Raw genomic sequence first — 112,752 nt, 5'->3', positions numbered from 1 at the left:
TCACCCAGGCGATCTCCATGAGCGGATTCGGCCGGATCCAGAAGCAGCTGCTGCATGCGGGCGGGGTCCAGGTGAGCCAGCGCCGCTCGGTGTCGGCCGTCTACGGCGCGACCGCGATGGCGGTGACGCTGCCAGCCGGGCAGGTGTTCTCCGCGGCGTTCACCTACCGCCAGACCCGGCGCTGGGGCGCCAGCCCGATCGTGGCCTCCTGGCAGCTGGTGATATCGGGCGTGGTGGCGGCCGCGGGCCTGGCGCTGCTCGGCGTCGGCGGCGCGGTACTGGTCGGCGATCGGGTCGGGATCTGGAAGGTCGCGCTGTCGCTGGGCGCGCTGATCCTGCTGGTGGTGGCCGGGAACTACACCTCGGGCAATCCCGGATCGCTGCGGTCGCTGCTGCGCCGAATCGTGCACCTGGTCAACCGCATCCGGCGGCATCCGGACGAGGCCGGGATGGACAAGGTCGACGAGATCCTGCACCAGCTCGAGGCGGTGGACCTGAACCGCCGGGACGGTGCGCTGGTCGTGGTGTGGGCGCTGATGCACCGCCTCGCCGACGTAGCCTGCTTGGCGGCGGCCTGCTACTCGGTGGGCGCACACCCGCGACTGGCCGCGCTGATGGTCGTGTTCAGCGTGGGCAAGGCGGTCGGCAGCGTCCCGTTCGCGCCGGGCGGGATCGGCACCGTCGATGCCACTCTCATCTACAGTCTCACCGCCGTCGCGGGGCTGCCGTTCGCCCAGGCGGTCGCGGTTGCGGGCCTGTACCGCCTCGTCAGCCTGATTCTGGTGGCGATCATCGGCTGGATCGTGTTCGCGTTCCTGTTCCGCGGCACGCAGGCCGGCGACGCGGAGCTGGAACAGGAGTTCGAGCAACGATCGATGCTGCCCGAACGACGGTATCGCGGTGAACCGCAACCGTCTCCGGACGGTCCGGACGACTCCGACGGTCCGCCGCAGCCCTCCGCCGGGCCGGATCCCGCGTAGCCCCGGGTTCCGGGTGCGCCCGATTCGCACGGGCCGGGCGCTACTGTTCATGAGGTGAAGAGACTGGTGCCGTACGTGATCGATGCCGTGCTGGTGATCGTGTTCTGCGTAATCGGGCGCAACAGCCACCACGAGGCCGTGATCAGCGCGGGGTTGTTCCGCACGCTGTGGCCCTTCGCGGTCGGGCTGCTGCTCGGCTGGGTGGTGGCGCTGGTGATCCACGCCCAGGGCGAGAGCGAACACCAATTCACCCCGGTGCTAGCGGAATTCGATGCCGGGGCGCTCTGGCCCGCGGGCGTCTCGGCCTGGCTGGTCACCCTGATCGGGGGCATGGTGCTGCGCGTGGTCAGCGGTCAGGGCGTCGAGTTCAGTTTCATCGTCGTCGCCGCGTCGGTGCTGGGGTTGTTCCTGCTGGGCTGGCGGGCGCTGTGGCTGGTGATCCGGCGGCGCGGTGGGGTCTCGCGCAAGGGCACGGCGCGTCCCGAATAGCCGCAAGGGCGCGGCGCGTCACGAATAGCGCTGCGCGGTCAGCTGTCCGGGGTCGCGAGCGACTGCAGCATGCGGGTGGCCATGCGCGCGGTCGCGTCGCCGCTGTCGACATCGTCGATGTGGATGGCGAAGGCCAGATCGCCCATGTTCCCGATCAGCCAGCCGCTGGTGCCCGCGGTCGCGGCGAACGCATTGACGCCCGCGTAGCGGCGCAGGCTCGCCAGGTCGGGACCGTCGGCCGCCGAATCACGCAGCATCGCGCGCAGTTTGTCGACGACCGCCCCGGGTAGCTGCGAGAGCTGGGCCTTGGTCGTGGCCGGGCGGCCGATCTCGATCTGGGGCGGCGTCAGCGCGCCGTGCGAGATGCTGGCCGCCGCGATCGCCATGCCGAAGGTGCTGGCCAGGATCGGGTCCGATCCGCCGTCCTTCACCTGTTCGACACCGGGTCCGGTGATCGGCACCCGGCCGGTGGTCTCGTCGAGGCCGGGCACCTGGAATCCGATGCCGACGCCCAGGCGGGTGGCCGCCTCGGCCGCGTCCTTCACCGAAACATCTTGCGGCGCCTTGTTTTTCAGGATGACCGCGGCCGCCTTGAACAGGTCCATATTGCTACCGGCCGGATAGGGGTCGGTAAAAGCGGGCGAGCCCTGCGCGCTGGCCTGATTGTTCTGTGCGGCCGCGACGACCGCACCCGTGGACGGCTGGATGGCCACGATCGAGGCCGCGGTGCCGACGCTGACGACCGCGTCCTCCGCCGCGCGCTGCAGCTTCTGGTCCATGGTGGCGGCGATATCGGGCCCCGGCGGGCCCTGCTGCCCGGCCAGCTGGGAGATGAACTTGCCGTCCGACCCGAACAGCTGCACACCCCAGCCGGCGTGCGCGTTCCGATTGTCCTGCCACACCTTCTTGTACGCGTCGGTCAGCGGCGACCAGACCCGGCGATCGGCGACGACCAGCTGCGGCTGCTGCAGCATGACGACGCCGGGAATCGGCGCCATCCGGGGCTGCAGGATCGCGAAATCGTCGTCGCGCAGGGAGACCGCGGTGATGGGCTTGCCCTGCGAGGCCGAGAGTTGCTGCAGCAGTGAGGGACCGGTGATCAGCGGCGCGACCGGGGAGATGGCGTCGGCGAGGGCATTGGTGGAGGCGACCGGATCCGGCGTCTTGGCCGGATCGAGCGTGATGACGTTGATATTCCGCTGGGTCATCAGCGGCGCGCCGGTGTTGTCGTCGACCTTGGGCGCCGGAGTGGCATCGGTGCGGACCAGCTTGACCGAGCGGGTGTTGTCCAGCTGCGGCATCACCACGGTCGGATCCCAGGAAATCCGCCAGCCGATCGCGAGCTTGCGGATGCTGCCCTGCAGGTCGAAGGTCCAGTCCTTGCCGGGCCCGAAGTTCCAGTCCGCCTTGAGATTGAACATGGATGTCGTCGCGTCCAGCCCGATGTACTGGGCGACCTGGTAATCGGGTTTGCCGGAGTTGAGCCCGCCGAAGATCTGCTTCAGCGAAGCCGCGGCGCCACCGGGGTAGGAGGTCAGGTCCGCCGCCCCCGTCGCGTCCTTGTCGTTCAGCAGCTCGGTGAATCGATCGACGATGCCGTGCGGGTCCGTCGGGGTGCTGTCACTGCCACACGACCCCAACGTGACCACCAGGACGACAGCCCCAGCGATTGCCGCTGCACCCTTAACCCGAATGCGGCGGGATCCCCTCACATCCATATCGCCCACTCTTCACTCTTGTCACTCCAGCAACACGGCCAACCGTACCCGAGGAGTTGATCGGCGGTGCCGTCGCGGGACCGTCCGCATTCTCCATGCTCAGCGACCACAATAGTGCCCGATTCGCGACTTCCGTCGCACCGGCTACGGATTCCTGATCCGTGTTCACCATTCGATAGTCCCGAGTCTGTTCTCCACCAGCGGAATTCCGCGGAGGCATTTGGGCGTAATCTTGTAATCAGTGTTACAACGCTTCAAGGCAAGTGAGGTAAGCCCATGAGACACGGACAAAGAGGACACGGGTTCGGGCGCCCCGGCGGGTGGCAGCAGGCCGACCTGCCGGACGCCGCCGAGGCGCCGGACTGGTTCGCTGGCAGATTGCCGCGCGAATGGTTCAGCGGCACACCGACGGTCGACATCGATCGCGACGAGATCGTCGTGGTCGGCACGCTCCGCCCGGAGGCGCCGGCCGATGCGGAGCAACCGGCGGACGCCGAGGCGCCCACCGCGAAGATTCCGCGCGCCACCCAGGAGGGGCAGATCGCGCGCTTCCGCGAGTCCACCCGCCCGGCGCGCATGCAGATCGCGCAGGAGGCGCAGGCCCGCTTCGGCCGCGCGGTCTCCTGGGGCGTGCAGCTCGGCGACGAGCGAATCCTGTTCACCCATCAGGCCGTTCCGGTCATGACCCGGCTGCGTCAGTCCGAGCGCAAGGTGCTGGACACGCTCGTCGACGCCGGCGTGGCCCGCTCCCGGTCCGACGCGCTGGCCTGGACGGTGAAGCTGGCCGGCAAGCACGCCGAGGAATGGCTCGCGGAACTGCGCGAGGCGATGACCAAGGTCGACGACCTCAGAGCGGAAGGCCCGCGCGGTCTGTAGGCCGCCACGGCTAGGGTGTCCAGCATGGCAGCGCCGATCCTCGTGCTCAACGGACCGAACCTGAACATGCTGGGCACCCGGCAACCCGAGGTCTACGGCTCGGACACCCTCGACGACGTCGTGGAGCTGTGCCGCAAGACCGCGGCGCGATTCGACCGCGAGATCGTCGCGTTCCAGTCGAATTCCGAGGGGGCGCTGATCGATCGGATCCACGCCGCCCGCGGCGCCGAGTCCGCGATCGTGATCAATCCGGGCGGGCTCACCCACACCTCGGTGGCGCTGCGCGACGCCCTGGTCATCCCCGAGGTGCCGATCGTCGAGGTGCACATCTCCAATGTGCATGCCCGCGAGGAATTCCGGCACCACTCCTACATCTCCCCCATCGCCACCGCCGTCATCGCGGGCATGGGCATCCAGGGCTACGCCGCGGCCATCGAATTCCTCAGTACCCGCTGAGCCGCAATCCCACCATCCCGCAACCACACCGCTTACGCTGGGAAAATGGCATCGAACCCGGAGGTTCGCGACAACACCGCCCTGAATCGGTTCGAGTTGTCCGTCGACGGGAAGCTCGCGGGCATCGCGGAGTATCAGGACACCGCGTCCGAACGGGCCTTCGTGCACACCGAGATCTACCCGGAGTTCGGCGGCCAGGGCTACGGGCGCCGGCTCGTGCAGGCCGCCCTGGACACCACCCGGGACCAGGCCTTCGGCAGTCTGCCGATGTGCCCGATGGTGCGCCATTTCATCGAGTCGCGGCCCGAATACGTGGCGCTGGTGCCCGCGTGGGCGCGCGAGCGGTTCGGGCTGCCGCAGTGACCGGCGCGGCGGCGCCGGTCGGGTCAGTACGCGGCGACCGCGCCGTCCAGCGCCCGCTGCAGCTCGGTGCGCACGAGCCGCGCGACCTCGGCCGGCCGCGCCGGGAGTTCCGGTACCGGAACGCCGAAATGGAAACTGGCCGAAAACGCCTCGGCCTTGGTCGGTTCCACGGCCGGATCGGCGCGGGGGCCGTAGCTGAGACCGAGGCTGACCAGGGCCGGCCGGGCGCCGAGCTTCATCGCCCGGAAGGCGATGTGCCCGACCCCGCTGCCGACCGCCTGCACCTGGCCGGGATCGACGTCGTTGCAGGTGCCCTCGGGGAAGATCGCGATGCCGTCGCCGCGGGCCATCCGCTCGGCGCAGATGTCGATCATCAGCTGGCCCGCCGCGTTCACCGCGCGCAATCCGTGATCCTTACCGCGGAACACGGGAATCCCCCCCATCATGTCGATGCGGCGGCGCAGCTCCGGCTCGAGGAACAGCTCGTCCTTGGCCAGCACCCGGGTGCGCCCGATGACCGGCCGCAGGGTGCTGCGCCAGGCCGCGGCGGCAACGGTGTAGGGATCCTGTTGCGACAGATGGTTGATCACGATCAGCAGGGGCCGGCGCTGGGATATCAAATCCCGCAGCCGCTCGCGCGCGCCGGGCGCGTAACCGATCCGCGGACGGTACCTGCGCGCCAGCAACGCATACGCACCCCACGCCTGCAATCGGCGTTGACGGTGCTCCCGATAGAAGTCGTAGACGTGCTGGTTGTTGCTCAGGTCCACCTCGGGCCGATCCATGCGCCCCACCCTAAGGGCAGCGATCACCGGCGTCCACGGCTGCCGCGCACCGACGCACCCACAACGGATCGTCGGTGGTCCCGCGCACATCGCGCGCCCCGCCGAGGCGAAGCGACGGCGATATATGCGGCGCGAGGGGGCTTCCGGTGCGATGATTGCGGGGTGGCACGCGCAGAGGAACATGGCGACCGCTCCCGACGCGAATTCCAGCACGAGGATCAGGTGGTGCGGCCCGGCTCCCTGCTGGTCTCGGCGACCGAGCTCACCGAGCCCGCATTCCGCCGCACCGTGGTGTACATCGTGGAACACAACGACGCGGGCAGCCTCGGTGTCGTGATCAACCGCCCCAGCGATACGGCCGTGCGAGATGTGCTGCCGCAGTGGGCCGAGCTGGCGGCCGCGCCGCGCGCGCTGTACGTGGGCGGCCCGGTGAAGCGTCAGGCCGCCCTCTGCCTGACCACCGTGCGGGTCGGCACCGCGATCAACCGGCTGGACGGCCTGCGCCGGGTCGACGGCCGGGTGGCGCTGCTGGATCTGGACTCGGATCCGGACGTGATCGCGCCGCTGGTGGAGGGCATCCGCATCTTCGCCGGGTATGCCGGCTGGACCTTCGGTCAGCTCGAGGGCGAACTCGAGCGTGGCGATTGGATCGTGTTGTCGGCGCTGCCGACGGATCCCATCGCGCGGCGAACGGACCTGTGGGCAGAGATCCTGCGCCGCCAGCCCCTGCCGCTGTCGCTACTGGCGACCCATCCGATCGAACTAGAGCGCAATTGACCACGTATATACCTAGTGTGGCCATGACATCCGCGCCCGCGCCCCCGCCCGGGCGCTCGTTCGGGTGAGTTCGTGGCGAACTCACCTCGCACGCCCAGCGACGGCGCCTCGATCGGCTCCGGTAGCACCACTCAGTCCTCGCGCGGCGCCGTCCCCCCGGTACCGCAGGGGACGCCCGAGGATCAGGCAGAGCTGCTGCGCGTCCTGTACGACCAGCATTCGGCGGCCCTGTGGCGGTACACCTATAGCCTGGTCGGCGATGCGGGCCGGGCCGAGGACATCGTGCAGGAGGCCCTGCTGCGCGCGTGGCAGCGTCCGAACGTGCTCGATCAGTCCACCGCGTCGGCGCGGGCCTGGCTGTTCACCGTCGCCCGCAACATGGCCGTCGACGAGCATCGCAGCGCCCGGCACCGGCGTGAGTTCGGCACCGACAACCCGCCCGAGCGGGCCGGCCCGGATCAGGCGGAGCGGGCGTTGGACAGCTGGCTGATCGCCGATGCGCTGGCGCGGTTGAGCCTCGACCACCGGTCGGTGATCGTGCGCGCGTACTACCGCGGCCTGTCGACTCAGCAGATCGCGACGGAATTGGCGATACCCGAGGGCACCGTGAAGTCCCGCATGCACTACGGGATGCGCGCGTTGCGCTCGGCACTACAGGAGATGGGGGTGACGAAGTGACGGACGTCCCCCGCGGCGGCGCGGGTGGAACGGTCACGCCGGACGAGGCGGACGAGTTCGCGACATGGGATGCGCCGTATGTCCTCGGCGCCCTCGGCCGCGCGGAACGGCTGCGCTACGAGGCTCATATGGAACAGTGCCCGTCCTGCCGGACCGCGGTGGCCGAGCTCGCGGTGCTGCCCGGGCTGCTCGGGCAGGTCGACACGGATGTCGCGCTGTCGCTGGTGGATCCGGCACCCGCCGGGACTGCACCCGATGCGGGCGGGCCAGGAGTCACCGAGCCTCCCACGGAACTGCTGCCGCGGCTGGCCGCGCGGACCCGCGGCAGGCGCCGGCGAGGGCGCTGGCTCGCGGTCGGCGGCGCGGTGGCCGCGGCCGCCGCTGCGGTCGCGATCGCGATCCCGGTGACCGCGGCGTTCAGCGAGCGGGCCGCCCCCGTGATCGCGGAACACGTTGTCGCCGAACGGCAGCTGGATCCGGTGGCGAGCACGCCGATCACCGCGAGCGTCCGGCTGGTCGCGGTGGGGGACGGAACCCGGGTCGAGATGTCGTGCACCTACGCGCCGTCCGATACGGACTACACCTGGCAGGGCGCGCTGTGGGTGATCCACAACGACGGCACCCAGTCCAAGCTCGCGCAGTGGACCGTGCATCCGGGCCAGACCGTGACTCCCGACGGCACCACCGCGGTGCCGCCGGATCAGATCCGCACGGTCCAGCTTCGGTCGGAGCAAACCGGTCAGGTCGTTCTCAGCAGTACGCTCTGAGTTCGCCCGGATACGAGCGAATCCCGAAGGGCGGGTATGCCTTTCGGGATGCACGCGGTGTGTTGCCGTGCCGAGCTCGATGTTCGCCAGGTTCAGAGCAGCGCGATCGCGGCGCACAGACCGGCGACCGCGATGGTCTGCAGCGCGATCCGGTATCCGAGCACCGCCTCCCACGAGTTCTGCAGTGCGCGGGCATTGTCCGGGATGATGCCGGACCGCGCGGCGGCGGTCTGAGCGGTGTTGATGGGCTTGGCGACCCGGGTGTAGATGCCGAGCCAGATCAGCAGCGCGGCCAGGGCGACGCCCGCCGTGATCGCGGCCGCACCGTGGCCCGCGATGGCCGCCAGCACCACCGTCAGCACGGTCGTGACCACGCCGCCCGCCCCCGCGAAGGGCATGCGGCGGTCGGCGTAGTAGTGCCCCCAGCCCGCCGCGATCGTCATGGTCCGGTCGTCGAGCTGCCGGTTGACCGAGCGCGTGACCAGCCCGGCAACGACGTCGGTGCCGTAGACGATGCCGTTGCCGAGCACGGCGAGAGTGGCCAGGACCTGGGCGATGGTGGTGAGCATCTGTTGTCTCCTACTCCATATCTAGCAACGCTAGGTGTTGGAGCAACGATAACAGTACTTAGACTAGGTTGTCTAGCGCTGCTAGATTTCGAGTTGGCCCGAGCCCTCCGACCGCACCGTCGACGACCACACGCCCGTGTCCTCACACCGCGCCCGATCGGGCATCCTGGGGCGCAGCGCCAGCTGCACCGCTCGGTCCGCCGCCGGGTCGCCGACCGCGATGCGGGCGCTGCCGTCGGGATACACCTTGGCCGCGATGCCGGCGCGGGCCAGCCGCGCGGCGATGTCGGGACCGGGCAGATACAGGAAGTTGGCGTGACTGCGCGGTACCCGGATCCCGTTGCCGCGCAACGTCGCCCGAAGCAGTTCCCGCCGGGTGGTGATCCGCAGCACGCGGTCGTGCAACTCCGCCGAGGCCGCATACGACGCCGCCACCGCCGTCAGGGCCGTCTCGGGCGTGCCGAACGGCAGCTGCAGCCGCCGCACCCGGCGCACCAGCTCCCGGTCGCCGAATGCGTATCCGATGCGCAGCCCCGCCAGACCGTACGCCTTGGAAAAGGTCCGCAACACCAGCAGATTCGGATACCGGGCGCTGAGTTCGACCGGATCCAGGCTGTCCGCGGCGCCGAGGAATTCGGCATAGGCCTCGTCCAGGATCACCGGAATGTGCCGGGGCACGCCGAACAGGAAGGCCTTCAGCTCGCTCGCCGCGACGACGGTGCCGGTCGGATTGTGCGGCCGGCACACGGCCACCAGCGACGTGCGCTCGCCGATAGCCCGCGCCATCCCCCACAGATCCTGCCTGCCGGACGAATCCAGCGGCACCGCAACGGTTTCCAGCCCCGCCATGGCGGCCATGATCGGATAGCCGTCGAAGGTGGGCGTGGCGCACACCATGGCGTCCCCGGGTGCGGCGAGGGTCTGCATGATCTGGAACACCACCCCGGTCGCGCCCGCCCCGACCACCACCTGATCCGGATCGACGCCCAGGTGCCCGGCGATCAGCCGCGGCAGCCGCTGCGGCAGGAATTCGGGATAGCGATTCGAGTGCGCCAGCGTGCGAGTGAGCGCCTCGGTCACCGAAGGCAGTGGGGGGAACGGATTTTCGCTCAGGGTCAGGTCGAATCGCACGGTGCCGGGCGCGCGCTGCGGCACCTCCAGCTGCCCGGTCGGTGCGGGGTGTTGCCTACCCCGCACCGAGGCCGGGCCATTCATCGCGCCGCTCCCCAGCGCACCGCCGCCGCGCCGGCGAAGTCGCCCGCGTGCGCGAAGGCAGACATCAGCACGACCGAGCCGTTACGCAGCCGTCCGGCCTGGTTCTCGGCGTCGAGTGTGACGGGAATGCCCGCGCCGAAGAGGTTTCCGCAGCGATCGAAGGTGTCCGGGTGGCGTTCCGCGGGCAATTCCAGCGCGTCGTGCCAGTTGCGCAAGAACAGCCGGTTCGGCTGATTCGTGACGAAGGTGTCGATGTCGCGGCCCTTCACCCCGATTCGCGCGCAGACCTCGAGCGCCACCTCGGGCACGAGGCGATTGCCGCGCGCGAACACCTTGGTGATCTTGGATTCGCTGAAGCTGACGCAGCCCTGTCCCTCGCCGGGCTCCCACCACTTGCGCTCGGATCCGGTGTTGAAGTCCATGTCGCCCGCGAACTCCGGATAGGTGCGGCACTCGACGTCCAGGATCGGCGCGTCGTTGTTCTTCACCAGCAGTCCCACACCGCAACCGTCCCCGGGCACCGGCGCCTGGGCGAGCTTGCGAATGTCGGGGTGGGTGAACACCGGGCCCGCGGTGTTCGCGATCGTGGCGATCAGCGCCGAGCGGGCATCGGTGGTCTGCAGGATCATTCGCGCCAGGCTCATCATGTAGACGAAGGCGGCGCAGCCGCCGGTCTGGATGTCCAGCACCCAGCCCGGGCGCATACCCAGCCGGCGCGCCACCTCGGGCCCGCAGCCCACGATCGGGTTGTAGGGCAGCTGGGAATGGGTCAGCAGCACATCGACGCCGGAAACGGCCTGTGCCCCATGCCGTTCGATCAGCGGCTCGACCGCGCGGGCCACCATGTCCATGGCCGTCTCGTCGCGATCCACGTGATGACGCGCCTTGGGCGAGCGGAACATCACGTTCTTGGCCATCCGATCCGAGCGCATGTAGGGCGTGAAGTACTCGGTGCCCACCGGCTCGCCCGGCAGGTAGGAGGCCACGTCGATCAGGCTGACCGGCGGTCGCGACAGTCCAGGGTCGGTGAAATCCATTGCGCTGCCTCTCACTTCATCCAGTCGGGCGTGATCGGCAGGCCGTGCGCGGCACGGTACTCGCAGATCGCCTTGAGGTTGTCGAGCTCGAGCTGGTGGCCGGCGGAGAACATCTCCCAGAAATCGCCGACCCACACCGGCCGCTTGGGCGGGGCCGCCTCGGGGTACGGGTTCTCGTCGTAGAAGGGATGATGGCAATTCACCCACAGCACAACCGAACCCGGCTTGTTGAACACCACCTGCGCGTCGATCACCCGCATCAGGTAGATCATCCACAGGTGCTCGCCCTGATCCCAGGCGCAGTGATAGTCGACGGTCATCGCGTCCGGATGCGCGACGGTCCGGGTGAAGATCTTGGTCTCCGGGCCCAGCCGGTCATAGGCCAGCCAGAGCCCCGGCTCCTCGGTTTCGGTGAATCCGCGCAGGCTGTAGGTCCACTCCTCGAGGCAGCGGGTGTCGGCCATGTACTCGTACACCTCGCGCGGCGGCGCGTCGATATAGGTCTGCACCGGGCAGAACTCGCCGAATACCTGGTCGTGCGGGTAGACCGAGCGCAGCATGTCCATGATGATCGGCGTGGTGGCCTCCCGGTCGGAGTTCTCGATCCGCAGGATTCCCGGTATGCCGCCGGTGGGGATGTCGGTGAGCGCCGGGAGGGGCGGGGACTGCTGGCTGGGCGTGCTCGCGGAGCTGATGGTCACGGATGCCTCCTTGGTTCGGACAGAAACGGACTGAACGGCGGTATTTCGTCGGGATCGCACTCGATCGAAATGAAGGACGGCCCATCACCGTCCATGCAGGACCGCAGGGCGTGGGCCAGCTCCTCGACGCTGCCGGGCGAGTATGCGGGCAGCCCCGGGAACATCGCGCCCACCCCGGCGCCGAGGTGTGCGGGCTGAAACCTGTTGAAGCTGTAGCGGTCTCCGTAGTAGATCTGCTCGCGCGTGATGCACATGGCGTGCGCGTTGTTGTTGAACACCAGGAAGGTCACGGGCAGTCGATACTCGATGGCCGTGTGGATCTCCATGCCGTGCATGAAGAACGCACCGTCGCCGGCTACGACGAAGGTCCGGCGCGCGCGGGCGAAGGCCGAGCCGATTCCGGCGCCGAACGCATACCCCATCCCGCCCATGCCCAACGCGACCACGAATCGGCCCGCGCGCGGCAGCCGCAGGTGATGCACGACCGCGGCGCCGGTGTTCCCGGCATCGGCGAAGACATCGGCACCGGGTTCGATTGCGGCATTGAGGGTTTCGACGATGTCGCGATAACGCAGGCCGGGCCCCGTGGCGTCGGGCACCGGCAGTCGGGTGAGCTCGCGCTCCGCGGTGGGCGGGGCCGGAGCCGGAGCCGGGATCTCGAACGTCGCGGCCAGCTCGGTGAGGTCGGCGGCCAGATCGGTACTGGTGGCGTGCACGGTGTCCAGGTAGGGCGGCTCGGCGCTCAGGCTGGCCACGGTGGTGTGGGCCAGCGCCTCGTCCAGCCCGGTGCGCGCGGTGACCGGCATGCGCGTACCGACCAGCAGGCACAGCGCCGAGCGGCGCACGGCGTCAACGAGTTCCGGATGCCCCATGGTGCCCGCCACGCCGCAGAAGCCGGGGTCGTCGTGGTGATAGACATCCTTGGCGTCCGGCGCCACGCCGACCGCGGCATCGAGCGCGGCGGCCAGTTGCAGCAGCTCGGCGCGGGCGCCGTCGCGGGCCACCTGATCGCCCGCGATCAGCGCGATCTTGCCGGTGGCGCTCGCCGCGCGCAGCGCCGACCGCACCCGGGCGATCCCCGCCACGTCCCGGACCCGGACCGCGGGCAGTGGCGCGAACGGCGTCACCGGCTCCAGCGGAGCCTGCTGAATATCCTTGGGCAGCAACAACACCGCCGGGCCGCCGCCGCGCGCCGCAATGACGGCCCGATGCAGCAGATCCGGCAGCTCCCCTGCCGATTCCACCCGCGCGCAGTATCGGGTGATCGGCGCGAAAAGTCTTGCGGCATCGAAGTTTCCGGCCAGTCCGCTGGAGTCCTGGAAGGCACCCTTGCCCGCGGCTCCGGTGGGCGCCTGCCCGACCAGAGCCAGCACCGGCACCCGGGAGGCAAACGACTCCGCCAGTCCGGCAACGAGATTCATGGCGCCGCCGCCGGAGGTCGCCGCCATCACCCCGAGGTCACCGGTGACCCTGGCATAGCCGTCGGCCATCGTGGCCGCGGAGAACTCGTGCTTGGCCACCACCCCCGTCAGCTCGCCGGGATGCTCGAAGATCGCATCGTAGAGATCCTCGATGTTGGCTCCGTCCACGCCGAACACGTGTCGCACACCGAGTGCCTCGACGGCCTGCACCAGATAGTCCACCGCTCTCGCGGGCATCGGCGCTCCTTCCTGTGGGGCGTCGAGCGGGTCCGTCGGGTAGCCGCTCACAATCGGAATTACGAGTAACCCGGCCCCACGGTTCACCGCGGTTCCACACGTCACAACCCGACTCTTGCGTGTACGTATACATCTACTTATAGTGAAGGCATGCCCAACAAGACCGTATATGTCTCCGATGACGATCTACCCCTGTTCGCACGAGCCCAGGAGCTGGTCGGCGGCAATCTGTCGGGCGCGATCGTCACGGCGCTGCGCCGGTTCATCGAACTCGAGGAGGGCCGCCAGGCAGGCTACGAGGAGGTGGTCCTGAAGGTCGGCCACAACGGCATCCGCCAGGTCCGTTTCTCGGGCCGGCTGCTGCACGACTGGCACGACTACGGCGACAAGAGCTTCAACCTCGCCCGCGTCTACCTCAGCCGCAAGGGCAAGTACGTGCTGTACACCCAGAAGTCCAAGTGGTCGGAGTATCCCACCGAGACCAACTGGATCAAGGACATCACCAACTGGCGCCGCATGCTCGGCGTCGGCGATCCGGACTGGGGCGACTTCACGATGGACATCTACGACTCCGTCACCGATCTGAAGGGGAGGATTCCCGACAACGCCTACGCGCGGGTGGCCGGCATCGCCGACCGCCCGACGATCGAGGATCTCGACATCTGACGGCCGCCGCGGGGCGGTGACGGGCAGATCGCCGCCCCATCCACAACTTCATCCAGCCATCCAGGCACCCGACCACCTTGACCGCGGAAACCAGCGGTCACGGCTCAGTCGATTCATGCATTCATAACCATTATTTGATGAAAGGTAGTCATGACCGACGTCTCGCGCATGCCGGCCATTTCGGTCTCCGGCCTGCGGAAATCCTACGGAGAGCAGGTCGTGCTCGACGGCATCGACCTGACCGTGCCCCGGGGCACGATCTTCTCCCTGCTCGGCCCCAACGGCGCGGGCAAGACCACCACCGTGCAGATCCTGTCCACGCTGATCGGCGCCGACGGCGGCGATATCCGGGTGGGCGGCCACGATGTCGCCGCCCAGCCCGATCAGGTGCGCGCCGCGATCGGCGTCACCGGCCAGTTCTCCGCGGTCGACGAGCTGCTCACCGGCCGGGAGAACCTGCTGCTGATGGGCAATCTGCACCGCCTGCCGCGCGGGGAGAGCCGGCGCGTCGCGCAACACCTGCTCGAGCAGTTCGACCTGGCGGAGGCGGCGGACAAGGTGGCCAGCAGCTATTCCGGCGGCATGACCAGGCGCCTGGATCTGGCCATGACGCTGGTCGGCGAGCCGAGCATCATCTTCCTGGACGAGCCCACCACCGGCCTGGACCCGCGCAGCCGCCGCAGCATGTGGGACATCATCCGCGGCCTGGTCGCGAGCGGGGTCACCATCTTCCTGACCACCCAGTACCTGGAGGAGGCCGACGAGCTCGCGAACCGGATCGCGGTGCTGGACCACGGCCGCATCGTCGCGCAGGGCACGCCGGATCAGCTCAAGCGGATGGTGCCGGGCGGGCACATCCGGCTCAGCTTCACCGAGCAGGCGGACGTGCGCGCGGCCGCGAACGCGCTGGGCGGCGTCGCCGACGAGCTCACCCTCGCGGTGCCCAGCGACGGATCTGTGAAATCGCTTCGAGCCGTGCTGGATCGGCTCGATCTCGCCGGCATCGAACCCGATGGCCTGGCGGTGCACACCGCCGACCTCGACGACGTCTTCCTCTCCCTCACCGGGCAGCCGGTGGCGCAAACCCCCGTTCCCGCAAAGGAAACCGCATAATGAGCACGATGACCTACGCCGTCGCCGACACCGGCACGATGCTGCGCCGTAATCTGGTGCACGCCAAGCGTTATCCGGGCATGACCATCGGCGTGATCGTGATGCCGGTGATCCTGCTGCTGGTCTTCAACTACATCTTCGGCGGCGCGCTGGGCAAGGCGCTGGCCGGTGAGAAGTACATCGACTACATCGTGCCCGGCATGATGCTGATGATCCCCGCATACCTGGTCGCCGGGGTGGCCGTCTCGATCGCCACCGACATGACCAAGGGCATCGTCAACCGCTTCCGGACCATGAACATGTCCCACTCCTCGATCCTGACCGGGCAGGTGCTCGGCACCGTGATCCAGGGGCTGCTCGGCACCGCACTGATGGTCGGCGTGGGAGCCCTCATCGGGTTCCGGTCCCACGCCACCGTCCTGGAATGGCTGGCCGCGTTCGGCCTGATCGCGCTGGCGATCTTCGGCCTGGCCTGGCTCGGGGTCGGCTTCGGCCTGGCCGCCTCCACCCCGGAGGGCGCGAGCAACACACCGACCCCGATCCTGTTCCTGCCCTTCCTGGGCAGCGGCCTGGTGCCGACCGGGACCATGCCCAACGGGGTGCGCCAGTTCGCGGAGTACCAGCCGTTCACCCCGCTGACCGAGACCGTGCGCGGGCTGCTGATGGGCACCCACATCGGCAACAACGGGATCATCGCGGTCGCGTGGTGCGTCGCGTTCGTGGTGATCGGCTACCTGTGGTCGAAGTCGCTGTTCCGCCGCAAGACCGCCTGAGCAACCCACGTCGGACCCCGGGCTCCCAGCGCCCGGGGTCCGCGTGCATTCCGTTGCGCCGCATCGGAGGCGTCCAGCTCTGCCACCGCGCGAGGTATGTGGAGCGCACGCCGGACGTGGCACCGCACCGCACCGCAGATTCCACCCGCTCCGGCCGAATCGGCCGCAACCGGTTCAGGACTTCGTGTATGCGGCGATCCAGGCGGGGAAGGCGATGAGGTCGGCCAGCACGACATCAGCCCCCGCGTCCCGCAACTCGTGCGCAGCACACGGACCCGTGGCGACCGCGACGGAGTATGCCTCGGCGGCACGTGCGCCGCGCACGTCACCGGTGTGGTCGCCGACATAGATCCCGGCGCCGTGCTCGCGCAGCGCCTCGGCCTTGCGCTCGGCCCACAGATCCCCGACGACCACATCCGCGGGGATCTCGAGGTGCTTCAGATGCAGCTTGGCGTTCGACTCGAACTTCGCGGTGACCACGATCGCGCGGCCACCGGTGGCGTGCACGGCGTCGACCGCCGCGCGGGCACCCGGCATGGCCAGCGTTCCGGTGATCGCGTAGGCCGGGTACATCTCGCGATAGAGATCGACCATGGCCGGGATCTCGGCGGCGGGGAACCAGTTCGCCATCTCCTGCTCGAGCGGCGGGCCCAGGCGGGTGACCGCCAGATCGCAGTCGATGTAGACACCGGTGCGTTCGGACAGGGCCCGGTAGCAGTCGCGGATGCCGGGACGGGAATCGATCAGCGTCATATCCAGGTCGAAGCCGACCGTCAGCGTGCGGGGACTCATATCGCGCGCAAGCCCATCGGATTCGCGAAGCGCCCGACGCGGGCCACCGTGGTACGGCTCATCGCGATCGACGGCCGATCAGCCGGCGGGCTGGCAGGCGTCGCGCAGCGAGCACGCGCCGCAGGCATTGCCGCAGCCGCCGACCTCGGGCGCCGGGGCGAGCCGCGCGATGGCCTGCCCGGCCGCGTTCACGCCCGCACCGAGGGTGAACAGCGCGATCACCGCCGCCAGGACCGCGGCGGCGATCCCCGCAATCGGGCCGGCCAGCAGCGCGACCAGTCCACCCGCGATCAGCAGCAGCCCCGCACCGATCGACGTGGGCCCGGCCACCTTGTTGGCGAGCCGGTACGCCTCCTCGCTGCGCACGGCCTCCTCGGTATGTACGCCGAACAGACGATTGGGGGGCAGGGCGCCGGCCAGCCCGAGTACCCCGGTGACGACGGCCACCGCCGCCAGCACGAACAGGATCAATGCCACCACAAACACTTCGATGACGGTACTCGCGGCCCGGGCCCCCTCGCCTCCGGGCCCGCCGGATGTGATGCGGGCCATCGTTCGCCGGACCCGCGTCCGTCCGGGCGCACCGTCCCACCCTCCGCCCGGCGCCCCCTTTTTGGGGCTTGACGTGCGCACGCTCTACCCTGATGAGCAACGTTTACCCGGGGGATCGACCAGCAGAAGGCAGGAAAAGTGCAGGACGCTCGTGCAACCGAACCAACCGGCGCGGCCAGCGACGTGCCCGTGCACCGCTACAGCGCCGAACTGGCGGGGGCGATCGAACGCAAGTGGCAGGCGGCCTGGGAGGCGCGCGGCACCTTCCACGCGCCCAATCCGGTGGGCCCGCTGCGCGGGGAGACCCCGGCCGACAAGCTGTTCATCCAGGACATGTTCCCGTATCCGTCGGGCGCGGGCCTGCACGTGGGGCATCCGCTGGGCTACATCGCGACCGACGTCTTCGCCCGCTACCACCGCATGACCGGCCACAACGTCCTGCATGCCCTGGGCTACGACGCCTTCGGCCTGCCCGCCGAGCAGTACGCGGTGCAGACCGGTGCGCATCCGCGGGTGACCACCGAGTCGAACATCAAGACCATGCAGCGCCAGCTGGACCGACTGGGCCTGGGTCACGACCGGCGCCGCTCGTTCGCCACCACCGATCCCGAGTTCTACAAGTGGACGCAGTGGATCTTCCTGCGCATCTACAACGCCTGGTACGACACGGCGGTGAACTCCGCACGCCCGATCGCCGAGCTGGCGGCCGAATTCGAGGCCGGCACCCGGGAAACCCCCGACGGCCGCCCCTGGTCGCAGCTGAGCGCGTTCGAGCGCAACGAGGTGCTGGACTCCTATCGCCTGGTGTACCAGTCCGATTCGATTGTCAACTGGTGCCCGGGCCTGGGCACGGTGCTGGCCAACGAGGAGGTCACCGCCGACGGCCGCAGCGAGCGCGGCAACTTCCCGGTGTTCCGTAAGCGCCTGCGGCAGTGGATGATGCGCATCACCGCCTACTCCGACCGGCTGGTCGACGACCTGGATCTGCTGGACTGGCCCGACAACGTCAAGGCCATGCAGCGCAACTGGATCGGGCGTTCGCGGGGCGCGCAGGTGCGGTTCGAGGCCGACGGGGAGACCATCGAGGTCTTCACCACCCGGCCCGACACGCTGTTCGGCTCGAGCTATGTCGTGCTGGCCCCCGAGCACGAGCTGGTGGACCGGCTGGTGGCCGCGCAATGGCCCGAGGGCGTCGATCCCCGCTGGACCTACGGCGCGGCGAGCCCGGTCGAAGCCGTTGCGGCCTACCGCAAGTCGATCGCGGCCAAGTCGGATCTGGAGCGGCAGGAGAACAAGGAGAAGACCGGCGTCTTCCTGGGCGCGTACGCGGTCAATCCCGTCAACGGCAAGCAGGTTCCGGTCTTCATCGCCGACTACGTGCTGAGCGGCTACGGCACCGGCGCGATCATGGCGGTGCCCGGACACGACCAGCGCGACTGGGAGTTCGCGTCGGTCCTGGGCCTGCCCATCATCGAAGTCATTGCGGGCGGGGACATCTCGGCCGCCGCCTACGCCGGCGAGGGCACCCTGGTCAATTCGGACTACCTGAACGGCCTGGAGATCGAGGCGGCCAAGGCGAAGATCGTCGAGCGGCTGGAGGCGCAGGGCCACGGCCGCGGCACCATCCAGTACAAGCTGCGCGACTGGCTGTTCGCGCGGCAGCGGTACTGGGGCGAGCCCTTCCCGATCGTCTACGACGAGAACGGCCAGGCGCACGCGCTGCCGGATTCCCTGCTGCCGGTGGAGCTGCCGGAGGTGAAGGACTTCGCCCCGGTCACCTTCGACCCGGACGACGCCGCCTCCGAGCCGTCCCCACCGCTGGCCAAGGCCGCCGAATGGGTCACCGTCGAACTGGATCTGGGCGACGGGCCCAAGAAGTACCGCCGCGACACCAACGTGATGCCGCAGTGGGCGGGCAGCTCCTGGTATCAGCTGCGCTACACCGATCCGACCAACAGCGAGGCGTTCTGCGCGCCGGAGAACGAGCGCTACTGGGTGGGCCCGCGCCCGGCCGAGCACGGCCCGAGCGATCCGGGCGGGGTGGACCTGTACGTCGGCGGCGTGGAGCATGCGGTGCTGCACCTGCTGTACTCGCGGTTCTGGCAGAAGGTGCTGTTCGACCTGGGCGAGGTGTCCGGGCCGGAGCCGTATCGGCGCCTGTTCAACCAGGGCTACATCCAGGCCTTCGCCTACACCGACGCGCGCGGCACCTACGTGCCGGCCGCCGAGGTCGTCGAGCGGGACGGAAAGTTCTTCTGGGCCGGCGCTTCCGGCGTCGAGGAGGAGGTGTTCCAGGAGTACGGCAAGATCGGCAAGTCGCTGAAGAACGCCATCTCCCCCGACGAGATGTGCGATCTGTACGGCGCGGATACCTTCCGCTTCTACGAGATGGCGATGGGCCCGCTGGACACCTCGCGCCCCTGGGCGACAAAGGATGTCGTCGGCGCGCATCGCTTCCTGCAGCGCGCGTGGCGGCTGGTGGTGGACGAGGAGTCGGGCGCGATCCGGGTCAGCGACGCCGAGCCGTCGGGCGAGGCGCTGCGCCTGCTGCACAAGACGATTGCCGGCGTCGCCGACGATTACGCGAACCTGCGCGACAACACCGCCGGCGCGAAGCTGATCGAGCTGACCAACTTCCTGACCAAGAACTATCCCGAGGGCGCGCCGCGCGCGGTGGTCGAGCCGGTGGTGCTGATGCTGGCCCCGATGGCCCCGCACATCGCCGAGGAACTGTGGGAACGCCTGGGCCACACCGCCGCCCTGGCGCACGGCCCGTTCCCGGTCGCGGATCCGGCTCTGCTGGTGGAGGATTCGATCGAGTACCCGATCCAGGTCAACGGCAAGGTGCGCAGCCGCGTCAGCGTCCCCGCCGACGCCGACACCAAGGCCGTCGAGGATGCGGCGCTGGCCGATGAGAAGCTGCTGGAGTTCCTGGCGGGCAAGGCACCACGCAAGGTCATCGTCGTCCCGGGACGCCTGGTGAACGTCGTCGCCTAGGTGACTGGTGCCGAACGGGCCGTTATGCGGGCCCGGTGAGATCGCTGGGCCCGCATTAGAGTTCTTGGCTGGTTGGCGGTCTCAGCGGTTTGAGTGTTGTTTCTGGTTGTGTCGGTAGCGATTTGGTGTTCGGGGTCGTTGCCGGTCCTCAGGCGGTGGCAGCGGCCCAGGTGCCGGTGGTGTGGGTGATTTCGAGAACTGCCAGGCGGGCGAGGTTGACTGCGCCGGCGAGCAGGCCGAAGTCGGCGGCGATCTTCTCCCGGCCCCTCACACGGGCGCGGCGTCCGGCGTGGTGGCGGCGCGTCAGGTGCCCGATCTTGCGTTCGACTTTGGGGCGGGTGGCGCGGTAGTCGGCCTTCCAGGCCGGATCGTGTTGACGTTCACGGGTGGTGGCCAGGTAGTTCTCGTGGGCGCCGATGGTGATCGTGCGGCCACCGGTCGCTGTGGTGCGCTGTGCCCGCAGCGGGCAGCTGGTGCAGGCGGCGCCGAAGCAGGCGACGCCGGTATGGCGGCCGGTGCGGGCGCCGATCGCCACGGTGGCTCCGGCCGGGCAGGTCACCGTCCGTGCGTCCAGGTCGATGGTGAAACGGTCCTTGGAAAAGTGTCCTTTCACCGACGGCGACGGCTGCACCTTGATCTGGTTGCGAATACCGTTGTCGTCCAACAGTTTCAGCAACTCACCTGCCCCATACGCGGCATCACCGAACACCACGGTCCCACCGTCCCCGTCCCCGGCTTCTGCTTCGGCTTCGGCTTCGGCTTCGGCTTCGGCTTCGGCTTCGGCTTCGGCTTCGGCTTCGGCTTCGGCTTCGGCTTCGGCTTCGGCTTCGGAGGACAGGATGTCGGCGAGCTGGTGCGCGGCGACCTCGGCGTCACCGCTGTTGCCGGGGGTCACGGCGGTGGCGGTGATGATCTCGCTGCCGGGATCGACGGCGATGTGGCCCTTGTAGCCGTCGAAGCCGCGGGCTTGAGTCTTGTGCCCGTGGCGAGTCTCGGGGTCGACGGTCGAGATCACCCGATCGGTGGCGGTGCCACGCACGATGCGGAACACGCCGTCATCGCCTTCGGTAATGTCCTGGCCGAGCACGATGGCCAGCAGTCGCGCAGCAGCGCTCACCCGCTCGCCGATCCCGCGCCCGTCCAGGGCCGCCAGTATCGCCATCCCGTCGCGGGCACGGGAGTCGATCAGCTGCTCACGCGCGGTCTGGTCGTCCCAGTCGATCACGGGTTTGACCGCGCCAGCGTAGTCGTCACCGCTGGTAACCCGCGCCCGCAGGCCCACAGCCTGCTCGGCGCCGACGGCCGTGAGCAGACCGCGGATCGCCGAACGGACCAGGGTGATGGTGTCCATGGTGGCGACCGCGTCATACAACGGTGTCGAGTCCAGCACCCGTTTGCGACCCACCAGCCCAGCCGCCCGGGCAACCTCGAGGACGGCGTCGAGGATACGGTCCGGCCGATCCGAGCGGGCCAGCCTGGCCCGCATATCCACCAGCACCGTATGCACGAAACCCGGATAATCGAAACTCAGTCCGCCGGCGGCGTACTTCCAGCGGGCGTCGAACGCGAACCGCTCCACCGCTTCCCGATCCGAGAGCCCCTCGATGCGCTGCAGCACCATCACCACCGCCACGATCATCGGCGGCACACTGCGCCGCCCGACATCGGTGAACAAGTCGGCGAACATCTCATCCGGGAACAACCGCCCGCATTCCCGGTGCAGCACACCATAAATCGAGTCCTCACCCACCCGGCCCGCGCAAAACTCCACCCTCGACCGCAACAGATCACCCGGGCTCGGCACACGCCCCAACCTCACCCGAACATTCTGCTCGAGACCGGCCCTTCACCGCACGAAAAACACCAACCACCTAGGGCGGGTCTCGGTCCACGGTGCCCACACCCCGTTACGGGCCCTCACCTCCACCACGACCACACGCCCGTCCAGGGCGGGCGTGGTGGTGGCGGTGACCTTCGCACCGGGCCACGCATCCTGCACGGCCGCTGTGACGAGGCCGGGGTTCATCCGGGGTGGCACCCACACCCCGATCCGCGCCCGGCCGCAATTGGCCTGGTGCGAACCGGATTCCATCTGTGGACTTGCTTGCGCGTCGGCGACGCACGGCGCCGTTGCGGCGACGACCGCCCCGGCACCGGTCGACTTGCATCCGGACCACTGCGGTCCCCGTCGAATTTCAGGGGGACCGCAGTGCCATGTCAGATCGTCGTCGGCGGGGGCACCGCAGCCGGGGCCGCCGGCGTCGTCGGCGCCGCGGTGACCCCGGGCGCGGCCGGCGCGGCTGGCTGTTGCTGCTGCGCGGAGTTGTCCAGATCGGCGCCGCTCGGGTGGAAGGATCCCTGGAACTCGCCGTAACCGCCGGTGCCGCCATTGGGCGGGTTGTGCGGGTTGTGCGGCACGAGTTCGCCGTTGATGATGTCGTGCAGACCCGAGGGCTCAATCGCGCTTCGATTCGCCCACTGCGCTACCTCACCAGTCTGCAGATGCGGGCTGTTCGGGTCTTGGTCACTACCGGGAGCGACCGAGACCCACGGACGGCCCGCCGTGGGCTGTCCGGTTGTGCGCGCGTAGGCCGCGATATCCATACCGCCGCCGAAACCCGACGAACCGCCGCTGGTGCCCGTGTTGTATCCGGCCTGCGTCGCGTTCGTTGCCGGCATGACGTTCTCGAGCCCGCTGATCGCCGAATTGATCGCGAACGTGATGGCGCTGTTCGAGCCGCTCGTGCCGCTATCAGCCTCGATGTTCTCGAGCCCGCTGATCGCCGAATTGATCCCGAAGATGGCGCTGTTCGAGCCGGTCGTGGTGCCATCGGCGCTGGTCGCACCCGAATCCTTGCCGAAGAGGACATCGCCGCCGAGGACATCGCCGAGGTAGGGGTCGCCGTAGTTGTCGGTGGGGCTGGGAGCGGGGGTGGGAGTCGGCGTGGGCGTGGGCGCAGGAGCGGGCGCGGGCGCGGGCGCAGGTGTGGGCGCAGGCGTGGGCGCAGGCGTGGGCGTGGGCGTAGGTGTGGGCGTGGGCGTAGGTGTGGGCGTGGGCGTAGGTGTGGGCGTGGGCGTAGGTGTGGGCGTGGGCGTGGGCGGATCGACCTGGTCGGCCTGCCACTGGTATTTCTTGGTCGCATCCGCGTATTTCGTATCCCACTCGCCTTTTACCGTGTGGATTGCGGAGACGTAGTATTGCATTTCCACTTGAGGGGTCATGAACCACTCGCCGTAGCCGGTAGTCCCTTCTTTTGTGTTCTTTTCGTAGAAGGGGATCGCCATGTCGGACGTTTTACCACCACCAGAATGGCCGCCATAGATGGTATCGCCATCCATCCTAGTGCCAAAAGTGTCGTTCGCAGGGTCGTACTTGAGGCGATCGTTGAGTTCTCCAACCAGGTCCACAAGGCCCTTGAACGTTTTGGTGCCCGTTATCTTGGAGTCGTATGTGAGATCCGAAACCTTTTTATGTTTACCGGTGTAGTCATCCTCCCTTTGTTTTAGCTTATTCTGCAGATCACTGGCCGCGTCCCGGATGTTCGACCAGCCACTTGCAGTATCGACCTGATCACCGTCGAGCACATCGGCGAATCCGGGGTTTTCCTTCGGATTACCGACACCGAGCGTGTCGAGATCCCATTGCATCGCGAACTGGGTGTCGTTGATCAGCGTGTCGAGCGCGGCACTGCGGCCCTTCGGCTCCCACAGTTTGACGTGATACGCATGCTTCGTCGTGTCCGTATCTGGTATTTGATCCCCGTACGGGTCGAATTTCGCGTCCGCCAACGCCTTTGCGTCGACCTTCGCCTTCGCATCCTTCACTTCCTTGGTGGCCATGATAGCGTCCGTATTACCGGCTCTAAGCGATTGGAGTAGCGGATTGTAATCCCATGAGAGCTTAGGGTCAGCCAGACCCTTATCTGCGAGCTGTTTTCCTACGGAGTCCTGCCTGTCGCCCCAGGTATCTTTCTGTGAGTAGTTAACCAGTTGATCGAAGGCCTTTTGGAATTCGTATGGATTCGATTTGGCCAGATTATTCAGCTTCTCCAGGGAGTCTTTTGCTTGGTTGCCCTGGAAACCGACATCGTCTTGCCAGCCCAAGGGCCCAGTGGCCCAGCCATCGGCGTCGTAGTTCTTTTTTATCTGTTTGACGACGTCATCTGCGCTGTCACCCATCAGCCTCTCCTCCGCTCGCTGGAACCCTCGGAACCCGCCGGACCGTTCAGCGACTCGGCGATGGCCGGGGGAACCCCGCCGAGGTGGCTGGACCCGACGCTGACGCCATGAACACCGGTCCTGACACCGTGGGCAAACTCGACGTCCGGAATCGCCGTACCCACACCGGCCGTCGCCGCGGCCGCTACCCGCGCTGCCTCAGGCAACATCGGGTGCTCGGCTATCTGGCCGTATGCGTAGAGCACATCGCGCAGAGTCTGCCGGTCGGGTTCCCCCGCGGCGAGCAAGAGCAGCAGTTCGTCGGCACGGCGTTCGAAAACCATGCCGCGCAAGGCTTCCGTGGCTGCACCCGGGCGAACTCCGCCGACCGGAACGAAGGACACGTCCACCCGCTGCGACCACAGCGCCGACCCCGTCATGTCATCGGCGGCACGCATCTGGTCCCACCAGCTCACCGGGACGGGCAGACCGGCGTGCAGCGCATCGAGGATCTGCTGTCGCCTGGCGCGGCGGATTACGGTCTCCCCGTCCACGCCGGAGACCGCGGCGCGGACCTGCGCATCCGCGGACCGTGCCAACTCGAGGCACTTGGCCCGAATTTCCGTTTCGGGCACCGTCGCCGCTTGGTGCAGCGACACGGCCGAACCGGCCAACGCGAGCCGGTCGACCAAGCCGGGACCGGGCACGGTGAAGTCGAGGGCGGACTCGGCGGGAGAGACCCACTCCTCGACGGCGGTATCGCCGCGCATCGCTGCGCGCACGCCATCGGGGATAGCCGCAGACGACACCAAGGCGCTGATCCAGACATTTTTGCGGTGGGCCACCAGGTAGCCGAACTCGGCGAGCATTCGGGCCGGGTCTGCGGTTCCTTCCAATGCCGCGATCGCCTCCAGGTCCGCAGCACGGGGGGCGAACCACTGCCACGGGAGGACGACCTCCAAGGGGAGGAACAGCCCGGGAGGCAGCCAGCCAGGTCCCTCGGTGGAGGTCAGCAAAACGATGGGTCCGTCAGCGGCTCGCCCCACCGCCACCGCCCATTCCACACCGCGCGCCGAATCACGCACGGCGGCTAGAATCGCGGCGAGCAAGGTGCGGGCAAGCGCCAGGTCGTCTTCAACCCACTCACCTACCACGAACGACGGTAGCGCTCGCCTGTCCCGCGTCGGATGGACCGCCGCCGCGAACGGGCCCACCGCCAGTGATATGGGTCCCCGGGCAGCAGCGCCCGCCCTCACAGGGGTAACCGGAGCAACCGGAGCGGAATACGCGTCCGTCGCCAGTGGTGCAGGCATTCCGCCGACCAGACCCGAACCATCGGCCGAGGGCACCGTGACTCCGATCGGTGTAATGGCTCCGGCGGGCAAGGTGTCGTCGGTCCGTGGAATCGCGGATGCCGCCGGCAACTGGGGTACCTGCTCGGAGCGTGCCGTCCCGTCGGGCGCACCCGCAGTGGGAAGTCCGGTTACAGGAGGCTGCACTGGGTGAAGGCTGTTTGCCACCGGTGTATCCGGCCCGGCGTGCACCGGCGGGGCCATCGGTACGCCGTGGGTAGGACCGCCTGACGGGGCTCCGTGGGTAGGACCGCCTGAAGGGGCTCCATGGGTAGGACCGCCTGAAGGGGCCCCGTGGTCGTGACCGCCCGCCTGAGCGACCTGATACCCACCAGCCTCATCCTGGTTTTCGAGTGCCGTTGCCGAGGCGAGCAATTGGTCCCGAGTCTGCTCATGATGGATTGCGAGTTGTTCGGCGAAATCGTGGCGCTTGTTGTAGTACTCCACCAGCGCCCCATACATCGGGTCGGCGATCGAACCATAGGTATGAGGGAATTCGTCGAGCCAAGCATGCGGGATTTGACCCGACTCCCGGATTTTTGCCGCTGCCACTCCGTTCTGCTCGGCGATCCGGCGCAGCTCATCCGGCTCGGCAACCAATCGTTCGGGCATGCTTGTTTGATTCCTCCCGCCAGCTAACTCGGATTCATTCTTCCGGCCTCCCAAAATTGGGGGGATGGCCATCCGATCGGGAGCGCCATTCCCGCATGACCTCCGACAGCGGACGAGGCAGGTTTTCAGGGTCGTTCATGGCGATGTGGTATTGCCGCCGCGCGTCCTCGGCACTCTCGGCAATGGCAGCCACGATCTCGGCGGCCAATTGCTGATTGTCGAACCGGGCGCAGGTTCCCGGCGCCAGATACAGGTCCCGCAGCTGCCCCCTCATGTCGACTTCAGGAATGACCAATCCGCTCGGAGACGGGCGACGCGCCACGATCGCGTCCGCGCGTTCACGCATGTCGGCGATGCGGTAGCGCAGCTCGCGCGCGAGGCTAAGTCCGGCGAGTACGTCCGGGTGGAGTTCTCTCATAGATCTTCCAGGATGCGCCAGGGTTCGCCACACAGAGTTCCCAACATTGGGAAGGAACAATACTCGAATTCAAGCCGGTCTCCCGACGGCGAGACCCTGAGTTCCCCGCGAGGTCCACCATCGACGAGTTCGCCACCGACTTCGGCGGTCTGCGGCATGCCGTCCCCCGGACCGTGCACCGAATGCCCTCCGCATTTCCCTCCGCACTGCTCGGCTCCGGTCGGCCGATGACGCTGCGCGGCGCGGGTCATTCCTGTGACGGGCAGACCGTCACCGACGGTGAACTGCTCGTCACCTACGCGCCGGATACGGCGGCCGCGCAAGTACGCGAGCTCGGCGACGGCCTGATCGAGGTGCCTGCCGGAATCAGCTGGTACGGCCTGGAGCGATACCTGAACCGCCAGGGCAGGGCCGTCCCCGTGCTCACCGACTACCTGCATGCATCGGTGGGCGGCACCCTGTCCGTCGGCGGCATCGGGATCAACTCGGTGCGGTGTGGCATGCAGGTCGACCACGTGGAACGGATCCAGCTGATCGACGGAACGGGAATCAGTCGCTGGTGCTCGCGCACCGACCATTCTGAGCTGTTCCGGTTCGCACTCGGCGGGCTCGGCATGGTCGGGCTGATCGAACGGGCGGTGCTACGTACCGTGCCGTACTGCCGCGACACACACGTGCACCGTCGATACCATGCCACCCCAACTGAACTCGTCGAGCACACCGAACGGATCGCACAGCGCGACGATGTGGACATCTACTGCGCGTCCATGCGCCACGGCAAGCTCTTCTCCACCACAGGCTGGCGCGGCAGCGGTCCGCTGCGATGCGGCGACGAGAACTGCGCGATTGTGCCCGATCTGCCGTTCGAGAGCCACCCCGGCACCGCACGGCCGGTTGCCCCGTCCGCTGGTCACGTGCGTCTTTGGACCGATTACATCGTGCCCGCCGGGCAGCTCGCGCCGATGCTCGCGGCCGCTGAGACACTAGGGCACGGTGCACAGCTCAATGGTGTTCTCGCGATGTTGTACATCCTGATCGTGCGCCGTCCGCCTGACGCAACCTCGTTCGCATTCACCCCGATCGACAGCGCCCCCATCTCGATCGGACTCGGCGTCTACACCTCGGTCCACCGCGATCCGACCATCACAGCCGCCACCCGGCGCGTATTTCGCGACCTGTTGGAATGCTGTTGTGAGCTGGGTGGGCGTCCATATCTGTACGGCGTCAACAACCTAGATCGCGCGCTGGCCGAGCGACTGTACGGAAGCAACCTAGATCAGCTTGCGCGGCTGCGCGCCGGGCACCGATTGGAAAACGTCAACGCCCACCTCCCGCTCGTGCGGGCCGCTCTGTCTACTTGATCCCTGTCCACATCAGGCCCCGCATGCCGAACCGGCCACGACCGCGCCGCCGCAGACGAACGTCACATTTGCGAATGATGGGGATACGGACGAGTGGATGCCGACCGGAATAGGAGAGATTGCCGATATGGGGGCTGCCGGAGAATTCCTGGTCGACCTCACTGAGCGGTTGACGCTACGTTGTGACCCAGCGACCGTCCGCGCCATGATGGAACGCGCCTGCGGCGGACAGTTGGATGCACAACGGCCGGATGGAGACCGAGCCAGCCTTCTGACCTTGTCCGGTATTCCGTTCGAAGTCAGTGTGACCGGTGGTCGCGGCAAGCTCACGCCTGTCCTGCGCTATACCACCGAGACCGCGACGCAGAACATGGAGATCAGCTCGCGCGCCGACGCTCAACTCGCCGCGATCCGGGATCTTGTCGGATGGTTGCCGAAGGGAGATGAGACCGTCGTCGACTTGTTTCGGTCATTCGTCGCGACGTTGTATCCCGATCCCACGAAAGTTCCGCCGCGCATCGCCACATGGATAGGAGTAGCGCATGACGCCGCGACGCCGCGTCATGCGGCCCGTCTCAAGATGTATTGCGGCTTGAGAGTGCCAGGGGCACTGCACCGGTTGTGCTCTACATGGCCTGGCTTCACAGAATTCGCGTCCGTAGCCGCCGAGGAGAAGCTCTTCAGGCCTGCTTTTGCCACGATCGAGGTGGACGCGCACGGCGAAGTGATCCACAAGCTCTACCTGAGGGCCCGGTCCAACGATGTCGCCGTGCCGATGAAGCTGGTCCGCTACTTCGGCGATCCGGCTTGGGAAGTGTTATCCGAGCTCGTTCAGTGTGGCGCCGACGCGGCCGAGCTCCACCGATACGGCTTCTTCGTCTCGTGTGCCCGCGGTTCCGGCGCCCCTGTCTTCGGACTCGACGTCGGTGCAGGGCAACACGACCTGACCGGGCTTGCACGCGAACTCGCGTCCCGGCACCACGGCACCACCCAGGCCGTCGATGCCCTCGCCCAGGCAGCGGAGTCGTGCGGGGCGACACTGCAGTATTCATACGTCGGAATGGGGTTCTCCGCCGATCAGGGCATCGACAAGCTCAAGGTCTACGGCGCGCCCACCTGGAGTACCGAGTAGCACTCGGAATGGCCGGTCGGTTATGGCACGACTGCCGCCGTCGAACCTGGGCGTGTAGTCACCGTCCGGCCATATCAGGGCCGATCCGGGGTCTCGCTGCTGCGGCCGTCTCCGGCCGCGGCGTCCGGGGCTCCCCGGTCCGTCGCCACAACATGCGGCGGCGAGGTCGGCGCGACCCTAGCCCCGGTCGGCGGACCGGCCGTGACCGGAGCACTGACCGCGGGCGCACTGACCGCAGGGGCACTGACCGAGGCGCCCGCCGGACGGGAGACGCGCTCGTCCTCGGCAACCGAAACTGCGGCCGGAACCTCCACGAATAGTTCCCGTGCCGCCGACAACAACGATGCCAATCGCAAGCTAGTTCGACGTGAGTACATGGAGTTACCCATGTGCTCACGAGATCAATTGTCCGGTTGGCAGCGCATCGATGAGTGCCGCGAGACCGGCGTCGGCTGGTGGTGGTTGACGCCGCCGACGCGGGATCACGTGTCCTACAGGCACTTTCCAGGCGTATCAGGCCGGAGGAAGGGTCACGTCGTTCAAGGTGACCATGGACAGGTTGCGCTGCTTGATGATGTCGGCCATCTGGTTGTAGCACCGCATGACCGCGGGGTGGTTGGCGTGGCCGATGACGATCGCCTGCGGGTTGAAGTACTGGCCCGCCATCTTGACCAGGTATTCCGGCGTGATGATCGAGGAATCCGACAGCGAGCCGTACCACATCGTCGGCACCGTGTAGCCCTGGTCGGCGGCGACGCGGTCGACCGTGGCGTTGTGGTAGCCGTAGGGCGGGCGGTAGAACGGCGTGCCGTCGACGCCGAAGGTGTTGTGCAGGAACGTCTTCGTGCGGCTCAGCTGATCGGCGATCTCCGCGGCGGACAGCCGCGTCAGGGCCGGGTGGTTCCACGTGTGGTTGCCGAGTTGGATCTGCCCGGAATCGACCAGCGGGCGCAACGCATCCCGGTGCGTCGTCCAGGACGGGTAGGCGGCCGTGACGAAGAAGGTGAAGCGGGCGCCGGTGTCCTGGGCGAATTTGATGTACGCGCCCACGACGTCGGCATCGGCGCCGTCGTCGACGGTGAGGGCCAGGTTGGTACCCGTGCCCGGCAGCTTGGTGATGGTGCCCGGCTCCAGGCGCGTCTTCGGTCCCGTCGGCGGGAGCAGCGTCGTCAGCTCCGGCATGCGTGGCGATTGCCGCAGATTCGGCGGCGGCGCCGGAACCCCGCGCGGGACGCGAGTGGAAGGATCGGGGAGCGGGTCTGCGGCGGCGGCGCCGCCGGTCAGGGCGGCCACGGTGCCGGCGGCGAGCAGCGTCAGCCACGTCCGCCTACGCATTATCGGAGTCATGCTGTGGTGCTACTAACTGTGCAGGAAGGTCACTCGGGAACCCCTGCACCGTACCTTGCACGTGCGCCCGGCCGCAGCGCGTGCCGCCAAGTCTGCCCCGACTCGCCGTGCGGGATGGGCACTCGGCGCGAAAACGTCCTTGCGACAGGTATTTCGGACCTCAGCGTGCGATCGGCCGCAGCACGATCTCGGTCGGGTGGGCATCGCGCGGGGTCTCGACGGCGGTGCGCACCGCCCGCGCGACCGTCTCGGGGGTGAGAAATTCCCCGGGCCGGTACTCCCGGCCCTCCCCCGCGACGATGTCGCGCTGCATATCGGTGTCGATGCGCCCGGGATGCACGGAGGTCACCCGCAGGTCCGGCTCCTCGAGACGCAGCGCGTCGGCGAATGCCCGCAGGCCGAATTTGCTCGCGGCGTAGACTCCCCATCCGGCGTTCGCGCGCAACCCGGCACCCGAATTGATCAGCACCACATGCCCTTTGGCGGCGCGCAGCGCGGGCAGCAGCAGCCTGGTCAGCTCGGCGACCGCGATCAGATTCGCCTCCAAGGTATTTCGCCACTGTTGCACCGAAGATTCAGCGACCGTACCCAATTCGGCCACCCCCGCGTTGTGGACGAGCACGTCCAGGCGCTCGATCGGCGCCGCCGCGCGGGCGAGCGCGTCGTAGTCGGTCAGGTCGACGGGCCAGGGCCGCGCATCCGGCAGCCGCGTCAGGACATCGGTGAGCGCGTCGGCGGTGCGGGCACCGAGCAGCAGATCGTGCGTGGGCGCCAGCTCCCGGGCGATCGCCGCCCCGAGCCCCCGGCTCGCACCCGTGATCAGGGCTGTGGGCGTGGTCGTCTCGGCACCGGGCGCAGTCATGCGCTCACCCTAGTCACCCCGGAGTGCGTGATTCGTCCCACAGACCAGCGCAAATCGCCCTCGTCGTGGCAATCGACGCAGCAACGGCCGGCCGACGAATCGGATCTCGCGGCTCTCGCCGACGCGGTTCCAATGCAACAATTGATTCGTATGCACATGGGTAACTCGCCGGGTACCGGCCAGCTCGCGCGGAGACTTTCCTGTCGGCCGCCAACGGTCGCCGGGCACCGCACCCGAGTCCGGCCCGAATCGCGCAGCGGTGGGCGAGCACCCGAATCCGGCCTGACGATACGGAGAGGCGGATGAACCCCGGCTTCACTCCCACACAGCTGGCAGCCCGTGCCGCGTACCTGCTGCGCGGCAACGATCTGGGGGCGATGACCAGCGCCGCTCCCAAGCTGTATCCACACATGTGGAGCTGGGACGCGGCGTTCGTCGCCGTCGGTCTGGCGCCGCTGAGCGTGGAGCGTGCCGTGGTCGAGCTCGACACCCTGCTGTCGGCGCAGTGGAAGAACGGGATGATCCCGCACATCGTGTTCGCCAACGGCGTGGACGGCTACTTCCCGGGCCCCGCGCGCTGGGAGTGCCGCCGCCTGGCCGCGAACTCCCCCGACGGCCCGGATACCTCCGGCATCACCCAGCCGCCCGTCCACGCCATCGCGGTGCAGCGCATCCTGGACCATTCGCGCCGGCACGGCCGCAGCACCCGCGCGAGCGCCGAGGCATTCCTGGATCGCCGCTGGCCGGATCTGATGCGCTGGCATCGCTGGCTCGCCAACGCGCGCGACCCGAAACAGAACGGCCGCATCACGCTGTACCACGGCTGGGAATCGGGGATGGACAATTCGCCCCGCTGGGATCGCGCCTACGAGAACGTCGTGCCCGGCGAGCTGCCGCCCTACGAGCGCGCCGACATCGCGCTGGTGGACCCCGCACAGCGGCCCACCGATCGCGAATACGATCGCTACCTCTGGCTCGTCGAGCAGATGCGCCGATGTGGATACGACGATTTCCAACTGGCCTCGACCATGAGCTTCGCTGTGGAGGATGTGTTCGTCACCGCGATCTTCGCGCTGGCCTGCGACGTGCTGGCCGGGATCGGCGAGGACTACCGGCTGCCCCGCGCCGACGTGCGCGAGCTGTACGAATGGGCGGACTACTTCCGTGCCGGCGTGGTCGCCACCACCGATCCCCGCTCGGGCGCGGCCCGCGATTTCGACCTGCGCCTGGGCGAGTGGATCGAGACCGACACCCTGGCGATCTTCGCGCCGCTGCTGTGCGGCGGGCTGCCCCGCGACGCCGAGCGCAGCCTGCTGCGGACCTTCGAGGGCCCGCGGTTCTGCGGACACCCCGACCTGCGGTACGCGCTGCCGCCCTCTACCTCGCCGGTGTCGCGGGACTTCCGGCGGACCGAATACTGGCGTGGTCCGGTATGGCCGGTGATGAGCTGGCTGTTCTCCTGGGTGTTCGCCCGCCGCGGCTGGGCCGAACGGTCGCTCATGCTGCGGTCGGAGGGACTGCGCCAGGCCGCCGACGGCAGTTTCGCCGAGTACTACGACCCGTTCTCCGGGGAGCCGCTGGGCAGCATGCAGCAGTCCTGGACGGCGGCCTCGGTGCTCGACTGGCTCGGTTGAGACACGCCGGGCCGGGCGGATTCCCGATCATTCCCCTGAACAGCGCATCTGCGGCAATCATTCGCAATAGATCACAGCCGTGACTGTGGTCACAACTTCACCGCCCGCATACTCTCGTAACCATGTATCGACGCACTATCGCTGGCTCGAACGTTCGTCGCTCACTCTTGTCCATCGCGGCGCTGGCCGCAGTGGGCGTACTTTCAGCTACTGGCATGGCCGCGGCCGACGTCACCGGGCCGGACGTCTCGTCCTGGCAGCACGTGGACGGCCGGTTCATCAACTGGTTCGCCGTGCGCGGCTCGGGCCAGAGCTTCGCCATGCTCAAGGCCACCGAGGGCCTGGACTATGCGAACCCCTACTTCGTCCAGGACAGCCTGCTGATGCGCGCGGCCGGGGTGGCCCGCGGGACGTACCACTTCGCCCGGCCCGCGCTGCCGCCGGAACCGCAGGCCGCGTTCTACGCCGCGGCGGTGCTGGGCCAGAACGGACCGCTGGATCTGCCTCCGGTGCTCGATCTGGAGAATTCGGGCGGGCTGCCCCCGGCCGCGCTCATCGACTGGACCCACCGGTACCTCAACACCGTGCAGGCGCTCACCGGACGGGTGCCGATCGTCTACACCTATCCCCGCTTCTGGCGCACGGCCATGGCGAATTCGAATCAGTTCACCCGGTATCCGCTGTGGATCGCCGACTACAGCGGCCATCCACAGCCCGATGTCCCAGGCGGCTGGCCGACCTGGACGTTCTGGCAGACAACCGATTCCGCCAGGGTTCCCGGTATCGGCGGTGGCACCGATGTCAACGTCTACAGCGGCGCGCAGGGCGACTTCGTCAGGTACGCGCAGATCCCGTCGCTCGGCAGCAGCTGAGCGGAGCGCGCGGACGGGTCCGCACCCGGACAGGGTGCGGACCCCGCGGCGCCGGAGGCCGGCCCGCGGCGGTCAGTGCTCGTCGTAGTGGCCGTTGTGCGCGGCGTGCCGGTGGCCGTCGTGGATGTAGTCCACATGGTCGCCGTGCGGTACGCCGACGTGTCCACAGCCCTCGCCGTGCACGTGGTCGTGCGCGCCGTGCTCGGTATGACCGGCCGGTTCGCATTCGTCGAAGTGGCCGTCGTGCTCGCGGTGCAGATGCCCGTCGTGGACGAAGTCGACGTGGTCGCCGTGCGGAACCGAGACGTGCCCGCATCCCTCGCCGTGCACATGGTCGTGATCGCTGTGCGTCGCGTGTGCTGTAGTCATCGAACTGCCTTCCTTCCGCAGGGAGGATGGATACGATGCCGACGACAATACATCAACACATTCGCATTGATCCAGGTCAGACCGGGTGGCAGACGGTGGATACGACCCTGTTCACAACACCTGGGACAGGAACTGCCGCAGCCGGGGAGTCTGCGCGTCGTCGAAGATCTTTTCCGGAGCACCCGATTCGACGAGCTGTCCCTGATCCATGAACATGACGGCGTCGGAAACCGAACGGGCGAAACCCATTTCGTGGGTCACCACGATCATCGTCATACCGCCCGAGGCCAGATCCGACATCAGCGAGAGCACTCCCTTGACCAACTCCGGATCCAGCGCGGAGGTGGCCTCGTCGAAGAGCATCAGCTCGGGCTTCATCGCCAGCGCACGCGCGATCGCGACCCTCTGCTGCTGACCGCCGGAGAGGTTGGCGGGCCTGGTGTCCGCGCGCGCCGCGAGGCCGACGGTCTCGAGCTGTTCCAGAGCCACCGCGCGGGCCGCCTCCCGCGACAGTCCGCGCAGCTTGCGCGGCCCCAGCGCCACATTGTCCGCGACGCTCATGTGCGGGAACAAATTGAAGTGCTGGAACACCATGCCGATGCGCTGGCGCAGCCGGTCCGGATCCTCTTTCAGCACCGAGACGCCGTCGATCAGCACGTCGCCGGAATCGGGTTCGTGCAGCCGGTTCAGCACGCGCAGCAGAGTGGACTTGCCCGAACCCGAGGGCCCGATGACGGTGGTGGTCTTGCCGGCGTCGACGTGGATGTCGACACCGCGCAGCACTTTATTGCGCCCCAGCGTCAGATGCAGTCCGGTACCGGTGAGCGAGGAGCTGGTCCGAGTGGTTTCGGTCATGCTTCATGCCCTTCCGTGGCGGCGGCCGGTTCGATGGATTCGGTGGCCTTGTCGGCGCGGCCGGTGCGCAGCCGATGATCGATGTAGTTCACCAGATGTGTCAGCGGGATGGTCATCAGGAGGTAGACCAGGCCCGCGGCCACCAGCGGCGACAGATTGCCCGTCTGTGCGTTGAGATCCCGGCCCACCGCGAACAGCTCGCGCTGCGTGGACAGCAAGCCGAGGAAGTAGATCAGCGACGAGTCCTTGATCAGCACGATGAACTGATTCATCAACGCGGGCAGCACCCTTCGCACACCCTGGGGTATGACGACCAGCGTCATGGACTGGCCGTACCGGAACCCGAGCGCGCGGGCGGCCTCCATCTGCCCAGCCTCCACGGACTGGATGCCCGAGCGGAAGATCTCCCCGATGTAGGCCGAGGCCAGCAGCGCCAGCGCCACCGCACCGAGCCAGTACGGGTTGTTCCCCGTGACGCTCTTGACGATCGGGCCGATGCCCAGGCCGATGACCAGGATGGTCACCACCGCGGGCAGCCCGCGGAAGATATCGGTGTACACCCGCGCCGGCCACCGCAACCAGCGGGTCCGGGAAATCCCGGCCACCGCGAGCAACAGGCCCAGAATCGTGCCGAGCACACCCGAAACCAGCGCCAGGATCAGGGTATTCGGCAGGCCGGTCTTGAAAAGATCGGGAAAAGCCTTGCCGTACAGGGACCAGGTGAAGAAGGTGTCCCGCAGCTGCGCCAGGGTCGACTTGGGCGCCGCCTGCTTCACATGCGCGGACTGATGTTCGGCCGCGATCTTGTCGAAGTCGGGCACCTGCGGCATGGGCGCGGCCTTGGAGCCCGGCTTCCAGCCCGGCGGGAAGGGCCGCGGCTCCCACTGGGAGTAGATCTTGGCGTAGGTGCCGTCGGCGATCACCGCGTCCAGGCCGGCGTTCAGCGCATCGGTCAGCGGCTGATTGCCCTGGCGCACCGCATATCCGACGAAGTTGGCCAGGCTGAAGGTGTTCTGCACCACCGCGGCCGGATCGCCCGGCCGGATCGCCCCCGCGGCCTGCCCCGACGGCGCCACCCAGGCGTCGATCTGGCCGGTCTTCAGATTGGCGTACGCGGTATTGAAGTCCGGGAAGGTGACCGGGTCCAGGTGCAGCGTGTTGACCACGTACTCGTCCTGTACCGTGCCCTGCACCACGCCGATCCGGATGCCCGGGCGCAGATCCGAAAAGCCGTGCAGGGCACTGCCGCTCGGCACCACCAGGGAGAAGTAGCCGAAGTCGTAGCCGTTGGTGAAGTCCACCAGTTTGCGGCGCGCGTCGGTGGCGGTGATGCTCGCCGCGCCGACGTCGAAGCGTCGGTTCGCCACACCCGCCAGCAGGCCCGAGAATTCGGTGCCCGAGAACTGCACCTGCAGGTGGAGTTTCGCGCCGATCGCCTTCAGCAGCTCGTTGTCGATGCCGGTGAAGCCGCCCTGGGAGTTCACGCACACGCTGGGCGGGGCGTCCGACAGCGTGCCCACACTGAGCACTCCGGGAGTGACCAGCCCCAGCGCCGAGGTGTCGATCTGATCCAGCGGAACCGTCGTCGCGGTGGTGTACTGGTCGATCCCCGCGGTCGCGCCGGCCGCCAGATTCTTCGGTGCGGCGGAGGCGAAGTCCACGCCTGGCGGCGAGCACAGATTCCGGCTCGGCGTGGAATTGCCGCTGCCCCCACTCGAGCAGGCGGCCACGAACATCAGACTGACAAGCGATATCACCGCGAACAGCGCGCGGGACCGCGATACCGGCATACGGGCCATACCACAGGACAGTAAACCCGCCACGCGTCCGGTAGGCCCGCAATGGCTGGGAAGTATTGCGGCCCATCACGCTCCGCGCCCCTCGGTGACGACGGCCTGGTCGACCGGATCAATGGGATCGATCGCCTGCTCCGCGCGTCCGGTACGCAGGCGCCGGTCGATGTAGTTCACCAGATGCGTCAGGGGAATCGTCAGCAGCAGATACACCAACCCCGCGGCCACCAGCGGCGACAGATTACCGGTCTGCGCGTTCAGGTCCCGGCCCACGGCGAACAGCTCGCGCTGTGTGGACAGCAGACCCAGGAAGTAGATCAGCGACGAATCCTTGATCAACGCGATGAACTGATTCATCAACGCGGGCAACACCCTTCGCACACCCTGCGGAATCACCACCAGCGTCATCGACTGCCGGTATCCGAATCCGATGGCCCGGGCCGCCTCCAGCTGCCCCGCCTCCACGGACTGAATACCCGAGCGGAAGATCTCCCCGATGTACGCCGAGGCCAGCAGCGCCAGCGCCACCGCACCGAGCCAGTACGGATTGTTCCCGGTCAGCCCCTTGACCACCGGGCCGATGCCCAGGCCGATCAGCAGGATGATCACCACGGCGGGCAGCCCGCGGAAAATATCGGTGTACACCCGCGCCGGCCACCGCAGCCAGCGAGTGCGCGAAATACCCGCCACCGCCAGCACCATGCCCAGAATCGTGCCGAGCACACCCGAAACCAGCGCCAGGATCAGGGTATTCGGCAGGCCCGTCTTGAACAGATCGGGAAAAGCCTTGCGGTACAGGGACCAGTCGAAGAAGGTCTCGCGCAGCTGGGCCAGCGTCGACTTGGGCGCGGCCTGGGAGGCGCCGGTGCCCTTGTGCGCGGCGGCGATCGCGGCGAAGTCGGGCAGCTGCGGCATGGGCGCGGCCTTGGAGCCCGGCTTCCAGCCCGGCGGGAGCGTCCGCGGCTCCCAGTCGGAATACAGCTTGGCGTACGTGCCGTCGGCGATCACCGCGTCCAGCCCGGCATCGAGGGCGTCGATCAGCGGCTGATTGCCCTGGCGCACCGCCCAGGCGGTGACGTTGTCGAGGCTGAAGGTGTTCTGCACGATCGAGACCGCGTCACCGGGTTTGATCGTGCCGGTGGCCTGCGCCGAAGGCGCGACCCAGGCGTCGATCTGACCGGACTTCAGGCTGGCGTAGGTGGTGTTGTAGTCCGGGAACTTGACCGGATCGATGTGCAGCGTGTGCGAGACGTACTCGTCCTGCACCGAGCCCTGCACCACGCCGATGCGCAGCCCGGGATGCAGGTCCGAAAAGCCGTGCAGGGCACTGCCGTTCGGGACCACCAGGGAGAAATAGCCGAAGTCGTAGCCGTTGGTGAACGCGACCAGCTGCCGGCGGGCATCGGTGGTCGTGATGCTCGAGGAGCCGACGTCGAAGCGCCCGTTCGCGACCTGCGCCAGCAGGCCCGAAAATTCGGTACCCGAAAACTGCACCCGGAGATGGAGTTTCGCGCCGATCGCCTTCAGCAGCTCGTTGTCGAAGCCGGTGTAGGTCCCAGCGGAGTTCACGCAGATGCTCGGCGGCGCGTCCGAGAGCGTGCCGACGCTCAGGGTGCCCGGGGTCAGCAGCCCGAGCTTGGTCACATCGATCGAGTCCAGCGGCGGGGTCGTCGCCGTCGTGAAGCGGTCCACGCCCGCCGACGCCCCGGAGGCCAGATTGGTCGGGGCCGCCGAGGCCGACACCACACCCGGCGGCGAGCACAGGTCCCGGCTTGCCGGTGAATTGCTGTGATTGGAGCCACAGCCCGCCACGAGCAGCAATGGCGCGGCAAGAAGCATCGCGACCAGCGCGCGGTTTCGGAATCGGGGCAAACGGGCCATAGCGGCAAACATTAGCCCGGTCCTTCGCGTACGAGGGTGGCGCGGGCACGGATCGTCGAGCACGGCAGCCAATCATCCGGATCCGCGGCCCGGGCGGGAACACATGCGATCAGCGTGATTCGAGTTGTCGCGGCCTCGCGCACGCGGGAACCGGGCTCCGGCGGATTGCTACAGTTTCAGGCAGATGGACGATCAACCGGACGACGGGCGGGCCACACCCACCCGCAGAGACCTCGCCGCGATGCTCGCGCCGCTGGCCCAGGGCTTCGCGGCGGCCGAGCTGCCGATCCTGCGCGCCCACGACCTGACCATGTGGGCCTACGTCGTCCTGATCACGCTGGCAGACAACCCCATCCGCAGCCAGGCCCGCCTGGCCGCCGCGACCGGGGCGGACAAGACCCGCATCATCCCGATCCTGGACGACCTGCAGGCCCGCGGCCTGATCGATCGCTACCCCGACCCGGCCGACCGCCGCGTGCATCTGCTGGCGCTCACCGACGAGGGGCTGCGCCTGTGCCGCGCCGCACAGGCGCAGATCCAGCGGCACGAGGAGCAGGTGCTGGCCCGCATCGACCCCGCCGACCGCGCCGGACTCCTGCGCGCACTCGAGGCACTGACCGCCCTGCCGCCCGAGGAGATCACCGGCGAACACGAATCACCGACAACTTCGTAGACGAAGCGCCGCAATCACTCAGCCCGCGCGATGCGTCGCCAACGCAACCACCGACGAAGCGTCTCCGTCCGGCTGGGACTCGCCCGCGAAGCGATAGGCATGGCAAGTAGACCTGCAGGTTTTTCGGCGCGGCTCGTCGTTCGGGTGCCGCTGCGCATGGAACGAAGGAGCGAGCAGCGGTGCCCGAACGACGAGCCCATCCGGGGATGGTGAGCCGGCGGAGCTTGCGGGGCGGCGAGGTGGGTAGGTCCTGTGCGCCCAAAAACAGCCGGAGCGAAGCGGAGGCAGAAGATGCAGCTCAGGCGATACCCGCGACGGATTCCGGATTGAACTCGTCGCGCCAGCGGATCGCCTCCTCGACGACGCTCAGGTCGTAGTCGGGCCCGCCGGAACCGACGGTGAACATCGTCACGCCCGCGGCGACCAGCGCCGGTGCCGCCTCGACACCCGGCCAGTCCACCGACCGCTCGATGGCGGCGGGATCGGTGCCGGCAACCGCGCAGTGGTCGGCCAGGATCTTCGACTTGTGCTCGAGCACATCGAGTTTGGCGAAGGTGTGCCAGATGTCGGCGTACTCGGCGACCAGCCGCAGCGTCTTGCGCTCACCGCCGCCGCCGATCAGGATCGGAATGTCGCGCAGCGGTTGGGGATTGAGCTTGCCCAGCCGCGCGGTCAGGCGCTCCATGTATTCCTTCAGCAGCGCCAGACGCGTTCCGGGCGTACCGAATTCGTAGCCGTACTGGTCGTAGTCCTTCTGGAACCAGCCCGCGCCGATGCCCAGGATCAGGCGGCCGCCGGAGATGTGGTCGACGGTGCGGGCCATATCGGCGAGCAGGTCCGGGTTCCGGTATCCGCCGCCGCTGACCAGCGCGCCCAGCTGCACCCGCTCGGTCTGCTCGGCGATCGCGCCGAGCATGGTCCAGCACTCGAAGTGGGCGCCCTCGGGGTCGCCGTACAGCGGATAGAAATGATCCCAGTTGAAGACGACGTCCACACCCGCGTCCTCGGCGCGGCGCACGGCGTCGCGGATGAGGTCGTACCTGGGTGCGTGCTGTGGCTGGAGCTGAACGCCGATGCGAACTGGTCGAGTCATGGGTTGCTTCTCCTGGAGGATGGGCTATGGAGACTATCGGTGACCAACACCGAGGCTACCTCCGCTGCACGATCCCGACCTTTCACCTCACACACGCACCGTCCGACCAGTAGGATTCGAGCCTGCGGCACCGCCGCCACCACCCTCTACTCGGATCGTCCGGCACGTTCCTGCCGGTGAAGGGATGTTTTCTCATGGCCACGGTCACCTTCGACCACGCGACCCGCCTGTACCCGGGCGCCACCAAACCCGCCGTCGACGCGCTGAACCTGGAGATCGCCGACGGCGAATTCCTGGTCCTGGTCGGCCCGTCCGGCTGCGGCAAGTCGACCTCGCTGCGCATGCTCGCCGGGCTCGAGGATGTCGACGGCGGTCGCATCCTGATCGGCGAGAACGACGTCACCAATGCCGAACCCAAGCAGCGCGATATCGCGATGGTGTTCCAGAACTACGCGCTCTACCCGCACATGACCGTCGCGGAGAACATGGGTTTCGCGCTGAAGATGGCCAAGGTCGCCAAGGCGGAGAAGGAGAAGCGGGTGCTCGAGGCCGCGAAGCTCCTGGACCTGGAGCAGTATCTGGACCGCAAGCCCAAGGCGCTGTCCGGCGGTCAGCGCCAGCGCGTGGCGATGGGCCGCGCGATCGTGCGCCAGCCGCAGGTCTTCCTGATGGACGAGCCGCTGTCCAACCTGGACGCCAAGCTGCGCGTGCAGACCCGCACCCAGATCGCGCAGCTGCAGCGGCGCCTGGGCACCACCACCGTCTACGTCACGCACGACCAGGTCGAGGCGATGACCATGGGCGACCGGGTCGCGGTGCTCAAGGACGGCATCCTGCAGCAGTGCGCGACCCCGCGCGATCTGTACCGGAATCCGGCCAACCTGTTCGTCGCGGGATTCATGGGCTCGCCCGCGATGAACCTGTTCACGCTGCCCCTGAAGGACGGCACGGTCAGCATCGGCGGGCACGCGCTGCCGGTGCCGCGGTCGGTCTCCGACGCCGCCGACGGCACCGTCGTGGTCGGCATCCGGCCCGAGCACTTCGAATTCACCGGCGGCGACGCGGGCATCGCGATGGAGGTGGACGTGGTCGAGGAGCTGGGCTCGGACGCCTACGTCTACGGCCGTGCCGTCGGTGAAAACGGTTCGGGCACCGGCGAAAGCATCGTCGCGCGCGTCGACTGGCGCAATCCTCCCGCCAAGGGCGAGAAGCTCTCGCTCACCGCGGACGGGGAGCACATCTACTTCTTCGAGCCCTCGGACGGCAAGCGCCTCAACTGATTTCCTCTCCCGGCTGGGCCGGCCCCGTGCGGCCGGTCCGGCCGCGGCAATCCGGAACGAGCGCCCGCCGCAACGGCATACCGCGCCCGGGGAACCGGTGTCAGTCCCGCGGCCGCCGCCAGGTCTTGTTGAGGCGAATGCGCAGATCGTCCACGGGGACTTCGCGTCCCGCGGCACTGCGGATCTCCACCCGGACCGGGTCGTCGGTACCGTTCTCGACCCGCTCCAGCGGCGGGATGCCGTCCTGCAGGTACGCATCGCCCCACTGCCACAGCGCGAGGACCACCGGGAGCGCGTCCTGCCCCATCTCGGTCAGCACGTACTCGTTGCGAGTGCGTTTGCCCTCTTCCCGATAGGGCCGTTTGCGGAGCAGGCCGGCGGCGGTGAGCCTGCGCAGCGCGGCGGCCGCGGCGGCGTCGGTGATGCCGACACGCTCGGCGAATCCGTCGAAGCGCGTGGTGCCGTACATCGCCTCGCGCAGGATCAGGATCGCCGAGCGCGTGCCGACGACGTCGAGCGCCTTGACGATCGAGCAGTGATCGGGCTTCCACGAACGCAGATCGCGCAACGGACCTTCCAGCACAACGGGCATGACGCACATCATACAACTCTGACTTGTGGCGAGTATTGCCAGCTTCTAATCTGACTATAGAGGAAGTTAGTTAGGTCGCGGAGCAGCGGCCGACCGAAGGGAATCGCCATGAGAGACGCAGTGATCGTCGAGGCCGTGCGCACCCCGATCGGAAAGGGCAAGCCCACCGGCGGCCTGCATCAGGTGCATCCGGTGGACCTGCTGGCGCACAGCCTGCGCGAGGTGGTCGAGCGCAGCGGCATCGACCCGGTGCTGATCGACGATGTGATCGGCGGTGTCGTCACCCAGGTCGGCGAGCAGGCCGCCAACCTCACCCGCCGGGCCGCGCTGGCCGCCGGATATCCCGAATCGGTGCCCGCCACCACGGTCGACCGGCAGTGCGGCAGCAGCCAGCAGGCCATCGCCTTCGCCGCACAGGGCGTGATCGCCGGCGCGTACGACGTCGTGGTCGCCGCCGGACTGGAGTCGATGAGCCGGGTACCGATGGGCGCCAACCTGATCGGGGCGGACGACATCGGCGGCGTGGCGTTCGCCGAGCGCTATCCGGAAGGCCTGGTGCCACAGGGCATCAGCGCGGAACTGATCGCGGCGCGCTGGAACATCGGCCGTACGGCCATGGACGAATTCTCCCTGTCCAGCCACGAAAAGGCCGCGGCGGCAACGAAGAACGGATCCTTCGCGGCGGAACTCGCGCCGCTGGACGGACTCGCCACGGACGAGGGCATCCGCATCGGCAGCACGCTGGAGACGCTGGGCGCGCTGCGCCCGGCCTTCTACAGCCCCGAGTACGCCGCCCGCTTCCCGCAGATCGGCTGGAATGTGACCGCCGCCAACGCCAGTCAGATCAACGACGGCAGCGCCGCGGTGCTGATCATGACCGGCGAGCGGGCCGCACAACTGGGCCTGCGGCCGCTGGCGAGGCTGCACAGCTACTCCGTCGCCGGCGACGATCCGCTGCTGATGCTGACCGCCGTGATTCCCGCGACCCGTAAAGTGTTGCAGCGCAGCGGCCTGAGCCTGGCGGACATCGATCTGTTCGAGGTCAACGAGGCCTTCGCGTCGGTCGTGCTGGCCTGGGCCAAGGACACCGGCGCCGACCTGAGCAGGGTCAACGTCAACGGCGGCGCGATCGCCCTGGGCCATCCGCTGGGCGCCTCCGGAGCCCGCATCGCCACGACTCTGGTGCACGCCATGCAGGAGCGCGGCGCCCGCTACGGCCTGCAAACCATGTGCGAGGCCGGTGGACTGGCCAACGCCATGATCCTGGAACGCCTCTGAACGAGGTTATGGCCGCGGCAGGTCGGTAACCATCCGCACGGGTTGCTCGGTGACCCGTGCGATGGTTCGGTAATCCTTGTCGTCGGCGAGCACTATCAGGCCCTCCCGCTCCGCCGTTGCCGCGACCAGAAGGTCGACCGGCCCGGCGGAGCGGCGCTGCCCGTGGGCTGTCAGCATTTCTTGAACTTCGGCAGCGCGTTCATATGCCCGTTCCGCCATGGGCACCCAGCCGAACAACGTTCGCAGCAGCCGGAGCTTCTCGATTCGATCCGCGGCAGACCGGGCCGAGTACAGGAACTCCAACTCCACGGCCGGGCAGGTCGCGATTACTCCTGCGGTGATTTCCTCTGCCCACGCAGCTCGGAGCTTGTCCTGGAAAATCCGGAACAGGCCTGAGGTGTCGATCAGATAGAGGGCAGCCGTCACGTCCGGTAGGCCGCCTTGTTCCCGAGGAATTCGTCGAAGTCACCGGCATCGGCCATCTCGCCCAATCGCGCGAGGGCACGCAACCGTTCCAAACGCTGTCCGACCTCGCGCAACGCCGCGTTGACAGTGTCCTTTTTTGTTTTCGTGCCGAGTACCTCAGCAGCGGTTGCCAGCGCCTGCTCGTCGATTTCGATGGGTGTCTTCACCATAGCCATTGCAACACCTCCTCCATCGATGGTACCTCAGATATCTACTATCGACACCCTGGACATCCACGGTGTCAATCCTGCTCGGCCGGGTCCAGGCGGCGGCCCAACCGGGTAATTCCGTTGTACGCTGTCCGCCGTCGAATCCGCGACCCGATCGGATGATCACCGAGAACTGCTCTGGGACAAGGGAAACGGATTCCACCTCGCGCCCGGCCCGGCACGGTATTCCTCGCCTCCCCCGGCGCTGGTGCTCGTCGGCGACCTGCGGCAACCGGGAGCGGGTCCGCGCCCTCCGCGCGACGCGGGAACAGTAGCCGCGCCCGCCCGGATTAGGCTGGCCGGGTGAGCGCGCCGCTGGATCTCGAATCCGCCTTCGTCTACGCGATCCCCATGCGCACCCGCTTCCGCGGCATCACCGTGCGCGAGGGCATGCTGATCGAGGGACCGCTCGGCTGGGGTGAATTCTGCCCGTTTCCCGAGTACGACGACCGCGAGGCGGCCGGCTGGCTGGCCACCGCCTTCGAACAGGTCACCGTCGGATGGCCGGAACCCGTGCGCGATCGCATCCCGGTCAACTGCACGGTGCCGGCTGTCGATGCCGCGCGCGCCCACGCGATCGTCGCCGGATCGGGTTGCGGCACGGCAAAGGTCAAGGTGGCGGACCATCCGGAGTCGCTGAGCGAGGATCTGGCCCGGGTCGAGGCGGTGCGCGCCGCGCTCGGCCCCGGCGGCGCGGTGCGGATCGACGCCAACGCGGTGTGGGACGTCGATACCGCGGTCGCCAATATCGAGCGGATCGACCGCGCCGCAGGCGGTTTGGAGTACGTCGAACAACCCTGCCGCACCATCGAGGAACTCGCCGCCGTGCGCCGCCGGGTGCACGTCCGCATCGCCGCCGACGAATCCATTCGCCGCGCCGAGGATCCGCTGCGCGTCGCCGTCGCCGGGGCCGCGGATATCGCCGTCCTGAAATGCACACCCCTGGGCGGGGTCCGCCGCGCCCTGCGAGTGGCCGAGGCGGCGGGCCTGCCCTGCGTGGTCTCCTCCGCGCTCGAGACCAGCGTCGGCCTCGGCGCTCAGCTGGCCCTGGCCGGCGCCCTGCCCGAACTCGACTTCGCCTGCGGCCTGGGCACGGTGAACCTGTTCGAGGGCGATCTCGTCGGCGACTCGTCGCGCCCCGCTGACGGTCACCTTCCGGTCCCGCGCACCGCCCCGAAGCCGGATCCCGGACTGCTGCAACAGTTCCGGCATCCCGACCCGGAACGAGTCCGCTGGTGGCGCGAGCGTCTCGCCCGGGTGTGGGCACTGCTGGAGCGATAATCCGTCAGGCGCTGCGGAATGCCGCCCGGTGGGCGGCGGGCGAGAGGCCCAGCGCGCGGTGGAAATGCTGGCGGAGGTTGACCGCGGAGCCCAGGCCCGTGTCGGTGGCGATGCGGTCCATCGTGTCGTCGGTGGATTCGAGCAGCAGCCGGGCCCGGTCCAGGCGCTGGTGCAGCAGCCACTGCTGCGGGCTCGAACCGGTGCGCTCCCGGAAGCGCCGGGTGAACGTGCGCCGGGACATCAGCGCGGTGCGGGCCCAGCCGTCGAGGTCGACCTGGTCGCCCAGATGCGTTCGGGCCCAGATCATCGCGTGTTCGATCGGATCGTCGCCCCCGACGTCGGGCACGGCGATCGGGATGTACTGCGCCTGGGAACCGCCGCGGTGCGGGGCCATGACCAGGATGCGGGCCAGGTCGGCGGCGACGCGACTGCCGTGGTCGGCTCGGACCAGATGCAGGCAGCAGTCCAGCGCGGCCGCGACCCCCGCGGAGGTGACCACATCGCCCAGATCGGTCCACAGCACGTCGGCGCGGACCCGGACCGAGGGAAAAGTCCGGGCCAGCGCGGCGGCCGTGGACCAGTGCGTGGTCAGCTCGCGGCCGTCGGCCAGCCCCGAGGCGGCGATCGCCCACGAGCCCAGGCACAGCCCGACGATGCGCGCGCCGCGCGCGTGCGCATCGGTCAGGGCCCGTCGAATCGCCGGGGAGAGTTCGAGTCCGGGATCCCAGCTGGGAACCACGACCGTGTCCGCGCGCTCGATCGCCTCGAGTCCGTGGCGCACGGTGAGCTCGACATCGCCCGGGGTGCGCAGGATTCCGGGCTCCTGCGCACAGGTCTCGACGAGATACGGCGCGAATTCCCGTGCGCTGGTGCCGATTCGGCCGAACACCAATCCCGGCACGGACAGATGAAAGGGGCTGATGCCGTCGAAGGCGAGGATTGCGACCCGATGCATGGCCCAATTATATCGATGAGTGGCCTTCGGGCCACTGTTTGCCGCGCCCGAGGCGGACGACACTGATCCCCATGACCGAAACACTCGCCACCGCAGTCGAACTGCTCCACGTCGGCGGGCCCACCGTCCGGTTCCGGTACGCCGGCCTGACCTGGCTCACCGACCCGACCTTCGACGAGCCCCAGGACTACCCTTCCGGCCCCGTCCAGCTGCACAAGCTGACCGGTCCGGCGGTCCCCGCGAATGCGATCGGGCCGATCGATGTCGTGCTCCTTTCGCACGATCAGCACGCGGACAACCTCGACACGTCCGGGCGCGAATTCCTCACCACGGCGGGACAGGTGCTGTCCACCCCCGACGCGGCCGCGCGGATCGCGGGCGTGCGCGGACTGGAGAACTGGGAGACCCTGCGGATCGGCGAGGCCACGGTGACCGGGGTCCCCGCGCTGCACGGACCCGAGGGCGCCGAGGCGGTGTCCGGCGTGGTCACCGGCTTCGTCCTGAGTGCGCCGGGATGGCCGACGGTGTACGTCTCGGGGGACAACGCCTCGGTGGCCCTCGTCGAGGAGATCGCCGCCAGAATCGGCCGCATCGATATCGCACTGCTGAACGTCGGCGCGGCGAACGTCGGCCGCTTCGGCGACTCGGACGTCACGCTCAACGGGCGCACCGCGCTGCAGGCGGCCGAAGCGCTCGGGGACGCGGCGATCATTCCGGTGCACGCGGAGGGCTGGGCCCACTTCAGCGAGAACCTCGAGTACCTTCGGACCACCTTCACCTACGGTGGCCGTGCCGCCCAGCTCCGGATCCCCCCGCTCGGCGAGTGCATCACCGTCCGGTGAGCCCGGACCTCAGCCCACGGCCACGCCACAGCTCAGCAAGGACGTGCGCAGCAGCAGCGCCGCCTCCGGCCCGATGATCTCCTCGACCAGATCCAGGTAGCGGGAACAGAATTCGGGACCGTGGGCGGACAGCTGCGGCTCGGCCGGCGCGAGGTGGTGGGCGAGTTCGTGCAGGATCACCAATTCCCGTAGCGCCCAGGCGGTTCCGCCGGAATGCAGGGGAACCGCGAGCACGGCACGCTCGGGCTCGTAGTGGGCCGCGGCCGTGCCCGCGCGCGCCCGCACTGCGACGGGGGTACCCGACCGCTCCCAGCGCGCCCGCACCCAGTTCAGCGCCAGCACCCGATCCACATAGCCCTGCACCGATTCCACCGAACCGAACCGTCGCTCGATCGGCAGCGTGATCTGCGATCCGTACAGCTCCACGGTCCGCATGCCGTGCTCATCGGCCCGGTCGAACATCCGCCGCACCAGCCCCTCGGCGTCGTACACCTTGGCGCGCTGTGCATCTCGCACACTCACGCTCCGGCCTCGCGAACCGCGCCGCGCACCCGCACCCTCTGCACGACGCCCTCCTCCCCACCGGCCGCCACGATCCGTAGGCGCTTGATCTGTTCGGCGCGAGAGAGACTCGTCGTGCCGGCCTCACCCGTCGTGCCCGCCGCACTCACCGCCCGCCCCTCCACACCAGCGCCCCGCCCCGGCAGTCCTCGCCGGCGACGGTACGTACCAGCGGAACTCACTCCTCACCCGGATCGAGCTGCCCACGGGCCGCACCGAGCTCGGGCGAATTGCCCAGCCGCGCGGCCCGGCCCGCCCGGTCGCCCGCGCGCCGGGCCCCGGGGGAGTAGCCGGCCGACTCCTGCGGCCCGCGCCAGGTGCCGCGGGCCTCGGAGGTGCGGGTGTAGAAGCTGGTCAGCTCGAGCTCCTTGTTCCGCAGCGCCACCGCCGTGCCGGGCGCGGCGGTGGGTTCGGCGCGAACCTCGGCCTGTACCTCGGATTTGACCGCGGCCAGCCGACGGCCGACACGTGCGGCGAACGCCATCTGAAAATTCAGCCGCGCCGTCACCGCCGCGACCGGCGCCTGCTCCCGCCGCTGTACCGTGCGCCCCCAGCGCTTTTCGACGATCACCCGCTCCACCGTCGCCGACCGATACTGCTTCGACTTGATGTACAGATCCGAGGCCCGCACCATCTGCACCAGCAGGCTGGCGTACAGCGCCTCACACGCCGCGATATCGGTGTCGAAACCGTAGGCGTAGACCTGCGTCGAGGAGCGCGCGACATCGCAGCGCACATCGTTCGCGGCCGCGATCGCCACGAATAGCTGGACATAGGTGCGCAAGCCTCGTTTACCCGCCGCGCCGATCTCGATGATCCGCTGCACGGGCACCGCCCGGCGCTCCCGGCCCGTCACGTGGGCGCGCGCCACGGCCAGATCGATCGATGACCGGGTGGCCAGGCGCTGCGCCGCCGTCAGGAAGGCCTCGGCCTCGTGCTCGTTGTCGGTCGACTCCGCCTGACGCAGCAGTCCACCGATGCGCGTGAGCAACTTGTCCTGAGTTTGCTGAGTCGACATCGACACCAGAATAAGAGAACCAACCGACACAACCGGCCCCGAACAATGTATCTTGCCTTGTGCAAGCGGCTGAGTGTGTTCCCACTCACGACGGTCCCACATCTCGCCGCGCGCACCGGCGACTGTGCTCGTTTCGACCCTGGAGTATCGATGGCTTTGAACAAGGTGACGTCACGACGCTCGCTCGCGTCCCGCGCGGCACTGGCCGCCGCATCCGCGGCCCTGCTCACCGCGACCTTCACATCCGCCTGCTCGAGCGGCACCGGGAGCAACCCGGCCTCCCAGGACCTCAGCGGCCGCGGACCGATCACCTTCGTCGAGGGTAAGGACACCTCCGAGACCGGCGCGGTCAAGCAGTTCATCGACCGCTGGAACTCGGCGCACCCGGACGAGAAGGTCACCTTCAAGGAACAGTCCAACGACGCCTCCCAGCAGCACGACGACCTGGCCCAGCACATGCAGGCCAAGCAGTCCGACTACGACGTGATGGCCCTGGACGTCACGTGGACCGCGGAGTTCGCGGCCAAGGGCTGGATCCAGCCGCTGAAGGATTCCTTCGCAATCGACACCTCGACCCTGCTCTCGCCGACCGTGGCCAGCGCCACCTACAAGGGCAACCTGTACGCCGCGCCCCTGAACACCAACGGCGGCCTGCTGTACTACCGCAAGGACCTGGTCCCCAACCCGCCCAAGACCTGGACCGAGATGCTCGCGGACTGCACCGTCGCCAAGGCGCACGGCGTGGGTTGCTACGCGGGACAGTTCGCGCCCTACGAGGGCCTGACCGTGAACGCCGCGGAGGTCATCAACGCGTTCGGCGGCACCTTCGTCGGCCCGGACGGCAAGACCCCCACCATCAACAGCCCGCAGGCGCGCTCGGGACTGCAGGTCCTCACCGACGCCTACAAGAACGGCAACATTCCCAAGGAGGCCATCTCCTTCGAGGAGCCCGAGAGCCAGAACGCGTTCGCCCAGGGCAAGCTGCTGTTCCTGCGCACCTGGCCGAACTTCTACGGCGTGGCCCAGGCCGACGCCTCGGCCGTGAAGGGTGAGACCGGCGTCGCCCCGCTGCCCGGTAAGGACGGCATCGGCGCCTCCACCCTGGGTGGCTACAACGCCGCCATCAGCGCCTACTCCAAGCACAAGGCGACCGCGCTGGACTTCCTGCGCTTCCTGATCAGCGAGGACGCCCAGCGCATCGTCGCCGAGGGCGCCTTCCCGCCGGTCCGCTCGTCGCTGTACGACGATCCGGCGCTGATCGCGAAGTTCCCCTACCTGCCCACCCTCAAGGATTCGATCGCCAGCGCCGTACCGCGCCCGGTGACCCCGTTCTATCCCGCGGTGTCCAAGGCCATTCAGGACAATGCCTATGCCGCGATTACCGGGACCAAGTCGGTCGACGACGCGATTGCCGGAATGCAGAAGGGGATCGAGGCCGCCGGTTCCTGACCGGCCGCCCCGATCACAGCTCGAATCCCAGCCCGGAGGAGTAGTCAACGGTGTCAGATCCTTCGGGAGCAGCGGGGGTGACCGCTGCCCAGGCCGGCCCGAGTTCGCGTAGCGGGCGGCGCGGCCTGCTGCAGGGGCCGGGACGCGCCTGGCTGTTCGTCGCACCCGTGCTGGTGGCCCTCGCGGTCGTGATCGGCTATCCGGTCGTGCGGGCGGTGTGGATGTCCTTCCAGAAGGACTCCGGCCTCGACCCGGTGACCGGCATGTTCGTCAACGGCGGCAGCGCCGGGTTCAGCAACTACACGCACTGGCTGGCGCAGCAGTGCCAATTGCCCTCCGGCGGCATCGAATCCTGCCCGACCGGCAACCTGGGCTCGCAGTTCTGGGCCTCGATCATCGTCACGGTGCTGTTCACGGTCATCACGGTGGCGCTCGAGACGACCATCGGCCTGGGCATGGCCACGGTGATGGGCAAGACGTTCAAGGGCCGGGCGCTGCTGCGGGCGGCGGTGCTGATCCCCTGGGCGATCCCGACCGCGGTCACGGCGCGGCTGTGGGAGTTCATGTTCCAGTACGACGGCGTGGTCAATCGCGTGCTGGGCACCCACATCCTGTGGCAGACCGATCCCTGGTGGTCCCGGTTCGCGGTCATCATCGCCGACGTCTGGAAGACGACCCCGTTCATGGCGCTGCTGATTCTGGCCGGGCTGCAGGTGATTCCGGCCGATGTGTACGAGGCCGCGCGCGTGGACGGCGCCTCGGCCCGCCAGCGGTTCACCCAGATCACGCTGCCGCTGCTCAAACCCGCACTGCTGGTGGCGATCCTGTTCCGCACGATGGACGCGCTGCGCCTGTACGACCTGCCCGCCATCATGACGCAGGGCAATCCGCACACGCGCACCATCTCGATCCTGGTGGTCGACCAGGTGCGCCAGGGCGCCAACAGCGCCTCGGCCCTGTCGGTGATCACCTTCCTGCTGATCTTCGCGGTGGCATTCGTGCTGGTGAAGGTGTTGGGCGCGAATGCGGTTTCGACTCAGGAAGAACAGCGGAAGGCACGGTAGATGACCGTCGAGACCGAAACCGCCGCCGCACCGATCGTGGCGCGAGTGCCCCTGAGCCGCCGATTGCGTTCCGTGAGCACCTATGTCGGCGCGCTGATCATCCTGGTGTGGGGCCTGGGACCGTTCTACTGGATGGCCGTCACCGCGTTCCGCGACCCGGCCTACCAGTTCGACAACACCCCGTGGCCCACCCACCTGACGACGAAGAACTTCACCAACGCCTTCGACACCAGCCGCGGCAACAACTTCGGCCGGGCGCTGACCAACAGCGTCGTCATCGGCGCGGCCACCACCGCGATCGCGCTGCTGATCGGCATCATGGCGGCATACGCCCTGGCGCGCATCACCTTCCGCGGCAAGACGCTGGTCGCCGGGCTGGTACTGAGCGCGTCGATGTTCCCGGTGGTCGTGCTGGTAACCCCGCTGTTCCAGCTGTTCACCAGCATCGGCTGGCTCGGGCACTACCAGGCGATGATCATCCCGAACATCTCGTTCGTGCTGCCGATGACCGTGTACATCCTGGCCTCGTTCTTCGCCGAGCTGCCGTGGGAGCTCGAGGAGGCCGCGCGCATCGACGGCGCGTCGCGCCTGCAGGCGTTCCGGCTGGTGATGCTGCCGCTGGCCGCGCCCGCGGTCTTCACCACCGCGATCCTGGCGTTCATCGCCGCGGTGAACGAATACCTGCTCTCGAGCCTGCTGTCCTCGGACGCCACCGAACCGGTGACGGTCGCGATCGCCCGCTTCTCGGGCAATGATCCGCTGGTCCAGCCCTATGCGGCGATCATGGCCGCGGGTGTCATCGTGACGGTCCCGCTGGTGATCATGGTGCTGCTGTTCCAGCGCCGCATCATCTCGGGCCTGACCGCGGGCGGGGTCAAGAGCTAACTCCCTCGCCTCCCCGCGACTTCAGCGAGCCGTTGCCTACCAGCGGGCTTGCTCGTCGGGCCGGCGGATGACGGCCCGCTCCCGGTGGGCCCGTCCCCGGTGAGTTACCAACGTTCATACCAAACTGTAGCCGCAGGTCATGGCGACACTATATCGTCTGACCTGCGGCTATTTGTCATCTATTTGTCAAGAATTCGATCGACGTGGGCCGGGGCAATATCTTCAAGCCCATGGCATCTCAGACGACTTCAGTAATCAGTCCGCCGATGATTTAGCCGAGCAACTCATAGTCATCGATGAGGAGATCGAAGGGCTAGAGAAACCCGACGGAGGGCGGGAATCGACCGGTCTGCAGAGGATGGAGATGCTGGATATCGATGGGGTCCTGTTGCCCGTTCCTTTGTTGCTTGAATGCCTCCGCGATATAAGACGTAGCCTTCTCGAACGCCAGGAGCGCCTGGTGTCGCTGGCCATTATGCTCGAGATCAAGGACGCATCGCGACTTTCATCCACACTGCGCTACCGGAGGTCTATGTGAATTCGTTCTTACTGATTCTCGGGTTCTTCTTCGGCCAAACCACAGGGCGCGGTAAAGAATCCAGGGACTAGAGACGGCGCAGACACGCTGCAAGCAGCACCTGCCGCGAGGCCCACGCTGACGCGGGAGAAGCGAGAGAACAATCCGCATGACTGCAGGGTCGACAGCGGACCGAGTTCTCACCGGATCTTAGATGGCTGGCCCACGCATCCACTTCCCCCGGATTCCATTGCCACGGGTAGAGATTGGTGAAAACTACCAAGCTGCGAACCAGCCGAAGTCGGGGCCGAATAGTGCCCCTCTCGTTCAAGAACCGGGCCAGCTGCTGCCGCGCCCATCCTTCCAACATCGCTTCGAACACAGCCTCTTCGGCATTGAGATGCACGACGTTGCGCGCCAGAACCAGACACACTGAACCGGGTGCCTCATCCGCCACGATGAATGTTGTATCAGACACAACATTGTTGCATACGTCAGTCACCCGGTGACAAATCTGTGCATGCGCCCCCGCTGCCGGGCATCAACCAGCGGGGACGGCCCACTCAAAAGACAATACAGTGTTGCATCTGATGCTATAAAGGCCATTTGATCTCGGAAACATTCACGTCGCTCCGGACACCTTTCAGCGGAGGCGCTGGCCGGAGCTGACCCGAATCCTGCCCGAACTCGGTGTGACAGCGCACCATCTCGCGCCGGTGTGCATGGCTGGGCACGCGATGGCCGACTACCGAGGCTTGACCGTCGACCAATTCGCTGAGGTCCGCGAACTCGTCGACCGCACGCGCGTTGAGGTCCCGGAGGTGAGGTTGGAGTTCAACGACATCTTGGTCAGGCCGCCTGCGACACGCACGATGCCGCTGTACCAGATGACCGAGCAGGCGGCGATCCGCGTGGCGGGCGACCGCGGCGCCGCCGAGGGGCGAACACTGCGAGAGCAGCTGCGGCCGGGGCGACTGGGGCGGAACGCGCACTGACGCTGCTGCACTCGACCCTCGCCGAGCAAGGCTTCGAGCCCAGCCGGGAAACGCCGCGTTGCCTGCGACTGCGTAACTGCCCGTTCCACCCGCTCGCCGTCGAGTCCCCCGGACTGGTCTGCGGGATCAATCACGCCTACCTGACCGGGGTCCTGACCGGCCTGCAAGCCGACACCCGTGACCGCGGTGCTGGCCCCGACCGCCGGTGAATGCTGCGTGGAACTACACACCACAAGCACGTGACCTCTGCTGCGATGCTCGGCCGGCACCGGGGGTTCTCGTTGCCGGAGCGACCGCATATCGGCGGTTCGAGCACACGGACCGTGTGCCCCGTCGTGCGTAGCGCCGATCGCGTCGACTCGCGCTGATCGGGGACCATCCGAGATCTGTCGGCGGCCGGGCGGCTTCGATGGCGCCTGGTAGTGCGAGGTCAGTTCTCCCTCGACTGTTTCCCACGTTCAACCAGTTTGTCGGCCAGGTAACGGCTCAGGAAGCTGGGGATCTCGGGGGCAAACCTCGCGAGGTACGCCTCGACCCATTCGTACCGGGTCTTCAGGAATGCGAAGTCCGTGGGGGCCATCTGGCGCACGGCGAGCAGGGGCAACGGAGAGTCGAGCGCGGGGAATTCCGGGTTGTGCAATCCGGCGACGGTGCAGCCCGGATAGAACTGCCCCAGCATCAGTCCCTGGTCGACGAACGTGGTCTTCTGGTTGCGCTGGACCGCCTCCAGGTTGGTGTACTCGGTGAGGTCAGGAAAGACCGTGAGGACGGCTTTGAGTTTGGCCCCGGCTCCGTCCTCGGGAGGCAGCACGGGGAACAGGTCGTTCATGTCGTCGACGATCGCTGTGAAGTACTCCTGGTCAATCTCGGTGCCTTCGATGAATGCCGCCCAGAGGTATCGGCCTCCCATGGCATGTTTGGTATATGGGCAGACCGGGCCGGGGCGGCCGAGGTCGGGATGGGGTTGACACAGGTAGTCCAGAGTCCACCCGCGCAATTGCGCGGCGCAGGGGTGCTCGTCCGTGCTAGTGCCGGGGTCGATGGCGAACAGTCTGGTCGGCTTCACGCCGGAGCGTGTGCCGATGAATTCGTCCGTGGAGTTCATGATCGAGTCCTCTGTGCCGTGGTGCGGTCGAGGAGGGGCTGACGCAGAATGGAGTTGCTTTGTCAGGACCAGTCCGATAGCACGCAATGCCTCGGGATCGAACATCTGTTCGTGTCGAGTGCTCTTGGATGCGACCCGTGGCGTAGCGATCCACTGCGTCATCCTTGCTGGGTCAGCGTCCCTGTTGGAGCCGGGCCTGCTGGCGGATCTGGTGGAGTTGCATCTCCCACTGACCGGCCCGGTCCTGTGCCCGGTTGACCTGGTCCTCGGCTTGCTGCGCCAGTTGGGTGGCCTGGTCGGCTTGCTCCTGGGCGCTGCTGGCTCGCTGCTGGGATTGGTTGGCCTCGCCTTGGGCCCGCTGAGCCTGGCTTTGGGCGCGGTCGGCTTCGGTCTGGGCTTGCTGTGCCTGGTTGGTGGCGAGGATCGCCTGCTGGCGAGCCTGCCGAGCCTGCTGATTGGCTTGGTTGGCGTCCTGCTGCACCTGCTGCACCTGCCGCGCCTGCGCCTGGGCCTGGCGCGCGAGACCCGATGCCTGCATCGCGTACTGGCGGGCGTTCTGCATCTCTTGCCGCGCCTCGTCCAGCCGCAGTCGTAGCATTTCCACTTCCGCCTGCACATCGATTTCCCGGCGCTGCGTCGTCGTATTACAGCTGCTCTCCCGCACTGCCATGGTCGAACCCCGTTCCATTGATGGATGTGTGGATTGACCCGAGATTGTGGCTGGAGGAACTTGTATGCCGAAGCCATTCTCGCCGGACTCTCACCGATCTCAAGCAACTTTGCGGCAACAAGTTAGAAACATCGAAGAAGCATGTCCAAACCCGACATCTAGCGTGTTCGCCAGCTACCCGCACGGCGCTTGATTCGAAGGCGACAATGAGCCCGGTACTCTCACCACTCAGCACCTTTGATCCGGCGGTGTCCGGGTTGGCCGACCTGGGTCGCAACTGGACACGCTGCCCCCGGGTGGCCGGCTCCGCCTCCATCAGGCTCTTGACATATCAACTTGTTGTGGCGCATCGTGCTGAGTGAGGCCGGAGTCCCGGAACGTCGAGTTCGGACACCGGTCGAAATGCCGCAGGCCCAGTCCGCAAGTGAGATACTGAGCCCGCGGCGTTCAGCGCTACTGGGCACCGCCAGCCCTCGCAGCCGCAGCCCCCCGGTCCGTCACCTCAGGGACAAGCATGAGAACGGACGATGTGTGCGCCAATCCAGGCGACATGAATTCCGATGCGCTGTCGAACCGAGCCGTAGAACCGCTGCCGTCGAGTGCTGCGGCCCCTGTCGCCGCGACCGCGACAATATCTGGCAATCAGACAGCAATCCCGTGGCGAAGTCGACAACGAGAACCTCGCGCCGCCGCGGTCTCAAGCCAGGGCCATGGCTTCCCCGAGAGTGCGCATCAACCGATTCGCTCTCGGCGCCAGGGCTCATGAGGACCCGAGCGTAGCGGCCACCCCCAACCGGATGCAGGCCAATAACCTGCACGGATGTGCTGATCTTTCGTTTGATGCATGATTCCTTCGTCTGATGATGGAGGTTGTGGATGGTCCGGGGTGGTGACCTGTCGCCGGGATCGCTTCGGCTGGAGCTGGTTTCGGGCGTGGCAACTGCTACATCCGGGAAAACGTGTGCTCGAGGCGATGCTGTACGGCTGGGAGCGCCAACAGCGGACACGGCGACTGGGAGTCGGGACGATCCGTGATCGTCAGGCTGTCGTTCAGACCGCTGATCCTAGACTCGTAACCACGGTTGCAGTCTGTCGAGGAGGTGGCGGGTGCGCACACGCACGATCGTGCCGGTCGTCGTGTCCTCGCAGCGACGGTCGCCGGATGCTCCACCTCGCTCGCGCCGCCGGACACCGGCGCGTTGCCGGTGCGGCAGGTCGGCGAGGTGGTGCTGCCCGGGGCGCCCGTGCGGTTCGACTACACCGTGCTGGATGCTGGGCGGGGGTTGTTGTTCGCCGCGCACATGGGTGCCGGTGAGCTCGTCGAGGTCGACGTGCACGCCCATGCGGTGGTGCGCACCGTTGGTGATCTGCCGGATGTGCACGGGGTGATCGTCGTGCCACCCAAGGGCCGGATGTATGCGAGCGTGACGGGCCGCAACCAGCTGGTCGCGCTCGACGAGATCACCGGGGCGGTGCTGTACACCGCGCCGACGGACACCTATCCCGACGGGCTGGCCTACGACCCGATCCGCAACACGGTGTGGACGACCAACGAGCACGCGGGCACCGAGACCGTCATCGACGCCGACACCGGGGCGGTGCGCGCCACGGTGCGCCTCGGTGGTGAGGTCGGCAACGTCGTCTACGACCGATCGGCCGACACGATGGTGGTCGCGGTGCAAGGAGAGAACGACCTCGCAGTGATCGATCCCGCGGATTTCGCTGTGACCGAACGGATTCCGATGCCGGGTTGCGATCATCCGCATGGTCAGGCACTGGACGCGGTTGAGAACGTGATGTTCGTCGGCTGCGAAGCCAACGCCAGCGTGCTCACTGTGGATCTGATCCACCACACGGCCGGCGACCTGGGCAAGGTCGGCGAGACACCGGATGTGCTGGTGTACGACCAGTCCGCGCACCGGGTGTACGTGGCCACCGAAAGTGGCTGGGTGAGCGTGTTCGATCGGCGTGCGGGGCACACTGTCGCCGCAGGGTCCAGGCATCTGGCCGACGGCGCGCACACCCTCGCGCTGGATCCGCTCACCCACCACAGCTATTTCCCGATCCCGAAGGGCTCCACCGGCGGACCGGTCCTGCGGGAATTCGAACCCACCAGCTGACCCGCCTCGACTGCACGACCGGCCGGACACTGCGAAATAGGTTGTCCGGGAACAACTCTGGTGTCACGCCGGCTATGCCGGTTGCCCTGGGTCCGGCGGTGAGGACAGGGTTATGGTCATCTCGAGTCCGCCGTCGGGGTGGTTGGCGGCGGTGACGGTGGCGTGGTTGCGCGCCGCGAGGGTTCGCACGATCGCCAGGCCCAGCCCGCTGCCGCCGCGGGTGAGGGCGGTGTCGGCGCGGGTGAACCGCTCGAACGCATGAGGCAGGAAGCTGGGGTCCATACCACGACCGTGATCGCGTACCCGGATGTCCACCGAGCCGGTACGGGTGCCGGTGAGGCGAATATCGACCGGCGGCCCACCGTGGGTGAGGGCATTGTCGAGCAGGTTGGTCACGATGCGATCCAAATCGTCGGGGTCCGCGCGAACAGTCACGGTGGCAGGGCAGTCCACGGTGATGTCGTGGGTGTTCGCGCCGTGGCGGGCGATCACCGTGCCCAGCAGCTCCCACACATCGACCGTGGGCAGCACGGTGCCCAGGTCGCGGGGTCCGCCGGTCGTAGCCGCGAGCATCCCCCGCGCCAGACGTGACAGGCGCTAGACCTCGTCGAGCGCGGACCGCAACGCGTCGGTGAGCTCAGCGTTGCTGCGTGGGCGGCGCAGCGCGAGTTCGGTGGTCAGCAACCCCAGGGGGTGCGTAGTTCGTGTCCGGCGTCGGCGACGAACCGCCGCTCCCGGTCTACCGCCTCGTGCAAACGTGTCAGCAGATCGTTGAATGTGGTTCCCAGCCGGGAGATTTCATCATGAGCGGGTGGAACCGGCAGCCGCGCGGCCGGATCGGCTTCGGTGATACCCGCCGCGCGGGCACGCATGCGTTCCACCGGCCGCAGCGCCGCCATCGCCAGCAGGTACGCACCGGCCGCGGCGGCGATGAGCACCAGCGGGAACGCCACGGCCAGCTCGCGAGACAAGTCCGCGACCGCGGCGTCCCGGTCCGCCAGGCTTTGGGCCACCACCACGATCCGGTCGCCGCCCGCCTCGGCGGCGGCCAGCCGGACCGGACCGGCCAGACCACCGGCCGCAGGCCGGTCGAGGATCACGGTGCGATGCCGGGCTTGCTCGAGCTCACCGGGCGAGAGCACCGGCGGGCCGGAGGGTTCCTGGGTGGATGCGATGACCTGCCCTGTGCCGGTCAGGATTTGGACGGCGGTGTCCTGACTCGGCCCCGGTAGGGTCGGATCGGTCACGGCCGCGAGCGGGCGCAACCCCCTCGCCCGCGCCGAAACCATCCTCGACGACCGGCACGTCGTGCCCCCAACCTTCGGTGACACCACCGGAATCAACTTCCAACCCACCGGCGGCGGCAAAGCCGCCATCAACGGCGACTTCGCCTTGACCGGCCCAGAAGTCAACCCGGTGATCGAAGCACTACGCAAGGGCGGCATTTCGATCGTGGAGGTGCACAACCACTCCCTCACCGACGACCCACGCCTGTTCTACCTGCACTACTGGGCCCACGACGACGCCGTCACCCTCGCCAAAGCAGGCGCACCAGCGCCAACATGCCCCAACTCAACAACGACGGCCTACCCGGCTTCTCCGCCAACGACTGGCTCGCACCAGTCCTCACCTACCTGTTCGTGTCCATATGCGCGGCCGTGCGGCCGCCGGCCGACCGACACCGCTTCAACCAAACCCGCGCCCTGGCCGTACTCACCAGCCTCGCGGTCAACGTCATCACCATCTGATGGCCGAAAGCCGACCGCCCGAGCATTCAGCACACTTCAATAGCCCGGGTTACCGGTTAAGACAGTGCCGTTGGAGTCAGGACGCTGTCGAGTTTGCGAATGAATCGAGGAAGATGCGGATCGGTCGCGGGAAGTCCGTACGGGTCAAGATCCCACCACAAGCCACCGTCGAACTCGTTCGGATCCAGCGGATACTGGTGGGCACGTTCGCCACCGATTGCGAACCACAGGGACACATCGATGTGCCCGGCGGTCTGGCCGACTGTGGTGGTTCGTGTGAGGAACAGTGGGGCCTGGCCGACCAGGTCAAATATGGGTTCGATGCCGAGTTCCTCGACGATCTCGCGACGCGCGGCTGTGAGTGGATGCTCATTGGGCTCGACATGTCCACCCATCGGCAGATGCAGGCCGGCCTTGAGGTGCCGTCCTAGATAGATTCCCCGTTCCCCAGGGTCGATGAGAACCACATAAGCGACCAGATGCGGTGAGGGTGTCGCAGGTTTGGCGCGGCGGAAGATGTCATCGGTCGATCCGAGCCAATCCAAAGTCATTGCGATATGCCGCCGTTCGAGATCATCGAACGGCGCGATTCCGGCAACGATGTCCGCAACGACAGCGGTGGCAGGCCCCATGCGGGCGGACGTTACACCCGGCCTACGACAGACCCGATCACGAGCGTCCCGGGACGGTAGGCCCTACGCATGCTCGAACAAGGGCATATCAATCCCCCCGCGCGGTGGCCGCCAGGACCAGCTCGAACGCGTGGCGAGCAAGCTGGCCGCCGGTGTACAGGCCCTAGACCTCCGAGCTGGCCTCGACACCGGCACACCTCACATTGGCCAGACGGCCGCAGACTGACATCCCCCGGGCACGCCCCTGTTGACAAGCGACAGGTTGTCGACGACCGCCGGTCGCCATCAATCCCGCCATTTAATGGCTGACGCCAGTCAACGACCCTAACGGCCTCCAACGCTAGCGTTTGATATCACATGCCGGATCGGGCCAGATTTCGACGAATCACCAGTTCAGAGGACCAATACGGCCAACGCAACTCGACACCGCCGGTCGTCGACAACGACACCAACCGCGCGCTAGGTCTCCGTGATTGCATGGAGATACCCATGTGCTCACGAAATCAGCTGTCGCCTCGGCACCGCACGAGTAGGTGCGGCGAGATCCGAGAAGGCGGCCGGCGGTGTTGAAACAGCCGTGTGCGGTGTCGGATCGCGGTGATAACATCCGGCTCACAGGGGCGCGACAGGGGTTGAGTTCGCCGTAGTCTTATTTTCGATCTGTTTTTCGCGTGGTGGTTGATCGCTGTTCGTGCAGTTGGCCGACTCTCCCGGGAGGAGATGATCGTGAGCTCGATCCGCAAGCGGCGACCGGCGCCGTATGCCTCGATCGCCGGGTGGAACGAGCTCATCGGGGGGCGGTCGCGTCATCAGCACGCGGCGCCGGGTAGGCCGCGCCGCCGTCCGCGGCCCGACGGGTCCGAGCCCGCGCACGAGCGCCCGCCGCGCACCCGCGCCCAGCGCATCCGGCGGCTGCTGCTGGCGCTGTTCATCATCTTCGTCGGCATCCCCTCGTTGGTGCTGGTCCTGGCGTACTGGAGTGCCGAGGTGCCGAATCCCTCGGCGGTACAGTCCCAGCAGATCGCCACCATCATCGCCGCCGACGGCACCACGGTGCTGGCGAAAATCGTTCCGCCCGAGGGCAACCGGACGCCGGTTCCGCTCTCGGAGGTGCCCGTGGCGGTCCGCGACGCGGTGGTCTCGGCCGAGGACCGCACCTTCTACAGCAACCCTGGCTACTCGACCCAGGCCTTCCTGCGCGCGGCCCGCGACAATCTGCTCGGGCGCGACGACGCGGGCGGCGGGTCCACCATCACCCAGCAGTACGTCAAGAATGCCTTCCTGAGCTCGCAGCGCACGCTCTCGCGCAAGATGCGCGAGCTGGTCATCTCGGCGAAGATGGCGCGGCAGTGGAGCAAGGACGACATCCTGGCCGCCTACCTCAACACGATCTACTACGGCCGCGGGGCCTACGGCATCGCCGCGGCGGCCCGGGCGTACTTCGGCAAGGCGGTCCCGCAGCTGACCCTGGCCGAGGGCGCGGTGCTGGCGTCGGTGATCCGCTCGCCGTCGATCCTGGATCCGGAAACCCATATGCCGCAGCTGCAGTCGCGCTGGAACTACGTGCTCGACGGCATGGTCACGATGGGCACGCTCACGGCGAAGGACCGTAAGACGGTGACCTTTCCCTCCGTCGTGCCGGTCACCGTGCTGGCCGACGATGCCGCACACGACCCGAACGGCCTGATCCGCACGCAGGTGCTGGCCGAGCTGCGCGAGGCCGGGGTCAGCGAGCAGGAGATCAATACCGGTGCGCTGAACATCATGACGACGATCGACCCGCGCGCCCAGCAGGCCGCCCTGGATGCCGTGCACAACACCCTGGACTCCCAGCCGTCGCAGCTGCGCTCCGCGGTGGTCTCGATCGACCCGCGCTCGGGTGCGGTGCGCGCCTACTACGGCGGCCAGGACGGCGTGGGTTTCGATTTCGCGCAGGCGCCCTTGCAGACCGGTTCGTCCTTCAAGACCTTCGCCGTGCTGGCCGCGCTGCAGCAGGGCATCACACTGTCGTACCCGATCGACAGCTCGCCGCTGACGGTGAACGGGGTCAAGATCACCAACGTCGAGGGCGAATTCTGTGGAACCTGTTCGCTCGCCGAGGCGTTCAAACGCTCGCTGAACACCAGCTTCATGCGCCTGTCCGAAACCGTCGGCCCCGGGGCGATCGCCGATGCCGCACACCAGGCCGGGATACCCGACCAGATTCCGGGCGTGGCCGGTACCAGCCTGTCCGAGCCCGGCGGTCCGCCCGCACCGGCGATCGTGCTGGGCGTGTATTCGGTGCGGCCCATCGATATGGCCTCGGCGTATGCCACGATCGCGGCATCGGGGGTCTACCGGCCGCCGTATTTCGTCCAGCGCGTGGTGACCGGCGACGGCCGGGTGCTGCTGGATCGCGGGGTGCCCGGCCAGGGCCAATTGCCCTCGCAGCAGCGGATTCCGGCCGCCGCGGCCAACACCACGATCTCGGCGATGCTGCCCATCCCGGCGTATTCGGACGGGCACGCCCTGGCCGGCCGGCCCGCCGCCGCCAAGACGGGCACCACCCAGCTGGGCAATACCGGGGCCGACAAGGACGCCTGGATGATCGGATTCACCCCGTCGCTGTCGACGGCGGTGTGGATCGGCACCGCCCAGTCCGAGCCGATCCGGACCGCGCGCGGGGCCCCGATCTACGGCTCGGGGCTGCCCTCGGACATCTGGAAGCACACGATGGACGGCGCCCTGCGCGGCACCCCGGTCGAACAGTTCCCGGTACCGCCCTCCTCGGCCAGCCAGGGCCCGTTCATCGCCGCGCCCGCCCCCGCCCAGCAATCACAGGGCCCCTTCGACGTCCTGGCCCCACCCACGCCTCCCCCGGCCGTCGTGATCACCCCACCGCCCCCGCCACCCGGTCCGGCGCCTCCGAAGCAGGTGGAGATCTTCCCGGGCCTCAGCGTCCCCGTCCCCAGGTGAGCACACGGCCTCCCGCGATGGCCCGATTACGCAACCACCGACGCGCCCAGCGGCGAAGCGCCTCCGTCCGGCTGGGACTCGCCGCGAAGCGACAGGCTGAGCACGTAGACCCGCAGGTCTTTCGACGCGGCCCGTCATTCGGGTGCCACTGCGCCGCGACGACGGCCCGATTACGCAACCACCGACGCGCCCAGCGGCGAAGCGCCTCCGTCCGGCTGGGACTCGCCCGCGAAGCGATAGGCATAGCAAGTGGACCTGCAGGTTTTTCGACGCGGCTCGTCGTTCGGGTGCCGCTGCGCATGGAACGAAGGAGCGAGCAGCGGTGCCCGAACGACGAGCCCATCCGGGGATGGTGAGCCGGCGGAGCTTGCGGGGCGGCGGGGTGGGTGGGTCCTGTGCGCCGAAAAACAGCCGTAGCGAAGCGGAGGCAATAAAACAGAGCTTAGGGTGGCTGCAGGGTTTGTCGACGTCGGTGGGAGGATGTGCGCAGAGTGGAAGACCAGCGACTCGGCCGGTTGCGCCGGCGGTACAGGGGGGCGAGCACCCCGGCCCGGGCACCGCTGGGGGCAGAGTGGGGTTCCGGGCCGGTTCGGTTTACGGCACGGCATGTCACACAGCACGAGGCATAGGGGCGACACCGGTGGATTTCAATATCGTCGAGCGCCACGAGACGCTGGTCGCGGGCACGGTGCTGCGCAGCCCGGCGCTGGCGGTCGAGGGCCCGCGGCGGCTGAAGGTCGAGGAGGCCTGGCGGCACAACCTCAAACGGAAGCTGCCCGGGCCACCCGCGAGCGCATTCATCGACCACGCACCGGAGATCGGCTCCTACCTGACGCATATCGTCGGATATCGCTGCGAGGGCCTGGACGATCTGTTGCCCGGTGATGTGCTGGCCCGCATACCCGGCGGCCGGTTCGCGCGCTTCGTGCGGAGCGGTGAAAATCTGGGCGACACGATCGTGTCGGTCTGGCGGGCGGTGTGGGATCTCGAGGCCGCGGGCGCACTGGTGCGCTCGTACACCGGCGATTTCGAGCACTATCCGGATCGGAACACGGTCGAGGTTTTCGTGGCACTGGACGAGGTGGAATCGTGAGCACGGACTTCGAGATAGTCACCCTGGAAGGGAGTCTGGTCGGCGGGCTCACCGTGCCGCTGGCCGGGCGCGAGGTTACCGCCCGCGATCTGGATCTGGTGAACTTCACCTGGGATCGGTACCTGTCCCGGGAGAAGGACGCCGGGCGCGTGGCCGCCTATATCGGCCAGAACGACCACGCGGTCGCGGTGCTCGGCTACGAGCTGACGGCGCTGGGCGAGCTGGACACCGGCGATGTGATGACTCGCATTCCGGCCGGGCGCTACGCCAAGTTCGTGGTGTCCGACAAGCCGTACGACCTGTTGCGCACCGCGTGGGCGAAGGTCGCCAAGGCCGAGGCGGCGGGCACCATCACCCGCTCACACAGCGCCGAGATCGAGCGCTACACCGGGCCCACGTCCGTCGAGGTCTACGTCTCGCTCGACTGAGCGCACGACGGCGCCCCGGCAGGGCAGGCTGCCGGGGCACTCGCGCGAGGGCAGTCGCGCGGCCACCATCGGGGGGATATCAGCGGCGCCAGCCGAAGTCGTAGTCCCGGTTGCGGTCGTGGAAGTCCCGCCAGTCGCGGTCGTGGCCGCCGTGCCAGTAGTTGTTGTCGCACCAGTTGTAGTAGTGCCAGTTGAAGTTCCTGTCGAAGAGGCAGAACGGGGACCAGTCGGTGTGGACGGGGGCGGTGACCTCGGCGGCCGAGGCCGCAGGGGCCAGGGCGATTCCGGCCGAGGCGATTCCGACGCCGCCTGCGGCGAGGGCGGCGACCGCGGCAACGGCGGTGGCAACGCGACGAATGCTGGTGATCATGGTGTGCTCCAAGTTGTTTCGCTCTGTCGGGCAACGTGAGAACAATGGTGCCGTCCGGGAACGAAATCCTCTGCCACCCCGGCGACACTCGTTGTGTGTCCGTGCCGACACAACGCCGACGGCCGCGGCATCCGCCCGAACGACCGGTCGGCCCACGAATTCCCTTGCCGCACAACTCATTTGGAAACACCGCAGCCGGTCGGAGCGACTCCGACCGGCTGTGCTGCGTGCTGTGTGCTGCCGCGCGCCTACTCGGCGCCGATGATGAACGCCTCCAGCTGCGTACGGGCGACATCGTCCGCCAGCTGCTTCGGCGGGGACTTCATCAGGTAGGCCGAGGCCGGGATGACGGGGCCACCGATGCCGCGATCCTTGGCGATCTTGGCGGCGCGGACGGCGTCGATGATGATGCCGGCCGAGTTCGGCGAATCCCACACCTCGAGCTTGTACTCCAGGTTCAGCGGCACGTCACCGAAGGCGCGGCCTTCGAGGCGCACGTACGCCCACTTGCGGTCGTCGAGCCAGCCGACGTGGTCGGACGGGCCGATGTGCACGTCGTTGGCGCCCAGTTCCTTCTTCAGGTTGCTGGTGACGGCCTGGGTCTTGGAGATCTTCTTGGACTCGAGGCGCTCGCGCTCGAGCATGTTCTTGAAGTCCATGTTGCCGCCGACGTTGAGCTGCATGGTGCGGTCCAGCTGCACGCCGCGGTCCTCGAACAGCTTGGCCATCACCCGGTGCGTGATGGTGGCGCCGACCTGGCTCTTGATGTCGTCGCCGACAATCGGCACGCCCGCGTCCACGAACTTCTGCGCCCAGACCGGATCCGAGGCGATGAAGACCGGCAGTGCGTTCACAAATGCGACATTGGCGTCGATGGCACACTGCGCGTAGAACTTGTCGGCCTCTTCCGAACCGACCGGAAGGTAGGAGACCAGGACGTCGACCTTCGCGTCCTTCAGCGTCTGCACCACGTCGACCGCGTCCGCCTCGGACAGCTCGATGGTCTCGGCGTAGTACTTGCCGATGCCGTCCAGGGTCGGGCCGCGCTGCACGGTGATGCCGGTCGGCGGCACGTCGGAGATCTTGATGGTGTTGTTCTCGCTGGCGAAGATCGCGTCCGAGAGATCGAATCCGACCTTCTTGGCATCGACATCGAACGCGGCGACGAACTTCACATCGCGGACGTGGTACGGACCGAACTTGACGTGCATGAGGCCCGGCACCGTCGCGGACGGATCCGCGTCCTTGTAGTACTGCACGCCCTGGACCAGCGAGGAGGCGCAGTTACCCACACCAACGATGGCCACGCGGATCTCGCCGCCGGTGGTGGCCTGTGCAGCCGTGTTGACATCACTCATGGCCGGTATTTCCCTCTTTCTGTGGTGCCGCCTTCATTGACTGCTCCGCGGCAATCAACTCGTTGAGCCAGCGCACTTCGCGCTCGCTTGATTCCAAGCCGAGCTGGTGGAGCTGGCGCGTGTAGCGATCCAGGGTCCCGCTGGCCCGCTTGATCGCCTCCCGCAGCCCCTCACGCCGCTCCTCGACCTGCCGGCGCCGGCCCTCCAGGATTCGCATCCGCGCCTCGGCGGGGGTGCGACTGAAGAAGGCCAGGTGAACGCCGAAGCCATCGTCGGTGTAGTTCTGCGGCCCGGTGTCCGCGAGCAGCTCGCTGAACCGCACCCGGCCGGGCTCGGTCAACTGGTAGACCCGCCGCGCGCGCCGGGTGACCGCGCCGGCCAGGGACTCCTCAGCGATCAGCCCGTCGGCCTGCATGCGACGCAGGGTGGGGTAGAGCGAACCGTAGGAGAAGGCCCGGAACGGCCCGAGCAGACCGGTGAGCCGCTTGCGCAGCTCGTAACCGTGCATGGGGGCCTCCAGGAGCAGCCCGAGAATCGCCAGTTCGAGCACGGGCCTCACCTCCTGAGTGTTATCTGCAGACCTAACCGATGGATGCGATAACAAACTATATCGCGCCGATATAGTTTTCGACAGGTGTGGCCGGTACATCGGATGTGGCAGGCCCAAGACGGGTGCACAGCCCCGAGACGCGGTCGGTCCGCCCCGCTACTCTGGATGCCGTGCGACTTCAGCGGCAGGTAGTGGACTATGCGCTTCGGCGCCGGTCGCTGCTGGCCGATGTCTATGCGGGCCGCGTGGACGTCTCCGAGGTCTGCGATGCGAATCCCTATCTGCTGCGGGCGGCGAAATTCCATGGGCGCGGCAGTGAGGTCACCTGCCCCATCTGCCGTAAGGAGCAGCTCACTCTCGTATCGTGGGTCTACGGCGACGGGCTGGGGCCGATCGCAGGCTCGGCCCGCGCACCGGAGGAGCTGATCCGGCTGGCGGAGACCCGCGAGGAGTTCTCGGTGCACGTGGTAGAGGTGTGCCGGAGCTGCAGCTGGAACCATCTTGTCCAGTCCTACGTGCTCGGCCACCCACCGGCGCCCACACGTCGGCGCACAGGCACCCGCCGGACAGTCGCCGAGTGATGGGATTGCCCGCCGCCGAAGGCGCATGACATTGACTTGGATGCGGAGCACAGGCGTGCCCGCGGCGATCGCGGCCGGAGCCACCGAGCCCGGCGCGACCGCTACCCGGACCGTTTCGAGTAATGGAGATTCGAACTGTGACTTCGCCCTACGATGATGGACCGACCGACGGCCGCACCGGCCGCGGCTCGCTACCCGGGTCAGGCGGCTATCCGCCGCCGCGCCCGGGTGGATCACCGCAGGGTGGACGTCCGATGCCCCCGGCCCGTCCGGGCGGACAGGCGCCCGGCGGCCCGCGCCGCAACGGTCCGGGCCAGGGCGACTTCCGCGCGCCGGAGTCGCCGCGCGGCCCGGGCGGGCAGCCCCCGCGCGGCCCCGGCGGGCAACCGCCGCGCCGGCCGGGCGGTTCGCGCCCCGACACGGGGGCGCAGGCCACCCAGAAGATCGCCAATCCGTCGTCCGGGGCCACCAAGAAGATTCCGGCCGGCAGCCTGGGCGAGGCGATGGCGAACCGAAATCAGCGGTCCGGCTCGGGAACTCGGCCGCGCCCCGCGGGCAGCGGGGGCCGCCCGCGGACCGGGCCGATCACCGGCGCCAACCGCGCCGCGGACGGAAGCCCGCCCTCCGGCCCGCCGCCCCGCCGCGGCGGCGGGGGCGGCTCGAACGGTCCCGGTGGCCGTAAGCCCAAGGGCGGCAAGAAGAAATCCCCCTGGAGGATCGTGCGACGGGTCATGTACGTACTGGTGGCCCTGGCTGTGGTGATCCCCAGCGCGGTCTTCCTGATCGCGTACTCCCAGGTGAAGGTACCCCAGCCCGGCGATCTCAAAACCGCCCAGGTTGCGACGGTCCTGGCCGCCGACGGCACCACCCAGATCGCGAAGATCATTCCGCCCCAGGGCAACCGCACCGACGTGTCGATCGACCAGATCCCGCCGCACGTGCGCAACGCCGTCATCGCCGCGGAAGACCGGTCGTTCTATACCAACCCGGGCTTCTCGATCTCCGGCTTCGCCCGCGCGGTGCGCGACAACCTGATGGGAAAGTCCACCGCCGGTGGTGGTTCGACGATCACCCAGCAGTACGTCAAGAACGCGCTGGTCGGTAATCAGCACTCGCTGACCCGTAAGATGCGCGAGCTGGTGATCTCCGCGAAGATGGCCCGGCAGTGGAGCAAGGACGACATCCTCACCGCCTACCTGAACACGATTCCGTTCGGGCGCGGCACCTTCGGCATCAACGCCGCCGCGCAGGCCTACTTCGGCAAGAAGGTCCAGGACCTGACCGTCGAAGAGGGCGCGATGCTGGCCGCTACCATCAACGAGCCCTACGGCCTGGACCCGGAGAACAACTACAAGGGCGCGGTCCAGCGCTGGAACTACGTCCTGGACGGCATGGTGTCGATGGGCAACCTGCCGCAGACGCAGCGGGCGAAGATGCAGTACCCCAAGGTGCAGTCCTCGGCCGCGACCGCCGACAAGAACGATCCCAACTCCGGCCCCAACGGCCTGATCAAGCGCCAGGTCATGACAGAGCTTGCCGCGGCGGGGATCTCCGATACACAGATCAACACCCAGGGTCTGCAGATCACCACCACCATCGACGCGAAGGCGCAGCAGGCCGCGGTCGACTCGGTGCACAAGAACATGCAGGGTCAGCGGCCCGAGGTCCGCATCGCCGTGGTGTCGGTCGACCCGAAGACCGGCGGAGTGAAGGCCTACTACGGTGGCGACAACGGTGTGGGCTTGGACTACGCCAATACGGGCCTGATGACCGGTTCGACCGCCAAGGTATTCGGCCTGGCGGAGAACCTGCAGCTCGGCAAGCCGCTGTCGACCATGTACAGCAGTGCGCCGCTCGATGTGCACGGCATCAAGATCACCAACGCCGAGGGTGAGACCTGCGGTGTGTGCACTATCGCAGAGGCGCTCAAGCGGTCGCTGAACACCAGCTTCTACCGCATGGAGCTGGACATGGGTCCCAACGGGCCGCAGATGATCGCCGATATGGCGCACAAGCTCGGCATCCCGGACAGCATTCCGGGAGTGGGCAAAACACTGACCGAGGACGACGGCAGCGGACCCAACGACGGCATCATCCTGGGCCAGTACCGGGTGCGCGCGCTCGACATGGCCTCGGCCTACGGCACACTCGGCGCCGAGGGCCTATACCGCAAGCCGCATTTCGTCACGAAGGTCGTCGCCGCCGACGGTCAGGTGCTGCTCGACCACACCGCCCAAGACGCCGGTCAACAGGTCGTCTCCAAGGCCGTGGCCGACAATGTGATCGCCGCGATGGCGCCCATCGCCAACTGGTCGTTCAAACACGACCTGGCCGGCGGCCGGGTCTCCGCGTCCAAGACCGGTACCACCCAGCTCGGGGATACCGGCCAGGACCGCGACGCCTGGATGATCGGCCTGACCCCATCACTGTCGACCGCTGTCTGGGCGGGTACCGATCAGGGTGTCGCCCTGAAGAAGCCCAACGGCGCCATCATGTACGGCTCCGGTCTGCCCTCGGACATCTGGAAGGACACCATGGACGGCGCGCTCGAGGGCACGCCGAAGGAGTCCTTCCCGAAGCCGGACCCGGTCGGCGGGCAGGCCGGTGTGCCGCCGTACTCGGCGCCGTACACCCCGCCCTCGACCACCGAGCCGTACCAGCCGCCGGTGGTGATCGCGCCGACGCAGGTGGAAATCCTTCCCGGCGTGCGCATCCCGGTGCCGGGCCTGCAGCCCAATCCGAATACGCAACAGCAGCAACCCCAGCAGCAGCCCTCGGATGCGGGCCCGATGTCCGGCCAGCCGGTCGCACCGGACGGAGTCTGGCCGACCACCGCGGAGCCGGGCGTGACCAACGATCCTGATCCGAGCGCGTCCAACCACAACAGGTAGCGTCAGTCGGTGTGTTCGAGCAGCATCCAGCGCAGGCGTCGACCACCGGGGGCGAATCTCCGGAGTTCCCATCGGGAAATCCGTCCCCGGCGGCGCCCGTGCCCCGGTCCGCCCGCTGGCGTGACCGGCCCAGCCGCACCGATTCGCTCACCGCACAGCTGTCGACGGCCATCGGCGGCCCGGTCGGCGACCACGCGCTGATCGGGCGGGCCCGCTTCTGGACGCCGTTGCGGGTCATGCTCGCGTTCGCGGTGGTGTTCCTGACGCTGGGCTGGGCGGGCAAGGCGGCCTGCATCCAGCAGACCCCCAACGCCGATGGCCGATTGACACTCGACTGGAACAACGGCCGTCAGTACGTCGCGATGTGCTATTCGGACACCGTCCCGCTGTACGGCGCCGAGCGCCTGGACGAGGGCGCGTTCCCGTACAAGAAGCAGTGGATCGAGGTGGGCGCCGACGGCCGCTCGCACACCCGGTACATGGAATATCCGGTGCTGTCGGGTCTCTACCAGTACGTCGCGATGGAACTCGGCACGGCGTGGGATTCGCTGCCGCTGCCCGGAGCGCTGCCGGTGGTGGTGTACTTCAACATCTGCGTCGTAGGCCTGGCGATGGCCTGGCTGGTGACGGTCTGGGCCTCGACGCAATTAGCCGGACGACGGGTGTGGGATGCCGCGCTGGTCGCGCTCTCGCCGCTGGTCCTGGTCCACATCTTCACCAATTTCGATGCCCTGGCAACCGCATTCGCCGCCACCGGACTGCTCGCCTGGGTGCGTCGGCGGCCGGTGCTGGCGGGCGTACTGCTCGGATTGGGCGGGGCGGCAAAGCTGTATCCGCTGCTGCTGCTGGGCCCGATCGTGGTGCTGTGCCTGCGCACCGCGGACCGGCAACGACTGCCCGGGCTGCGAACGCTGCTGCGGCGCCCGGGAATCGGCGTCACCGGGGCCGTGCGCGAGTATCTGGCGGGCGCCCGGGTCAGCCCGCTGCGCGCGGCGCTGGTGACCGTCGTCGCGGCGGCGGCGAGCTGGCTGATGGTGAATCTTCCGATCGCGATGCCGTTCACGCGCGGTTGGTGGGAGTTCTTCCGGCTCAACACCCAGCGCCAGGCCGACCCGGACTCGATCTACAACGTGATCACCTCGTTCGCCGGCTGGACGGGCTTCGACGGCCCGCTGCAGCCGGAGCAGACCCCCACGGCCCTGAACGCGATCTCGTTGATCCTGTTCATCGCCGCCTGTGCCGCAATCGCTTACATCGCACTGACGGCCCCTCGCCGCCCACGGGTGGCACAGCTGGCGTTCCTGGTGGTCGCGGCGTTCCTGCTCACCAACAAGGTGTGGAGCCCGCAGTATTCGCTGTGGCTCGTCCCGATCGCGGTGCTCGCGCTGCCCCATCGGCGAATCCTGCTGGCGTGGATGACGATCGACGCGCTGGTGTGGTTCCCCCGCATGTACTACTACCTGGGCGTGGACCACAAGGGGGTGCCGGAGCAGTGGTTCACCGGCGCCGTGCTGCTGCGCGATCTCACGGTCATCGGGTTGTGCGCCTTGATCGTTCGGCAGATCTACCGGCCGCAGGAGGATCTGGTGCGCGGCAACGGCGTCGATGATCCGGTCGGCGGCGTGCTGGACAGCGCACCGGACCCGCTGCTGCCCTGGTTGCCCACGGCGCTGCGGCCCCGGCTGCCCGTACCCCGGTAGCGCTCGGTGGCGGCCGAGGCCAGAGCCACGACCAGCAGCCCGCCCACGGCGATCGCCGCCCATCCCGGACCGCTGGCGCCGGGCAGCGTGGCGGGTACGTTCGCGCCGATGCCCGGGACGACGATCGCGCCGACTATCGCAACGCCCAGCGCCTGCCCGATCTGGCGTCCGGTCGAGGCGATCGCGGAGGCGACCCCTGCCCGCTCGGCCGGCATGCCGGCCACCGCCGTCGCCGTGATCGGCGCGTTCAGCATGCCGAAGCCTAGGCCGAAGAGCACGAAGGACGCGATCAGCCGCCATCCGGGAGTCCCGCCCGCGAGATCGACCAGCAGCGCGGCGCCCGTCGCGATGCCGAAACCGCTGACCGTCAGGGGAATTCGCGGACCGAACCGAGCGGTCAGGCGGCCCGACAGCGGCGCCGCCAGGAACACCATGACCGCCACCGGCAGCAGGAACACCCCCGCCGCGGCGGCCGAGCGGCCGCGCGCGTCCTGCAGATAGAACGTCATCACCCACAGATAGCCTCCGGCGGCGGCCATTCCGATCAGCGCCATCAGCATCGCGCCGGAAAAACTCCGGCGGGCGAACAGCCGCGGATCGAACCACGCCGCCGACCTGCTGCTCACCGAGTTGGTGGCGCGGTTGCGAGAACGGTTTCCGGGCAGGCGAATTCAGGTCCGGCTCGGCCGCAGCGCCCGGCTGCGGGCCTCGATCGCCGAGAGCCGCATGGATATCGCGCTGGTGCTCGAGCGCCTGGGCCGCCGTCCGGACGAGCCGCACGCGCTGGCGACGCGGTGGGTCGCGGCGCAGTCCTGGGAGCTCCCGCCAGGCCCGGTACCGCTGGTGCTGCTGCGCGTCCACCTGCCCACATGAGCGAAGCGAATCAACAACACAGCGCGCATCCTCACGAGGTGATCGACACGAGTTCGTCGTCGGCCCGGCTGGGGGCGGGCAGCGGCGGCAGTGCGCGGGAGCCGCGCGGGGGCGCGTACACGAAGGCGTAGAAGAGGTACACCAGCAGCACCGCGCGTCCCCAGACGCCGAATTGCACCAGATGCCGGGCAAATTCGACCCCCGAGTCGGTGGCGAGGGCGTGAAAGTACCGGAAGATGCCTATCCCGACCGCGGCATCGGCCACCAGATACGCGACGACGGCCGCCCACGGCACCTCGAGCAGCACCAGGAAGGGCAACAGCCACAACGTGTACTGCGGGGAGTGCACCTTGTGGAAAAGCAGAAATCCGCACAGCATCGCGCCGCTCACACCGACCCACCCGAACAGCCCGCTGGCCTGGTAGCGCCGCCAGCCCAGCCAGATCGCGACCCCACCCACGGCCAGCACCAGCACCGGGGACAACATCGCCACCGACTCGGTGTAGGACTCCTGCGCGCCATGGCCCGCGCCGAACACGGCCCGAAATCCCCAGTACCAGACGGAATTCGTGGTGATGTCGGCCTGACGCGACTCCTGGAAGGAGAACGAGGCCCGCCATCCCCGGTACCCGGCCACGGCGAACGGCAGATTGATCGCCACCACCGTGACGATCGCGGCGCCGGCCACCGCCAGCGCACCCGGTACGTCATAACGCCGCGACGAGGCGCCGCGGCGGGCGTGCGCCAGGGCGTCGAGCCCGTCGCTGCCGCCCACCAGCACATGAATCAGCAACGGCAGCACGAAGATTCCCGGGTACAGCTTCAGGCAGCAGCCGATGCCGAGCAGCACGGCGGCGACCACGCCACGGGCCCGCACCGAGTACCGGGTCGGCACGGTGACCACATACACCGCCGTCACCGCGGTGCACACGACGGGCAACTCCCAGTTGTGGAAGGCGTACAGCACCAGCGGCGGCCCGCCCGCCCACAGCAGCGCCGCCCGACCCGAGAGCCGGCCCAGCATCCACGCCACGGCCAGCCCGAACGGGGCCAGCAGCAGCGCCGAATGCAGCAGGAACGCGGCGTCGGTGTGCGCACCCACCCCGCCGAGCCACATCAGCATCCCGGTGAGCACCGGATACTCCACCACGGAGCCGACCAGCTTCCCGGTCGGGGTGATGCCGCCGGTCAGGTAGGGAAACAGGTGCAGGTTGACACCCCGGCCCAGCCACAGGAACTGGATGTCGGAATAGCAGACCTGCGAATCCTTGATCCTGTCGAAGACGATGCTGCGGCCGCTCGGCTGGTAGGGCGCGCCCGCACAGCGCGCCTTGTTGAGATAGGCGAGCACCAGGGTCGCACCGCACACCAGCACCGCCGTCGCGGCGGCCGCCCTGCCCGGCCCGGGCAGGCGCACCCGCGTTCCCGGACCCTTCGACATGGGCCCCACCCTAGGTGCCCGGGACCGCCCGCGCCCGCATCGTCGTCCGTGCGCGTTCGCGGCGCCCCGAGCGCACCATCGATTTCACGACCGAATCGCTGGTCATGTAGCCTTGTCGGGTTGCTGACGCAACGACCCTCCTGCCACGGACCGTCCGTGGCCGTACCCAGTCCACAGGAGGTGATGGGTTCCCGTGCGTCATTACGAAGTGATGGTCATTCTCGATCCGAGCCTGGATGAGCGTGTCGTCGGTCCGAATCTGGACACCATGCTGAACGTCGTCAAGACCGAGGGCGGCAAGGTCGACAAGGTCGACATCTGGGGCCGGCGTCGTCTGGCCTATGAAATCGCCAAGCAGAACGAGGGCATCTACGCGGTCGTCAACCTGACCGCCGAGCCTGCCACCGTGAGCGAGCTCGACCGCCAGCTGGGGCTCAATGAGTCGGTTCTGCGCACCAAGGTGCTGCGCAGCGACAAGAAGTAGCTCCCTGTCCCCGCAACACTCGTTTGCGTCGGTGCCTGTCTCTAGGCTCTAGCGCAACAGGGCGAGTGTGCGCAATCTGCACCGGAGAGCAGGAGGAACCATGGCAGGCGACACGGTCATCACCGTCATCGGAAACTTGACGGCAGACCCCGAGCTTCGATTCACGCCCGCGGGCGCGGCGGTGGCCAACTTCACCGTCGCATCGACGCCCCGCGTGTTCGACCGTAATACCAATGAATGGAAAGACGGCGAGGCGCTTTTTCTGCGCTGCAACATCTGGCGTGAGGCTGCGGAGAATGTCGCGGAGAGCCTGACCCGCGGTTCCCGTGTGATCGTGAGCGGACGACTCAAGCAGCGCTCCTTCGAAACCCGCGAGGGCGAGAAGCGCACGGTCGTCGAGCTCGAGGTCGACGAGGTCGGCCCCTCGCTGCGCTATGCCACCGCGAAGGTCAACAAGACCACCCGCGGTGGTGGCGGCGGCGGAGGCTTCGGCGGCTCCGGTGGTGGTGGGGGCTTCGGCGGCTCCAACAGTGGTGGCGGTAGCCGCGGCGGCCAAAGCGCCGGCGGCGACGACCCCTGGGGCAGCGCCCCCGCGGCCGGCTCCTTCGGAGGCGGCCCGATGGACGACGAACCGCCGTTCTAGAACGGCTTACATAACGGGGCCACGTTGCGTGGCTCCCAGGCATGACGGAGAAGAAGACCATGGCCAAAGCACCGGCGCGCGAAAAGGTGCTGAAGAAGAAGGCTTGCGCTTTCTGCAAGGAGAGCAAGGCTGCTGCCAAGGACGGCAAGAACGTTGCCGCCATCGACTACAAAGACACGACGCTGCTGCGTAAGTACGTGAGCGACCGCGGCAAGATCCGCGCCCGCCGCGTCACCGGCAACTGCGTGCAGCACCAGCGCGACATCGCCATTGCGGTGAAGAACTCGCGCGAAGTGGCGCTGCTGCCGTACGTGTCTTTGGCTCGCTGAGAACGGGAGGCACACAATGAAGCTGATTCTGACTGCTGATGTCGACAACCTCGGTGCCCCCGGCGACACCGTGGAGGTCAAGGACGGCTACGGCCGTAACTATCTGCTCCCGCGCGGCCTGGCGATCGTTGCCACCCGTGGCGCGGAGAAGCAGGTCGCGGGCATCCGCCGGGCGCAGGACGCCCGCAAGGTGCGCGACCTCGATCACGCCAACGAGCTGAAGCAGGCCATCGAGGGCCTGGAGTCGGTCTCGCTCGCGGTGAAGACCGCGGGCACCGGCAAGCTGTTCGGCTCGGTCACCACCGCCGACATCGCGGGCGCCATCAAGGCCGCCGGCGGCCCGGTGCTGGACAAGCGCAGCATCGAACTGCCGAAGGCGCACATCAAGAGCACCGGCAAGCACGGTGTCGTGGTGCACCTGCACCCCGATGTCGCCGCCAAGTTCACCCTGCTGGTCGACGCCGCGGAGTGAACTCGCGCGCATAGCGTATGACGTTCGAAGGCCACCCTCGTGCCTGGGTACGGGGGTGGCCTTCGAATGCGCTCTGGGCTGTCACCACGCTAATTAGCTAACGATTTGCTTCACTCGGGTCGCGGACATAGACTCCGGCGCGGCAATCGCATCGTCTCGACCTCGGATGATTCGGGATCGAATGGGGATAACTTCACGAACCGACCGGTCGCACTGTGACCGCCGCCATAGTCGGTGCGAGCACTGTTAACCCAACACGCCCGGCTGTTCATCTCGGAAGACACGCCGAGGCTTGATTAATCCACAGGTGAGTAACGACAGAACCGCCGTCCTACCTTGCTATCGACGTAAGCTCCTGCACGTTTTCCCCATGCAATGCACAGGGGTTGCACAACGGCAGGTGAACTATCCCCAGTTTATCCACAACTGTGTGCACAGCACGGTTTGGTGCTCCCCAGCCCCGTCCCATAGGTTCATCCCGATGTCGTGACCCGGCGCCCGGATCGGCGCGATTTCGCGGGCCCCGCACCGTGCACCATCGGTTTGCTATGGTCCGCCCCGCGGCGTCGCACATCGCCCTCGCGGCACTGGTGCCCGCCGTCGCGGGGAGGTGAAAATGTGTCGGTGCCCAGGCGTACAAACGGGTCACCGATAGAGTGCAAGCCGGGCGTGATGAGAGAGGACGGTCGAGTCTCGTGGCAGTCGTCGATGATCGCGGACACTCGGAGTACGACGACACGCCAGGCGAGGATTTCGGCCGCCAGCCCCCGCACGACATGGCCGCCGAGCAGTCCGTCCTGGGCGGCATGCTGCTGAGCAAGGACGCCATCGCCGACGTCGTGGAGGTCATCCGCCCGGGCGACTTCTACCGTCCGGCCCATCAGGCCGTCTACGACGCCATCCTGGACCTGTACGGCCGCGGCGAGCCCGCCGACCCGGTGACCGTCTCCGCCACCCTGGACCGCCGGGGCGAGCTCAAGCGCATCGGCGGCCCGCCCTATCTGGTCACCCTGACCCAGACCGTCCCCACCGCGGCCAATGCCTCCTACTACGCGGAAATCGTTGCGGAGAAGGCGATCCTGCGCCGCCTGGTGGAGGCCGGCACCCGCATCGTGCAGTTCGGCTACGCCGGGGCCGACGGCCAAGACGTCGCGGAGGTCGTCGACCGCGCCCAGGCCGAGATCTACGAGGTCACCGAGCGCCGCTCGTCCGAGGACTTCCTGCCCCTGGAAGAACTTCTGCAACCGACGATGGACGAGATCGACTCCATCGCCAGCCGCGGCGGCATCTCCCTCGGCGTCCCCACCGGCTTCACCGAACTCGACGAAGTCACCAACGGCCTGCACCCCGGCCAGATGATCATCGTCGCGGCGCGTCCCGGTGTCGGCAAATCGACCCTCGGACTCGATTTCATGCGCAGTTGCTCGGTGAAGCACGGGCTGGCCAGCGTCATTTTCTCGCTGGAAATGAGCAAGACCGAGATTGTGATGCGTCTGCTGTCGGCGGAGGCGAAGATCAAGCTCGGCGACATGCGCTCGGGGCGGATGAGCGACGACGACTGGACGAAGCTAGCGCGGCGGATGAGCGAGATCAGCGAGGCGCCGCTGTTCGTGGACGATTCGCCGAACCTGACGATGATGGAGATCCGGGCCAAGGCGCGCCGGCTCAAGCAGCGTCACGATCTGCGGCTGGTCGTGGTCGACTACCTCCAGCTGATGACGTCCGGCAAGAAGGTCGAATCCCGTCAGCAGGAGGTCTCGGAATTCTCCCGAAGCCTCAAACTTCTGGCCAAGGAACTAGAGGTTCCGGTAGTCGCGATCTCACAGCTGAACCGTGGCCCAGAACAGCGAACCGATAAGCGCCCCATGGTCTCTGACCTGCGTGAATCTGGATCGCTGGAGCAGGATGCGGATATGGTGATCCTGCTGCACCGGCCCGATGCGTTCGAGCGGGATGATCCACGCGGCGGCGAGGCGGACCTCATTCTCGGTAAACACCGAAATGGGCCCACCGCGACGATTACCGTGGCGCACCAGCTGCATCTGAGCCGCTTCGTCGACATGGCGCGCGGCTGATATCTTGTCGCGCCGACGGCACCGCCCATGGCGGTTGCCGAGATCGAAGCCGCCTGCCCGCGAATTACTTTCGCTCGATGGGCCTCGTGACCGAACGAGCATTCTTGGGGCCGGTGCCGACGGTCGCCGTGGCACGGGGCACGAGACACGAGGCACGGGGCACGAGGGTCTGCGCCGTGCGTTGGCCCCGCCGATAGCCCCAGAAGGGGAGCGCCGCCGGACGACCATAGGCTGAGAGATCTGGCGGCGCCCGGTTCTCCGCTCCGCCCGGCCTGGCGCTCAGGTCGGGCGAAGGCCTTCCCGCGCTTTACATTTCACCCCGCCCACGCCACCCACGGCGCCCGCTCCGAGAATGCAGCCGCCGACCGCGGCGAGCGGTGTGACCGGAGGGACGACCGCCGACAACGCGCCGCCGGTGACAGCGCCGATCGGGCAGCCGATTACCGCGCCGCCCACGCCGCCGACCATGGCTCCCACGCCCGTGGCCAGGCCGAACTGCATGGCGACTCGGCCGGAAGGAGTGTCGATGCCTTCGGGGGCGTAGCGAAATCCCGCTGCCCGAAGACCGTTCGGCCCGTTACGTCCTTGACCTGCAACGCATTGCCCTGGGTGGTGAGCGTCCCGATCGGAGTCGACAGCACCGCGGAGCGATCGTCGGTGTTTCCGGTGTACCGCACACCCGGGGCGAGCCATACATTCACGGTGTTCTGGTCCGCGGCGGGCGGCGTGACGGGAGTCGCCGCGTTCGCCGAGCCCGCGGCGATGACGGTGGCGGCGGCCGCGGACAGCGCGGCGATGCAGACGGCAGAGGTCATCTTCCTCATGACAATTCCTCCTCGATAGATGTAGGTGCACCTCGAAATAGGGGGCGCTGGGCGTCATCCGGGACTGGTGACACGGTCGGGAGATCACTTGCCGAGGTGGGCGAGGACCTCGTCGGTGGTCCCGGTCTCCCCGAGCTTGGGGAAGATCCGCGCGATCGAGTTGTCGTGCGTCGCGGCGTCAAGGTCGGTCATGGCGTCGATCGGCAGCGCCACGTGGAAGCCGTGCTCGTGGGCCTGACGGGCGGTGGACTCGACGCCGATGGCGGTCGAGATTCCGCAGACCACGACCTGGGTTACCCCGAGTTCCCGAAGGTGTTCGGCCAGGTCGGTGTTGTGGAACGCGCCCCAGGTGTACTTGGTGACCGTCTTGTCGCCGGGCTGCTGGTCGAGTTCCGGGAGCAGGTCCGTCCAGTCGACGGGCAGGTCTCCGGCCCGAAAGCCCTGTTCGGTGCGGCCCGGGGCGCCGCCGGCGACATTGACCAGCACGACGGGGAGTTGTTCGGCCCGGAATGCGTCAGCGAGCTTGGCCGCGTTGGCCAGGACCGAGTCGAACGGGTGCACCGTAGGCATGTGGACGGCGGCGGACTGGAGATCGACGACAATGAGAGCCGCGCGGGGGTCGATAGTGGTGATGGGCATGGGTATCTCCTTCATCAATGGGGGTCGAGCGATTGCTGTCACGCGGGCCGCAGAGTGCGGTCGGCCAGTGTGAGTGCCACCAGCAGGACGCTGGCGGCCGTCATGATCCAGCCGGTCTGGTGGACGCCGTGATCGGTGACGTTGTGATGGAAGACCAGGCCCGTGACCGCGCTGGCGCCGATCGAGCCGACGTATCCGAAGGTGCGCAGCAGCCCGGACGCGGTGCCCAGCTGATCGACGGGTGCGTGCTGGGTGAGCGAGGTCTGGTTGCCGGCGGTGGAAAAGCCGATGGCGAGACCGAACACGAGGGTCACGATGACCACGACGCCGATCCAGACGGTGGCGCCGAGCAGCAGCACGCCGGCCGATCCGAGCAGGCAGGCGGTGGCCGCCGCCATGACCGGTCCCCGGACGAGTCCGCGCCGGGACAGCGGCGTGATGATGAGACCCGAGATCAGGGTCATCGGCAATAGCAGCAGCCCGGCGGCGGACTCGCTGAAGCCTCGCACGCCCTCGATCCACTGGGTGATGCCGTACAGGACGACGTAGACGCACAACTGGGTCAGGCCGAAGCGCAGATAGGTGTTGGCGAGTCCGGGGTTGGCGGCCAGGAGCCGCACGTCGAGGAAAGGGGTCCGCGCCCGCAGCTCCCATGGCACCAGCACCGCCCACAGGGCCAGGGACAGTGCCAGGACCCACCAGTGCGCGCTCGGCAGGCCGAACAGGAAGATCAGCAGCGTCAGCACGGCTCCGGCGAAGCCGAGGATGCCGGGTACGTCGAGCTTCGACACGATCCGGCGCGCGCTCATCGGTTCGGCGCGCTTCGGGTCGGGTTCGATCCACGCGACCGCGGCGATGAACGCGATGACCGCGACAGGCACGTTGACGAAGAAGACGGCTCTCCAGGTCAGGGCGCTCACGAGGACGCCGCCGAGGGGAAGGCCGAGCGAGGCGGTGGCGATCCCGGCGATCATGAGTCCACCCAGGACGCCGCCCGGCGGCTTGGCCAGGCCGGCATCGCGCGCACGGCGTTGGATCAGCAGCATTGCGGTCGGGTAGGCGCACGAGGTGCCCAATCCGATGACGACCCGGCTCAGGATCAGCATCCACAGGCTCTGCGCGAAGCCGCCGAGGACCCCGCCGAGGGCGACCATGACGATGCCGGACATGAAGATTCGCCGGGGCCCGAACACCTCGGCGGCCTTGCCCGCGGTGGGCAGGGCGATCGTGCTGGCCAGATACAGGGCGGCCACCAGGGCCGCGGTCCGGCCGATCCGGATGCCCAGATCACCGGCGATCGGCAGCAGCGCCGTCGCGATGAGTGAGCTGTTGACGGGGTTCAGAGCCGAGCCCAGGAACAGCGGCGAGGTGAAGCGCCAGGAGAAAGGGTGGCCGTCGTATGACATTGCGTGCCTCAATCATTCGCGGTCGAAGCCGCGCCTCATCTACCCCGCACGCTCGGCATGGGGGCTGATATGGGTTTCGGGGTCAGAGCCCTCGGGCGAGCCGTTCGAGCAGCGGAGCCGCAGCCGCCAGCAGGGCTACCTCGTCGTCGGTGAACGACTCGCCGAGCGCGACCGCCATGCGACCCGACACCGCGTCACGGGTGACGTGCAGGGTGTCACTGCCGGCCGCGCTGACCGTCAGCAGCGACCGCCGACCGTCCTTGGGGTCGGGCGACCGGGTCACCAGACCGTGCTCCTCCAGGGACGCGACGGTCGAGCCCATCGCCTGTGGGGTGATCTGATGCAGGCGGGCGAGGTCGGCGATCGTGATCGGGCCGCTGCGGTCGATGTGCGACAGCGCGGTCAGCTCCGGGGTCGTCAACTGCCCGTCCGTATGGGTCTCGCGGGTGCGCCGCTTGAGCATTCCGACCGCAACCTGGATCGCGGTGGCAGTCGAGCGGTTCAGGGCATCACGAGCGTCCATGAATAGAAGTCTAGACTGACAATCTCAACGTTGCCAGTCTGGACTTCCTAATTGCGGCCCGGGCGGACCTGCGGGCTTCGCAGCGGTCCGCAGCACGGTCGCGCGACGAGCTCGAATCCGGCAACATCGGCATCGATGACATACACACTCGCCGACGTCCTGCCGTCGGTCGCGGCGTCCTTCGGTATGGATGTGCACAACTCTCTGGGGTTCGTGCCCAACCGCGATGTCGTGGTGCTGGTGATCGATGGGCTGGGTGCGGAACTGCTGGCGCGGCACCCGGAGGTCGCGCCGACCCTGACCGCACACGTCACGGGCAGGCTGACCGCGGGATTTCCGGCGACGACCGCGACCAGCCTCAGCAGCCTCGCCCTGGGTGCGCCCTGTGCGACGCACGGCATCGTCGGCTACAGCTTCGCGATGCCGGACCCGGCTGGGCTCCGGTTACTCAATGCGCTGCGCTGGCGACTGGACGCCGCGACCGGCCAGGACGCCCGCGAGAGGTATCTTCCGGAAACGGTGCAGCCGGGCGCGAGTCGCCTGGAAGACCTTGCCGCGCACGGAATCCAGGTGCACTACGTCATTCCCGAGTACCAGTACCGCTCCGGTCTGAGCCGGGCCTCCTTCCGCGCGGCGGGCACGCTGCATCCGGCCACCACACTCGATGAACTGCGGGCTGGAATCCTTTCCGTCGCAGGCCATTCCGGCGCGGGGTCGCGATTCGCCTACGCGTATTTCCCCGACCTCGATGCGACCGGCCACCTGCACGGACCCGAATCACCGCAGTGGCTGGCGGCGCTGCACGATATCGACTCGTCGGTGGCCGATCTGCTGAGTGAACTTCCGGCGACGTGCACGCTGCTCATCACCGGCGATCACGGAATGATCCTGGCGGACAACATCATCGACCTCGATTCCCGGGACGCGTTACAGCGCGACATGCGGCTCATCGGCGGCGAGGCGCGGGTACGTCACGTCTACCTCGAGCGCGCCGATGCGGTGGCGGATGCGCTGGCCCGGTGGGCCGGCGAGCTGGCCACGCACGCGCGGGTAGTGAGCCGGGAGCAGGCGCTCGATGAGCACTGGTTCGGGCCGACCCCGCCCAGCGCCGTCATCGCCCATCGAATCGGCGACCTCATCGCGGTCGCGCAGGACCGCACCGTTCTCGTTCGCCCGGGCCCCGAACCGATGGAGTCGGCATTGCTCGGTCACCACGGCGCGTGGACCGCCGACGAACAGCTGGTGCCACTCATCGCCCGCTGACCTGCGAGGCCCGGATTCACGGGTGACCGGCATCGATCCGGCCGGCCCGGATCGTCGCGGCGGCGCGGGCTCGGGCAGAGTGGATTCGTGACGCTCATTTCCCAGTTCGAGTATCAGTCGAGGGCCGCCGACGCACTGGGCTCGTCGTTGTATGCGATCCTCCTGGCCGAGATCGCGCGGGATATCGAGGCCGCCGGGCCATGCGCCCGGGCGGTGGCCGGTTTCGAGGACTCCCACCGCGATTCCGCGCTACCCCTGCGGTTCGTGGCCGCGGTGCACGCGCTGGTGCTGTCCGGCAAGGTTCCGGAACTCGCGCGCTACTATCCGAGTGCCGGGCCGGAGGCCGACCCACCCGATGCCGGGCTCTGGCCGGCGTTCCGCGAAGTCGTTGCGGCACAGACCGAATGGATAGCCACCTGGCTCGACGCCCCACCGCGCGCGCCGCAGACGAACGATGTCGGCCGGGCCGTGCCGCTGCTGGCCGGACTGCTGGCCGCGGTGGATGCGACTCCGCTGCCGATTCGCCTGCTGGAGCTGGGCAGCAGCGCGGGGCTGAACCTGCGTGCGGACCAGTTCCGCTGGCACACCGGCGATCTCGACTGGGGACCGCGCGAGTCGCCGGTCGTTCTCGGCGACGCCTGGCGGGAGCCGGTGCCGCCGTGGCTGGTGTCCGCGGTGCGCGGGCATCCCACGGTGCGCGTCGTCGAGCGGCGGGGTTGCGATCTCGCGCCCATCGATCCGCTCTCGCCGCACGGGGCGCTGGCGCTGCGTTCATATGTCTGGCCGGATCAGATCGAGCGGATGACGCGGCTGGACGGCGCGCTGCGGCTGGCCGAGCGGGTTCCGGCCGAGGTGATCACCTCGGGCGCGGCGGAATTCCTCGCGGGCATAGATCTGGTGCCCGGGGCACTGACAATCGTGTGGCATTCGGTCATGCGCCAGTACGTCGACCCGAAGGAGTGGCAGCTGGTGGCCGCCGAGTTGGACCGGCTGGCCGACGCCAGCGGACCCGATGCGGGATTCGCCCATATCGCGTTCGAACCACAGCTGACTCGCGACGATCGCAACGGATTCCGCCTCACCGCCAGAATCGGCAAGACCCCCGAGACGGTACTGGCGCGAGCCAAGCCCCATGGCATTCCGGCGTTCGTCCGATCCGAGGACCAGTGACCGGTGGCGGTGAACCACGGCATCGCCGGACCACGCTCGGCTCACCACGGGCATGACTCGTTGCGGTTAGGCCGGGGCGGGAACCTCGGCGGCCCGCGCGAACAGGTGCCCCCACGCGGTGTGCGCGACGGCGGCGGGGCCGGGGGCGACGGCGGGAGCATCCGCGCCGGCCAGTTCGACCAGGGCGCGGGCCAGGCCCAGCGCGGGCACCCGGTGCTGGTGGGCGGTGTCGAGGATTTCGGCGAACGCGTCGGCGGGGCTGTAGCGGCGTAGCGCGACCAGGACGCCCTCGGCGGTATCGAGCATGCGGGCGTCGTTGCGGTGGAAGGTCTCGATGGCGGGCTTGGTCATGATCTCTCCTGTGAACTCGGAAGAATCAGCCGCCGCAGGCGATTTCGGCCGCGCGGGGCTGAGGGCTGGTGGATTGTCGAGCCGGACTCGGATACGGACTGGCGTCGGACGTCATACGGTGTCCCTCACCTCCTCGGGGCCGAAGTCATTGTTGCCGGGAACGGCGAAATTCGCCGCTGCCGGATGCCAGGACAGGGAAGGACGCATCGCAACGGAGCGAGGCGGGCACCCCTCTCGTCAGAGCTTCGGCACTGCGCGACGTATCCCGGAGCCGGGAAGCCACTTGGGATCGCTCCTTAATCCGGGGCGACCTGTCCTGATCTTGGGCGTCTCTCGACGTCGTGAGATCAGTGGCCTGTGTTCACACAGGAGCCTCGCCTAGCGAGGTGCTGACCCCAGCCATCCTGGCGGCGACCACGCCGGAAGTCAAGAAGGAGACATCGGCGTGTTATGCAGTCGAGACCCGTTGCGAATCAGGCACTTTCGCATGGAAAGAGCCGATGCGCGCGCGGCGGGGTTGTCGGTGGTGGCGATTAGGCTGGCGGCGTGCAGAAATCCAGCGCCGTCGAACACCCCGATACCCGTGCCACCAGGGACGCCTACGACGAGTGGGCGGAGGTGTACACCGAGCGGACGGCGGGCCTGCTGCCCAGCGAGCCGTTCGACCGGGCGATGCTGGGCGTGTTCGCGGAGCTGGTCCGGGCCGACGGCGGCGGTCCGGTGGCCGATGTCGGATGCGGTCCGGGCCGGCTCACCCCGTACCTCGCCGACCTCGGCCTGGACGTCTTCGGAATCGACCTGTCCCCGGAGATGATCCGGCTCGCCCGCGCGGCACGGCCCGACCTGCGCTACGAGGTGGGCACGATGGAGACCCTGGCGCTGGAGGACGCCGCGCTGAGCGGACTCATGGCCTGGTACAGCATCATTCATCTGCCGCCGGAGCGAGTGCCCGGCGCGCTGACCGAATTCGCGCGGGTGCTGCGGCCGGGCGGGCGGCTGCTGCTGGCCTTCCAGTCCACCGACGAGGAGCTGGATATGCAACCGCACGATCACCGGGTCGCCCCGTCCTATCGGTGGTCGCTGCGCCGGATGGAGGAATTGCTGCGGCCGTGCGGGTTCCGCACCGTGACGCGGATGCTGCGGGACCGCGAGCCCGACGAGATCTACGGGGCCGGCTACCTGATCGCGACCCGAACCGACGGCGCGGGCGCCCCGGGGTAATCGACGGAGCACCTGTGAGGCCGGCGCCAACGAACTGTCCGGCCCCGCGACCGATCTGCCGTCCTGGGCCCGGCACGCCTCTTCCTCGCCCGAACCGGGCGGGCCCGCCGCGATTTCGTGATATCCAGGGCAGATGCGTACCCGATACGACGTGGTCATCGTCGGTGGCGGTCACAACGGCCTGGTCGCCGCGGCCTATCTGGCGCGCGCCGGGCGCTCGGTGCTGGTGCTCGAGCGCGGGGCGCACACCGGCGGCGCGGCGGTCTCCGAGCGGGTGTTCGCCGGGTTCGACGCGCGCCTGTCGCGATACTCGTATCTGGTGAGCCTGCTGCCGCGGCAGATCGTGGACGATCTGGGGCTGCGGTTCACGACCCGCCGCCGCCGAATCTCCTCGTACACGCCGGTGGGCGGGCGCGGGCTGCTGGTAGATACCCAGGATGCCGCCCGCACCCGGGAAAGCTTCGTCCGGATGACCGGCTCGGACGCGGACTTCGAGGCGTGGCAGCGCTTCTACGGCGCGACCGGACGCCTGGCGCAGCGGGTCTTCCCCACGCTCACGCAACCGGTGCCGCGCCGCGCCGAACTCGAGCGCATCGTCGACGACGCCGAGACCTGGGCGGCGATCTTCGAGCGCCCACTGGGGGAGACGATCGAATCCACCTTCGCCGACGACACGGTGCGCGGCGTGGTGTTCACCGACGCGCTCATCGGCACCTTCACCCACGCCCACGACCCGTCGTTGCGCCAGAACCGCTGCTTTCTCTATCACGTGATCGGCGGGGGCACCGGCGACTGGGACGTGCCCGTCGGGGGCATGGGCGCCCTCACCGATGCGCTGGCCGCGGCGGCGCGCGGCGCGGGGGCGGAGATCGTCGTCGATCACGCGGTCACCGGCATCGAAACCGACGGCGGCACAGCGGAAGTGGCGTTCACGGGCGGCACGGTCGCGGCGGGACACGTGCTGGTGAACGCCGCGCCGCACGAGCTGTCCCGCCTGCTCGGCGAGCCCGAGGCGACCGGCCCCGAGGGCTCCCAGCTCAAGGTGAACATGCTGCTTAACCGGCTGCCGCGGCTGCGCGACACGGTCGATCCGCGCGAGGCCTTCGCGGGCACCTTCCATACCGCCGAGGGCTATGCGCAGCTGGATGCCGCCTACCGCGAGGCCGCGGCCGGAACGCCGCCGACGGCCCCGCCCTCGGAGATCTACTGCCACACCCTCACCGATCCGTCCATCCTGGCCCCCGATCTGGCCGCCCGCGGCATGCACACCCTGACGCTGTTCGGATTGCACACTCCGGCAGGGCTTTTCGCGCAGGACCACGATCGTGTCAAGCGCCGGTTGCTCGATGCGACGCTGGCCCAGCTGGATTCCGTACTGGCCGAACCGATCCGCGACTGCCTGGCCGTGGACGCCGACGGCCGACCCTGCCTGGAGGCGAGAACCCCGCTGGACCTCGAGGACGAGGTCGGCCTGCCGGGTGGCCACATCTTCCACGGGGATCTGAGCTTTCCGTACCGCACCGACGACGATCCTTCCCCTGCCGCCCGGTGGGGCGTGGAGACGGAGCATTCGAACGTATTCCGCTGTGGCGCAGGCGCTTTGCGCGGCGGCGGCGTCAGCGGTATCGGCGGGCACAACGCCGCGATGGCGGTGCTGGAGATCGCCTGAACACGGCGACTCAGCGCGGCATCGCCCGAATCACCAAGGTGCGCAACGGCAGATCGAACTCTCCGGCGGCCGTCTCGGGAATCCCCCGCAGGTACTCGGTGATGCGCCCCAGGAGCTCCGCACGCTCGCGCGGCGACACCACCAGCGTGTGCGAGTGGGTTCCGATGGTGGCGGTGAGACTTTCGACGGTGCGACGCTGGCCGTGCGGAAAATCGGAGCGCTCGAACTCCTCGAACAGCGGATGGGACGGCATGCCCCGGTCGGTGCGAGTCTGGAACGAGACGCCCGAGCGCGAGACCCGGTCCAGCTCGGCGACCCACTCCACGTCGACGGCATGGGTGTTCCAGAATGCCGCGAGGACGCCGCCGGGCCGCAGGACCCGGGCGATCTCCGGGAACGCGCGCTCGGAATCGAACCAGTGCAGGGCCTGCCCGACGAGCACCGCGTCCACCGAATCATCGGGCAGCGGAATGGATTCCGCGGTACCGGCCAGGGCGGTGAGGCCGGGATACCGCGCCGCGAACGCGGCGCGCATTCCGTCGTCCGGCTCCACGGCGGTGACCCGGGCACCGACGGCGAGCGCACCCGCGGTGAGCTTGCCGGTGCCGGCGCCCAGATCCAGCACCTCGGGGTCCGGCTTACCCAGCGGCTCGAGCGCCCAACGGATGCCCGCGAGCGGATAGTCGGGCCGGTGCTCGTCGTAGGCGGCGGCCTCGGCGCCGAACGAGGCGGCACGCCGCGCCCGCAATTCGGTGTCCTCCACGGACCATTCGTTCGCACTCGTCACGCGCCATTCCCTCCGCCTCGACACAACGCGACGACCGGCCGGCGCCGGATCATCGCTCATCCGCCGTCGATGCTACTGAGATCGGGCGCCCGGATACGCGGGCAGCGACTGGTCGTCGTCCCGCGCGGCATTCTTCCTGTTGGTCATCACGCCCACGTCGGGCATCCGCTCGAGCAGGAGGCGGCGCATGGAGATCCGCGGTATTTCGTCCTGGCCCTGGTGCGCCCAGGCCGCCGCGATCGAGAGCCGGATCAGGCGGCGCGCGACGTAGAACAGCAGCGCGGCCAGCGGCAGCTCGCCCGCCCCGGCGGTCAGCAGCGAGACGGGCAGATCGGGCGTGTTCCAGTCCAGCACGATGTCGAACCAGGCGTCGCAGCACAGCAGCGTCGCGGTGACGATCGCCCAGGGGATGAAGATCCGGCGGTGCAGCCAGGCCCACAGGGCCGTCATACCGATGGAACCGATCACGAAGAAATCGAATCCGACCCACGCGACGTCCCACTGGGTCACCTCGTGGCGCGAGGGCAGGCTGGTCGCCAGGTAGACGACCCAGGGGATCAGGAACACGAAACTGCCGGTCACCACGGCCAGAAACATCCATCGCAGGTGCCTGGCGGCGGGGTGGCTGGGGGTCAGTGTGAGCGCCATGCCCTACCTCCCGGTGATCTCGCTGTCTCTGGGGCCGATCCGGTGTTGCTGCTGATCGACTACCAACCGGTAATGGGAGCAACCGGTGCGGTGGCCGGATTAATTCCGATCGTCGGGCGGATGAACGTCACACCACCGGTCAGGACTGGTTCATCGACCGGTCGACGTGGGGGGCCAGCGTCTCCGCGGACCAGGTGAGGGTTCCGGCATCGAGGTCGGCCACCACCCCGTCCAGCCACCGCAGCTCAGCCTCGGTGACCGCGCGCAAGTATTCGTCCTCGAGCATAACGACCCGCGGCAGCGCGAACTGCTCGGCCTGTTCGGCATCCACGGCCATCTCCGCGAGCTCGGCGCGCAGCGCGTCCGCGCGCCGGCGCAGCTCCACGGCCGCGGCATCGGGGCCCAGCAGCATCAGGAACGACAGCGCGGCCGGGAACTCCGGGTACTCGTTGCGCGGGTGGCCCACCATCTCGGCCAGCCAGCCGGCGACGGCCGCGCGCCCGGCATCGGTGATCTCGTAGACGGTGCGCTCGGGGTATTGCTGATCGCGTCCCGTCTCGCGGACCGCCACCAGTCCCGCCTCCTGCAGCCGGGCGATGGTCTTGTACAGCGCGGCGCGCTGGCCGACGTTGACCACCTTGTCCTTGCCCCACTCCTTGATGCGGCGCTGGATGGCGTACGGGTGCATCGGCTCGAGATGCAGGATGCCGAGCAGTGCCATCGCGAGCGCGGAGCGCTTGAACTGGGTCGATGTGGTCACATCACCATTCTACTAGGTGCCCCAAGACTAGATTTTCAAAATCTAGTTGCAATGGAACTAGTCCTTGTGCAACTATAGAGGGGCAGGCGAACCCGCCCCTTCCACACAGGAGTCACCATGAACACCGCCACCCCCGTTCGCATCCACGTCGACCACGAGGCCACCAAGCGCCTGGGCGATTGGACCTCGGAGAAGCAGTTCGACATCACCGCCCGCTGGGGCTTCGTGGTCCTGGACCTGCGCTCGCCGCTCATCGAGGGCGACGAGGACATCGAGGTCAACGTCAATCTCGACCACGGCACCATCAAGCTGCTCGTGCCGGACGACGCGGTCATCGACCAGACCGGACTGCAGTGGACCGGCCGCGGCCGGGTCAAGGACTTCGCGCGGCCGAACGACGCGGCGGGCCGGGTCATCCGGCTCACCGGCACCTGCACCAGCAGCGAATTCCGGGTACACCGGGCCGGCGTCGCGGTTCTGTCGGCGCTGTTCTCCCGCGAGTTCTTCGAGGATGCGCGACGCGCCCGGCGCGAGGGCCGCACCCCGACCCTCATCGATCCGGCCAACGCGCCGCGGTAATCACCCGATCGGAATCGCTGAGCGGCAACTCAGCGGCCGCGACACGTCCTCCCCGGCAACGGCGCCGGGGAGACAGCGACGTCAGGGCGATCATCGCGGCACCGATACGGCATCGGCACCACGCTTAGGTCGTCCCGGGACGCTCGTTCCGGCGAGCGTGGCGTTCCGCGACTCAGCCGAAGCTCGGCCGGGTGACACTGTGCTGGGTGACCCGATAGGTCCCCAGCAGCACCCCGTTGTCCAGCATCTCGGACTCGGCGAGCGCGAGGGTCGCCTCGGCCCGCACGGGGTTGAACAGCCGCAGGCCCGCACCGAGCAGCACCGGGTAGCGCACCAGCCGATACTCGTCGACCAATTCGGCCTCGCGCAGGAAGTTCACCAGCGAACCGCTCCCGAAGACCAGCAGATTCCGCTCGGCGCGCAGCTTCGCGATGCCCGCGGCGAGATCGCCTTCGATGCGATGCGCATTCCACGCCAGCTCGGTGGCGGTCGTGGTCGCCACGTACTTGGGCATGGAGTTCATCTTGTCCTTGTACGCGCCCTCCTCGGGATGCCCCGGCGGCGAACATCTCGTAGGTCGCCCGGCCCAGCAGCAGCGCATCGGCCTCCTCGAGCTCCGTGGACTTGTAGGCCGCGATCCGGTCGGTCCAGAACGGCGCGGTCCAGGCCGGATTCTCGATCACATCGTCGAGCGAAACGAATTCTGCGACAACGATCTTCCCCATAGTGTCCTCACTTCTGCGCGCTCTGCCGCCGGGTTGCCGACGGCGCCGTATGCCCGTTCCGACGAGACGGCGCACCGAAATTCATCGCCCACCCGACCGCCGGGCCGTTTCGATAGCCATCAAGTTGCCGATTACCCTACGAGCATCGCCGCGGCGGCGCAGCCCGGGCGCGACGGATCGGGCCGCCGGAAAGAACGCCGAACGCCCCCACTCAACGCACGACGGGTAGCGCCGAACCCGGCTCGGCCATCCACAGCAGCCAGTGCGGCACGATGAGCGCGGCGAACTCGTCGTATCCGGTCGCACCGGGGTGATAGCCGTCGGCCTCGCGGCACGCCCGCATCCAGGCGGCGTTCTGCCGCAGCGGCTGGTGCACCCGCACGTAGGGAACGCCTTGCGCCGCACAGACTTCGGTGAACCTCGCATCCAATGCCTCGATGCGGGCGTTGTGTTCGTCGTCGATGTTCGGGGGCGGTGCGACAACGAGTGCGGCCCAGCCCCGTTCGGCGGCGCGCTCGAGCATCGCGGTCAGATTCGCGACCGAATCCGCCCCGGACACCCGAATTCGGCTGTCCTCGATGAGCGTGTCGTTGACGCCGAAGGAAAACACCACGCGCGCATCGGTATCCGCCGGCAGCCGCAGCGCGCACTCGGACTCCCAGCGGGCGGCGATATCCGCCGAGGTCTGCCGCCGTATGCCCAGGTTGTAGTACGTCACCGGGCGTCCGGCCGCGCCGGAGCGCACCGCGAGCCGCCCCGGCCACCCCAGGTACTGCCCATCGCCCACGCCGGCGACCAGCGAATCACCCACGAAACAGACTCGGACATCTTGGATCACCGTGCGATGTTTTCACGACCGGCAGCGCGGCTTGCGCAAGGGCAGCAAAAAATTATCCGGTGCGGGGCGAAATGTGCTCACCCACCATCCCCCCTACCGGCCGATACCCATAGGATTCACGTGGTTTGTCCGGGAGGGAGCACGTATGGGAACGGAAACACCGCTGCCGCGGTGGTTCACCGGTCTGCTGGCACATCGCCGCTGGATCCGCAGGACCGAGCCGTTTCCGCACGTCTACGTGCGCGAGGTGTTCACGCGCCCGTTCTACGACCGGCTGGCCGCGGAATTCGAGCGGGTGCGGCTCGAGCAGCCCGAACTCTTCGAGCCGGTCGGGGAGGGTTCCGGCGCGACGGGGGTGAATCTGGCCCGGGTGCGCAACGGCCCGCTGGAGCTGTTCCTGTCCCGGGCCTGGCACGACCTGATCGCCCGGCTGGTGGGCGCGCAGGACGCGGTCACCGGCGACATCGAGGGCGCACTGCACCATCACGCGCCCGCCGGCCCGCGCGACCTCCCGCGGCACGATCTGACGCGGGCATGGTTTGCGGGCCCGGCCCCGGCACCCGACGCGGTGGGCCTGGCCGGTGCGGACGCGAACCCCGGGATCGGGCCCGGCGACGACGAGCGCGAACTGGTGCGCGCGGTGGCGGTGCTGTTCTATCTCGGCAACGACGAGTGGCGCCCGGGCAGCGGCGGGGAGACCGCGCTGCTGTCCGCGGCCGACCCGAGCCGGCCGCAATCCGCGGTACACGTTCCGCCGCTGAACAATTCGATGGTCGTCTTCGAATGCACCCCGCGGTCCTGGCATACGTTCGCGGGCGGCAACACCACCGCCCGCAACAGTGTGGTGATGTGGCTGTATCAGACGCGTGAACAGGCGGAATTCCGCTGGGGAGGTGCCGCAATTGGCGACCGATGAGCAGCGCCGGGTCGTCCTGCTGACCGGGGCCGGGGGCACGCTGGGCAATGCGTTCTGCCAGGCCTACTACCGGCAGTACGACATCGTCGCGGTGTGCCGCGGCCGGGTACCCGCGGTGCCGTCGCAACGGGAGTGGTTCGTCGATCCGCTCGCACCGCAGGATCCGTTGCCCGAGAACGACTCCCGGATCTTCGTGATCCACTCCGACCTGACCCGCGAGGGTGAGGTGGAGCGCGTGGTGGAGCTGGCGCTGGCGAAATACGGTGCGGTGGACCTGCTGGTGAACAACGCGGCCTACGCTCGGCACACCCCGTACGGCACGGTCGACGGGGATGCCGCGCTCGAGGAGTTCGAACCGCATTTCGCGCTGAATGTCGGTGTACCGCTGCGGCTGTCGACACGACTGGCGCAACAGTGCTGGCTGCGAGACGATCTCGGCAATCGCGCCCGCAACCGCAATATCGTGAATGTGTCCTGCGCGGCGGGCTCCGGTGTGCGTCCCGGCGGGCAGGCGCTGTACGGCGCATCCAAGGCCGCGCTGGACCAGCTGACCCGGTACCAGGCCGCCGAATTCGCCGCATTCGGGGTGCGCGTGAATGCCGTCGCGCCCGATGCCTTCCCCGCCACCGTGCCCACGCCGCAGGTCGTCACGGCCATCGCCGAACTCGACGTCGGGGACATGACCGGCGGCGTCTTCGGCGTGGGCACACCGGAGACCGCCACCCCCGAACCGGCCGCCGGACGCCACGGGAGATGATGCCCACTACGTTCGAATGATGTCCGCTACCGACCGGCGGCGTGTTGCCTCCGACCAGCCATCCCCAGTCCTGCATACTCACAGCTAGTCGACCGAGAGGACCGACGCAGCTCCCTCGATCCGAAGGTGCCACATCCACATGCGAGTCGACGGGCGAGAGATTCCGGTCTCCGGCAGCCTTTTGCAACCGCGCAACCGCCGTACCAGTGACATCCTGCGCGTCGTCCTCTCCGCGCTGCTGGTGGCACTGGTCGTCGCGGGCTCGCTGATCACGCGGTCGCGGTGGGAGGCGCTGGAGCGCTCGTTCTCCGACTTCCTCGGCATCCTCACCCCCGAGCAGTCCAATCTGGTGTACCTGCTGTACGGCATCGCGATTCTGGCGCTGCCGTTCGCGATCGGGGTCCGGCTACTGTTCCGGTGGCAGTGGAAGCTGCTGGGCGGCTACCTCGCGGCCGGGCTGATCGCGGTGCTGCTGCTCTCGATCACCGGGACGGGCATCTCCGCGCCACAATGGCATCTGGCCGCGCCGCAGCAGCTCAACACGTTCCTGTCGCAGTTCCTGGACGACCCGCGCTGGATCGCGATGCTGGCCGCGGTGCTCACCGTGGCCAGTCCGTGGCTGCCGTCGTCGTGGCGGCGCTGGTGGTGGGCGCTGCTGCTGGCGTTCGTGCCGCTGCATCTGTTCGTGAGCCTGGTGGTGCCCTCGCGCGCGATGCTGGGTCTGGCCGTGGGGTGGTTCGTCGGCGCGGTGATCACGCTGGTCGTGGGCACGCCCGGGCTGGAGGTACCGCTGGACGGGGCGGTGCGGGTGCTGGCCCGGCGCGGATACACCGTCACCGCGGTGCGGGTGGTGCGCCCCGGCGGGCCCGGTCCGCTGCTGCTCTCGGCCGATACCGGACCGAACCATCAGCTGACCGTCGAGATGTACGGCCAGAATCAGCGCAGCCGCGGCATGCTGCGCCAGCTGCGGCGCTGGGTGGCCATCCGCAGCAGCGAACGGACGCCGGTCTTCGCCTCGATGCGCCGCCACGTCGAACATCGCGCCCTGCTGGGCATCGCGATCGGGGATCTGGGTCTGGCCAGCAACAAGCCGCTGACCGTCGCCGCCCTCGAGCGCGGCTGGACGCTGTATGCGCACACCGTGCCGCGCGGTACCGCCCTGTCCGCCTCCGACGGCGAGGCCGTGCACGTCGGCGTGTGGCAGGCGCTGGCGAACATGCACCGCGCCCAGATCTCGCACGGCGACCTGCGGGCCGAGGAGATCCGCGTCGCGGACGGCCGGGTGCTGTTCGGCGGTTTCTCCGCGGCCGAATTCGGCGCCTACGACACCCGATTCCAGGCCGACGTGGCGCAGCTGATGCTGACCACCGGATCGCTGTTCGGCGCGGACTCCGCGGTGCGCAACGCGATCGGCGCGCTGGGCAAGCAGGCGGTCGTGCACGCCTCGCGACGCCTGACCCGCGCGGCGATGCCCAAGCTGCTGCGCGTCTCGGTGCCCGATGCGAACGTCGTGATGGAGGCCGTGCGCGACGAGGTGCTGCGCCAGACCGACGAGGACCGCATCGAGGCCGCGCGCACCACCCGGTTCTCCCGCAACCAGATCATCCAGTTGGTGCTGCTGATCGGCCTGGTCTACGTGGCCTATCCGTACATCAGCCAGGTGCCGACCTTCTTCACCGAACTACGCACGGCCAACTGGTGGTGGGCGCTGCTGGGGCTGGCGGTGTCGGCCGGGACCTATATCGGCGCGGCGATGGCGCTGTGGGGCTGCGCGGGCGAATCGGTGAATCCGCGCAATCTGCTGCTGATGCAGGTCGCCAACACGTTCGCGGCCACCACCACCCCGGCCGGCGTGGGCGGTCTCGCGCTGAGCGTCCGGTTCCTGCAGCGCAGCGGCCTGGGCACGGTCAAGGCGACCGCTGCGGTGGCGCTGCAGCAGGCCGTGCAGGTCACCACGCACGTGGTGCTGCTCATCATTTTCAGTGTGGCGGCGGGTGTTTCGACGAATCTGGCGCATTTCGTGCCGAGCGCGACGGTGCTGTACTTCGCCGCCGGGGCGCTGCTGGGCGTGCTGGGTGTGTCGATGTTCGTGCCGAAGGTGCGGCGCTGGCTGCGCGTCGAGGTCCGACCGCAGCTGGCCGAGGTGGTCAGCGAATTGCGTTCGCTCGCACACGAACCCAAGCGCCTGGCGATGATCGTGCTGGGCTGCGCCTCGATCACCCTCGGCGCGGCCGGGGCGCTGTGGGCGGCGATCGAGGCATTCGGCGGGCACACCACCTTCGTCACGGTCACGGTGGTGACGATGATCGGCGGCACGCTGGCCTCCGCCGCGCCCACGCCCGGCGGCGTCGGCGCCGTCGAGGCCGCGCTCATCGGTGGACTGGCCGCCTTCGGGGTCTCGGCCGGGATCGGCGTGCCCGCGGTGCTGCTCTACCGGGTGCTGACCTGCTGGCTGCCCGTGTTCTGCGGCTGGCCGATCATGCGCTGGCTGACGACCAACGACATGATCTGAAGACGCAGCACGGCCCCGCCCCGACGAGACCGGGAGCAGGGCCGTTGCGGTGCGTCTCAGGCGACCATGCCGGACAGGCGGGAGTTGATCAGCCCCTCGGCCTCGGCGACCATCCGCGAAATCAGTTCGGCACAGGTGGGGATGTCCTCGATGAGGCCCTGCACCTGACCGGCGGACCAGATGCCCGCATCCAGATCGCCCTCCTCGAAGACTCGGCGGCCGCGCGCACCGGCGACCAGGTCCCGCACGTCCTCGAATTTCCCTCCGGCCCTTTCGATCTCGACCACCTTGCGGCTGATCTCGTTGTCCGCGACGCGGGCGGTGTTGTGCATGGTGCGGAAGATCAGCTGGGTGTCGCGCTCGGTGTGGGCGACGATCTGCTCCTTGACCTTCTGGTGCACCGCGGACTCCTGGGTGCACAGGAAGCGGGTGCCCATGTTCACCCCGTCCGCGCCGAGGGCCAGCGCCGCGACCAGCCCGCGGGCATCGGCGATGCCACCCGAGGCGATGATCGGGATCCGCAGCGCCCGGGCGGCGGCGGGGATCAGGATCAGGCCGGGCACGTCGTCCTCGCCCGGATGCCCGGCGCATTCGAAGCCATCGATGGATACGCCGTCCACGCCGATCTTCTGGGCCTTGAGCGCGTGCCGGACGCTGGTGCACTTGTGCAGCACCTTGATTCCGGCCTCCTTGTAGGCGGGCAGGAAGGGCTCGGGGTTGCTGCCCGCGGTCTCCACGATCTTCACCCCGGAATCGATGATCGCCCGCACGTACTCCTCGTACGGCGGCGGATTGATCGAGGGCAGGATCGTGACGTTCACCCCGAACGGCTTGTCGGTCAGCTCGCGGGCGCGGGCGATCTCGCGGCGCAGATCGTCGGGGGTGGGCTGGGTGAGCGCGGTGATGAAGCCGAGGCCACCGGCGTTGGCGACGGCCGCGACGAGTTCGGCCCGCCCGACCCACATCATGCCGCCCTGGACGATCGGATGCTCGACGCCGAACATCTCGGTGAACCTGGTGCGCAACATGTGTCCTCCTGCTCGAATGGATCGGTGACCGGGCCCCGATCGCCGCCGCCGGACACCCCGCACCCGCGGTCCGCGCCCGGGGTGTCCGAATGCGTCGATGGTGGCATGGGCGGCCGGTGGGGACAAGCCTGATGTAAGCCGGTGTTTGCTTATAGCGCCACCAGTGACCGCATCGAAAGGGCTCGTCAACGCTTGCCAACCGTGGGGAAAAGGTCATCTGAACTGCGGGAAATTCCGATGAGAACGATCGGGGCAAATCCTCTCTGTAACCCTTGTCACGTCGAAAAGTTAGCTGATATTCTCACCCTTGCAGCCGTCGAGGCAGCCGGGCTGTCCGGCGCGCGTGTTCGCGGCGGCGCGAAGGGAGTTCGTGCATGACCACCGGGGCATCCTCGCTCGCCGAACCGCTCCGATCGCGGCGCAACCACTGGAACAATCAGGTCGCCAACCACGCGATGATGCGGCCGGATGCGGTCGCGTTCCGGTTCCAGGGGTGGGACACCACGTGGGGCCGATTCCACGAGCGGTCGCAGCTGTTCGCGGACGCGCTCGCGCGCCGCGGGATCGGCTTCGGCGATCGGGTACTGCTGCTGGCGCTGAACTACACCGAATACATCGAGGCGGTCTTCGGCATCAACGCGCTCGGCGCGATCGCGGTGCCGGTCAACTTCCGGCTGACCCCGCCCGAGGTCGCCTATATCGTCGCCGATTCGGGGGGCAAGGCCATCGTCACCGACACCGTGCTGGCCCCGCTGGCCACCGGCGTCATGGCGCAGGCGCCCGCGCTCGAGACCTGCATCGTGATCGGCGGGCACACCGGCGAGGGCGTGCTCGGCTACGACGAGGTACTGGCCGAGGGCGGCGAACCCCATGCGCCCCTGGATATTCCGGAGGACACCCCGGCGCTGATCATGTACACCTCGGGCACCACCGGCAGCCCCAAGGGGGCGGTGCTGTCCTACGAGAACATGAATGCCCAGGCGCTGACCTGCATTCGCGCCTTGGAGATCGATGGCGAGTCGATCGGCTTCTGCACCTCGCCGCTGTTCCACATCGCCGGATTGGGCAGTCTCACACCGTATTTCATGCTCGGCAGCACCACCGTGCTGCATCCGCTCGGCGCGTTCAACGCCACCGAATGGCTCGATGCGGTCGAGCGGGAGCAGGCCACCGCGGCCTTCTGCGTGCCCGTGCAGTGGCAGATGATCTGCGAGGAGCCGACGGTCAAGACCCGCAAGCTCGCGCTGCGAATGCTGTGCTGGGGCGCCGCGCCGGCCTCGGATTCGGTGCTGCGGGCCATGGCCGAGTGCTTCCCTGACGCGCGCAACGTCGCGGTGTTCGGCCAGACCGAGATGTCGCCGGTCACGTGCGTGCTCGAGGGCAAGGACGCGATCGCCAAGCTCGGTTCGGTCGGCAAGCCCATCCCGACCATCTCCGCGCGCATCGTCGACGACGAGATGAACGATGTCGCCCCCGGCGAGATCGGCGAAATCGTCTATCGCGGACCGACTCTCATGCAGGGCTACTGGAATAGGCCCGAGGCGACCGCGGAGGCATTCGCCGGCGGCTGGTTCCATTCCGGGGATCTGGTGCGTGAGGATGCCGAGGGCTTCATCTACGTGGTGGATCGCAAGAAGGACATGATCATCTCCGGCGGCGAGAACATCTACTGCGCCGAGGTGGAGAACGTGCTGTTCGCACATCCCAAGATTCACGAGGCCGCCGTCGTCGGCCGCGCGCACGAGAAGTGGGGCGAGGTGCCGGTGGCCATCGTCGCGCTGCTGAATACGGACGATTCGCTCACCCTCGAGGAGCTCACGCCCTTCCTGAACGAGAACCTCGCGCGCTACAAACACCCCAAGGACCTGGTGATCGTGCCGGAGCTGCCCCGCAATGCCAGCGGGAAGGTCGTGAAGGTGCAGCTGCGCAAGGAGCATGCGGGGTAGCACTCCGTCTCGGGTCACAGCGGCGTTCCGGCCCGGAATCGGCCCTGATGTGCCTATTCTCTGTTCTGTCCCATCACAGAGAGGCCCCGCGGCATGTCCATTTTCCGAAGCGTGCTGGTAGCGGCGGTGCTGTGCGCCCTGCCGCTGCTGGGCGTGCCGCAGGCGCAGGCGCAGGACCTTCCCGGCGGCGGTTGCCGCCAGGGCAGCCCGATGACGGGACAACTGCTCCCCGGCACCGGTAGTGCCGGGCAGAGCATCCGGCGCCAGGCCGCCCTGTCGGACTGCGCCAGCCCGCTGCTTCCGGGAATCACCGCCGGGCAGTTCGGCGTGAGCATTCCGTGGAACGTCACCACCGCTCCAACGACGGCCACGTTCCGGTGGTCCAATGGCAGCGTCAGCACCGCGACCGGATACGGCAACGGGCTGTGGCTCATCACGAGCGGACCGGCCGCCGGTCACGGAATCCAGCTGAATGTCGCCGATACCTGGGCCGGGTGGTATCTGAGCCCCGCGGACGTCACCGTTACCTCGGCGACGTTCGTGTCCTGATCGCGGTCCCACAGCACAACTCACGCGGGTACCGCGTGCCGGACTCGTCTCGCATGCCGTGCGGGTGAGGCACGATGTGGTGATGGCCGACGAAACCGGAACTTTCACGACACGATCCTCGCCGTCGATGTCCCACTGATCTTCACCCGGTTCACCATCCCCGTCGGCGAGGGAGAACTGGTGCGCAACACCGGATTCATGCGCTCGGTCGCGGCCGCCCAGACCAACTTCCGCCCGGACAGCCCCGGCGCCCAGATCATCACGGAGATGGCGGACCAGGCCGCCGAACCGCCCGCCACGGCACCGACCTAGGCTTCACCGTCCACCCCGTGACCGACTGCATCGCCGCCGCAACCCCCGAGGAACACGCCGCCTCGCTGTCCAATCTCGAATTGACCACGGCCGGAGGCCTTTCGGCAGCGCAAGCGCTGGAATCGCTCGGCATCCGCTGAGGCGCCCGCCAGCTATCGGTCAAGCCTGGCGCTATGAAGAGTCTTCCGTTCAGCGAGCTGGTGCGGAAGCAGTAGGGGCGGCGGGCGACGGAGCCGCTGACCGTCAATTTTGTCGTGGGCTAGAAAGTGCACGCTCCAGCGGCGCGGGATACCAGATGCAGGCGCCGGTCGTTCGGGTCGGTCAGTTGGGGGACAAGGAGAGTCGGCATGCCGACCTCGACCGCGGCGCCGTCGCGGGACGGGCGGTCGCCGACCATGAGTGCGTGTTCCGCGGGGACGCCCAGGTGGTTCAGGGCGAGGTGGAAGATTGCGGGGTCGGGTTTTTGGATGCCCCGTTCGCCGGACAGGACGAAGGTGTCTACTGAATCCAGGAGGCCCGCGGCGGCGAAGGTGGGGCGGATGTCGACGTGGATGTTGCTGAGAATGGCTATTCGGCAATCGCTTTCGATAAGGGTGGTGAATGTTTCGGCCGCGTCTACGGCGAAGTGGTTGTAGGACGGGTCGGAGTCCACGGCGAAGAGGGCGTCGGCGAGGTCGTCGCCTAGCGCGGCATCGGCGAACACCGAGTAGTAGGTCTCGCGGTGGCGGGCGTAGCTGGTGTTGCCCCGCGGCGACTGCAGGCGGTTCGGCTGGCCCGCGGCCGTCCGGATGGACCGCAGCACGGCGGCGACGGACCGGGCGCCGTCGTCGCGGCCCGTGCGCCGCAGCGCCTCTCGAACCCAGCCCTCCGGGGTGAGTTCGGAGGCGAGCGTGCCGCGCCAGTCGAAGACGACCGCCCGGATGCGGGCCCCGTCCATCACGCCCGGGCCAGGACCGCATCGAAGTCGTGGCCGGCGATGACCTCGATGTCCGCGGGCAGGGCGTGCAGGCGCTGGATGGTTTCGAAGGCGCGGTCGCGGTCGGCGTCGAAGAGCTGGCCCGGCATCGGCGCCTTCTCGCGGATCAGCTTGATCTGCAGGATATTCCAGACCGCATCGCCCGCGAGCAGCACCCGGCTGCCGTCGTCCACGGCGAGCAGGACGCCGATGCTGCCGGGAGTGTGACCCGCCAGGTCGACCAGGACGACCGCACCGTCTCCGAACAGATCGTGGCTGGCGGGGAAGGTGAGAACGGGCGGCCCGTCCAACTCCAGGTGCCGCACCGAACGCCCGCGCAGCGGAGCCCGCACGACGCCGTACGGAGCCGTCGGGCCGTTCATGGCCCACTCGTATTCCCGTGCGGGAACCCGCAATTCGACCGAATCCGGCAGCTCGAGCAGTCCGGAGCAGTGGTCCCAGTGCAGGTGAGTGGCGATCGTGAAATCGATATTCTCGCCGGTCAGATCGCGGCCGGCCAGCGCATCCTCGAGGCCGAGCACCGGTTTCTCGGGCGAGACCAGCAATCCCACCGGAAACGGCATTCCCGGCAGCACGCGATCGTGCACCCCGGCGCACAGCGCGGGATCCACCAGGAAACGCGCGCGCGGATGCTCGATCAGGAAGGCGCCCATGCCCATCGGCAGCGTGCCGAGGCTGCGCACGCCCTCGGCGATGATGGCCGTCGGCGCGGAGGTGCGCGCCTGCACCAGCGACACCAGGCTCACGGTGTTGCGGGCCCGCGGCGCCGGCGCGGATTGCAGACCGGCCAGGAATGCCTCGTCGGGCCGGCGGGGGCGCAGCAGTCGGCGCGGTGTCGCGGCCAGCGCCGCACAGCAGTGGGCCAGGGTGCCCAGCACGCCGGGCCTGCCGTCGGACGGCTCCGCTGCGCGCTCGTTCACGGCGCCACCCCGTCCGCCGCAACCGGCAGTGTCGTTGCCCACCCACGGAATCGGGCCCTACCGGACAATCCAGGCGGCACGATCGAATGCTCCTTCACAGCGTCACCGTAAGTGATTCGATCGCGGAGAGGAAAGTCTTCTCCGCGCGGCAATTTCTCGGCATAATCGCGGAGTGACCGCGCCCAGCTTCGGCGGTAGCCACCGCCGACCGGAATCGTCCGGCGGGCGGCGGCGTACAACCGGACCGGTCGCGATCATCGGCATCGGCTGCCGGGTGGCGGGGGCGCGTGGCGTCGACTTCGACAACGACTGGTTCGGGATCCCGGAGCGCGAGGCCGCGGGGATGGATCCCCGGCAGCGGTTGAGCCTGGAGGTGGCGGTCGAGGCGATCGACGATGCGGGCGTGGGGTTCGCGGTCCGGGGCTCGCGGACCGCGGTGCTGTTCGGGGCGGGCGGCCCCGAACACGAGACTGCGGCACACGAGGGCGACGCTCCGGACCCGATCCCCGAATCGGCACCCAGCGGCATCGCCAACCGGCTGTCCTTCGCACTGGATTTGCGCGGGCCGAGCCTGGCGGTGGACAGTGCCCGGTTCTCGTCGCAGGTCGCGCTGGACCTGGCCGTGCGACTGCTCGTCGACGGCGCCGCACCACTGGCGATCGTCGGCGGCGTGGATGTGGGACTGCCGCACACTTCCGGCTACTCGGATCGCGGCGAGTTCCCCACCGCGGACGGGCACCACGCACCCTTCGACAGCGCGGCCGACGACCACGCCCATGCCGACGGCTGTACCGTGCTGGTTCTGCAACGGACCGCCGACGCCCACCGCGACGGCAACCGCATCTACGCCGAAATCGCCGGTTCGGCTGTCGGTTTCGACGGCCGATCGAACCGCTCGGACGACAACCTTGGATCGGTATGGCAGCAGATCATCCGAAGCGCCTGGGCTGGTATCGAATCCGATCCGGGCGCCACCGGACACGACGCGGAGTCCGAGGACCTGACGGCAGTCCTGTCGGAATCGGAACGGACGGAAGCGATCCCGATCGATTCGGTGACCTCGAAGCTCGGCGAGCTCGGCGCCGCCGCCGGTATCACCGAAGTCGCCAAGGCGGCACTGAGCATCGCATGCGGAATCATCCTGCCCACCAGCACCTTTCGCCCGTACCTCGGGCTGGGTGAGCACGGTCCCCGAGAACCGGCCGAGGCGGCGGACTGGAATGCGACCGTGCGCTCGGATCGCTACGCCGGGGTCGGCTCATCCGGGCTCGGCGGCACCGCCGCGCACATGGTGCTGCGCGGCGTCGACCAGGCCGTCGGATCTCGCGATGGCGATCCCCCATTCCTCATCCCGATCACGGGGCGCGACGAGACCGATCTGCGAAAGAAGGCCGCCCGGTGGGCCGGCACCCTCGCGGAGAACCCCCGCCCGCTGCGCGAATCGGCCGCAGCGGCAGGCAGATTCATACCCGAGGAGCTGCGCGCGGCGGTACTTGCTTGGACACGTGCCGACGCGATCGCACTGCTGCGTACGCTCGCTGCCTCCATGAACGCACCACCGGACGGTAATGCCGCGGAAGTGCGAACCGGCACCGACGGCGGGTGGGCGACGTCCACGACAGCTGCCGATCCGGCACCGCATCACAATCACCGTGGGGCGGTACTCGGGCCCGGTGTGACGCGGCGGGGCGGGTTGCTGCTGGTGTTCTCCGGGCCGGGTGGCCAGCATGCGCGGATGGGGCGGGGGTTGGCGGCGCGGCATCCGGTATTCGCTCGGGCCGTCCAGGATGCCGCGGATGCGGTGGCCGGCGCCGGCGGCCCCAGGGTGTGGACGCCGCGACACGGGTTCTCGCACAGCCTGGCGGCCGTCGACGCCGTGCAGCCTGCCCTGTTCGTCTATCAGGTGGCGGTCGCGGAATTGCTGGCGCACTGGGGGATCCGGCCCGGCGCGGTGATCGGGCACGGCCCGGGCGAAATCGCCGCGGCCGTGGTGAGTGGTGCGATATCGCTGCGGGACGGCGCGCGGATCGTGGTGGCGCGCGGCGCGATCCTGGCTCGGCCGGACCGGAACGACGACGCGATCGCACTGCTGGAGGCCACGCCCGAGGAGGTCTGGCGGCTGATCGAACCGATGCGGGCGCGGGTCGGGATCGCGGCGGTCCACGGTCCCCGGTCGGTGGTGGTGTCGGGAGAGCCGCGCCATATCGAGGCGCTGATCCGCCGCGCCGTGCGCCGCGGCCTTGTCGCCCGGGCACTCGTCGCCGACCTCCCCGGACAGGCCCCGCGGGTCCGGGAATTGCCGGTGGATCCGGCGGCCCGGATCGACAATGTGGATCGGATCGCCCGGCCGGACGGTGTGGATCCGGCGGCCCGGCTTGCAGGTGTGGATCCGCTGGTCCCGGACGTACCGGTGTATTCGACCACCCGGCGGGGCGCCGTCCTGACCGCGACCGAGATGGATACCGGCTATTGGGCCGAAAATATCTCGGGCACTGTCGAATTGGCGGCCGCCGTGGAGGCCGCGCTGGCCGACGGGTATTCCACCGTGCTCGAGCTTTCGCCGCATCCGGTCCTGGCGTCGGTGCTTCGCGCTTATCCCGGCCTTCGCGATGCCACCTACCCGGTCGCCGACCGGGACGACGAATCCGCGGCCTACCTCGGCGCCGTAGCGCGGATCCACCTCGAGGGCCGGTTCGTCGATTGGGCCGCGCAGGGACCGTTCCCCGGTGCGGTCTTCGAAAGGCGCTGGCAACCAGGGTATTTCCCGCGCACGGCCGATGCCGTCGACGATCCGGGCGCCGAGGATCTGCGCGGCCATGTGGTCCGGGGCGCACCGACCGTCCCGGCGATGTTCTGGCTGCGGCAGTTCCAGCGGATCGGCATCGGAACGACCACACGGTTGCTCGATTTCACCGTCCACGAACACGCGGAGCTGCCCCGGCTCGACCAGGTCACCTACCGTGCCGGAGCCGACCTGCTCGAGGCCTGCGGACCGACCGTCCTGGCCTCGGCCCGACGCGGCGAACGCCCCACGCCCGCCGAGATCGTCGGCTGGATGCGGACCGTCGACGCGCATCACGGCGCCCACCCCGGCTTGCAACCACTCGACCCCGCCCGCCTGTACGAACGCCTGCGCGAGCGCGGCCTCGAGTACGGACCACGCTTCCGCGCGCTGCGCGGCATCTTGCGCGGATCCCACAGCGCCATCGGGTATCTCGGCCACATCCGCCTCGACTCCGCCGCCCTGGCCGGCTGCATACAGCTCGTCGTCGCCGCGGCGGGCGCCCGGCTGCCCGAGGGCGTCCTGCCCCTGACGACGGGCATAGATTCGGCCTGGATCACCGACGCACCCGGCACCCTCCTGTCACAGGCACACGCCTTCGTCCGCACCGCCGACCCCGCCGGCCTGCGCTGCGACATCCTGGCCACCGATCAACACGGCGCACCCGCGGTGGCCCTGCTCGGCGTCCGCATCGGATACTCGATGACCACCGGGCACATCGCCCATACCTACAGGGCAACAACCGGTTACGAATGGCTCGCTCACCCCCAGAACCAGACCGCATACCCGAAGCCGGTCGCTCGTCCACCCGCTGTGACGACGAGGCCGGGCAGCAGCTCCGCATCGAACAAGCCGTTCGGTAGCGGCGCCGACCTCGATCGGTCGGCGACGAATGCCGCGACCGTACCGGCCGCGTCGGGCGGTCGCGGCAGGCCAGGCCGACCAGCTTCGAGCGGATACGCCGCAGCCGGTTCGGTGTTGCGCCGAGAACGGTGGTCGCCCGTGGATACTTCAGATTTCATTGGTACAGGCCATGATTCGCGCATCGGTCGAGTATTGGTGGTGGGGCAGTCGCCGTTGGCCGGTATTCTGACGCAGGCCGTGGATTCCACGCGGCCGGTAGTGCGGGTAGCGCGGGATCCGGCCGAGGCGATTGCGGGCGTCTCCTCCGCACTGACCGAAAGTGCCGAGCTCACTGCGGTAGTGGCGGTATGGCCTGTCGCGGCCGAGGTCGACGATATCGTCGCGGCGGTCGGACAGGCTCTGAAGCTGTTGCAGCGGATCGTGGACCATACGGCGGTAGCGTCGCTGACGGTCGTCCTGCGTGATCCGAATTCCACTGTGCAGCAGTCGATCGCGGGCCTGATTCGATCGCTGCAGCTGGAATCCGAGCGACCGGTGCGGTTGGTGTGGGTCGCGCCCGGCCATGACGAACCCTGGCAGCTGCCGGAACTGGTGCTGCGGACGGGCGGACCGGACGAGGTCCGGGTCGGACCCGAGGGTGTTCGATCCCGGACATTCGTGCCCGCAACCGATCTCGTGGATCCGTTCGACATCTCCTGCGCGGGGACATATGTCGTGACCGGTGGGCTCGGCGCGCTCGGCGCGGTGGCCGCACGCTGGCTGCTCGACGCCGGGGCCGGGGACGTGGTGGTGCTGACCCGGCGTCCGCGGCCGCTGCCACCACTGCTGGAGGGCCGCGAGGATCGGATAGTGGTGGTGCGCTGCGACGTCACCGACCCGCGCGATCTGGCGAACGCCCTGCACGACATCCGCGAGTGCGGCTCACCGATCCGCGGTCTGGTGCATTCGGCGGGCGCGCTGCGGGGTGCCGAATTCGGTGCCGTGACACCGGATCTGCTGACGGCAATGTTCGAGCCGAAGCTCGGTGCGGTCACCGGGCTACTCACGCTCACCGCCGGCGATCCGGTCGATTTCGTCCTGCTCTGCTCCTCGGCCACCGGGTCGCTCGGAGCGCCCGGGCAGGCCGCCTACGCCGCCGCCAACGCCGCCCTGGACGCGACGGCCCACATCCACGACCACCGCCGGGTGATCAGCATCGGCTGGGGCACTTGGGCATCGGGCCTCTCGGCCGACGAGCACGACGGCGTGGCGCAGGCCCGCCGGGCCGGGATCGCCCCCTTCGACACCGCGAGCGGCACGGCCGTGCTCGCGGCCGCGCGCACCCGTCGCGGGCCCTACCTACTGGCGCTCGACTACACACCGACCAACGATGTCTCGCCGCTGGCCACCCGGCTGCGCACCGCACTGCCCGTCCCCGCGGCAGCCCCACCCGGCCGAGCGGCGCTGTTGCCCGGCCACACCATCGCCCTGCTCGATTCGACCATCGACAAGGCGACGCTGCCGAGGCACGCCGCGGCGCCCTTTCCCGATGCCGCCGCGGCGGAGCCGTCCGATCCAGCACCGACCGGCGAGGAGAAACCGTGAACCACGCCGCCGACACGCACGCGGCGGGGGCGGATCGGGTCCGGACGCCCTCACGACGACGAACGGCCCGTGCCGCGACCTCACCCGATTGAATGTTTACCAATCATTCGCCGCACGGATGTGGACGTCTACCCTTACCCGATGACAAGTACCGAACCCGCCGTGCGCTGGCTGGACGAGCCGGAGACCCACGACTACCCGGCCGCGGGCGATTATCTGGAGCTACTGGCCGACCCCGACACCGTGATGGCTCTGGTGGACCAATTGCGTTCCGCGCCGGTGGTGCACAAGAAGGCCAAGGACATCCTGCGCGCGGCCCAGCTGCCGCTGCTGCCGCCGGACAATCCGCACGTGCGCGCGGATCTGGCGAAGATCCTGACCGGTAAGCATATGTCCCCGATCCTGCTGGTCCACGGCGATCTGTTCACCGGCACCCCGATGCAGATCGCCGACGGCTACCACCGCGTGTGCGCGTGCTATCACGCCGACGAGAATATTCCGATTCCAACGAAACTCGCCACCATGCGCGACGGCAAGCCGGTGGCGGCCGAGGCGGCGAAGAAGTCCGCGAAGTCGGGCGGCTCGTCGAAGTCGAAGAAGTAACCGTTGACTTTCTCCACGCTCGCGTTGGTGCTGGCGGTCGGGCTGGCGGGCCCGCTGCTGTCGTGGCGGGGCGCCTGGCATGTTCCGGTGATCGTGGGGGAGCTGCTGGCCGGAGTACTGTTCGGCGCCACGGGATTCGGAATCCTGCACACCGGCGACCCCACCTTCACCTTTCTGGCCGATATGGGATTCGCGCTGGTCATGTTCGTCGCGGGCACCCATGTGCCGGTGCGGGATCCGGCGGTGCGCTCGGCGCTGGCGGTCGGGGCGATGCGGGCGGTGCTGGTCGGAATCGTCGCCGCGGCGGCGGGTTACGCGCTGGCCGGGTGGTTCGGCACCGGACACGGCGCGGTGTACTCGGTGCTGATCGCCTCCTCCTCGGCGGCCCTGGCACTGCCGATCATCGATTCCCAGGGTCTGAGCGGCAAGCCGGTGCTGGAGCTGATGGCGCAGGTGGCGCTGGCCGATACCGCGTCCATCGTGGCGCTGCCACTGGTCATCGACATCGCCGATGCGGGGCGTGCCATGCTGGGCGCCCTGGCCGTCGCCGCCTCCGCGGTGGTGCTGTTCTTCGTGCTGCGGTATCTGGAGCGGTCCGGTCTGCGTCATCGCGCCCATGAGGTATCGGAGAAGCGAAAATTTGCTCTGGAATTGCGAGTAAGTCTGGCGCTGCTGTTCACCCTCGCCGCCGTGGCGACCCGCACCCACGTGTCGATCATGTTGGCGGGCTTCGCGACCGGACTCGCGGTGGCCGGAGTCGGAGAGCCGCGGCGGGTGGCGCGGCAGCTTTTCGCGATCACCGAGGGGTTCCTCAGTCCACTGTTCTTCGTCTGGCTGGGCGCCGAGCTGAATCTGCGCGAATTCGCCGACCGGCCCCGCCTGATTCTGCTGGGTCTGGGTCTGGGTCTGGCCGCGGTGCTGGCTCACGTGCTGATGCGTCTGCTGGGCCAGCCGATCACCTACGGCGCGCTGGCTGCGGCCCAGATCGGCGTGCCGGTCGCCGCGGTCACGATCGGCACCCAGCTGCACGTGCTGGCCCGCGGCGAGGCGGCGGCGATGATGCTGGGGGCCTTGGTGACGATCGCGATCGCAGCCACCGCCGCCGCCCTGGCGGCGAAGGCCGCACCGACGGCCTGACCGTCGGCCGCTGAGAGCACTGGCGTGGCACCTCAGTCTGGCCTGACATCGCGGGGAGGCGGGTCGGCGTCACGACCTAGCAGGCGATCCGTCTCGCGCCGTTCGCGTTTGGTGGGGCGGCCCGCGCCGCGGTCCCGGCGCGGCATGGCCGCCGCGATCTCGGGTGCGGGCGGCGACGGGCTCTTGTCTATCAGGCATTGCGCGGCGATCGCGGCGCCGACGCGTTTGGTGATGATCTGCTCGACGATGACGATGCGCTCGAGTCCGCTCTGCCGGACTCGGACCTCGTCACCGGGCTTGACCTGATGCGCGGGCTTGACCGCGACACCGTTCACCTTCACATGTCCGCCGCGGCATGCCGATGCCGCGGCGGATCTGGTTTTGAACAGCCGAACAGCCCAGGTCCAGGAGTCGACCCGGGCTATGCTCGGTTGTGTCGGTGGCAGTTTCGCTCCTCAGTGCGATACGCCCGACGGGCCCGAAGACGGCAGCGAAGCATAACCAAGCAGGGCCCTCGGAAGTATCGCCATTCGCCCCAGAATCAGGCTACGCGACGCGCGGTAACGATCTCACTGGGGTTCACGTGCGCGTAGCTGACGGTCTCACCCGACTGCGGCGCCTGGATGACCTTGCCGTCGCCGGCGTACATCTGCACGTGGCCGCCGCCCTCGGTGACGAGCAGGTCGCCGGGCTGCAGGTCCTTAAGGGCGACCGGCTTGCCGACGTGCGACTGCTCGAAGCTGGTGCGCGGCAGGTTGATTCCAGCCTGCTTGTAGGCCCACTGCACGAGGCCGGAGCAGTCGAAGTTCGACGGACCCGAGGCGCCCCAGATGTACTCCGCGCCGAGCTTGCTCTTGGCGGCATCGAGGGCGACGTCAGCGGCGGTGTTCTTGTTCTGAGCGGCAAACGGATTCGGAATGCCGGCGGTGAGGCCCGGGATGTCGGACTGCTGCAGACTCTGCGGCGCGAACTGCTTCTGCGCGGCCTTGATCTGATCCGCGTGATCCTTGATGAGGTCGGCGTGATCGGCCAGCGCCTGGTTCACGGCCTTGACCTGCTGGGTCAACGAAGGATCGACCGGCACATCGAAGTTTCCGACACCGGGTACGTTGATGGTCTGGGCCATCGCCGAAACAGCCGGCATCGCACCGGTTGTTGCGGCTACCGCACCCATAACGATCGCACCCTTGACGGAATTCGGGAGCCGGGATTCCCGTTGCAAACTGTGCTTACCCACCGAGCTGAGTCTCCTGTTTCTTCCATCCACCCGCCGACCGAGTTAGCTGACGGGTTCGGGCCGGGAAGATCGGTCCTACCTCACCGGCCTTGCGACCGGCGAGGATTCACCCCATTACATCTGGGTCCTCGGTTCGGCGAACGGGCCGCGACCCGGGCGCCGATTAGGCGGTAACTCGACGGGCCGTTCTCCTGCGAAGCGACAAACTCCATCAAGTCACGAGAAGATTACGGCTACGCGGCGGGGTTGTCCACCCCAACGCTCAGTGTGTGGGTGCGGGGTCGGAGAGCCCCGGCACGACCTGCGATTCTGTGACCCGGAATGTCGGGTAACGAGCCGATATCGGCTCGGGCACAGGGGATATCGAACTGATACTCGCCGCCGTTACACAGCGCGGCGACCCTTGTTTCACTTCCCATCAACGACGTGTCGCGCATCGGCGTCGGCGTGTCGGACATCGACGTACATGCGACACCCCGGCGCACCGCGCGGCTCATCGCCCACCGAGTGCCTGCTCGAGTTCCTCGATGCGCCGCTGCGCCTGCGCCAGCCCCACTTCGAGCCGGCCCAGCGCCATCACCAGTGGTCCGACGGCAAGGTCGGCCACCAGTTGCGGATCGTCGAGCCCCTGCTCGATGGCCGCGAGTATGTTCTGGCGGATGCGCGTGGCGACCGGCGCCTCGGCCGGCACGTTCCAGGACTCGACCACCTCGGCGACGGTGGGAACGGACTCCTCGGTCATGACCCTCCTGCGCTCGATATCCGGATATGAACTCCCGACAAGCCTAGAGAGCCGACGGCGTCCGCCGTCCGAGTCCACGCAATATCGCGTCCGCACCCGACCGAAGGACCGGTCGATCCGGTTTGCCGAAATATCGCTCTATGGCAGCCGGTTCCGCGCGATGCATGCCGGTCGATAGCCGTCTCTAGGGATCGCCCTAGACGTCCGAAGATTTTCCCGTACAGGCGCTACGGTGTACCGGCATGGACCCCGTGCGGAATCCGTATGCTCCCGGCGCCGGACAGCGCCCGCCCGAACTCGCGGGCCGCGCCAAGCAGCTCGACGCGTTCGACATCGTGCTCGAGCGAATCTCCCGGAGCCGGCCGGAACGCAGTGTGATGCTGACCGGCCTGCGCGGCGTGGGAAAGACCGTGCTGCTCAACCAGCTTCGCTCGGCCGCCCGCTCCCGAGACTGGGGCACAGGCAAATTGGAGGCCCGGCCCGAGCAGGAGCTGCGCCGTCCGCTCGCCTCGGCGCTGCACATGGCCGTGCGCTCGATCGCGGTGACGCATCGCAACCTGGAGATGGTCGACGACTTCCTGGGCATACTCAAGGCTTTCGCGCTGCGCTCCACCGCGGACAAGGGCATGCGGGAGCGCTGGCAGCCCGGCATCGACGTCCCCGCGGTCACCGGGCGCGCCGACTCCGGCGATATCGAGATCGACCTGGTGGAACTGCTGATGGAGGCGGCACAGGTGGCCCGCGAGATCGGCGTCGGCATCGCGATCTTCATCGACGAGATGCAGGATCTGTCCGCGCCGGACATCTCCGCGATCTGCGGGGCCTGCCACGAATTGAGTCAGGAGGCGGCGCCACTGATCGTGGTGGGCGCGGGGCTGCCACATCTGCCCGCGGTGCTCTCGGCCTCGAAGAGCTACTCCGAGCGGCTGTTCAGCTATCACCGCATCGATCGGCTCGACCGCGAATCGGCCGACCTGGCGCTCATCGCGCCCGCCGACCGCGAGCAGGTGAAATTTTCCCCGGAGGCGCTGGATTCGCTGTACCTCAAGGCCGACGGCTACCCGTATTTCGTGCAGGCCTACGGCAAGGCCACCTGGGATCTGGCCGCGCAGAGCCCGATCACGGCCGAGGATGTGGAGCTGGCCGCCCCCGCCGCGGAGGAGGAACTCGCGGTCGGCTTCTTCGGATCCCGCTACGAGCGGGCGACACCGGCCGAGCGCGAGTACATGCGCGCCATGGCCGAGTTGTCCGGCGACGACGGCCCGGTCGCGACCGCGGCCATCGCCAAGGAGCTGGGCCGCCGCCCCGCCTCCCTGTCGCCGGCCAGGGACGGGCTGATCAAGAAGGGCCTGATCTACTCCGCGGAGCGCGGCACCATCGGGTTCACGGTGCCGCACTTCGGGAAGTATCTCCGCAGCGTTGCTTAATTCTACAAATCTCCACAATCCCCTACCGGCTGGTAACAAACGCTCCTACACTCGAATGTGATTCCGGTCACGTCCGAGGAGGACATCATGGCGACCACTTCGAAAGTCGACGCCACCGAGGAGCAGGCCCGCGCGCTCGTCGAGGAATCTCGCGAAACCACGTGGGCCAAGCCATCCTTCGCGAAGGAACTGTTCCTGGGCCGGTTCCGGCTCGACCTGATCCATCCCTTCCCGAGCCCCTCGGCCCCGGACGAGGCCCGGATGGGGGAGTTCCTGGCCAAACTTCGCGCCTACTGCGAAACCATCGACAGCGGCCGGATCGAGGCCGAGTCGAAGATTCCCGCGGAGTACGTCGAGGGGCTGGCCGATCTCGGCTGCTTCGGGCTCAAGATCCCGCAAGATTATGGTGGACAAGGACTTTCGCAGGTCGGATACAACCGGGCGCTGATGATCGTCGGCTCCGCCCATCCCAGCCTGGGAGTACTGCTCTCGGCGCATCAGTCGATCGGCGTGCCCGAACCGCTCAAGCTGGCCGGCACCCCGGAGCAGAAGCGGGAATTCCTGCCGCGCTGCGCCCGCGGGGCGGTCAGCGCCTTCCTGCTCACCGAGCCCGACGTCGGCTCGGACCCCGCGCGCATGGCCAGCACCGCGACCCCGACCGCGGACGGCGAGGCCTACGAGCTCAACGGCGTCAAGCTGTGGACCACCAACGGCGTGGTGGCGGAACTGCTGGTCGTCATGGCGCGGGTCCCCAAGAGCGAGGGCCATCGCGGC

At 68.2% G+C, this 112,752-nt stretch carries 110 protein-coding genes, 4 pseudogenes and 2 riboswitches (2 of these 116 only partly in view); of the genes and pseudogenes, 59 read left to right on the top strand and 55 right to left on the bottom strand.

What is annotated here, in order from left to right:
- Both ABH933_RS08045 and ABH933_RS08040 read left to right on the top strand, forming a co-directional pair.
- A protein-coding gene (locus ABH933_RS08045; RefSeq protein ID WP_429418784.1) for a lysylphosphatidylglycerol synthase transmembrane domain-containing protein crosses the window boundary here: on the top strand, window positions 1–980 show its 3' portion. Its footprint begins 202 nt before the window's first position; the window shows 980 of its 1,182 coding nt (coding positions 203–1,182); the start codon falls outside the window, past its left edge; it ends in the stop codon at window positions 978–980.
- 54 nt (window positions 981–1,034) lie between these two features.
- Window positions 1,035–1,469, top strand: a complete 435-nt coding sequence (locus ABH933_RS08040) for a DUF3054 domain-containing protein (RefSeq protein ID WP_429418782.1) — start codon at window positions 1,035–1,037, stop codon at window positions 1,467–1,469.
- A 38-nt stretch (window positions 1,470–1,507) separates the two neighbouring features.
- Here the strand turns inward: ABH933_RS08040 and ABH933_RS08035 are convergent, their stop codons facing one another.
- The gene (locus ABH933_RS08035; RefSeq protein ID WP_429418780.1) at window positions 1,508–3,118 is read right to left on the bottom strand and encodes an NTF2-like N-terminal transpeptidase domain-containing protein; all 1,611 of its coding nucleotides are present in this window, start codon (window positions 3,116–3,118) and stop codon (window positions 1,508–1,510) included.
- A gap of 345 nt (window positions 3,119–3,463) precedes the next feature.
- Between ABH933_RS08035 and ABH933_RS08030 the strand changes: the two genes are divergently transcribed.
- From ABH933_RS08030 to ABH933_RS08020, 3 genes are read left to right on the top strand one after another with little or no spacing between them, the layout of a single operon-like run.
- Complete coding sequence (locus ABH933_RS08030; RefSeq protein WP_429418778.1) at window positions 3,464–4,063, top strand: hypothetical protein; 600 nt, start codon at window positions 3,464–3,466, stop codon at window positions 4,061–4,063.
- A 24-nt stretch (window positions 4,064–4,087) separates the two neighbouring features.
- Complete coding sequence (gene aroQ, locus ABH933_RS08025) at window positions 4,088–4,519, top strand: type II 3-dehydroquinate dehydratase (protein ID WP_429418776.1); 432 nt, start codon at window positions 4,088–4,090, stop codon at window positions 4,517–4,519.
- Window positions 4,520–4,564: 45 nt separating this feature from the next.
- Window positions 4,565–4,882: a GNAT family N-acetyltransferase gene (locus ABH933_RS08020; protein ID WP_429418774.1), complete on the top strand. Its 318-nt coding sequence runs from the start codon at window positions 4,565–4,567 to the stop codon at window positions 4,880–4,882.
- Between the two features lie 23 nt (window positions 4,883–4,905).
- Here the strand turns inward: ABH933_RS08020 and ABH933_RS08015 are convergent, their stop codons facing one another.
- Window positions 4,906–5,667: a lysophospholipid acyltransferase family protein gene (locus ABH933_RS08015; RefSeq protein WP_429418773.1), complete on the bottom strand. Its 762-nt coding sequence runs from the start codon at window positions 5,665–5,667 to the stop codon at window positions 4,906–4,908.
- 162 nt (window positions 5,668–5,829) lie between these two features.
- Between ABH933_RS08015 and ABH933_RS08010 the strand changes: the two genes are divergently transcribed.
- The 3 genes from ABH933_RS08010 (at window position 5,830) to ABH933_RS08000 (ending at window position 7,889) form a co-directional block, all read left to right on the top strand.
- Window positions 5,830–6,444, top strand: a complete 615-nt coding sequence (locus ABH933_RS08010; RefSeq protein ID WP_429418771.1) for a YqgE/AlgH family protein — start codon at window positions 5,830–5,832, stop codon at window positions 6,442–6,444.
- 72 nt (window positions 6,445–6,516) lie between these two features.
- The gene (locus ABH933_RS08005; RefSeq protein ID WP_429418769.1) at window positions 6,517–7,122 is read left to right on the top strand and encodes a sigma-70 family RNA polymerase sigma factor; all 606 of its coding nucleotides are present in this window, start codon (window positions 6,517–6,519) and stop codon (window positions 7,120–7,122) included.
- Complete coding sequence (locus ABH933_RS08000) at window positions 7,119–7,889, top strand: anti-sigma factor family protein (protein WP_429418768.1); 771 nt, start codon at window positions 7,119–7,121, stop codon at window positions 7,887–7,889. The genes ABH933_RS08005 and ABH933_RS08000 overlap by 4 nt, the downstream gene beginning before the upstream one ends.
- Window positions 7,890–7,981: 92 nt before the next feature.
- Here the strand turns inward: ABH933_RS08000 and ABH933_RS07995 are convergent, their stop codons facing one another.
- The 5 genes from ABH933_RS07995 to ABH933_RS07975 form a co-directional block, all read right to left on the bottom strand.
- Window positions 7,982–8,458, bottom strand: a complete 477-nt coding sequence (locus tag ABH933_RS07995; RefSeq protein WP_429418766.1) for a DUF1772 domain-containing protein — start codon at window positions 8,456–8,458, stop codon at window positions 7,982–7,984.
- A gap of 81 nt (window positions 8,459–8,539) precedes the next feature.
- Window positions 8,540–9,673, bottom strand: coding sequence for an aminotransferase class I/II-fold pyridoxal phosphate-dependent enzyme (locus ABH933_RS07990; protein WP_429418764.1), 1,134 nt, complete (start codon window positions 9,671–9,673; stop codon window positions 8,540–8,542).
- Entirely contained in the window at window positions 9,670–10,710 is a 1,041-nt protein-coding gene (locus ABH933_RS07985) for a 3-oxoacyl-ACP synthase III family protein (RefSeq protein WP_215922300.1), read from the bottom strand. Before ABH933_RS07985 ends, ABH933_RS07990 begins: the two co-directional genes overlap by 4 nt.
- 11 nt (window positions 10,711–10,721) lie before the next feature.
- Complete coding sequence (locus tag ABH933_RS07980) at window positions 10,722–11,411, bottom strand: SRPBCC family protein (protein WP_308166852.1); 690 nt, start codon at window positions 11,409–11,411, stop codon at window positions 10,722–10,724.
- Window positions 11,408–13,069: a thiamine pyrophosphate-binding protein gene (locus tag ABH933_RS07975; protein WP_429418761.1), complete on the bottom strand. Its 1,662-nt coding sequence runs from the start codon at window positions 13,067–13,069 to the stop codon at window positions 11,408–11,410. The genes ABH933_RS07980 and ABH933_RS07975 overlap by 4 nt, the downstream gene beginning before the upstream one ends.
- 150 nt (window positions 13,070–13,219) lie before the next feature.
- On the opposite strand from ABH933_RS07975, the gene ABH933_RS07970 reads away from it, so the two are divergent.
- From ABH933_RS07970 to ABH933_RS07960, 3 genes are all read left to right on the top strand, one after another.
- The gene (locus ABH933_RS07970; RefSeq protein WP_429418760.1) at window positions 13,220–13,735 is read left to right on the top strand and encodes an EXLDI protein; all 516 of its coding nucleotides are present in this window, start codon (window positions 13,220–13,222) and stop codon (window positions 13,733–13,735) included.
- A 150-nt stretch (window positions 13,736–13,885) separates the two neighbouring features.
- Window positions 13,886–14,848, top strand: coding sequence for an ATP-binding cassette domain-containing protein (locus ABH933_RS07965; RefSeq protein ID WP_429418758.1), 963 nt, complete (start codon window positions 13,886–13,888; stop codon window positions 14,846–14,848).
- Window positions 14,848–15,621, top strand: coding sequence for an ABC transporter permease (locus tag ABH933_RS07960; protein ID WP_429418756.1), 774 nt, complete (start codon window positions 14,848–14,850; stop codon window positions 15,619–15,621). The genes ABH933_RS07965 and ABH933_RS07960 overlap by 1 nt, the downstream gene beginning before the upstream one ends.
- A gap of 174 nt (window positions 15,622–15,795) precedes the next feature.
- Here the strand turns inward: ABH933_RS07960 and ABH933_RS07955 are convergent, their stop codons facing one another.
- Entirely contained in the window at window positions 15,796–16,413 is a 618-nt protein-coding gene (locus ABH933_RS07955; protein WP_429418754.1) for an HAD family hydrolase, read from the bottom strand.
- A 78-nt stretch (window positions 16,414–16,491) separates the two neighbouring features.
- Window positions 16,492–16,899: an SdpI family protein gene (locus tag ABH933_RS07950; protein ID WP_215922306.1), complete on the bottom strand. Its 408-nt coding sequence runs from the start codon at window positions 16,897–16,899 to the stop codon at window positions 16,492–16,494.
- Window positions 16,900–17,103: 204 nt separating this feature from the next.
- Here ABH933_RS07950 and leuS point away from each other — a divergent pair, with 204 nt between their 5' ends.
- Window positions 17,104–19,962: a leucine--tRNA ligase gene (gene leuS, locus ABH933_RS07945; RefSeq protein WP_429418752.1), complete on the top strand. Its 2,859-nt coding sequence runs from the start codon at window positions 17,104–17,106 to the stop codon at window positions 19,960–19,962.
- 148 nt (window positions 19,963–20,110) lie between these two features.
- On the opposite strand, the gene ABH933_RS07940 is transcribed toward leuS, so the two are convergent.
- The 6 genes and pseudogenes from ABH933_RS07940 to ABH933_RS07915 form a co-directional block, all read right to left on the bottom strand.
- A complete protein-coding gene (locus tag ABH933_RS07940; protein ID WP_429455016.1) occupies window positions 20,111–21,781 on the bottom strand; it encodes a transposase in 1,671 nt (556 codons plus the stop codon).
- Window positions 21,782–21,808: 27 nt separating this feature from the next.
- Window positions 21,809–22,054, bottom strand: a complete 246-nt coding sequence (locus ABH933_RS07935; protein ID WP_429418748.1) for a hypothetical protein — start codon at window positions 22,052–22,054, stop codon at window positions 21,809–21,811.
- Window positions 22,055–22,179: 125 nt separating this feature from the next.
- Window positions 22,180–24,141, bottom strand: coding sequence for a hypothetical protein (locus ABH933_RS07930; protein ID WP_429418746.1), 1,962 nt, complete (start codon window positions 24,139–24,141; stop codon window positions 22,180–22,182).
- Window positions 24,141–25,205 (bottom strand): hypothetical protein, encoded by a 1,065-nt coding sequence (locus ABH933_RS07925; RefSeq protein ID WP_429419268.1) that lies wholly within the window; start codon window positions 25,203–25,205, stop codon window positions 24,141–24,143. The genes ABH933_RS07930 and ABH933_RS07925 overlap by 1 nt, the downstream gene beginning before the upstream one ends.
- A 654-nt stretch (window positions 25,206–25,859) precedes the next feature.
- Window positions 25,860–26,084: pseudogene (locus ABH933_RS07920) on the bottom strand (hypothetical protein); the annotation flags it as partial.
- 34 nt (window positions 26,085–26,118) lie between these two features.
- The gene (locus tag ABH933_RS07915) at window positions 26,119–26,502 is read right to left on the bottom strand and encodes a hypothetical protein (protein WP_429418745.1); all 384 of its coding nucleotides are present in this window, start codon (window positions 26,500–26,502) and stop codon (window positions 26,119–26,121) included.
- Window positions 26,503–26,684: 182 nt separating this feature from the next.
- On the opposite strand from ABH933_RS07915, the gene ABH933_RS07910 reads away from it, so the two are divergent.
- Together ABH933_RS07910 and ABH933_RS07905 are read left to right on the top strand one after the other, a co-directional pair.
- Window positions 26,685–27,863, top strand: a complete 1,179-nt coding sequence (locus tag ABH933_RS07910) for an FAD-binding protein (RefSeq protein ID WP_429418743.1) — start codon at window positions 26,685–26,687, stop codon at window positions 27,861–27,863.
- A 97-nt stretch (window positions 27,864–27,960) separates the two neighbouring features.
- The gene (locus ABH933_RS07905) at window positions 27,961–28,995 is read left to right on the top strand and encodes a hypothetical protein (protein WP_429455015.1); all 1,035 of its coding nucleotides are present in this window, start codon (window positions 27,961–27,963) and stop codon (window positions 28,993–28,995) included.
- Between the two features lie 513 nt (window positions 28,996–29,508).
- Here ABH933_RS07905 and ABH933_RS07900 read toward each other — a convergent pair.
- Entirely contained in the window at window positions 29,509–30,330 is an 822-nt protein-coding gene (locus tag ABH933_RS07900) for a polysaccharide deacetylase family protein (protein ID WP_429418739.1), read from the bottom strand.
- 172 nt (window positions 30,331–30,502) lie between these two features.
- Complete coding sequence (locus ABH933_RS07895; protein WP_429418737.1) at window positions 30,503–31,204, bottom strand: SDR family oxidoreductase; 702 nt, start codon at window positions 31,202–31,204, stop codon at window positions 30,503–30,505.
- A 302-nt stretch (window positions 31,205–31,506) separates the two neighbouring features.
- Here ABH933_RS07895 and ggh point away from each other — a divergent pair, with 302 nt between their 5' ends.
- Together ggh and ABH933_RS07885 are read left to right on the top strand one after the other, a co-directional pair.
- The gene (gene ggh / locus ABH933_RS07890; protein WP_429418735.1) at window positions 31,507–32,838 is read left to right on the top strand and encodes a glucosylglycerate hydrolase; all 1,332 of its coding nucleotides are present in this window, start codon (window positions 31,507–31,509) and stop codon (window positions 32,836–32,838) included.
- 122 nt (window positions 32,839–32,960) lie between these two features.
- Window positions 32,961–33,710, top strand: a complete 750-nt coding sequence (locus ABH933_RS07885; protein ID WP_429418733.1) for a glycoside hydrolase family 25 protein — start codon at window positions 32,961–32,963, stop codon at window positions 33,708–33,710.
- 72 nt (window positions 33,711–33,782) lie between these two features.
- On the opposite strand, the gene ABH933_RS07880 is transcribed toward ABH933_RS07885, so the two are convergent.
- The 4 genes from ABH933_RS07880 to ABH933_RS07865 all read right to left on the bottom strand — a co-directional run bounded on the left by ABH933_RS07880 (window position 33,783) and on the right by ABH933_RS07865 (window position 38,608).
- A complete protein-coding gene (locus tag ABH933_RS07880) occupies window positions 33,783–34,079 on the bottom strand; it encodes a hypothetical protein (RefSeq protein WP_429418731.1) in 297 nt (98 codons plus the stop codon).
- 111 nt (window positions 34,080–34,190) lie between these two features.
- A complete protein-coding gene (locus ABH933_RS07875) occupies window positions 34,191–34,934 on the bottom strand; it encodes an amino acid ABC transporter ATP-binding protein (RefSeq protein WP_429418729.1) in 744 nt (247 codons plus the stop codon).
- Entirely contained in the window at window positions 34,931–36,733 is a 1,803-nt protein-coding gene (locus tag ABH933_RS07870; RefSeq protein WP_429418727.1) for an ABC transporter substrate-binding protein/permease, read from the bottom strand. Before ABH933_RS07870 ends, ABH933_RS07875 begins: the two co-directional genes overlap by 4 nt.
- 66 nt (window positions 36,734–36,799) lie before the next feature.
- Window positions 36,800–38,608: an ABC transporter substrate-binding protein/permease gene (locus ABH933_RS07865; protein ID WP_429418725.1), complete on the bottom strand. Its 1,809-nt coding sequence runs from the start codon at window positions 38,606–38,608 to the stop codon at window positions 36,800–36,802.
- A 184-nt stretch (window positions 38,609–38,792) separates the two neighbouring features.
- On the opposite strand from ABH933_RS07865, the gene ABH933_RS07860 reads away from it, so the two are divergent.
- Complete coding sequence (locus ABH933_RS07860; protein ID WP_429418723.1) at window positions 38,793–39,281, top strand: MarR family winged helix-turn-helix transcriptional regulator; 489 nt, start codon at window positions 38,793–38,795, stop codon at window positions 39,279–39,281.
- A 298-nt stretch (window positions 39,282–39,579) separates the two neighbouring features.
- Here ABH933_RS07860 and ABH933_RS07855 read toward each other — a convergent pair whose 3' ends face one another.
- Window positions 39,580–40,374: an LLM class F420-dependent oxidoreductase gene (locus ABH933_RS07855; RefSeq protein ID WP_215922322.1), complete on the bottom strand. Its 795-nt coding sequence runs from the start codon at window positions 40,372–40,374 to the stop codon at window positions 39,580–39,582.
- A gap of 194 nt (window positions 40,375–40,568) precedes the next feature.
- Between ABH933_RS07855 and ABH933_RS07850 the strand changes: the two genes are divergently transcribed.
- Entirely contained in the window at window positions 40,569–41,654 is a 1,086-nt protein-coding gene (locus ABH933_RS07850; RefSeq protein WP_215922323.1) for an ABC transporter ATP-binding protein, read from the top strand.
- Between the two features lie 100 nt (window positions 41,655–41,754).
- On the opposite strand, the gene ABH933_RS07845 is transcribed toward ABH933_RS07850, so the two are convergent.
- The gene (locus ABH933_RS07845) at window positions 41,755–42,246 is read right to left on the bottom strand and encodes a winged helix-turn-helix transcriptional regulator (protein ID WP_429418720.1); all 492 of its coding nucleotides are present in this window, start codon (window positions 42,244–42,246) and stop codon (window positions 41,755–41,757) included.
- Between the two features lie 108 nt (window positions 42,247–42,354).
- Between ABH933_RS07845 and ABH933_RS07840 the strand changes: the two genes are divergently transcribed.
- A complete protein-coding gene (locus tag ABH933_RS07840; protein ID WP_429418718.1) occupies window positions 42,355–43,524 on the top strand; it encodes a thiolase family protein in 1,170 nt (389 codons plus the stop codon).
- A 6-nt stretch (window positions 43,525–43,530) separates the two neighbouring features.
- Here the strand turns inward: ABH933_RS07840 and ABH933_RS07835 are convergent, their stop codons facing one another.
- The gene (locus ABH933_RS07835) at window positions 43,531–43,950 is read right to left on the bottom strand and encodes a PIN domain nuclease (RefSeq protein ID WP_429418716.1); all 420 of its coding nucleotides are present in this window, start codon (window positions 43,948–43,950) and stop codon (window positions 43,531–43,533) included.
- The gene (locus ABH933_RS07830) at window positions 43,947–44,165 is read right to left on the bottom strand and encodes a type II toxin-antitoxin system VapB family antitoxin (RefSeq protein WP_245400203.1); all 219 of its coding nucleotides are present in this window, start codon (window positions 44,163–44,165) and stop codon (window positions 43,947–43,949) included. The genes ABH933_RS07835 and ABH933_RS07830 overlap by 4 nt, the downstream gene beginning before the upstream one ends.
- Before the next feature lie 152 nt (window positions 44,166–44,317).
- Between ABH933_RS07830 and ABH933_RS07825 the strand changes: the two genes are divergently transcribed.
- Window positions 44,318–44,473: a CGNR zinc finger domain-containing protein gene (locus ABH933_RS07825; RefSeq protein ID WP_429418714.1), complete on the top strand. Its 156-nt coding sequence runs from the start codon at window positions 44,318–44,320 to the stop codon at window positions 44,471–44,473.
- A gap of 28 nt (window positions 44,474–44,501) precedes the next feature.
- Entirely contained in the window at window positions 44,502–45,479 is a 978-nt protein-coding gene (locus tag ABH933_RS07820) for an o-succinylbenzoate synthase (RefSeq protein ID WP_429418712.1), read from the top strand.
- A gap of 4 nt (window positions 45,480–45,483) precedes the next feature.
- Here the strand turns inward: ABH933_RS07820 and ABH933_RS07815 are convergent, their stop codons facing one another.
- Window positions 45,484–46,434 carry a GlxA family transcriptional regulator gene (locus ABH933_RS07815; RefSeq protein WP_429418710.1) on the bottom strand — a complete coding sequence of 317 codons (951 nt, stop codon included), beginning with the start codon at window positions 46,432–46,434 and terminating at the stop codon, window positions 45,484–45,486.
- A 71-nt stretch (window positions 46,435–46,505) separates the two neighbouring features.
- Here ABH933_RS07815 and ABH933_RS07810 point away from each other — a divergent pair, with 71 nt between their 5' ends.
- The gene (locus ABH933_RS07810) at window positions 46,506–47,276 is read left to right on the top strand and encodes an MBL fold metallo-hydrolase (RefSeq protein WP_429418709.1); all 771 of its coding nucleotides are present in this window, start codon (window positions 46,506–46,508) and stop codon (window positions 47,274–47,276) included.
- Window positions 47,277–47,285: 9 nt separating this feature from the next.
- On the opposite strand, the gene ABH933_RS07805 is transcribed toward ABH933_RS07810, so the two are convergent.
- The 3 genes from ABH933_RS07805 to ABH933_RS07795 all read right to left on the bottom strand — a co-directional run bounded on the left by ABH933_RS07805 (window position 47,286) and on the right by ABH933_RS07795 (window position 48,855).
- Window positions 47,286–47,798: a TIGR04338 family metallohydrolase gene (locus ABH933_RS07805; protein ID WP_429418707.1), complete on the bottom strand. Its 513-nt coding sequence runs from the start codon at window positions 47,796–47,798 to the stop codon at window positions 47,286–47,288.
- The gene (locus ABH933_RS07800) at window positions 47,795–47,947 is read right to left on the bottom strand and encodes a hypothetical protein (RefSeq protein WP_429418705.1); all 153 of its coding nucleotides are present in this window, start codon (window positions 47,945–47,947) and stop codon (window positions 47,795–47,797) included. Before ABH933_RS07800 ends, ABH933_RS07805 begins: the two co-directional genes overlap by 4 nt.
- 68 nt (window positions 47,948–48,015) lie before the next feature.
- Entirely contained in the window at window positions 48,016–48,855 is an 840-nt protein-coding gene (locus ABH933_RS07795) for a DUF2786 domain-containing protein (protein ID WP_429418703.1), read from the bottom strand.
- Between the two features lie 150 nt (window positions 48,856–49,005).
- Between ABH933_RS07795 and ABH933_RS07790 the strand changes: the two genes are divergently transcribed.
- The 5 genes from ABH933_RS07790 to ABH933_RS07770 all read left to right on the top strand — a co-directional run bounded on the left by ABH933_RS07790 (window position 49,006) and on the right by ABH933_RS07770 (window position 53,765).
- Entirely contained in the window at window positions 49,006–50,304 is a 1,299-nt protein-coding gene (locus ABH933_RS07790) for an ABC transporter substrate-binding protein (RefSeq protein ID WP_429418701.1), read from the top strand.
- A gap of 125 nt (window positions 50,305–50,429) precedes the next feature.
- The gene (locus tag ABH933_RS07785) at window positions 50,430–51,368 is read left to right on the top strand and encodes a carbohydrate ABC transporter permease (RefSeq protein WP_429419231.1); all 939 of its coding nucleotides are present in this window, start codon (window positions 50,430–50,432) and stop codon (window positions 51,366–51,368) included.
- Window positions 51,369–52,253 carry a carbohydrate ABC transporter permease gene (locus ABH933_RS07780; RefSeq protein ID WP_215914873.1) on the top strand — a complete coding sequence of 295 codons (885 nt, stop codon included), beginning with the start codon at window positions 51,369–51,371 and terminating at the stop codon, window positions 52,251–52,253.
- A gap of 139 nt (window positions 52,254–52,392) precedes the next feature.
- Entirely contained in the window at window positions 52,393–52,791 is a 399-nt protein-coding gene (locus ABH933_RS07775; RefSeq protein ID WP_429418699.1) for a hypothetical protein, read from the top strand.
- 716 nt (window positions 52,792–53,507) lie between these two features.
- On the top strand, window positions 53,508–53,765 hold the full coding sequence (locus ABH933_RS07770; RefSeq protein ID WP_429418696.1) for a hypothetical protein: 258 nt from the start codon (window positions 53,508–53,510) through the stop codon (window positions 53,763–53,765).
- A gap of 430 nt (window positions 53,766–54,195) precedes the next feature.
- Here the strand turns inward: ABH933_RS07770 and ABH933_RS07765 are convergent, their stop codons facing one another.
- Window positions 54,196–54,870, bottom strand: coding sequence for a DUF6875 domain-containing protein (locus ABH933_RS07765; protein ID WP_429418695.1), 675 nt, complete (start codon window positions 54,868–54,870; stop codon window positions 54,196–54,198).
- Between the two features lie 172 nt (window positions 54,871–55,042).
- Window positions 55,043–55,540 (bottom strand): hypothetical protein, encoded by a 498-nt coding sequence (locus tag ABH933_RS07760; RefSeq protein ID WP_429418693.1) that lies wholly within the window; start codon window positions 55,538–55,540, stop codon window positions 55,043–55,045.
- A 1,082-nt stretch (window positions 55,541–56,622) separates the two neighbouring features.
- Between ABH933_RS07760 and ABH933_RS07755 the strand changes: the two genes are divergently transcribed.
- Window positions 56,623–57,660, top strand: coding sequence for a YncE family protein (locus tag ABH933_RS07755; protein WP_429418691.1), 1,038 nt, complete (start codon window positions 56,623–56,625; stop codon window positions 57,658–57,660).
- Between the two features lie 72 nt (window positions 57,661–57,732).
- Here the strand turns inward: ABH933_RS07755 and ABH933_RS07750 are convergent, their stop codons facing one another.
- Both ABH933_RS07750 and ABH933_RS07745 read right to left on the bottom strand, forming a co-directional pair.
- Window positions 57,733–58,233, bottom strand: coding sequence for a sensor histidine kinase (locus ABH933_RS07750; protein ID WP_429418689.1), 501 nt, complete (start codon window positions 58,231–58,233; stop codon window positions 57,733–57,735).
- A 104-nt stretch (window positions 58,234–58,337) separates the two neighbouring features.
- Window positions 58,338–58,907 carry a HAMP domain-containing protein gene (locus ABH933_RS07745; protein ID WP_429418687.1) on the bottom strand — a complete coding sequence of 190 codons (570 nt, stop codon included), beginning with the start codon at window positions 58,905–58,907 and terminating at the stop codon, window positions 58,338–58,340.
- A gap of 13 nt (window positions 58,908–58,920) precedes the next feature.
- On the opposite strand from ABH933_RS07745, the pseudogene ABH933_RS07740 reads away from it, so the two are divergent.
- Together ABH933_RS07740 and ABH933_RS07735 are read left to right on the top strand one after the other, a co-directional pair.
- A pseudogene (locus ABH933_RS07740) lies at window positions 58,921–59,193 on the top strand (DUF1259 domain-containing protein); the annotation flags it as partial.
- A gap of 29 nt (window positions 59,194–59,222) precedes the next feature.
- Window positions 59,223–59,408: a hypothetical protein gene (locus tag ABH933_RS07735; RefSeq protein WP_429418685.1), complete on the top strand. Its 186-nt coding sequence runs from the start codon at window positions 59,223–59,225 to the stop codon at window positions 59,406–59,408.
- A gap of 56 nt (window positions 59,409–59,464) precedes the next feature.
- On the opposite strand, the gene ABH933_RS07730 is transcribed toward ABH933_RS07735, so the two are convergent.
- Window positions 59,465–60,040: an NUDIX domain-containing protein gene (locus ABH933_RS07730; RefSeq protein ID WP_429418684.1), complete on the bottom strand. Its 576-nt coding sequence runs from the start codon at window positions 60,038–60,040 to the stop codon at window positions 59,465–59,467.
- Window positions 60,041–60,760: 720 nt separating this feature from the next.
- Between ABH933_RS07730 and ABH933_RS07725 the strand changes: the two genes are divergently transcribed.
- From ABH933_RS07725 to ABH933_RS07715, 3 genes are all read left to right on the top strand, one after another.
- Entirely contained in the window at window positions 60,761–62,995 is a 2,235-nt protein-coding gene (locus ABH933_RS07725) for a transglycosylase domain-containing protein (RefSeq protein WP_429418682.1), read from the top strand.
- 640 nt (window positions 62,996–63,635) lie between these two features.
- Complete coding sequence (locus ABH933_RS07720; protein WP_429418681.1) at window positions 63,636–64,088, top strand: GyrI-like domain-containing protein; 453 nt, start codon at window positions 63,636–63,638, stop codon at window positions 64,086–64,088.
- Window positions 64,085–64,516 (top strand): GyrI-like domain-containing protein, encoded by a 432-nt coding sequence (locus ABH933_RS07715; protein WP_429418679.1) that lies wholly within the window; start codon window positions 64,085–64,087, stop codon window positions 64,514–64,516. The genes ABH933_RS07720 and ABH933_RS07715 overlap by 4 nt, the downstream gene beginning before the upstream one ends.
- Window positions 64,517–64,595: 79 nt before the next feature.
- On the opposite strand, the gene ABH933_RS07710 is transcribed toward ABH933_RS07715, so the two are convergent.
- The 3 genes from ABH933_RS07710 to ABH933_RS07700 form a co-directional block, all read right to left on the bottom strand.
- A complete protein-coding gene (locus ABH933_RS07710) occupies window positions 64,596–64,886 on the bottom strand; it encodes a hypothetical protein (protein WP_429418677.1) in 291 nt (96 codons plus the stop codon).
- 248 nt (window positions 64,887–65,134) lie between these two features.
- Complete coding sequence (locus tag ABH933_RS07705; RefSeq protein WP_429418675.1) at window positions 65,135–66,244, bottom strand: inositol-3-phosphate synthase; 1,110 nt, start codon at window positions 66,242–66,244, stop codon at window positions 65,135–65,137.
- A complete protein-coding gene (locus ABH933_RS07700) occupies window positions 66,237–66,794 on the bottom strand; it encodes a PadR family transcriptional regulator (protein ID WP_215914879.1) in 558 nt (185 codons plus the stop codon). The genes ABH933_RS07705 and ABH933_RS07700 overlap by 8 nt, the downstream gene beginning before the upstream one ends.
- 170 nt (window positions 66,795–66,964) lie before the next feature.
- On the opposite strand from ABH933_RS07700, the gene ABH933_RS07695 reads away from it, so the two are divergent.
- From ABH933_RS07695 to ABH933_RS07685, 3 genes are all read left to right on the top strand, one after another.
- Window positions 66,965–67,375 carry a DUF5318 domain-containing protein gene (locus ABH933_RS07695; protein ID WP_429418673.1) on the top strand — a complete coding sequence of 137 codons (411 nt, stop codon included), beginning with the start codon at window positions 66,965–66,967 and terminating at the stop codon, window positions 67,373–67,375.
- 254 nt (window positions 67,376–67,629) lie between these two features.
- Entirely contained in the window at window positions 67,630–70,266 is a 2,637-nt protein-coding gene (locus ABH933_RS07690; protein WP_429418671.1) for a transglycosylase domain-containing protein, read from the top strand.
- A 98-nt stretch (window positions 70,267–70,364) separates the two neighbouring features.
- Window positions 70,365–71,966, top strand: coding sequence for a glycosyltransferase family 87 protein (locus tag ABH933_RS07685; RefSeq protein WP_429419229.1), 1,602 nt, complete (start codon window positions 70,365–70,367; stop codon window positions 71,964–71,966).
- Between the two features lie 155 nt (window positions 71,967–72,121).
- Here ABH933_RS07685 and ABH933_RS07680 read toward each other — a convergent pair.
- Window positions 72,122–72,631: pseudogene (locus ABH933_RS07680) on the bottom strand (MFS transporter); the annotation flags it as partial.
- On the opposite strand from ABH933_RS07680, the gene ABH933_RS07675 reads away from it, so the two are divergent.
- Entirely contained in the window at window positions 72,609–72,839 is a 231-nt protein-coding gene (locus ABH933_RS07675) for a hypothetical protein (protein ID WP_429418669.1), read from the top strand. The pseudogene ABH933_RS07680 and the gene ABH933_RS07675 sit on opposite strands and share 23 nt — an antisense overlap.
- Window positions 72,840–72,870: 31 nt before the next feature.
- On the opposite strand, the gene ABH933_RS07670 is transcribed toward ABH933_RS07675, so the two are convergent.
- Window positions 72,871–74,280, bottom strand: coding sequence for a hypothetical protein (locus ABH933_RS07670; protein WP_429418667.1), 1,410 nt, complete (start codon window positions 74,278–74,280; stop codon window positions 72,871–72,873).
- A 193-nt stretch (window positions 74,281–74,473) separates the two neighbouring features.
- On the opposite strand from ABH933_RS07670, the gene rpsF reads away from it, so the two are divergent.
- The 5 genes from rpsF to dnaB all read left to right on the top strand — a co-directional run bounded on the left by rpsF (window position 74,474) and on the right by dnaB (window position 78,283).
- On the top strand, window positions 74,474–74,764 hold the full coding sequence (rpsF, locus tag ABH933_RS07665; protein ID WP_429418665.1) for a 30S ribosomal protein S6: 291 nt from the start codon (window positions 74,474–74,476) through the stop codon (window positions 74,762–74,764).
- Between the two features lie 100 nt (window positions 74,765–74,864).
- A complete protein-coding gene (locus tag ABH933_RS07660; RefSeq protein WP_215914885.1) occupies window positions 74,865–75,407 on the top strand; it encodes a single-stranded DNA-binding protein in 543 nt (180 codons plus the stop codon).
- Between the two features lie 59 nt (window positions 75,408–75,466).
- A complete protein-coding gene (gene rpsR / locus ABH933_RS07655) occupies window positions 75,467–75,736 on the top strand; it encodes a 30S ribosomal protein S18 (RefSeq protein WP_215915825.1) in 270 nt (89 codons plus the stop codon).
- A 16-nt stretch (window positions 75,737–75,752) separates the two neighbouring features.
- Complete coding sequence (gene rplI, locus ABH933_RS07650) at window positions 75,753–76,208, top strand: 50S ribosomal protein L9 (RefSeq protein ID WP_215914886.1); 456 nt, start codon at window positions 75,753–75,755, stop codon at window positions 76,206–76,208.
- A gap of 695 nt (window positions 76,209–76,903) precedes the next feature.
- Window positions 76,904–78,283, top strand: a complete 1,380-nt coding sequence (gene dnaB, locus ABH933_RS07645) for a replicative DNA helicase (RefSeq protein ID WP_215914887.1) — start codon at window positions 76,904–76,906, stop codon at window positions 78,281–78,283.
- Between the two features lie 440 nt (window positions 78,284–78,723).
- Here dnaB and ABH933_RS07640 read toward each other — a convergent pair whose 3' ends face one another.
- The 4 genes from ABH933_RS07640 to ABH933_RS07625 form a co-directional block, all read right to left on the bottom strand.
- The gene (locus ABH933_RS07640; protein ID WP_429418662.1) at window positions 78,724–79,107 is read right to left on the bottom strand and encodes a hypothetical protein; all 384 of its coding nucleotides are present in this window, start codon (window positions 79,105–79,107) and stop codon (window positions 78,724–78,726) included.
- 84 nt (window positions 79,108–79,191) lie between these two features.
- A complete protein-coding gene (locus ABH933_RS07635; protein ID WP_429455014.1) occupies window positions 79,192–79,746 on the bottom strand; it encodes an isochorismatase family cysteine hydrolase in 555 nt (184 codons plus the stop codon).
- Window positions 79,747–79,784: 38 nt separating this feature from the next.
- Complete coding sequence (locus ABH933_RS07630; RefSeq protein WP_429418658.1) at window positions 79,785–81,152, bottom strand: MFS transporter; 1,368 nt, start codon at window positions 81,150–81,152, stop codon at window positions 79,785–79,787.
- Window positions 81,153–81,234: 82 nt separating this feature from the next.
- Window positions 81,235–81,675: a MarR family winged helix-turn-helix transcriptional regulator gene (locus ABH933_RS07625; RefSeq protein WP_429418656.1), complete on the bottom strand. Its 441-nt coding sequence runs from the start codon at window positions 81,673–81,675 to the stop codon at window positions 81,235–81,237.
- 135 nt (window positions 81,676–81,810) lie between these two features.
- Between ABH933_RS07625 and ABH933_RS07620 the strand changes: the two genes are divergently transcribed.
- Both ABH933_RS07620 and ABH933_RS07615 read left to right on the top strand, forming a co-directional pair.
- The gene (locus tag ABH933_RS07620; RefSeq protein WP_429418655.1) at window positions 81,811–82,938 is read left to right on the top strand and encodes an alkaline phosphatase family protein; all 1,128 of its coding nucleotides are present in this window, start codon (window positions 81,811–81,813) and stop codon (window positions 82,936–82,938) included.
- 87 nt (window positions 82,939–83,025) lie between these two features.
- Entirely contained in the window at window positions 83,026–84,108 is a 1,083-nt protein-coding gene (locus ABH933_RS07615; RefSeq protein ID WP_429418653.1) for a DUF2332 domain-containing protein, read from the top strand.
- Window positions 84,109–84,174: 66 nt separating this feature from the next.
- On the opposite strand, the gene ABH933_RS07610 is transcribed toward ABH933_RS07615, so the two are convergent.
- The gene (locus tag ABH933_RS07610) at window positions 84,175–84,459 is read right to left on the bottom strand and encodes an ANTAR domain-containing protein (protein WP_215914894.1); all 285 of its coding nucleotides are present in this window, start codon (window positions 84,457–84,459) and stop codon (window positions 84,175–84,177) included.
- A gap of 222 nt (window positions 84,460–84,681) precedes the next feature.
- A riboswitch (M-box (ykoK) riboswitch) is annotated at window positions 84,682–84,852 on the bottom strand.
- A 153-nt stretch (window positions 84,853–85,005) separates the two neighbouring features.
- Here ABH933_RS07610 and ABH933_RS07605 point away from each other — a divergent pair.
- On the top strand, window positions 85,006–85,680 hold the full coding sequence (locus ABH933_RS07605; protein WP_429418650.1) for a class I SAM-dependent methyltransferase: 675 nt from the start codon (window positions 85,006–85,008) through the stop codon (window positions 85,678–85,680).
- Window positions 85,681–85,813: 133 nt separating this feature from the next.
- Window positions 85,814–87,349 (top strand): phytoene desaturase family protein, encoded by a 1,536-nt coding sequence (locus ABH933_RS07600; protein WP_429418648.1) that lies wholly within the window; start codon window positions 85,814–85,816, stop codon window positions 87,347–87,349.
- Between the two features lie 10 nt (window positions 87,350–87,359).
- On the opposite strand, the gene ABH933_RS07595 is transcribed toward ABH933_RS07600, so the two are convergent.
- The 3 genes from ABH933_RS07595 to ABH933_RS07585 all read right to left on the bottom strand — a co-directional run bounded on the left by ABH933_RS07595 (window position 87,360) and on the right by ABH933_RS07585 (window position 89,544).
- On the bottom strand, window positions 87,360–88,136 hold the full coding sequence (locus ABH933_RS07595; RefSeq protein ID WP_429418646.1) for a class I SAM-dependent methyltransferase: 777 nt from the start codon (window positions 88,134–88,136) through the stop codon (window positions 87,360–87,362).
- A gap of 72 nt (window positions 88,137–88,208) precedes the next feature.
- The gene (locus ABH933_RS07590; RefSeq protein WP_215914897.1) at window positions 88,209–88,784 is read right to left on the bottom strand and encodes a hypothetical protein; all 576 of its coding nucleotides are present in this window, start codon (window positions 88,782–88,784) and stop codon (window positions 88,209–88,211) included.
- A 139-nt stretch (window positions 88,785–88,923) separates the two neighbouring features.
- The gene (locus ABH933_RS07585) at window positions 88,924–89,544 is read right to left on the bottom strand and encodes a PadR family transcriptional regulator (protein WP_429418644.1); all 621 of its coding nucleotides are present in this window, start codon (window positions 89,542–89,544) and stop codon (window positions 88,924–88,926) included.
- A gap of 117 nt (window positions 89,545–89,661) precedes the next feature.
- Between ABH933_RS07585 and ABH933_RS07580 the strand changes: the two genes are divergently transcribed.
- On the top strand, window positions 89,662–90,123 hold the full coding sequence (locus ABH933_RS07580; protein WP_429418642.1) for a hypothetical protein: 462 nt from the start codon (window positions 89,662–89,664) through the stop codon (window positions 90,121–90,123).
- Window positions 90,124–90,295: 172 nt separating this feature from the next.
- Here ABH933_RS07580 and ABH933_RS07575 read toward each other — a convergent pair whose 3' ends face one another.
- Together ABH933_RS07575 and ABH933_RS07570 are read right to left on the bottom strand one after the other, a co-directional pair.
- On the bottom strand, window positions 90,296–90,646 hold the full coding sequence (locus ABH933_RS07575; protein WP_429418640.1) for a dihydrofolate reductase family protein: 351 nt from the start codon (window positions 90,644–90,646) through the stop codon (window positions 90,296–90,298).
- 413 nt (window positions 90,647–91,059) lie between these two features.
- Window positions 91,060–91,686, bottom strand: coding sequence for a GDSL-type esterase/lipase family protein (locus tag ABH933_RS07570; RefSeq protein ID WP_429418638.1), 627 nt, complete (start codon window positions 91,684–91,686; stop codon window positions 91,060–91,062).
- A gap of 145 nt (window positions 91,687–91,831) precedes the next feature.
- On the opposite strand from ABH933_RS07570, the gene ABH933_RS07565 reads away from it, so the two are divergent.
- The 3 genes from ABH933_RS07565 (at window position 91,832) to ABH933_RS07555 (ending at window position 95,871) form a co-directional block, all read left to right on the top strand.
- Entirely contained in the window at window positions 91,832–92,602 is a 771-nt protein-coding gene (locus tag ABH933_RS07565; RefSeq protein WP_429418636.1) for a 2OG-Fe(II) oxygenase family protein, read from the top strand.
- Window positions 92,589–93,359 (top strand): SDR family NAD(P)-dependent oxidoreductase, encoded by a 771-nt coding sequence (locus tag ABH933_RS07560; protein WP_429418634.1) that lies wholly within the window; start codon window positions 92,589–92,591, stop codon window positions 93,357–93,359. Before ABH933_RS07565 ends, ABH933_RS07560 begins: the two co-directional genes overlap by 14 nt.
- A 139-nt stretch (window positions 93,360–93,498) precedes the next feature.
- Window positions 93,499–95,871, top strand: a complete 2,373-nt coding sequence (locus ABH933_RS07555; RefSeq protein WP_429418632.1) for a lysylphosphatidylglycerol synthase domain-containing protein — start codon at window positions 93,499–93,501, stop codon at window positions 95,869–95,871.
- A 56-nt stretch (window positions 95,872–95,927) separates the two neighbouring features.
- Here ABH933_RS07555 and ABH933_RS07550 read toward each other — a convergent pair whose 3' ends face one another.
- On the bottom strand, window positions 95,928–96,899 hold the full coding sequence (locus ABH933_RS07550) for an NAD(P)H-dependent flavin oxidoreductase (protein ID WP_429418630.1): 972 nt from the start codon (window positions 96,897–96,899) through the stop codon (window positions 95,928–95,930).
- Window positions 96,900–97,273: 374 nt separating this feature from the next.
- On the opposite strand from ABH933_RS07550, the gene fadD5 reads away from it, so the two are divergent.
- The 4 genes from fadD5 to ABH933_RS07530 all read left to right on the top strand — a co-directional run bounded on the left by fadD5 (window position 97,274) and on the right by ABH933_RS07530 (window position 99,846).
- Window positions 97,274–98,845 carry a fatty-acid--CoA ligase FadD5 gene (gene fadD5 / locus ABH933_RS07545; RefSeq protein WP_429418628.1) on the top strand — a complete coding sequence of 524 codons (1,572 nt, stop codon included), beginning with the start codon at window positions 97,274–97,276 and terminating at the stop codon, window positions 98,843–98,845.
- Window positions 98,846–98,938: 93 nt separating this feature from the next.
- Entirely contained in the window at window positions 98,939–99,394 is a 456-nt protein-coding gene (locus tag ABH933_RS07540) for a hypothetical protein (protein ID WP_429418626.1), read from the top strand.
- A gap of 180 nt (window positions 99,395–99,574) precedes the next feature.
- A complete protein-coding gene (locus ABH933_RS07535) occupies window positions 99,575–99,706 on the top strand; it encodes a hypothetical protein (RefSeq protein WP_429418624.1) in 132 nt (43 codons plus the stop codon).
- A 17-nt stretch (window positions 99,707–99,723) separates the two neighbouring features.
- Complete coding sequence (locus ABH933_RS07530) at window positions 99,724–99,846, top strand: hypothetical protein (protein ID WP_429418622.1); 123 nt, start codon at window positions 99,724–99,726, stop codon at window positions 99,844–99,846.
- 119 nt (window positions 99,847–99,965) lie between these two features.
- Here ABH933_RS07530 and ABH933_RS07525 read toward each other — a convergent pair whose 3' ends face one another.
- A complete protein-coding gene (locus ABH933_RS07525) occupies window positions 99,966–100,643 on the bottom strand; it encodes an HAD family hydrolase (RefSeq protein WP_429418620.1) in 678 nt (225 codons plus the stop codon).
- Complete coding sequence (locus ABH933_RS07520) at window positions 100,643–101,602, bottom strand: MBL fold metallo-hydrolase (protein ID WP_429418618.1); 960 nt, start codon at window positions 101,600–101,602, stop codon at window positions 100,643–100,645. The genes ABH933_RS07525 and ABH933_RS07520 overlap by 1 nt, the downstream gene beginning before the upstream one ends.
- 172 nt (window positions 101,603–101,774) lie before the next feature.
- On the opposite strand from ABH933_RS07520, the gene ABH933_RS07515 reads away from it, so the two are divergent.
- From ABH933_RS07515 to ABH933_RS07505, 3 genes and pseudogenes are all read left to right on the top strand, one after another.
- On the top strand, window positions 101,775–106,832 hold the full coding sequence (locus tag ABH933_RS07515; protein ID WP_429418616.1) for an SDR family NAD(P)-dependent oxidoreductase: 5,058 nt from the start codon (window positions 101,775–101,777) through the stop codon (window positions 106,830–106,832).
- Window positions 106,833–106,973: 141 nt separating this feature from the next.
- Window positions 106,974–107,360: pseudogene (locus ABH933_RS07510) on the top strand (hypothetical protein); the annotation flags it as partial.
- Between the two features lie 78 nt (window positions 107,361–107,438).
- Window positions 107,439–108,572, top strand: coding sequence for a cation:proton antiporter (locus ABH933_RS07505; protein ID WP_429418614.1), 1,134 nt, complete (start codon window positions 107,439–107,441; stop codon window positions 108,570–108,572).
- A 32-nt stretch (window positions 108,573–108,604) separates the two neighbouring features.
- Here ABH933_RS07505 and ABH933_RS07500 read toward each other — a convergent pair whose 3' ends face one another.
- The 3 genes from ABH933_RS07500 to ABH933_RS07490 all read right to left on the bottom strand — a co-directional run bounded on the left by ABH933_RS07500 (window position 108,605) and on the right by ABH933_RS07490 (window position 110,551).
- Entirely contained in the window at window positions 108,605–109,018 is a 414-nt protein-coding gene (locus tag ABH933_RS07500; RefSeq protein WP_429419227.1) for an RNA-binding S4 domain-containing protein, read from the bottom strand.
- A gap of 95 nt (window positions 109,019–109,113) precedes the next feature.
- Window positions 109,114–109,746 carry a C40 family peptidase gene (locus tag ABH933_RS07495; RefSeq protein ID WP_215915830.1) on the bottom strand — a complete coding sequence of 211 codons (633 nt, stop codon included), beginning with the start codon at window positions 109,744–109,746 and terminating at the stop codon, window positions 109,114–109,116.
- Window positions 109,747–109,824: 78 nt separating this feature from the next.
- Window positions 109,825–109,989: riboswitch (cyclic di-AMP (ydaO/yuaA leader) on the bottom strand.
- Between the two features lie 313 nt (window positions 109,990–110,302).
- Window positions 110,303–110,551, bottom strand: coding sequence for a hypothetical protein (locus ABH933_RS07490; RefSeq protein ID WP_215914911.1), 249 nt, complete (start codon window positions 110,549–110,551; stop codon window positions 110,303–110,305).
- 242 nt (window positions 110,552–110,793) lie between these two features.
- Here ABH933_RS07490 and ABH933_RS07485 point away from each other — a divergent pair, with 242 nt between their 5' ends.
- Window positions 110,794–111,978, top strand: a complete 1,185-nt coding sequence (locus tag ABH933_RS07485) for an ATP-binding protein (protein WP_215914912.1) — start codon at window positions 110,794–110,796, stop codon at window positions 111,976–111,978.
- A gap of 87 nt (window positions 111,979–112,065) precedes the next feature.
- Window positions 112,066–112,752 carry the 5' end (the start) of an acyl-CoA dehydrogenase family protein gene (locus tag ABH933_RS07480; RefSeq protein WP_429418611.1) on the top strand. Its footprint extends 1,269 nt past the window's final position, so only the first 687 of its 1,956 coding nucleotides appear in the window; the start codon lies at window positions 112,066–112,068; its stop codon lies beyond the right edge, outside the window.

The sequence above is a fragment of the Nocardia sp. GP40 genome, from assembly GCF_050434125.1.
Lineage (GTDB): Bacteria > Actinomycetota > Actinomycetes > Mycobacteriales > Mycobacteriaceae > Nocardia > Nocardia albiluteola.
Note: the sequence above shows the minus strand (reverse complement) of the source record. Positions and strands in the feature narration are given on the sequence as shown.

What these genes read in the sequence shown, in the direction of transcription:
- ABH933_RS07725 (WP_429418682.1), top strand. Translation starts at nt 60,761, where the DNA reads ATGATCGTGAGCTCGATCCGCAAGCGGCGACCGGCGCCGTATGCCTCG.
- ABH933_RS07760 (WP_429418693.1), bottom strand. Translation starts at nt 55,540, where the DNA reads ATGGCAGTGCGGGAGAGCAGCTGTAATACGACGACGCAGCGCCGGGAA.
- ABH933_RS07525 (WP_429418620.1), bottom strand. Translation starts at nt 100,643, where the DNA reads ATGGACGGGGCCCGCATCCGGGCGGTCGTCTTCGACTGGCGCGGCACG.
- ABH933_RS07990 (WP_429418764.1), bottom strand. Translation starts at nt 9,673, where the DNA reads ATGAATGGCCCGGCCTCGGTGCGGGGTAGGCAACACCCCGCACCGACC.
- ABH933_RS07865 (WP_429418725.1), bottom strand. Translation starts at nt 38,608, where the DNA reads ATGGCCCGTTTGCCCCGATTCCGAAACCGCGCGCTGGTCGCGATGCTT.
- ABH933_RS07970 (WP_429418760.1), top strand. Translation starts at nt 13,220, where the DNA reads ATGCCCAACAAGACCGTATATGTCTCCGATGACGATCTACCCCTGTTC.
- ABH933_RS07910 (WP_429418743.1), top strand. Translation starts at nt 26,685, where the DNA reads ATGCCCTCCGCATTTCCCTCCGCACTGCTCGGCTCCGGTCGGCCGATG.
- ABH933_RS07620 (WP_429418655.1), top strand. Translation starts at nt 81,811, where the DNA reads ATGACATACACACTCGCCGACGTCCTGCCGTCGGTCGCGGCGTCCTTC.
- ABH933_RS07850 (WP_215922323.1), top strand. Translation starts at nt 40,569, where the DNA reads ATGGCCACGGTCACCTTCGACCACGCGACCCGCCTGTACCCGGGCGCC.
- ABH933_RS07815 (WP_429418710.1), bottom strand. Translation starts at nt 46,434, where the DNA reads ATGCATCGGGTCGCAATCCTCGCCTTCGACGGCATCAGCCCCTTTCAT.
- ABH933_RS07935 (WP_429418748.1), bottom strand. Translation starts at nt 22,054, where the DNA reads ATGGAATCCGGTTCGCACCAGGCCAATTGCGGCCGGGCGCGGATCGGG.
- ABH933_RS07580 (WP_429418642.1), top strand. Translation starts at nt 89,662, where the DNA reads ATGAACACCGCCACCCCCGTTCGCATCCACGTCGACCACGAGGCCACC.
- ABH933_RS07750 (WP_429418689.1), bottom strand. Translation starts at nt 58,233, where the DNA reads ATGCTCGCGGCTACGACCGGCGGACCCCGCGACCTGGGCACCGTGCTG.
- ABH933_RS07775 (WP_429418699.1), top strand. Translation starts at nt 52,393, where the DNA reads ATGGCGACACTATATCGTCTGACCTGCGGCTATTTGTCATCTATTTGT.
- ABH933_RS07900 (WP_429418739.1), bottom strand. Translation starts at nt 30,330, where the DNA reads ATGCGTAGGCGGACGTGGCTGACGCTGCTCGCCGCCGGCACCGTGGCC.
- ABH933_RS07575 (WP_429418640.1), bottom strand. Translation starts at nt 90,646, where the DNA reads ATGAACTCCATGCCCAAGTACGTGGCGACCACGACCGCCACCGAGCTG.
- ggh (WP_429418735.1), top strand. Translation starts at nt 31,507, where the DNA reads ATGAACCCCGGCTTCACTCCCACACAGCTGGCAGCCCGTGCCGCGTAC.
- ABH933_RS07880 (WP_429418731.1), bottom strand. Translation starts at nt 34,079, where the DNA reads ATGACTACAGCACACGCGACGCACAGCGATCACGACCATGTGCACGGC.
- ABH933_RS07625 (WP_429418656.1), bottom strand. Translation starts at nt 81,675, where the DNA reads ATGGACGCTCGTGATGCCCTGAACCGCTCGACTGCCACCGCGATCCAG.
- ABH933_RS07790 (WP_429418701.1), top strand. Translation starts at nt 49,006, where the DNA reads ATGGCTTTGAACAAGGTGACGTCACGACGCTCGCTCGCGTCCCGCGCG.
- ABH933_RS07915 (WP_429418745.1), bottom strand. Translation starts at nt 26,502, where the DNA reads ATGAGAGAACTCCACCCGGACGTACTCGCCGGACTTAGCCTCGCGCGC.
- ABH933_RS07600 (WP_429418648.1), top strand. Translation starts at nt 85,814, where the DNA reads ATGCGTACCCGATACGACGTGGTCATCGTCGGTGGCGGTCACAACGGC.
- ABH933_RS07640 (WP_429418662.1), bottom strand. Translation starts at nt 79,107, where the DNA reads ATGAGGAAGATGACCTCTGCCGTCTGCATCGCCGCGCTGTCCGCGGCC.
- ABH933_RS07895 (WP_429418737.1), bottom strand. Translation starts at nt 31,204, where the DNA reads ATGACTGCGCCCGGTGCCGAGACGACCACGCCCACAGCCCTGATCACG.
- ABH933_RS08015 (WP_429418773.1), bottom strand. Translation starts at nt 5,667, where the DNA reads ATGGATCGGCCCGAGGTGGACCTGAGCAACAACCAGCACGTCTACGAC.
- rpsR (WP_215915825.1), top strand. Translation starts at nt 75,467, where the DNA reads ATGGCCAAAGCACCGGCGCGCGAAAAGGTGCTGAAGAAGAAGGCTTGC.
- ABH933_RS07540 (WP_429418626.1), top strand. Translation starts at nt 98,939, where the DNA reads ATGTCCATTTTCCGAAGCGTGCTGGTAGCGGCGGTGCTGTGCGCCCTG.
- rplI (WP_215914886.1), top strand. Translation starts at nt 75,753, where the DNA reads ATGAAGCTGATTCTGACTGCTGATGTCGACAACCTCGGTGCCCCCGGC.
- ABH933_RS07860 (WP_429418723.1), top strand. Translation starts at nt 38,793, where the DNA reads ATGGACGATCAACCGGACGACGGGCGGGCCACACCCACCCGCAGAGAC.
- ABH933_RS07730 (WP_429418684.1), bottom strand. Translation starts at nt 60,040, where the DNA reads ATGGGGCCTGCCACCGCTGTCGTTGCGGACATCGTTGCCGGAATCGCG.
- ABH933_RS07690 (WP_429418671.1), top strand. Translation starts at nt 67,630, where the DNA reads ATGCCCCCGGCCCGTCCGGGCGGACAGGCGCCCGGCGGCCCGCGCCGC.
- ABH933_RS07840 (WP_429418718.1), top strand. Translation starts at nt 42,355, where the DNA reads ATGAGAGACGCAGTGATCGTCGAGGCCGTGCGCACCCCGATCGGAAAG.
- ABH933_RS07565 (WP_429418636.1), top strand. Translation starts at nt 91,832, where the DNA reads ATGGGAACGGAAACACCGCTGCCGCGGTGGTTCACCGGTCTGCTGGCA.
- ABH933_RS07780 (WP_215914873.1), top strand. Translation starts at nt 51,369, where the DNA reads ATGACCGTCGAGACCGAAACCGCCGCCGCACCGATCGTGGCGCGAGTG.
- ABH933_RS07670 (WP_429418667.1), bottom strand. Translation starts at nt 74,280, where the DNA reads ATGTCGAAGGGTCCGGGAACGCGGGTGCGCCTGCCCGGGCCGGGCAGG.
- ABH933_RS07955 (WP_429418754.1), bottom strand. Translation starts at nt 16,413, where the DNA reads ATGAGTCCCCGCACGCTGACGGTCGGCTTCGACCTGGATATGACGCTG.
- ABH933_RS07905 (WP_429455015.1), top strand. Translation starts at nt 27,961, where the DNA reads ATGCCGACCGGAATAGGAGAGATTGCCGATATGGGGGCTGCCGGAGAA.
- ABH933_RS07635 (WP_429455014.1), bottom strand. Translation starts at nt 79,746, where the DNA reads ATGCCCATCACCACTATCGACCCCCGCGCGGCTCTCATTGTCGTCGAT.
- ABH933_RS07550 (WP_429418630.1), bottom strand. Translation starts at nt 96,899, where the DNA reads ATGTTGCGCACCAGGTTCACCGAGATGTTCGGCGTCGAGCATCCGATC.
- ABH933_RS07705 (WP_429418675.1), bottom strand. Translation starts at nt 66,244, where the DNA reads ATGAGTGATGTCAACACGGCTGCACAGGCCACCACCGGCGGCGAGATC.
- ABH933_RS07735 (WP_429418685.1), top strand. Translation starts at nt 59,223, where the DNA reads ATGCCCCAACTCAACAACGACGGCCTACCCGGCTTCTCCGCCAACGAC.
- ABH933_RS07855 (WP_215922322.1), bottom strand. Translation starts at nt 40,374, where the DNA reads ATGACTCGACCAGTTCGCATCGGCGTTCAGCTCCAGCCACAGCACGCA.
- ABH933_RS07795 (WP_429418703.1), bottom strand. Translation starts at nt 48,855, where the DNA reads ATGTCGACTCAGCAAACTCAGGACAAGTTGCTCACGCGCATCGGTGGA.
- ABH933_RS07930 (WP_429418746.1), bottom strand. Translation starts at nt 24,141, where the DNA reads ATGGGTGACAGCGCAGATGACGTCGTCAAACAGATAAAAAAGAACTAC.
- ABH933_RS07975 (WP_429418761.1), bottom strand. Translation starts at nt 13,069, where the DNA reads ATGCCCGCGAGAGCGGTGGACTATCTGGTGCAGGCCGTCGAGGCACTC.
- ABH933_RS07965 (WP_429418758.1), top strand. Translation starts at nt 13,886, where the DNA reads ATGACCGACGTCTCGCGCATGCCGGCCATTTCGGTCTCCGGCCTGCGG.
- ABH933_RS07810 (WP_429418709.1), top strand. Translation starts at nt 46,506, where the DNA reads ATGACCGAAACACTCGCCACCGCAGTCGAACTGCTCCACGTCGGCGGG.
- ABH933_RS07995 (WP_429418766.1), bottom strand. Translation starts at nt 8,458, where the DNA reads ATGCTCACCACCATCGCCCAGGTCCTGGCCACTCTCGCCGTGCTCGGC.
- ABH933_RS07825 (WP_429418714.1), top strand. Translation starts at nt 44,318, where the DNA reads ATGATCACCGAGAACTGCTCTGGGACAAGGGAAACGGATTCCACCTCG.
- ABH933_RS07845 (WP_429418720.1), bottom strand. Translation starts at nt 42,246, where the DNA reads ATGCCCGTTGTGCTGGAAGGTCCGTTGCGCGATCTGCGTTCGTGGAAG.
- ABH933_RS08020 (WP_429418774.1), top strand. Translation starts at nt 4,565, where the DNA reads ATGGCATCGAACCCGGAGGTTCGCGACAACACCGCCCTGAATCGGTTC.
- ABH933_RS07490 (WP_215914911.1), bottom strand. Translation starts at nt 110,551, where the DNA reads ATGACCGAGGAGTCCGTTCCCACCGTCGCCGAGGTGGTCGAGTCCTGG.
- ABH933_RS07495 (WP_215915830.1), bottom strand. Translation starts at nt 109,746, where the DNA reads ATGGGTGCGGTAGCCGCAACAACCGGTGCGATGCCGGCTGTTTCGGCG.
- ABH933_RS08030 (WP_429418778.1), top strand. Translation starts at nt 3,464, where the DNA reads ATGAGACACGGACAAAGAGGACACGGGTTCGGGCGCCCCGGCGGGTGG.
- ABH933_RS07555 (WP_429418632.1), top strand. Translation starts at nt 93,499, where the DNA reads ATGCGAGTCGACGGGCGAGAGATTCCGGTCTCCGGCAGCCTTTTGCAA.
- ABH933_RS07765 (WP_429418695.1), bottom strand. Translation starts at nt 54,870, where the DNA reads ATGAACTCCACGGACGAATTCATCGGCACACGCTCCGGCGTGAAGCCG.
- ABH933_RS07985 (WP_215922300.1), bottom strand. Translation starts at nt 10,710, where the DNA reads ATGGATTTCACCGACCCTGGACTGTCGCGACCGCCGGTCAGCCTGATC.
- ABH933_RS07830 (WP_245400203.1), bottom strand. Translation starts at nt 44,165, where the DNA reads ATGGCTATGGTGAAGACACCCATCGAAATCGACGAGCAGGCGCTGGCA.
- ABH933_RS07710 (WP_429418677.1), bottom strand. Translation starts at nt 64,886, where the DNA reads ATGATCACCAGCATTCGTCGCGTTGCCACCGCCGTTGCCGCGGTCGCC.
- ABH933_RS07885 (WP_429418733.1), top strand. Translation starts at nt 32,961, where the DNA reads ATGTATCGACGCACTATCGCTGGCTCGAACGTTCGTCGCTCACTCTTG.
- ABH933_RS07875 (WP_429418729.1), bottom strand. Translation starts at nt 34,934, where the DNA reads ATGACCGAAACCACTCGGACCAGCTCCTCGCTCACCGGTACCGGACTG.
- ABH933_RS07770 (WP_429418696.1), top strand. Translation starts at nt 53,508, where the DNA reads ATGGCCGACTACCGAGGCTTGACCGTCGACCAATTCGCTGAGGTCCGC.
- ABH933_RS07610 (WP_215914894.1), bottom strand. Translation starts at nt 84,459, where the DNA reads ATGACCAAGCCCGCCATCGAGACCTTCCACCGCAACGACGCCCGCATG.
- ABH933_RS07590 (WP_215914897.1), bottom strand. Translation starts at nt 88,784, where the DNA reads ATGGCGCTCACACTGACCCCCAGCCACCCCGCCGCCAGGCACCTGCGA.
- ABH933_RS07630 (WP_429418658.1), bottom strand. Translation starts at nt 81,152, where the DNA reads ATGTCATACGACGGCCACCCTTTCTCCTGGCGCTTCACCTCGCCGCTG.
- aroQ (WP_429418776.1), top strand. Translation starts at nt 4,088, where the DNA reads ATGGCAGCGCCGATCCTCGTGCTCAACGGACCGAACCTGAACATGCTG.
- ABH933_RS07960 (WP_429418756.1), top strand. Translation starts at nt 14,848, where the DNA reads ATGAGCACGATGACCTACGCCGTCGCCGACACCGGCACGATGCTGCGC.
- ABH933_RS07660 (WP_215914885.1), top strand. Translation starts at nt 74,865, where the DNA reads ATGGCAGGCGACACGGTCATCACCGTCATCGGAAACTTGACGGCAGAC.
- ABH933_RS07485 (WP_215914912.1), top strand. Translation starts at nt 110,794, where the DNA reads ATGGACCCCGTGCGGAATCCGTATGCTCCCGGCGCCGGACAGCGCCCG.
- fadD5 (WP_429418628.1), top strand. Translation starts at nt 97,274, where the DNA reads ATGACCACCGGGGCATCCTCGCTCGCCGAACCGCTCCGATCGCGGCGC.
- ABH933_RS07870 (WP_429418727.1), bottom strand. Translation starts at nt 36,733, where the DNA reads ATGGCCCGTATGCCGGTATCGCGGTCCCGCGCGCTGTTCGCGGTGATA.